The organism is Thalassotalea insulae, from assembly GCF_030161395.1.
In the GTDB taxonomy this organism is placed as follows: domain Bacteria; phylum Pseudomonadota; class Gammaproteobacteria; order Enterobacterales; family Alteromonadaceae; genus Thalassotalea_E; species Thalassotalea_E insulae.
The window spans coordinates 1,267,337-1,382,679 of sequence record NZ_BSST01000001.1 but is presented as its reverse complement, the minus strand read 5'-3'; the positions used below and the strand labels follow the sequence as shown (position 1 = coordinate 1,382,679).

The window sequence follows — 115,343 nt, the reverse complement described above, 5'->3', positions numbered from 1 at the left end:
GTTATAAGTAATAATGCTACTACTGACTTTACTGCCTTCCTGACGTAACTCGGCATTACCGGAAATAATAACGGTATTTTTACCTGGTTGATATTTGATTTCATTGGCTTGCAGATAAATAGGCGTACCATCTTCTAATGTTTGTTTAAATGTGGCGGGATCGCCTTTGGCAATATAGGTTTTATTGTCGGTTTTCGCTTCAGTTAGTACTTGCACTAGATCAGCTTCAATTATCAAAGAACCTTGAGTGATGACAACATCATCAATATAACTGAAGATTTTATTTTTGAGATCTGCTGCCTGACGAGCGGCATCAATTTTAATTTCTTGCTTAAGATCCGATTTTTCTGCGTAGGCTTGATTCACTAATCCTAGAAAAACACCGAAACTGAGTAAGCTATTTCTGATGATGTTGATAAATGGTTTTTTCATGGTTTGTTAGTGTTACTTGTTTAGTGTTTAAGTCAACTATCAGCCCTGAGCCTGTCATCAAGAAATCTTTTCCTTTAATCTCTATCTTATTGTTTGAGCTAATAATATTTGTTTTTAAGTCCAATTCTAAATATTTTCCATTAATTTCCTGAATTAAACTAGTGTTATCTGTTGCAACGAGTGTGACTCGATTTTCCAATTTTACCCTATTGTTATTGTAAAGTGTGCCTTCATTTGCAGTTATTTTCCATGGAGAATCGCTATTGTTTGGATATAAGGTATATTTAGGGAACTCAAAGTGTGTGACCGCTAAACTGGCATAATGTTCCATTCGAGCTGCATCGATAATATAGGATAACTCTCCTTGAGGGTTAAAAGTTTCGCTATTTAGTGATTCAGCGATAAAATCCGGCGTAATGTCATCTTCTATGAACGTATCTTCACCAACGCTAGTTCGATGCCATTCTATGATGCTATAGGCGATAATAGAAGCGAGGAAAAATAGGAGTGCCAGCGTATTGGTTTTATTCATATACTGGCGCCTGAGGCATATTGTAAACTATCCTGACTTTGCATGATCAGATCACAGCTTTCTCGTACAGCACCAAAGCCACCTCGGGTAACAGTGGTGTAGTCGGCGCACGATAATATGGCAGGGTGTGCATCACTAACCGCGATACTTAAGCCTACAAATTCCATACAGGAAAAGTCAGGCATGTCGTCACCAATATAGGCAACCTGTTCTGCTGAGAGCTTCAGTTTTATCATAATGTTTTGTAGTGCTGGCAGTTTATTTTCTTCTCCTTGCACTATGTGTTTAACATTTAATGCGCTCATTCGGGTTTGTACAATGTTAGATTGTCTGCCTGTGATCACGGCTACATCGACGCCACTAGCACCTAAGGCTTTAATGCCGTAACCATCTTTGGTATGAAATGCTTTGAGTTCTTCACCATTATTACCTAAGTAAATGCGACCATCAGAAAACACGCCGTCGATATCGCAGACAAAGAGTTTAATTTTTTTAGCTTTGGCAATAATGTTATCTGCAACTTCACCATATAAGGTCTGTGCCATTAAAGTACTCCTGATTTGAGTAAATCATGCATATTCATTGCACCGATCGGTTGATTATTTTCATCAGTGATGATTAAACCGTTAATTTTTTTATCTTCCATAATTTTTAATGCCTGAGCAGCGAGCATATTCTTATTTGCTACTGTCGGGTTCTTCGTCATTACCGAGGCTATTTCATCTTGATGAATATCAATTTTTTCATCCAATATCCGGCGTAAATCACCGTCAGTAAAGAGGCCGATCAGCTCGTTGTTGTCATTAACTACTGCGGTCATGCCCAAACCTTTGAGTGACATCTCTACTAATGCTTCTTTAATTTTTGCTTGCGCAGTTACCAAAGGTAAGCGTTCACCTTCATGCATTATGTCTTGCAAACGTAATAACAAACGTTTACCTAGGCTGCCGCCTGGATGAGAAAGGGCAAAGTCATCGGCGGTGAATTCTTTGGCGTTGAGTAAAGCCACCGCTAACGCATCTCCCATGACTAACGTTGCTGTAGTGCTGGACGTCGGTGCGAGTCCTAACGGGCAGGCTTCTTGAGAAACCTTAATACAGACATGGGTATCTGCCAACTTTGCTAAAGTCGATTTTGGATTACTGCTCATGGCGATTAATTTTGCGCCAATACGTTTGATCACCGGAATGATCGCCAGTACTTCACCTGTTTCACCTGAGTTTGAGATGGTTAATACCACATCGTTGGCAGTGATCATGCCGAGATCGCCATGGCTGGCTTCTCCAGGATGAACAAAAAAAGCAGGGGTTCCGGTACTGGCTAATGTTGCTGCTATTTTGCCGCCAACGTGTCCAGATTTACCCATGCCAATAACGATAACTCGCCCCTGACAATTGAACATTAGCTGGCAGGCTAGTTCAAAACCATCATCAATAAATTGTGCGAGTTCAGCAATGGCTTGTTGCTCAATTGTGATCACTTGTTTAGCTAATTGCTTAAAATTTTTCATAGCGTTATTAGTTCTTTAATTGACTAAATAATAGCAGTTGATAGGCGATAAATGTCAGCAACAATAATAACCCTTTAAAGCGGGTGATCCTGAAATTGCCAAATCGACGACTAAAACACAGAATAAATAGGAGAAAGGTGACACCAAGCATGTAAGGAGCATCGCGTACTGAGGCATCTTGGTCTATTTCACCAGGTGCAATAACGCCAGCGAGTGATAAGACCGCCAAAATATTAAAAATGTTGGAGCCAATAATATTGCCTAAGGCCAGATCGTCTTCTTTTTTGACAATACTCATAATACTGGCGGCAAGTTCAGGTAAACTTGTGCCGATAGCGATAACGGTTAAACCGATCACTAAATCGCTAATACCAAATGCTTTTGCGATAAAAACAGAAGCATCAACCAAGTAGCTGGCACTTAATGGCAGTAATATTATACCTATGACTAGCCAGAGCACAGCGGAAGGGGTACTAACTGCCTCAGGTAGCTCCAGCTCTGCCTCGATGATCATTGCGTCGTCTATTTTGTGCTCTTTTGCTCGTTTTAAGGTGATGAACAGCAAGGTAAAAATATAAACAAAGAAACCGGTAAGTAACACTAAACCTTCAGTGAAACTAAAATTGTGATCGGCAAGCATCCAGTAAGCTAATGCGGTAATTGCCAAAATTAGCGGAATTTCGCGTTTGACCGTGCTTGATGAAACGGAAAGTGGATGTAGTAGTGCGGTGATCCCTAATACTAGTGCAATATTAGTAATATTGGAGCCAATAGCATTACCTATAGCGGTATTGGGATTGTCGTTCAATGAAGCCGTGGCGGCAATCATCATTTCCGGCGCCGATGAGCCCATAGCGACTATGGTCAAACCGATGATCATCGGTGATATACCGACATTTCTGGCAAGTGAAGAAGCACCAAAGACAAATTTGTCAGCACTCCACACTAAGGTAACTAATGAAACTAGTAAGATTAATATTTGAACAAACATTAAATACTCCGAATATTGAGGCTGAATTGTCGCTGGTTGTGGATGAAAAAAAAAGGGGAAAATCAAAAAATGTTAAAGAATGATAGTTTTTAATGGTGAACGAGAAAATATTTCCTAATTATCAGGTCTATCAGTAGGTGGTATGTGAACGATGCAATAGGTGTGATATTTTGCCAACTTACACTTTTTTACGTTTTTACACGTTTTCTTACGTATTTTAAACATAATAAGTTGTTAATTTCGGATGAAGTCTGGGTGCTGCTAGGGTAGAATTCGCTCTTTGTAAACAATAGTTAAACGCGGCGATCTAAAATAAACATGTCAGAAATTCTGGTTGATATTCAAAATATGACGTTTAAACGGGATGAACGTATCATTTATGATGATATTAGTTTAACCATCCCGAAGGGAAAAGTGACGGCGATTATGGGACCAAGTGGTATAGGTAAAACTACCTTGCTGCGTTTAATTGGTGGTCAGTTAAAGCCAGAATCTGGTCGAATACTTTTTGATGGTCAAGATATTCCTACACTATCTCGTCAGGCGCTTTATGAGGCGAGAAAACGCATGAGTATGCTTTTTCAAAGTGGCGCTTTATTTACCGATATGTCGGTGTACGACAATATTGCCTTTCCGATGCGTGAACATTCACAACTTTCGGAAGCTTTGATTGAAAAAATGGTATTAATGAAACTGGAAGCTGTGGGATTACGTGGTGCCAGGTTTTTAAAGCCGAGTGAATTATCCGGCGGTATGGCACGTCGTGCAGCGTTGGCAAGAGCAATCGCTTTAGATCCTGAACTTATTTTATACGATGAGCCTTTTGCTGGTCAGGATCCAATATCGATGGGGGTGATTGTCCGTTTGATTAAAGCGTTGAACGATGCATTAGGATTAACTTCGGTTGTTGTTTCTCATGATGTCCCTGAAGTGATGAGTATCGCTGATTATATCTATATTATTGCGGAACAGAAGATTATTGGTCAGGGAACGCCTGAACAAATTACGCAGCAAGAGTCGCCACTAGTGCAGCAGTTTGTAAAAGGTGAAGCGGATGGTCCGGTACCGTTTCATTTCAAATCAGCTCCATATCAAGATGAATTATTAGGTAAAAACGCATGATAGTAAATTCGTTGACTTTGTTAGGGCGTAAAGTAATCGAGCGTACCAGTGCGTTAGGACGAGCGATCTTGATGTTAATGTCGGCATTGCTACATATGCCTAACCCTCGTAAAGGCATACCGCTGCTGATTAATCAATTATATTCCGTTGGGGTTTTATCGCTCATTATTATTATCGTTTCCGGTACTTTTATTGGTATGGTGCTGGCGCTTCAAGGCTATACTATTTTGGTCGGTTATGGTGCTGAAGCAAGCCTTGGTCCAATGGTAGCCTTGTCGTTATTGCGCGAACTTGGACCTGTGGTTGCTGCGCTATTATTTGCTGGACGTGCTGGTTCAGCATTAACGGCAGAAATTGGTTTAATGAAAGCAACAGAGCAGTTATCCAGCTTAGAAATGATGGCCGTTGATCCATTGCGTCGAGTGATAGCGCCACGTTTTTGGGCGGGTTTTATCTCTTTACCCTTGCTGGCGGCGATATTTTCTGCGGTAGGAATTTTAGGGGCGCATTTAGTTGGTGTCGACTGGCTTGGCGTTGATAGTGGCACCTTTTGGTCGGTGATGCAGTCACAAGTCTCATTTCAAGATGATGTTTTAAATGGGGTGATAAAAAGTGTGGTTTTTGCCTTTGTCGTTACTTGGATTGCGGTTTATAAGGGATATGATTGTGAAGCAACCTCTGAAGGTATCAGCCGGGCAACAACCGCAACTGTAGTGCAGTCGTCACTATTAGTGTTAGGGTTAGATTTTATTTTAACGGCATTGATGTTTACAAAATAATTGGTTTTGTAATGTTTTTAAGTTTTAGTTTTTAGTACTTGGTGGATGACATGGTGTCAAAAAAAGTTGAATTATTGGTTGGATTGTTTGCTGCTATTGGTATCGTAGCATTGCTTATGCTTTCGTTAAAAGTTGCTGATAGTGGTATTTCTGGTAATGGTGAAACCTACAACCTTTATGCAAAGTTCGATAATATTGGTGGTTTAAAAGTACGTTCTCCGATTAAAGTCGGTGGGGTTGTCGTTGGACGGGTTAGTAAAATCAGCCTGGATGAAGAAGATTATACTCCTGTGGTTACTTTGGAAATTTACGCACAATATAATAATTTTTCAGAGGCAACTTCAGTCTCAATTTTAACGGCGGGATTATTAGGGGAACAATATATCGGGTTACTACCTGGCTTCATTGATGAGTCGGTAGAAACATTACAGGCCGGGGATTTTATTGAAGATACTAAGCCAGCGTTAGTGTTAGAAGAGTTGATCGGACAATTTTTATTTAGCCAGGGGAATGGTGATTAATGATGGGGGATAAATCAATGAGTGGTAAAAAAATCGCCGTAGTGGCATTCGCTGCAATGTTTTCCGGACAAATAGTAGCGGCAGATGGAGCAAGCGTATTACCAGATGGAGCGACTCAATTACCACCGGCAGCGATGACTATATATAGTAGTCTAGATGGCGGTACATCCGGCATTGCTACTAAAGTTGATAAGAAAGACCCATATGCCATGGTGCGGACTGTTGCTGATGCAACTTTTAAGCGTTTTGCTAACGAGCAAAGCACGATTCAGCAAAACCCTAATATTTTAAAAGATATCGTGCGTGAAGAATTAATGCCTTATATTAATTATCAATATGCGGCGTTTAAGGTAATTGGTAGTAACTTTAAAAAAACGACTAAAAGTGAACGTGCAGATTTTGTCCCGGTGTTTCGTGATTATTTAATTACTTCTTATGCGCAGGTATTTACACTTTATAATAATCAGGAAGTGAAGTTCGCACCGGCGAAAGACTTTAGCAAAGAAAAAGTGGTTGCGGTTAAAACTACCGTAATAGAGCCGGGTCGTGAGCCGATTGATATTTCTTTTCGCGTCAGAAAAAGCAGAAAGACCAATGAATGGAAAGCCTATGATATGGTGGCGGAAGGCGTTAGTTTGTTAGATAGCAAACAAGCTGAACTAGGTAGCTTGATCCGTCAAAAAGGCTTGCCGCATGTCACTGAAATGCTGAAAGCAAAAGCCAGCAAAGACATTGTCTTTAAGTAAGGCTTCTTTATGTTAAAAATAACTCAACAGCAGCAGAATTTGATTTTAACGGGTGAATTAACGATTCACTCGATTAATACGCGCTTTGAAAAAAAATCAGCCGCATTGCTTACTGGGCAAACTCTGCGCGTTGATTTATCTGCGGTTACTAAAATGGATAGCGCAGGTTTGGCCTGGTTGTTATTGATGTGTGAGTTGGCTGCTAAGCAGGGCATTGAATTAAAAATTATCAATCTTCCCGGAGACTTGGTTAATTTAGCTAAATTAACTGCGGTTGATTCTTTCTTGCCAGTGGAATAACACATATAATCATCCTAATTTGAATATTGGGAGAAGTATGTGGAAGTTTCTGAAATTGAAAAACTGATCAATGACGCATTAACTTTAGATGAGTTACATGTAAAGTTTGATGGCTCACAATGCGTCGTTATTGCCGTTGCGGATTTTTTTGCTGATTTAAGCCGCGTCAAAAGACAACAAGCCGTTTTTGCCCCACTTGCCAGCGTGATCAACGACGGCACAATACATGCTGTGACTGTCAAAACATTTACCACGGCAGACTGGCAGCGTGAAAAAATGTTTAATCTCCCGTTATAACCTTAGCTAATCACAAAAGAGACTCACTTGGACGCATTTAAAATTATTGGCGGAACACCGCTGCATGGTGAAGTTGTTATTTCGGGGGCTAAAAATGCTGCCTTACCGATATTAATGGCGACCTTATTATCTGAAACCCCGATCACTATTACTAACGTACCTAGGCTCAATGATATTGAGACTACCATTAAATTGTTAACGCAGTTAGGGGCGAGTGTTAGCTGGCGTGATAGTAATGCGGTAACTATCGATGCAACAAAGGTTGATCAGCATAAAGCTTCGTATGAACTAGTGAAAACTATGCGAGCTTCTATTTTAGTGTTGGGTCCGTTACTGGCTCGTTTTGGTCATGCTGAAGTGTCATTGCCAGGTGGATGTGCTATCGGTGCACGTCCAGTGAATTTGCATATTCATGGCTTAAAGCTAATGGGCGCAGATATCGAGGTTGAAAATGGTTATATTATTGCTCGTAATCACGGTCGCTTAACTGGCGCGACGATTTTTATGGATACCGTCAGTGTTACTGGTACTGAAAACTTAATGATGGCAGCAGCATTAGCCGAGGGAACAACAATTATTGAAAATGCGGCACGAGAGCCGGAAATTGTTGATCTAGCGAATTGCCTCAACGCCATGGGCGCTAAAGTGAGTGGTGCCGGTACAGATACCTTAACCATTGAAGGGGTCAGTGAACTGAAAGGAAAGGAATATCGGGTGATGCCTGATCGTATCGAAACTGGTACTTTTTTGGTGGCTGCTGCAGTGACTCAGGGTAAAGTTAAATGCCTTAATACCGACCCCGGTAGTTTAGATGCGGTTATTAGCAAGTTACAGGAAGCCGGCGCTGAAGTGTCGACTGGCGACGATTGGATTGAATTGTCGATGGACGAACGTCCGAAGGCCGTTAATATTCGCACTGCGCCGCATCCTGCATTCCCTACCGATATGCAGGCACAGTTTGTTACTTTAAACGTAGTTGCACAAGGCACAGCAACCACGACGGAAACAATATTTGAAAATCGTTTTATGCATGTCCCTGAATTGCATCGTATGGGAGCCGATATTCGCTTAGAAGGTAACACAGCGATCACTAATGGAGTCGATTCACTGACCGGTGCTCAGGTCATGGCAACAGATTTACGAGCATCAGCGAGTTTAGTGATCGCTGGTTTAGTGGCAACGAGTGAAACTCAGGTTGACCGTATTTATCATATTGATCGTGGTTATCAGCATATTGAAGATAAGCTACAGGCGTTAGGGGCTAACATTACCCGAATTAACGCCAGTTAATCTTTGTTTTAGGATAGGAAAAGGCGCTGCTAATAATTTAGCAGCGCCTTTTTATTGGTATTCATCAGCTTGGTAAAACTGTTTGCTATAAACCGCGTTTTTCCAGTATTTTCACCGGAATACTGAGCGACTCATTATTGCGATAAACTTTAAACACTAAAGTCGTATCTGGCGTGGTTTCTGCTACTATATCTAAGGCATGGTTGGTGCTTTCAATTTGTGTTTCGCCAATTTGGTACACCACATCACCAACTTTTAAACCAGCAATATCAGCTGGGCCATTTGGCTCTATACCTGAGATGGTAAAACCTTTTGCGGTTTGATTATAATGGTCGGAAACTATGCCTAACCAACCCCTTATCACCCGACCATTTTCGATAATTTGCTGCATGACCTTATAGGCGAGCTGGTAAGGAACTGCAAAGAAAATGCCTTGAATATCGTTTAACTGAGGGTTAATTTCAGTAAATTGGCGTGAATTGATACCCACTAACACACCATTGGTATTGACCAGTGCTCCACCTGAATTGCCTTTATTAATTGCGGCGTCCATTTGTAAAAATTGCAGATAGCTGGTGTTACTTAGTCCAATACGTCCGGTTGCACTAATAATTCCCTGAGTAATGGTTTGCCCTAGATTTAATGGGTTTCCGATCGCTAAAACCACATCACCAGCGAGTGACTGTTGTGTTTTATTTTGGGGGATAACGGGTAAGTTTTGCGCATTAACTTTTAATACAGCCAAGTCGGTATAGATATCAAAACCAATAAGTTCGGCGTGATATTGCTGGCCATTTTGCAATAGTACATTAATCAGGTTGGCATTTTGCACTACATGGTAGTTAGTGAGCAGGTAGCCATTGCTGTCCATGATCACGCCTGAGCCTAATCTTGTGCTTTTACGCTGTGAGCGAACGTAACTCGGGTTGTTTTGGATTTCTTCCGAATAGATATTAACGACGGCAGGAGCCGCTGCTTGTACCGCTTTAGCATAGGATAATGCTGGCTGAGTTTTCGGATTTACCTGAAAAATATTCCACAATGTGGCATTGTTTTCCCGTAATTCAGGTACTAGCAATAACAGCATCACGGCGAGCAAAATACCATAACTGGCGGAGTTTACGACGTATTTGATAAGGCTTTTAAGTTTCAAAATATTTTTATTATTAATATGGCTTAGCGAGAAGATTATCATAAACCGATGAAAGCGTTAAAGCATTTAATCAAGTGTATCAAACAGTAATGATTTTTGATTCAGATAAAAAACGGCTCAATCATGAGCCGTTTTTTTGGGGGGAGAAAATTTAGTATTAGCGAATACGAATATAAAGGTTCGAATTACCACGAATAATATTAAGTAGTGAGATACCTTGATTATTTTTAAGGTAATCTCTTAATTCAGCGATATTTTTGATACGTTGACGGTTCACACCAACGATAATATCGCCGCCCCGTAAACCAATCATAGCGGCTGGAGTGTCATCCTCGACAGATGTTACTAATACCCCCTCATTGGTGTTGTTATTTCCTAACACAGCACCTTCAAGCATTTTGTGTATGCTGACCGGTTCTATACTTGCAGACTCTGCTTTTTTCAGCGTAACCTTGTAGGTTTTTTCATCGCCATTGGTTTTAATAACGCTAAGTTTGACTTCGTTACCAGCACCGATAGAGCCAATTTTGCCGCGTAGTTCACTGAAAGAGCGGATCTTCTTGCCATTAACTTTAGTAATAACATCGCCTGCCTCAATACCTGCTTCATCTGCTGCTGAACCTTCAGTCACTTGTTCAACAAAAGCACCTTGTGCTTCTTCCAGTTCCATTGCCTGAGCAAATTCACCGGTAACACTACGGCCAGCTACGCCTAATACACCACGGCGAACTTCACCATATTCAATGATTTGGTCGACGAGGTTTTTCACCATATTACTTGGAATGGCAAAGCCGATACCAACGTTACCACCATTTGGTCCAATAATAGCGGTATTAATGCCGATCAGATCACCTTTTAAATTGATTAATGCGCCACCTGAGTTTCCACTGTTAATCGCAGCATCTGTTTGAATAAAGTCTTCAAAGTTATCGGCATTTAGTCCACTGCGTCCAAGCGCACTGACAATACCCGAGGTAACCGTTTGGCCTAGACCAAATGGACTGCCGATAGCGACAGCGAAATCGCCGACACGTAATTTATCGGAGTCGGCAATGTTAACTTCTTTTAAGTTATCTGCTTCGACTTGTAATAGGGCGATATCACTGTTTTCATCGGCACCAATTTTTTTTGCTTCTATCTGGCGACCATCTTTTAATGTGATTTGAATCTCATCTGCTTCATTGATGACATGGTTATTGGTAACAACATACCCTTTGTCAGCATCAATAATAACCCCTGAGCCTAAACCTTGAAACGGTCTTTCTCTTGATGGCGTTTGCCTTGGATTACCGAAAAAAAAGCGAAAAGCATCAGGGACATTTCGCTGCTTTATTTCATGTGTTCCTCTTACGGAAATTAATACTACGGCAGGTGTTACCTTTTCTAACATTGGTGCTAGGCTGGGTAATTGCTGGCCGTTGACTGAAACGGGAAGATTGGCGTGAGCCGGTAAACTGGATAAAGCTAAAGAACTTGAAAGTAAAACGCTACTAATTAAAACAGACATTTTTTTCATTGGTAAAATTTCTCCAAACGAACTTATTGATACCCAAATAGAGACTTCCTGTTTTCAGAGAAGTTCCTATTCATTAATTTCACTATTTGTAACAGTATGTTTCTTATCGTTAAAAAGACCACTAGATTCACCAGAATAATCTAATGGTGCTTCAGTGATCTCTTTATCCGGACGTGTTGTTTTGTTATGACGTAGTGCGACCGTTTGCGCTAATTGTTCCTGAGTTTCTTTTGAGAAAAATGGCATTACTTCACCTTCTGCCGGGGTCGCTTGTTGCAGCAGCTTAGTGCTTTGCTCCATTTGTTGCATTGCTTTTTGACAGGTAGTATTCATTTGTTCCAATAATTGGGTTGAATTATCAAGGTGTTCTGCAACATCTAATTTATATTGTGCTAACGTTGCTTCGCTTTGATTGGCCTTTTCAGCAAGCTGTTGATGTTCTTGATTGCTGGCTGACAACATTTTATTAGCGATAAAGCCTACTAGAGCGCCAACTGCAAAAATGAGGATTCCAATAACGATATTCATAATGGTGATACCTTTTATCTAGTCGCGGAAAATTGTATTCGCGGAAAAAATTGGTGAAAATAGAGAGTAACATACTCTAGTAAGTTCATTTACTCGAAAAATAAATATGTATGCGAAATTTTGTTTTTCAAGAAAAAACTTACCATTAATTAAATTGTAGCAATGATTAACCTATCTCCCCTAGAAAAGTATAACCAAGATTTAGCCCGTGATGATTTTCAGCATGATGCCGCGCAAGAAAATGCTGTCCGTCATTTACAACGTTTATATCAAGACTTACAAAATAAACCCTTGCCAGTAACAGGGTTTAAGAAAGTATTTAACCGCTGGAAACGTGTGGTAGCGAAATCAGAACCGAGATCGATTAAAGGGCTGTATTTTTGGGGCGGCGTTGGCCGTGGTAAAACTTATCTGGTGGATACCTTCTACGATTGCTTGCCTTTTGACAATAAAATGCGCGTTCACTTTCATCGTTTTATGCATCGGGTACATCAGGAATTACAATCTCTGGCCGGACAGGCAGATCCATTAAAGATAATTGCTAAACGTTTTGCTAACGAAACCTGCATTATTTGTTTTGATGAATTTTTTGTCTCTGACATAACGGATGCCATGATTTTAGGTACATTATTTGAAGAGCTGTTTGCTCATCATGTGACTTTAGTCGCGACTTCAAATATTGTGCCCGATGATTTGTACCGTAATGGGTTGCAACGAGCACGTTTTCTGCCAGCAATAAAATTAATCAACCAGCACTGTGAAGTGGTCAACGTTGATAGTGGAATTGATTATCGACTGCGTACTTTGGAACAGGCGGAAATCTATCATGCGCCGCTAGATCAGCAAGCAGCACATAATTTGTCGCAGTATTTTCAGCAATTGTCAGTGGAGCCTGGCAAACCCAATGTGACTGTTGAAATTAATAATCGACCGTTAACCACCATAGAAGAGTCTAAAGGTGTAGTGCATTTTGATTATGCGGTATTGTGTGAGTCAGCGCGTAGCCAGGCGGATTATATGGAGCTTAGCCGTTTATATCACACGGTCTTACTGGCAAATGTCAAACAAATGAATGTTGATTGTGATGATGCCGCTCGCCGTTTTATTGCTATGGTAGATGAATTTTATGAACGTAAAGTAAAACTGATCATTTCTGCCGAAGTGGTTATGGAAGACTTATATAGTCATGGCGGTTTAGCATTTGAATTTAAACGTTGCTTGTCGCGTCTGCAAGAGATGCAGTCACATGAGTATCTCGCATCTGAGCATTTACCTTAATTAAAATTGGCTAAACAAGCTGCACTTAAAACACGGCAAATTAGTCCGTGTTTTTTTATGCCAAAATTCCATATTGTCAATATATTGTGCTTTTGTTTGATCTTGATCGCAATATGTAGTGTTTTGTCTTTTCCTTTTTATTTGTCTTTGTAAACTGTTGCGAAAAAAATAACTAATAAAAAGGATATAAATCATGTCGCAAACTCTGACCGGACCGGTTAACACTGAAATTGAACTTCAAGCTACTTCTGTTGATATTTGGGATAAAAAATATCGTCTTAAAGATAAAACTGGTCAGCCACAAGAACAAACCATTGATGAAACTTATGCCCGCGTTGCGAATGCGTTGGCTGAGATTGAGCCTAAGCAGAAAAAGCAATGGCGCGATAAGTTCCTCTGGGCGTTAAAATCTGGGGCTTATCCGGCTGGTAGAATTATTGCTAATGCCGGCGCGAGTGCGTTTAAGCCGTCTACGTCAACAATAAACTGTACTGTATCCGGTACTATTGAAGATTCCATGACTGGAATTTTGTCACGAGTGCATGAGTCAGGATTAACCTTAAAAGCAGGTTGTGGAATTGGTTATGAGTTTTCTACTTTGCGGCCGAGTGGGGCTTATGTCGCGGGAGCGGGAGCAAGAACTTCTGGCCCGATGTCCTTTATGGATATTTTTGACAAAATGTGTTTTACCGTCAGTTCTGCTGGCGGACGTCGCGGCGCACAGATGGGAGTTTTTGATGTCTCTCATCCTGATGTTAAAGACTTTATCTTAGCAAAACGTGAAGATGGCCGTTTACGGCAGTTTAACCTGTCATTACTGATCACTGATGAGTTTATTGAAGCGGTGAAAAATCAGCAAGACTGGCCTTTGGTTTTTCCTATTTCTGAAAAAGAGCTAGCGGCAGAAAAAATAAAGTTAACGGATAGTAGCAAGATACATTTTCGTGAAAATTATTTTGATGAAGACTATGTCAAAAAGCACGATTATATAGTTAATCAACAAGGACAAATTGCCTGTAAAGTTTATGATCGTATTCCGGCGAATCGCTTATGGGACATGATCATGAGTAATACCTTTGATTATGCCGAGCCAGGCTTTTTATTGATTGATCATGCCAACGAATACAATAACAACTGGTTTTGTGAGCAATTACGCGCCAGTAACCCTTGTGGCGAGCAAATATTGCCACCATACGGCGCTTGTTTACTCGGTTCTATTAATTTAGTGAAATTTGTTGAGCAGCCGTTTAGTGAACAGGCACAGTTTGATTGGCCTAAGTTTAGGGAAGTGGTCAAAGTATTTACCCGCATGCTGGATAATGTAGTAGAAATCAATGGATTGCCATTGGAACAGCAACGCCAGGAAATTCAAAATAAACGCCGTCATGGCATGGGCTATTTAGGGTTAGGTTCGGCACTGACCATGCTCAAAATTCCTTATAACAGCCCACAAGCCGTGGCTTTTACTGAGGAAGTTTCTAAAGTGATGGCTATCACTGGCTGGCAGGTGGCATTAGAGCTGGCAAAAGAAAAAGGCCCTGCGCCAGTATTAACACAGTCATTTGTGGTGACAGCGCAGATGTTGTCGAAACGACCGGAAATGAAAGCGGATGGTATTAAAGTCGGCGACAACATTAAAGGGTCGGTATTGCACGCAAAATATAGTCGTTATATGCAACGAATTGCCGAAGAGCAGCCTGAATTGGTTGAGCAACTTGCGAAAGTCGGTGCACGTTTTACTCATCATAGCTCAATAGCACCAACCGGTACCTTAGCATTGAGTTTAGGGAATAATGCGTCCAACGGTATTGAGCCGAGTTTTGCCCATGAATATCATCGCAATATTATCCGTGAAGGGAAGAAATCAAAAGAGTCGGTCGCGGTTGCCAGTTTTGAGCTGTTAGCTTATCGCCATTTTATTAATGAAGATGCACAAGCCTATAGCGCGGATGGCCACAATCAATTGCCGGATTATTTTGTCGCCAGTGACAGTATTACTCCACAAGAACATGTTGATATTCAGGCTGCTGCCCAATATTGGGTCGACTCTTCTATCTCTAAAACCATTAACGTACCAACGGATTGTGATTACCTGACGTTTAAAAATATCTACCTCTATGCCTACGATAAAGGATTAAAAGGTTGCACTACCTTCAGGTTTAACCCTGAAGTTCATCAGGGAGTGTTAGTAAAAGAAACCGATCTGGCCTCAGTGGAATATGAATTTACTTTAGAGGATGGTTCAACTTTTACCATGAAAGGCAATGAAGAGCTGATTTACGATGGTGAAACTCACACCGCGGCAAATCTTCATGATGCGCTAAAAGAAGGCTATTACGGCAAGCTGTAACACTAATTATTATTAAGGATAACGTTAATGAAAGAAGTTACTCAAACTATTACCGCAGTAAAAGTTAATACTGCCAAATCACAAGCAGAACATGCAGAAGCCCCACAAACCACCAATTTAAATGAAACGGTACAGCGCCCGGAAATGTTGGTGGGTTCTACTTATAAAATTAAGCCACCGATTTCCGATCATGCCTTGTATATAACAATTAATGACATTTTGCTTAACCCAGGAAGTGAGCAGGAAATTCGTCGCCCTTTTGAAATTTTTGTTAACTCAAAAAATATGGAGTTTTATGCCTGGGTAGTGGCATTAACTCGGGTTATTTCTGCAGTATTTCGTAAAGGCGGTGATTGCACATTTCTGGTCGAAGAACTCAAAGCAGTATTTGATCCTAAAGGTGGCTACTACCAGCGCGGTACCGGCATCTTTATGCCGTCGGTTGTTGCGGAAATTGGGCAGATCATCGAAACCCATTTAAAGACCTTAGACATGCTGCCAGAGCATGAAATAGATGCCCATCAGCAGGCCTATATTCAACAAAAAAAACAAGCGGCAATGGCTGAACAAGAGAGTGAACAGCACGCTTTTCCGGCTAGCGCCAGTAAATGCAGTAAATGCCATCAAAAATCGGTGGTACTACTCGATGGTTGTGCCACTTGTTTAAATTGTGGAGACTCAAAATGTGGTTAACAGTAATTTTGAGCCTATTGCTATAACGATTAACCGTTAAGCAATATTTGCATTTTCACAATAGATAATTATACTGTATAAATAAACAGTATTGGTGCGGTGTAATTATTTGTTGTGATGAATCCGATCATTGAAAGCTTAACTAATCAGCGTTTGCTTTGGCGTGGTTTTGAGCAGAAAGCTCAGCCGAAATCCATTGCAACTGGTTATGAACAGTTAGATGAAAAATTAGCCGGTGGGCTTCCTGAATATGGGGTTGTAGAAATAAAAAGCCTGAATGGTATTGGTGAAGTTCGTCTCTTTAGTCGTTATCTTCTACAGGCGCAGCAGCAAGGATTAATCGTTTTTATCGCGCCCCCCGCTTTGGTTTCCAGTGAGTTTTTGCATGCTATTGGTTTAGATATTTCTCAAGTCTATATTTTAACTCCTGAACATGAAAAAGATGCGTTGTGGTGTGCTGAACTGTGCTTAAAAAGTGGCTGTTGTCAGAGTGTTTTACTCTGGTGCGCGGATATCGCCTTACATCAGGTAAAACGCCTGTTGTTAGCTAGTGAAACGGGCCATAGCTGTTTATTGTTATATCGGCCATTGCTTAAGCATAGCCTGGCATTACCAGTACACATAAGTATGCGTTTTATCGCGGATGCTTTGGGGATCAAAGTGACTGTTGATAAATGTCGCGGTTGTGCACCGTCATCCGCGTTTATTGTTGATATGCAAGCGCATTGGCCTGAATTTACTGTGGCGGCTGAGCAGCCGAGAGCAACTAAGCGACGGATTGCTGATATTCAGGTTAGCTGATGTTGTGGGCTTATCTTTATTTTCCATCGTTACAGCTTGATGGTGTTGTGACTGAGGGAGGTCGTGACTGGCAGCCGGTAGTGATCTTAGATGGCAATAACAATGAAATTGTCCAACTTAATGCTCAGGCGAAACAAAGTGGTTTAAGACTCGGTATGGGGCTGGCGACAGCTGTTGCCTTAGAGCATCAATTACAGGTGTTGCCTTATTGTCAGCAACAAGAGCGGCAAACACTTACTTTTATTGCTGAACAGCTATATCAAGTGAGTTCTGATATTGCATTAGATAGCCCAAATGGTTTGTATTTACGCATAGAAAATATGCTGGCTTTATACGGTGATTTGAGCGGATACTGGCAAAATTTGCAGTCGGTATTACAACCGCTGCAGCTGAGCTTACATTATGCTACAGCTTATAGTCCCAGCGCAGCTAAAGTATTAGCCAGAGCTAAGGTTGATCGTTTATTAACTGAGCAAAAAAAGGTGCTATCAATACTGAACTCCTTATCGATTAATTCTTTAGCGCTTGACCAAAAAGTGCAAAAGCAACTGGATAAAATTGGTGCTAAGACTATTGGCCAGTTACTAAGCTTACCAAAAGAACAGCTAAGTCAACGTTTTGATAGTTCGGTTACTCATTATCTTCGTCGTTTAGTGAATGGTGATGATTTGCCCATGGTGTTTTATCAGCCTCAGGGGCATTTTTTTCATTATTTGGAATTGCTTTATGAAATTAACGACAGTAATAAATTATTGTTTCCCATTAAAAGCTTGTTGTCATTATTAGCGAATTACCTAAAGAAAGCCGATTTATTGAGTGATCGTTTAGTGATCACTTTGTTTTTACGTAATCAGCCGTCAAAAGACGTGGTGATTAATAGTGCTGAAGCTATCTATCAGGCATCACAGTGGTTAAGTCTCACTGAACTCACCTTAGCGTCATTACAATTAGCTGCTCCTGTGGTTGCTATCAGCCTAACCTGTAAGCGTTTCAGTTCGCAACAGCAGCAGTCAGGAGATTTTTTTTCTCTAGCAGAGGGCAAGTATACTCGGCAAAGACTGCTTAGTTTGTTGTTAGCGAAATTAGGTCAGAGTCGGGTGCACTCGTTGTTATTAACGGATGATTATCGGCCAGAATGCGCCAATGGTTATGCACCGATAAATTTAGTGAGCCAGCGAAAAATAAAAACGGAGCATTTTACTCGATTAAGACCAAGTTATCTTTTACCCGAGCCGTTAGCATTAGCAACAGAAATAGCGGTTTTTTCATCGCCAGAGCGTATTGAAACCGCATGGTGGGAAAATACAGTGAAACGGGATTATTTTATTGGTCGTAATCCGTACGGGCAATGGTGCTGGTTATATCGTCAGGCGGATCATCGCTGGTTTATTCATGGTTATTTTGCCTAGGTGGTTAAGATGCAATATGCAGAATTAATTTGCCAAAGTTACTATTCTTTTTTGCATGGCGCTTCAAGTCCTGAAGCATTAGTTCGTCAAGCACAGGCTTATAATTATCAGGCTATTGCGATCACAGATGAATGCTCAGTAGCCGGTGTAGTCAAAGCGCATCGTTACATTCAGCAGCATCAGTTGGCACTAAAGCTTATTGTCGGTGCCCGTTTTACTTTTCAGCGTGATCAGTGCGCGACTGAGTTGGTACTACTTTGTCCTAATCGTCAGGCATATGCCGAATTGTGCCGAGTGATCACTAACAGTCGCCGACGCTGTACTAAAGGACATTATCGTTTAACGGACTGGGATATTAATTCATTGAAATATTGTTTCTTACTGTGGCTTGCAAGTGGTGACAAAAAACGGGATATAGTTTGGCTGCAATGGTTTAAGCGTTATCATCACGGGCGATTATGGCTGGCTGCTTTTCGACAGCTGGCGTCGCAAGAAAAGCAATATTTATTACAGTGTCAGCAATTAGCACAGCAGTATAATGTGCCGATTGTTGCCACCGGTAATGTGTTGATGAGTGATAAAGCAAATTTACCTCTTCAACAAGTACTTAGTGCGATTCGCTACGGTAAAAGTGTCGATAAGTTGGGGCATCAATTACTGAGTAATGCCGAGCGTTCGCTTCGCCCTTTGGAGCAAATGGCTCGGCTATTTGATCCAGGCTTACTTGCTGAGTCTGTGGTAATCGCTAAACAATGCCATTTTTGTTTATCCGAGTTGCGATATCAGTATCCGGCAGAGCTGATACCTGACGAGTACACCCCTATCACTTATTTGAGAATATTGGTTGAACAGGGGAAGAAACGTCGCTTCACCACCGGGGTGCCTGCGGATATCGAGCAAATTATTGCTAAAGAGCTTAATTTGATTGAGCAAATGAACTATGAGCACTTTTTTATCACCATCTATGACATCGTTCAGTTTGCTAAACGCCAAGGCATTTTATATCAGGGCCGGGGATCTTCAGCTAATTCCATTGTTTGCTATTGCTTAGAAATTACCGCTGTCGATCCGAGACAAATTTCAGTGTTATTTGAACGTTTTATTTCCCTGGAACGCCAAGAGCCACCAGATATAGATGTTGATTTTGAACATCAGCGCAGAGAAGAAGTGTTTCAGTATATTTATCAGAAATATGGTCGAGAGCGCACGGCACTGGCAGCAACTGTAGTAACTTATCGTTTGAAAAGTGCAATCCGAGCAGTGGGGAAGGCGCTTGGTTTCAATATCACTCAGCTTGAGTTTTTTATTAAAAGTATTAACCGCCGAGATCAGCAATCTCCCTGGTATAGCCAGATAGCACAGCTAGGGCTGGATTTAGAAAGTAAGAAAGCGCAGCAATTTATTGAACTGGTCGAGCAAATTAAAGGGGTGCCAAGACATTTGTCACAACATGTCGGAGGCTTTGTGATTTCTGCCGGCCCTTTGTATGAACTAGTAGCGGTTGAAAATGCTGCCATGGCTGAGCGTACTGTGATCCAGTGGGATAAGGATGACTTAGAAGCGTTGCACTTATTAAAGGTGGATGTACTTGCGTTAGGTATGTTAACCGCTATTCGTCAAGCGTTTGAGCAGATACATTTGCATTATCAGCAGCAATTATCGATTGCGCAGATCACTGGCTTTCCTGATGACCCTCAGGTTTATCAAATGATCCAGCAGGCAGATACTGTTGGTATATTCCAGATAGAATCTCGTGCTCAAATGAGTATGTTACCTCGGCTCAAACCTAAAAATTATTATGATTTAGTGATCCAGATAGCGATAGTCAGACCGGGGCCAATTCAAGGGGGAATGGTGCATCCGTATTTGAAAAGGCGTGATGGCATTGAGGCGATAGATTATCCCTCTGAAGCGGTTAAGGATGTACTTTCAAGAACATTAGGAGTACCTATTTTCCAGGAGCAAGTGATTAAACTGGCGATGGTAGCTGCTGGATTTAGCGGTGGGGAAGCGGATCAGTTACGACGTGCCATGGGGAAATGGAAAAAAAACGGCGAACTTAATCGTTTTCGAAATAAGCTGATAAATGGTATGGAGGAAAGAGGCTATGATGTCGCATTTGCTGAACGTATTTTTGAACAAATATTAGGTTTTGGTGAATATGGCTTTCCTGAATCTCATTCAGCCAGTTTTGCCGTGTTAGCTTATGTTTCTGCCTGGTTAAAATATTATTATCCGGCGGTATTTTATTGTAGCTTGTTAAACAGCTTACCTATGGGGTTTTATTCTCCGTCGCAATTGATTCAGGATGCACAACGCCATCAGGTTGAAGTACGGCCTGTTTGTGTTAACCAATCTCAATGGCAACATACATTGGTGCGTACAGAGCAGGGACTTTCGCTGCAATTAGGACTGCAACAGGTTAAAGGTATTAGTGAACGAAACGGTACTTTAATTGTGCAGCAAAGGCCCAAGTTGGGTTATCAAAATTTTGTTGATATTAATCGTCTAGGGTTAAAAGCAACGGATTTGCAAGCTCTGGCAAGTGCCAATTGTTTTCGCTGCTTAGCTGATAACCGTTATCAGGCTAGATGGCATTTAATGAATAGCCATCATCGTTTGCCATTACTAATGCAAAAGCCTGAAATGCAGCATACTTCGCTAGAGGAACAATATCCGTTATTGCCCACTGATTATGATAACTTGCTGGAAGACTATGCCTCGACCGGGGTCTGTTTAACTCAACATCCAATTGCGCTATTAAAAGCCTCAGGTATCTCACGGCACAGCATTACGGCGGAGCAACTGATTTTACAACCTGACAAATCGGTAGTTTCTGTTGTTGGTGTAGTGACAGGAAGACAAAGTCCTGGTACTGCGGCGGGAGTGACTTTTGTCACTTTGGAAGATGAAACTGGAAATATCAACGTGGTGGTGTGGATGGCAACGGCAAGAGCACAAAAGCAAAGTTTTTTATCAGCTAAAATATTACAAATACATGGCATTGTCGAAAAAGAGCAACAAGTGGTGCATGTTGTTGCTGGTCGGTTAACAGATTTATCAGAGCATTATCAGGCACTATCTTGTGCCTCAAGGGATTTTCATTGAGGAAATTTATATGCATTCTCACCCGCTAAAGCGCAATAAAAAGCGGCAATATCGTCTATCAAAACGGTCGATTAAAGATGAATATATTGATAAACAAATTTGGCTGTTGCATCGGGCTATGACTAATAAAATTATTAAACAACCTCAATTGACCCAACAGGTTATCGCTAAGTTGGCAGACTTTAGAGAACAAGGACGTATTGGATATAGTGACTATCTACACTGGTTGTGTTTATTAGAAAATGTCAATGACAGCCAGGCATTTAACGATGGCGTATTAGAAAACTCAAATAAAATGAAACGATTAAGGCGACAAACGCCATTTGTAGGCATTTTAACGGAGCAGGAACGCCAGGCGGCGTTAACCGCTGAAGCCATTGGGATAATTGATCACCCAGATATTTTATTTTTATAGTGATATTAAAGGCGTAAACAGAGAAAAAGATTAAAAATTATACGTGATCTCTTGGAGATTCTTCTGTATAATGCGCGCTCCCTGACGTTACAAATGTCTATTATCTCCCAAGATATAGACACAAGACTCGATACTCGAAGGGGTAAAAGCGTAGTCTTTTAACTGATAATCATACGATTATTTTTTAGTAACATTTTAATATTGGGTTTTTTAAATGAAAACTTTTGTAGCTAAGCCAGAAAGCGTACAACGCGAATGGTTTTTAGTGGACGCTGAGAATAAAACTCTTGGTCGTATCGCTACTGAAATTGCAAGCCGTCTACGCGGTAAGCATAAACCAGAATATACTCCTCACTGTGATACTGGTGATTACATCGTTGTTATCAATGCTGAGAAAGTAAAAGTAACTGGTAATAAAGCGAAAGGTAAAATTTACTACTCGCATACTGAATTCCCTGGTGGTCTTAAGCAAATTAGCTTTGAAAAGTTAATTGATAAAGCGCCAGAGCGTGCGATTGAATTTGCTGTTAAAGGTATGTTACCTAAAGGTCCTTTAGGTCGTGAAATGTACCGTAAGCTTAAAGTGTATGCTGGTGCTGAGCACAAGCATGCTGCACAACAACCACAACTTTTGGAGCTGTAAGCAATGGCTGATAATCAATATTACGGTACTGGTCGTCGCAAGAGCTCAACTGCTCGTGTGTTTATGAAAGCTGGTAACGGTGCAATCACAATTAACAAACGTGACATTTCTGAGTACTTCGGTCGTGAAACTGCTCGTATGGTTGTTCGTCAACCATTAGAGTTAGTTGAAATGTTAGAAAAGTTTGACTTTAACATCACTGTTGTTGGTGGTGGTATTTCTGGTCAAGCGGGTGCTATCCGTCACGGTATTACACGTGCATTAATGCAGTTCGACGAATCTTTACGTAGCGATCTACGTAAAGCTGGTTTCGTTACTCGTGATGCGCGTAAAGTTGAACGTAAGAAAGTTGGTTTACACAAGGCTCGTAAAAAGCCTCAATTCTCAAAACGTTAATCTTTACTGCTTTATGCGAAAAGCCGACATTATGTCGGCTTTTTTTTATTTTTTTAGTGGTGATATTAGGTAATATAAGTTTCGCTTTATGTAGTTATTGGGCTGATATCTGAAGAAACTTTCTATTCGATGTCATAATTGACAAAGTGTCAGGTTTATTTACAACAAGCTAATTTTTAACAAAGTTTTAATGTGATTATTTTTATATCTTATAGAGTTAATAGTATTGGCATCATAGATGCACTAATGAATGTAAACCGAAAAGCTAGGGTGTAACATGAAAAATTCAATAATAGCTTTATTAGCCGTATTTATGCTTTTTTTTAATGCAAGCTCTGATGCAGCTTTAATCACTGATTTACCAAGTGATACCTATATAACGTCAGCGGGTGTCGATTGGACATGGGCATCGAGGTGGGGAACCGGTAGTATATTGGCTCCGGAACTTCCTTCGTTTCATGATGGATGGCGCTTCGCTACGACTGCTGAGCTTGATTATTTATTTGAAAACTTAGTGAACCTATTTCTCAATAGTGGTGATCCGATAGAATCGACAGCCTATTGGAATGCTCCAGCAGAAGTTGGCGTTAATACGTGGGATCTTTCGGATGGTTACATTATGTCGGGACCTAACATGATGTCGTATGGGAATGGACTTGCCTGTACTGGTAGCACGCCTTGCGATACGTTTTATGTTAGGGAAGTTTCTGAGCCGGTTGATGTTCCAGCACCTGCTTCGTTACCATTACTTTTTCTTAGTTTATTAGGTTTCGCTTTAACACGACGTAAAGTTTCAGTATTAAGCTAATCAATGATATAGAAGATAAAGCCGACATTATGTCGGTTTTTTTTTGGGCTATTTTTGATACTGATCAAGGAGCATTATCACTAAGCTTTACACTCGGTATTTTTGTTCTACCTTTATAAGGGAAAAATTATAACTTTTTGTAATCCCATAACTATTTAATAGGTAAAACATATTATGAATACTAAAATTTTACAGACCCTAGTATTAATGCTTTGGTCTATCGGTGCTGTACAAGCGGTTGAGTTTGTTAATGCCGACAATTCTATTAATACTGAAATTTGTATTGCAGCAACAGTTTCAGATCAAGCGCTAAAAGCGAAAGCTAAGGAATATAAATATTCTAATATTCAAGTAAGCCAGTTTAGCTGTAATGGTTTACCAATAGACAAATTTGCGAAAAAATATCGTAAAAGTATGGATGCATCTCAAGTGAAGGTCTTTTCATTTGATAATACTACCGGCTCGATTGAAGCTGAATTATGTATTGCCGCTGCTCATTCCAGTGACAAGTTTTATGCGGTAAAAGCTGAGCTTAACCGTCCAAAAAGTTACTATGAAAGTATTACCTGTAATGATGTGCCATTAGTTAAATTTGCTAGAAAATACGGCAATAAACATTTCAAGATTTAGCCCTTATTATCATTTGTTTAGCTAAGTTGATTGTAAGTTAACTTAGCTTATCCTTACTATTTCATTGTTTTGTCTATTTGTGTTTTCCCCTATCTGGCACTAGAGTTAAAAAGTGTGCAGAGCAACACAATAAATAATAATTACTATCTACATCTACAACTATTTATGGGGAGTGCGTATGAAACATCGCTTAAGTTTTGCATATTTCAATATACTTTCTGACAACATTGTAGAGGTAGTCGTTGATGAAGGGATTGAAATGTCATTAGAAATGATCGATGAGTGTCATCACTTTATTGAAGATCATTTTAAAGAAGCGTTTGGCATGTTAATTAACCGGGTCAATAATTACACCTACAGTTATGAAGCGAAATTGAGTATAGCTTCATATCAACACTTGAAGGCGATTGCGTTTGTTTACTATTCTGAATGTAGTAAGGCGATCAGTGAGAACCTTTATCAAATCCGCTCGCTTGATCAATGGAACTATCGATTATTCTCGGGGCTAGAGTTAGGCTGGCAACAAGCATTTGATTGGTTACAACAAGAGTTGTCTACGGTAAAAGTGAGTTAAGCAATAATACCAATTTGACTAAATCATTTGTCAAATTGGTATCAGTTATTATATCGCCGTTTTACTTAGGTAAAGCGGCTTTTATTTTGCCTAATTTTTAGAGTTGAGCGAAGCAGCGATCAGCCGCAGCGAGGGTTTTTTCAATCTCTTCATTAGTATGCGCAGTTGATAAAAAGCTTGCTTCAAACGCTGAAGGCGCTAAATAAACCCCCTCTTCAAGCATTAAATGGAAAAAACGTTTGAATTTTTCCGCATCACAGGCGGTTGCTTGGTCAAATGTTGTCACTTTTTCTTCTTCAGTGAAGAAAAAACCAAACATAGCACCAACATAGTTAATCGATAACGACACACCATTGCGCTCGGCTGCCGCTTTAAAACCCATCGCCAGCTTTTCAGTGGCTTGCGCCAGTTGTTGGTGTTTTTCACCCTGGCTTAGTTCGTTCAGTGACGCTAAACCGGCAGCCATAGCAATAGGGTTACCTGATAATGTACCTGCTTGATAGACAGGGCCGATTGGTGCGATGTAATCCATAATTTCTTTTTTACCGCCAAAGGCACCCACTGGCATACCACCGCCAATCACTTTACCTAAGGTGGTGAGATCCGGTTTGATATTGTAATATGCTTGAGCGCCACCTAAGGCGACTCGGAAACCTGTCATAACTTCATCGAAAATTAATACTGACTGGTATTGGTCACAAACGTCGCGTAAGCCTTCAAGAAACCCTTCTACTGGTGGAATACAGTTCATATTACCGGCAACAGGTTCGACTATGATACAAGCTATTTGTTCGCCTATTTCGGCAAAAATCTGCTTAACCTGCTCGATGTCGTTATAGGTAACAGTTAAGGTGTGCTTAGCAAAGTCTTCTGGAATACCGGGAGAATTTGGTACCCCCATAGTTAATGCACCTGAACCGGCTTTAACTAATAATGAGTCGGCATGGCCGTGATAACAGCCTTCAAATTTTAATATCTTATCGCGCCCGGTGTAGCCGCGAGCGAGGCGAATGGCACTCATAGTTGCTTCTGTACCAGAACTGACCATACGCAGCTTTTCCATTGACGGTACCAGCTCGCGTACTTTTTCTGCCATTGTGATTTCAAGTTCGGTTGGTGCGCCAAAACTTAAGCCATTTTTAGCAGTCGAGATCACTGCATCTAGGATAGCAGGGTGGTTGTGACCGAGAATCATTGGGCCCCAGGAACCAACGTAATCAATATAGGCTTTATCATTGGCATCATAAATATAGGCACCTTGGGCGCGTTTAATAAAACAAGGAGTACCGCCGACACCGTTAAAGGCTCGAACAGGAGAGTTAACGCCACCAGGAATAATTTCTTGCGCGTGATTAAATAGTTGCTGTGATTTATCCATTATTTTGCCTTGTGATTTATTTTTTATTACAGTGATAACGCTTTAGCGCTATACCAGCAAACCGACTTTTCGTATTGGCTTAGTTTCTCTTCAACACCTAAGGTCAAAGCAAATAATGCCATACGTACCAACACGCCATTTTGTGCTTGTCGGAAAATAGCTAGGTTTTCCAGGTCGTTAAGATCATTATCTAATTCGTTCGCTTCAGGGCGAGAGTCACGAGGAAGTGGGTGCATGATCACGGTATGGTTTTTACAGTACTGACGATACACCTCTTTATTCAAGCTAAAGTGGCCGCGATACAATTCCGCCTCGTCCGGGCTGGCGAACCTTTCTTGCTGGATCCGGGTTTGGTAAATGACATCACAGGCCAGATTACCTTCAATTTTATCACTTAATATTACTTGATGGCCGGCATCTTCAAGTGTTGCTATAACGTTATCTGGCATTTGTAATGCGTTCGGCGCTATCATAGTTACCTTTACATTCTGATAAAGACTCAACAGTTTAGATAAGGAATGAACTGTACGGCCGTGTTTCAGATCGCCCATCAAGGTCATATTGATACCGTCCAGTGTTTTACCATGGGGTTTCATTTCTGATTGAATGGTAAATAGATCGAGTAATGCTTGCGTCGGATGCTCATTGGCTCCATCACCACCGTTAATTACCGGCACGCTGCTACCTTTGGCAAATTCGCTAACCGAATGCATTTGCGGATGACGCATGGCAATAACGTCGGAATAGCCACTGATAACACGAGCAGTATCAAATAAAGACTCGCCTTTTGCTAATGAAGAGTTTTCTTCACCGACGGTTTCTCGGACAAAGCCCCCCAATAAATTAAAAGCAGCACCAAAGCTTACCCGGGTTCGGGTGCTAGGTTCAAAAAATAAATTGTTTAAAATGGCACCATCGAGCACGTGACAACGTTTCTGTCGCATCGCATAAGGCGCCATTTGCGCTGATATGGATAAAATTTTAGAAATAGCTTCACGGTCAAACTGTGAAACAGAAAGAATATGGCTACCTTCGAAGGTCATCATACAATTTACCTAATATTAATATGACTTGCAGCTTGAAACCGGCTGATTTTGGGGCTGAAATATAGCACAACTAATAGCAAATTGACTAATGATTTAGTCAATTCAAAGCGCTGTTTGTGGTGTGAAAATAAATAGCATTTATCTTGATATAGACATTTTATATCAAATAAATTTTCCGTAGATATTTCACTGACATTTTCATTTTTCATAACAGCTAGCAACGAGCTAAACATATAGAAAACACTATCTGATGATTAAAATGGCTTGAGGTAAGCTAAAATAATTACCGCAAACAGAATTAGTACAGGTACTTCATTGAAAATGCGATAAAACTTGCCAGAGCGAGTATTCTGATCTGCTTGGAAGGTTTTCAGCAGTTTAAAACAATAGCCATGATAAATAATGAGTGCCAATACTAAGGTTATTTTGACATGCAACCATTTTGCAGCAACAAACCAAGCGTAGCCATATTGATAAATCAGGGCGCTACCAAATAGCACAGTAAGTAGTGCGAATGGGGTGATAAAATAGAGTAAGCGTTTTTCCATGCCTTTGAGTTGTTCGATGACTTTCGGCTCATCACTTTCTGCGTGATTAACGAACAGACGCGGCAGATAAAAAATGCCAGCAAACCAGGCAACCATAAAACTTACGTGTAATGCTTTGAGCCAGAGAATGGTCATGGGGTTATTTTTCCTTCCAATAAATATTGACGGATTTGCTCAAAGGTGACTAACCCTAAAAGCTCATGCTGAGTATCGCCATAAATAGCAACCGCACCACGTCGATACTTCACTAATAATAAATAGGCTTCTGCTAATGTTGCCTGGCTAGATAAGGGGATCAACTGATGAGCAACAATGTTTGTCTGTTCTTCGACTTGTGTTATTTCAAACCAAATAAAAGGATTGTCATCACCGGATTGTTTGCTAATGATAAAATCTTGACTGTTTCTCAGGGCTGGTGACGCTAGAATATCCTCTGCACTAAGCTGCTGATGCAAGGTAAAGTTTTCTTGCATGGTGCCAATGACCCCGATTCGTTGTAAAGATTTTTCAATGGGAGGTTTACGGTACAGTAAGTTTTGTACTTCCAGCTGCATAATAATGACAGAACGGTTATTGAGAAATTGCCCGGAAACAACACAAGATGAAGTGATGACAATTAATGCTGGGATAATAATTTCTATTTGGTTGGACAATTCCACTACTGCTAATAATGCTGCCAGTGGCGCATTTAAAGTCGCAGCCATAAAGCCTGCCATGCCCATTAAGGCAAAATCAGTATGTAAGTGCTCACTTGGTATAAAATGACCTGCTATAGTCGATGCACAAATACCGGCAATCGCGCCGATACTGATAATTGGCCCAATAATGCCACCAGGAATACCTAAACCTAAAGCGGAAATTGTCATTAGCATTTTTGCTATAAGCAGACCAAACAAGAGTTCAAATGTTTGTTCATTGTTAATGGAAAAAGTAATTGCGCCAATATCTGAACCCATGGCATATGGAATGGCAAAGCCTAATGAGCCGGTAATAAACGCAGCAACTAAAAATCGTGGAATAATATGAATATTGCTGGAATGTTGTATTAATAGTGTTAGGTAGCGGTTAAAAACAAATGCAAGTATGCCAATAAATACGCCGAGTAAGACAATAAACGGATACTCTGCTATCGATATCTGAATTTTATCAAAAAATTCAAAAGCATGAGCGGGACCGAAAACACTTTGCGTAATCATGGAACCGATAATGGCTGCTATCATCACCGGAATAAAAATATGGACCTTGTATTCCCGTAAAATGACTTCCATAACAAAAATAACGGCGGCAAGCGGGGTATTAAAACTTGCCGATATTCCAGCGGCAATGCCACAGGCACATAAGGTGCGGATGGTGTTATAAGGCAGTTTTAATACACTGCCTAAATAGCTGCTACAAGCAGCACCTAAATGAACGGCTGGACCTTCACGGCCAACAGAAAAGCCAGAGGCTAACGCAATGACGGTTCCGACAAACTGATTTAAAGTATTACGCAGCGGAATAATACCGTGGGCTACTTTTAAGCGATGTAAAACAAACGGAATACCGGTTCGTAAATACTGATACCCGGTGAAGCGTGAAAAAATCAATATCAGTAAAGCACCAATAATTGGTAAATCAAAACGACTTACTGCATCTAAAGTGGTATAATCGTCCTTTGCGCTGATGTAAAATTGTTGTAGCGCTTTGATACTAAGCGTAAATAAGATGATCAGTAATGCGGACATCGCGCCACCGATGGCGGCGAGTACGCACAATTGCCATGAGGTTTTTGGCAAGGCTAATCGTTTTTTTAGTGAGATTAACGACATCATATAAAGATTTTGCTTTATGTCAGTGTCTCTGTTGATTATTAGTTGTTGGATATCATAATACTTTTCAAATGAGTTGGTTAGCAAAAATAAATTTAAATACTGTGGTTAAACGTTTAGGTACGTTTCGCTCAGCTATTTTATTGTTACTATTGATAGTTATTTCGTTATTTTCTGGTTATCGTATTGGTAACTTTTTTCATGGCTACCAACAGCAAACTATTGCACAGCAGCAACAGCGTCTGGAAAACCTTTATGCTACACAAGCGGAGCAAGTCAGACGGATTAATACCTTAGAAGTTGAACTGGAAGTAGAGCGTCTCGCCAGTCAAAAATCACAGAAGCTATTAACAGAAATTGAACAGCAGCACTTTCAGGTCAAAAAAGAATTGGCGTTTTATGAAAAAGTGATGGCACCGGAAAAGCAAGCAGATGGCCTGGTGATTGATAATGTAGTGATTTCGCCAACAACTAGCCTTGATCATTACCGTTTTCAGGTGGTGTTAGTGCAGCAACGGGTTAAAAAACGCTATGCTAAAGGCTATATAGAGCTTTCTCTGGCGGGTAGCTTAAACGAAAAACCGTATAAACTGGCGTTAGAGAAAATAGCCAATATTAAAAAAGAAGATTTAAACTTTAGTTTTCAGTATTTTCAAATTATTGAAGGTGAGTTTACCTTACCAGAAAACTTTAAGCCGGAGCAATTATTGTTGGCGGCGGTATTGCCGAAAAGGAAGTGGCAAAAATATTATCGTATAGATGAAAATTACTTATGGCAAAATGTTATGGAAAAATATCCCCAAACTACTTCGCTAATACTTGATTAAATTAGTCAAGTTTAAGATAATTCCCTTGTTATTATAAGAGAACCACCCTTTATGTCTGATACTGAATTACCAATTAAATTTTCTGATGCTGCGGCGAGCAAGGTGTTAGCCTTGATCACTGAAGAAGAGAACCCTAACCTTAAGTTACGTGTCTATGTAACAGGTGGCGGCTGTTCTGGTTTTCAGTATGGTTTCACCTTTGACGAAAAAGTCAATGACGGTGATATGACCATAGAAAAGCAAGGCGTTACTATGGTGGTTGATCCAATGAGCCTCCAGTATTTGGTTGACGGCGAAGTCGATTATGTTGAAGGACTGGAAGGAAGTCGTTTTTTAGTCAATAACCCGAATGCGTCAACCACTTGTGGTTGTGGGGCTTCATTTTCTATCTAATTTAGAATTTCTTTAAATAAAAGCCAGCATTTGCTGGCTTTTATTTTTTATAACGCGCTAAAAACATTGCCGCAGTTTCTTGTGCTAAATGCTCTTGTTTCGCTTGATTAAAGTCATTTTCCATCTGAAAAAGTTGCGGCCAAAAAGGTTTCATCAGAGCCCGATTGATATCGAGCAATTGCCAGACATCTCGGTAGTTATCATCAGTCATGAACATTATGATCACCTTGATAAAAACTCTATTAAGCAATTGATAGCAAAAGTGGACCACTTTGTTACGCCGTTAAAAGTTGGTGACTATTTAACGAAGTGGGGCGTTGAAGCAAGTCGCGTGACTGAATTGAACTGGTGGCAGGAAGTAACGATTGACGATATCAAAATCGTTGCAACACCGGCTCAGCATTTTTCTGGCAGGGGAGTATTTGATAAAGACCAAACATTATGGGCGAGTTGGGTCATTCAAGGTAACGAGAGTAATTTATTTTATAGCGGTGATAGTGGTTATTTTTCAGGCTTTAAAACGATAGGTGATAAGTATGGTCCGTTTGATGTGACCATGATAGAAACTGGTGCCTATAACCGGCTATGGAGTGATATTCATATGTTGCCGGAGCAAAGTTTACAAGCTCATATTGATTTACAGGGTAAAGCTATGCTGCCTGTTCACAATAGTACCTTTGATTTGGCATTACACGACTGGTTTGAACCATTAGAACGGATCAGTGACCTAGCTTGGGAACATAGTGTGAAATTAGTTACGCCGATATTTGGGAAAAAAGTTTCTATAAATCAACCGAATAGCAAGCATAAATGGTGGCGTACACTTATGCCTGAACGACAACTTAATTTGATCACAACAGGCACAGAATATTAACAACTTGTTGCATTAGAAGTTTAGACATTGGGTAGTAGGCAAAGTACAATAATTGTTCGCGCCTTTGGATATAAAAATTTTAAATTTAGGAAGAATTATGACTCAGTATCAACGCGGACGACTATGGTTGGCAGAGCGTCCCTATGTTATTGCAATTTTCATTACGTTAGTTTTAGTGCTGTGGATGTTATCTGGGGTGATGCAAGCGAAAGAAATACCTACAAAGGCCGAGAAGCAATCAGCGGTTATTCCTAAGGTCAAAGTAGAGACGTTAGTAGCAACTCAGGTTCATGATACGGTGGAACTATATGGCCGCACTGAACCTGATCGTATCACCACTTTAAAAGCAGAAATTTCGGGGCAGGTGACAGAAGTTCTCGCTCAGCGTGGTTCCCGAGTAATTAAAGGGCAAGTGATTGCCCGTTTAGCGCTCAATGATTTGCAATCACAGTTAACCCGTAGTCAGGCCTTACTGAAACAGCGAGAAATTGAATATCAGGGAGCGAAAAAGCTTAATGCTGAAGGCTATCAGGGGAAGGCACAACTCAGTAGTGCGCAGGCTAATCTTGCTGCCGTTAAAGCAGATATTAAACGTTATCAGATAGCGATTGAAAATACTGTGATCAAAGCGCCATTCGATGGTGTATTAAATACCCGTTATGTCGAACAGGGAGATTATGTGCAAAGCGGTGATGATATCGCCATGATCGCTGATTTAGATCCGCTAGTGGTACGTGCCTATGTTACTGAGAATCAGATCGCTCAGTTATCGGTTGGCCAATCAGCGGACATTAGTCTGTTAAATAAACAGGCGGTGCAGGGGCGTGTCAGATATATTGCCAGTGTCGCGAATGAAGCTACTAATACGTTTAAAATTGAAGTGACGATAGATAACGCCGATTATCAGTTATTAGCGGGCTTAAGCAGTGAAGTGAATATTGCCCTAGAGCAAGTGCCGGCGATTAAAATTTCTCCGGCTTTATTGGCGCTGGATGATAAAGGTAATATTGGCGTCAAAACGGTAGCCGAGGATAAAGTTGTTTTTACACCGATTAATGTGGTTAAAAGTGAAAGTGATGGTCTATGGTTAACAGGTCTAGGTCAACAGGCAAATATAATTACTTTAGGACAAGGATTTGTCCGTGACGGCGATGTGGTTGAAGCCGTGATGGCAACGAATGAATAGGGATTTATGATGCGAACCATTATTGATGCTGCAATTACGCGTACTCGTTCAGTACTCATGATTTTTGCGTTACTTCTGATTGCAGGTGCAGTTACTTATAGCAATATTGCAAAAGAATCTAATCCGGATATTACCATTCCGGTCATTTATGTTTCTATGGTCCACGACGGAATTTCGCCAGAAGATGCTGAGCGAATGTTAGTACGCCCGATGGAAAAAGAACTTAAATCAATTGCTGGCATTAAGGAAATGACAGCGAATGCTGGTGAAGGCCATGCTTCGGTGACGTTAGAGTTTCTTGCTGGGATGGATCCAAAAGAAGCACTAGCGGATGTCAGGGATAAGGTAACGTTAGCAAAAGCTAAATTACCAGCAGAATCGGAAGAGCCGGAAGTGCATGAAGTGACGATGGCGAATCAAGTGCCTGCGGTCACTGTGATTTTGTCAGGACCCGTGACCGAGCGAGGCTTATTGACCTTGGCTCGCGAGCTAAAAGATAAGATTGAAGGCATGCAGGAAGTGCTGGAGGTAGACATCGGTGGCGATCGTGAAGATATGGTGGAAATCATCGTCGATCCGCTGTTAATGGAAAGCTATGGCCTAGATCAAAATGACATTTATAACCTGGTTGAGCGTAATAACCGCCTCGTTCCCGCCGGCACTATGGATACCGGCAAAGGACGTTTTGCCGTTAAAGTCCCTTCGGTGTTTGAAACCGTGCAGGACTTACTGGAATTGCCAATTAAAGTCGATGGTGATCGGGTTATTACTTTCCAGGACGTTTCAACTGTTAGACGTGCTTATAAAGATCCAACAACCTTTGCTCGGCTCAATGGCGAACGATCGATTTCATTAGAGGTGAAAAAGCGTTCTGGCGAAAACATTATTTATACCGTGGATAACGTTAAAACGTTGATTGAGCAAGAACGCCAGCGTTGGCCGAGTCAGGTGGTGGTAGATTATGTTGGTGATCAGTCACTTGATGTTAAAGATACCTTAAGTGATTTACAAAATAACGTACTATCTGCGGTACTCTTAGTGGTGATCGTAGTGATAGCCGCTTTAGGCACTCGCACCGCAATGTTGGTTGGTTTGGCAATACCCGGAGCATTTCTAACCGGCATTTTAGTGTTGGCGATTTCCGGACTTACCGTCAACATAGTGGTGCTATTTGGCTTGATTATGGCAGTTGGTATGTTGGTGGATGGCGCGATTGTTGTTACAGAATTTGCTGACCGGGAAATGAATGAAGGTAAGCCACGCCACATAGCTTATGGTGTAGCAGCGAAACGCATGGCATGGCCAATAATCGCGTCAACAGCAACAACACTGGCTGCATTTGCACCTCTGATGTTCTGGCCAGGGATGATGGGGGAGTTTATGAAGTACTTACCTATCACTTTAATTGCTGTGCTTAGTGCTTCTTTAGCGATGGCGTTGGTGTTCGTGCCCACCATAGGCGCAGTTTTTGGTAAATCACGAGTGATCAGTGAACAAGAAAAGCAGCAAGTAGCAAAAGCCGAACAAGGTGATTTAGAGCATTTAACTGGTTTTACCGGTAAGTATGTGAGCATATTGAAAACGGCGATTCGTCATCCGTGGAAAATTGTCGGTGGTACTTTTGCGATGGCATTTATTGTGATGTGGCTCTATGGGGCTTCCGGATTAGGAGCGGTGTTTTTTCCAGAAATAGAGCCTAATAGTGCGACTATTGTAGTGCGTTCGCACGGCGATTTATCTGTTCATGAAAAAGATGTCATTATGCGTGATATCGAGGAGCGTGTTCTCGATATGGAAGAAATCGAAACGTTATATACCTTAACAGGTGGTAACGATATTGTTGGCTCTTTTCAGGTGAACTTTGTTAATTGGCAATATCGCCGTCCGTCTGATGAAACTATAGCGGAGATTCATCAACGTACTGCTGATTTAGCGGGGGTTGAACTGGAGGTTCGTAAGAACGAAGACGGACCGCAAAATGGTAAAGACTTACGGATAGAACTTAGTTCTCGATTCCCAGAAAAGCTTGATAGTGCGGTGAAAACTATTCGTAATGCCTTAGTGACGACTGGTAAGTTTACTGATATTGAAGACTCAGGTTCGAAACCCGGTATTGAATGGCAATTAAAGGTTGATCGCTCTAAAGCTGCAACTTATGGTGCCGATGCAGCGATTGTCGGCTCAACGGTACAAATGGTTACTAACGGTTTGAAATTAGGGGAATATCGCCCAGACGATGTTGATGATGAGTTAGACATTCGGGTGCGCTTTCCACAAGAAAAACGAAATATTGGTCGTTTAGATACCTTACGAGTGAAAACAGCGGCGGGCTTAGTGCCAGTCAGTAGTTTTGTCGAACGTAAGGCGGCACCTAAAGTGGATACCATACATCGTACTGATGGCAAGCGAGTGGTAACTATTCAGGCCAATCTAGTCACAGGCGCTCAGTTACTCACTGAATTACCAGCATTGGAAGCGAAATTTCCAAGCTTAGGTATCGATCCTATGGTGGAACTGAGTATTAAAGGACAAAATCAGGATCAACAGGAATCGCAAGAGTTTCTGGTTAATGCTTTTGGTGTTGCACTATTTGTCATGGCGATTATTTTAGTGACACAATTTAATAGTTTTTATCAGGCTTTTTTGATCTTAAGTGCCGTGATATTTTCTACCGTCGGTGTGTTTCTCGCTTTGCTAATTGCACAAAAACCATTTGGTATTGTTATGGGCGGCATAGGTGTTATTTCTCTCGCGGGTATTGTGGTGAATAACAATATCGTGTTAATCGACACTTATAATGTATTACGTAAAGAAGGCTTTTCGCCTATCGATGCGATTTTAAGAACTGGCGCGCAGCGTTTGCGTCCGGTGATGCTCACCACAGTGACCACAATATTAGGATTGTTACCTATGGTATTGCAGGTCAATCTGGACTTTTTTAATCGCACGGCGGTATTTGGTGCACCTAGTACGCAGTGGTGGACTCAGTTAGCGACTGCTGTTGCCGGCGGCCTGGCTTTTGCTACAGTGCTGACATTAGTTTTAACTCCTTGTTTGATTATGCTCAGAGATAGAAATCGGGATAAACGTAAGCAACAGGATAAATTAACTTTTGTTAAGCGAATGAAAGGCATTAAATCTGCTGCTTAGTTCGCTTACTGGTAAGTGAAACATTGGCTTTAGCCTGCACTGTGTTTTAATTGGTATAGTCGCAGGCTAAGCAGCTAACAATAAATTAAAAGAATACGTGGAATAACTATGAAATTAATACCTACTGCCCATAATAAAACGCTGATGAATTTGCTATGTAGTTGTGTGCTGTTTTCAGCTGTTGCTGGGGCGAATGCTTTGTCAGAACAGCAACAAGCACAAATGGAGCAGCTTAAAGCAACATCATTGAACTCAGATTTATCTTATCAGTTGATCGAATCATTAACTACCGAAGTGGGTCCTCGTTTGATGGGCTCTGAGGGAGATAAAAAAGCAGTGCAATGGGCTGTTAATAAAATGAAGGCGTTAGGTTTTGATAAGGTTTGGACGGAAGAAGTCACGGGTACTTTATGGCATCGTGGTCAGGCCGAAGCACAAATTATCGCACCTTACCCGCAAAAACTGGTGGCGATTGCCCTTGGTGGCTCAGTCGGCACGGGCGAACAAGGGATAACGGCAGAAATTGCCCATTTTGCATCACTTGATGAATTAAAAGCGGCACCTGATAATAGCCTTGCTGGTAAGATTGCCTTTATTTCCAAACGGATGGATCGTCATATTGATGGCCACGGCTATGGCGAAACTGTTGGTGCACGCGTTAATGGTGCATCGATTGCGGCGCAGAAAGGGGCATCAGCGATAATTATTCGTTCAATTGGTACTGACAATAATCGTATCGCTCATACCGGCGTGATGCGTTATCAGGATGGTATTGCCAAGGTGCCAGCAGCGGCCGTTTCTAATCCCGATGCGGATATGTTGGTGAATCAATTAAAACGTGAGCAAGCGGTGAAACTTTATTTGAAGTTAACGCCGAGTACTGATGAAAAAGTAAAAGCGCGTTCTGCTAATGTTATCGGAGAAATTACTGGTAGTGAATTTCCGGAGCAAATCGTAGCCATAGGTGCTCACTTAGATAGCTGGGATGTCGGTACCGGCGCATTAGATGATGGCATGGGCGTTGGCATAGTTATGGCTGCGGCGCATCATATCAAAGCATTAGCTAATCGACCTAAACGTACGGTTCGTGTGATTTTATTTGCTGCTGAAGAGGTTGGTTTGCTAGGTGCTCAACAGTATATGATCGATCATAAAGATGAAATTGCGAATCATGTGATTGGTGCCGAATGGGATTTTGGTACCGGCGGTATTTATCAAATGACGACCGGAATGGGGCCACAAGCATTATCCGCGACTGAAGAGCTTGGTAAAGTGTTAGCGCCATTAGGCGTTAAATTTATCAAGGAAAATAATGCCAAAGCACAGTCAGATATGGGAATGTTAAGTGCTGCAGGTATGCCAAGCGTTAACTTCGCGCCAGATGGCAGCCGGTATTTTGATTATCATCATACGGAAAATGATACATTAGATAAAATTGAACCCGAAGGATTAAAGCAAGCAACGGCTGTTTATACGTTATTTAGTTATTTTGCTGCTAATTCAGCGATCGACTTTAGCAAATAACGGCTAACGTTAGCCTTCCATTAATAGGAATTCGATGATTTTGTTCATATCAAGAGCAAAATCATCGGCCCTGACACCTTTTACTATATAGTCATCATGATGAGCCAAATCAATGTCTTCGGTCATGACATAGTGATGATGGGTTACATTGTAAAATGAACGCACTTTCGGGCTGATAGGATCTTCAATATTACGCTGTTCAACGATTGCCACCCGCTTTGAATTGAGTTCCACCAAAGAGCCTACCGGATAAACCCCCATACATTTAATAAAGAGATCTACTAGCCGTTGATCTAAATGTTGTTTACTCGCTAAGTTACGTAAAATAGTAAATGCTTTGACGTGACTGTAACCCTTTTTATAACAGCGGTGAGCCGTTAGGGCATCAAAAATGTCACAAATGGCGATCATCCTGCCGTAGGTGGAAATATCTTTTGCCGCCAAATTAAACGGATAGCCGCTACCGTCGAGCTTTTCGTGATGCAATGCTGCGACTTCTAGGCTTAATTCTGAAATGCCGGGGGTTGCCTCAATAGTGTTAATTGAGTGATTAACATGGGTTCTCATAATGGCAAATTCTTGCTCGGTTAACTTTGCCGGCTTGTTTAAAATATTACTTGGGACCTTGATTTTACCAACATCGTGCAAGAAGGCGCCAATAGCAAGTTGCTGAATAATGGTTTTATCAATTTTTAAAAAACGGGAAAAAATTGTCATTAAAATTGATACAGACACTGAATGCTCGAGCAGGTATTCGTCTTTATTTCTTAAGTTGATAACACAAGCCAGGGTATCTGAATTTTTAAAAATCTCCACCATAGTTTTATCGGTAATATCAACGATAGGTTCCAGATCTAACGCCAGTCCCTCTTGAGCATCGGCAAATACTTGCCGCTGAATTTCTTTTGACTGATCAAAAATTTCTTTGGCTTTGCGAACATCAAATATTAATGGCGCACTACCTTGAGTTGTGCTGCTGGTAGATTGTTTTTTTGTTAAGTATTTGGTTTTACTTTTATCGATTAAAACCGTTTCAACGCCTTTATTTTTTAAATGCTCAATTGCCTTATTACTTGTAATATGGCCAGGTTGAGTTAATGCGTAATTGGCTTTTTGCTTGACTATGTCTACGACATAGTGACCGACCCGGAGTTTAGCGATACTTATTTCAATAATCATAATTTGATCACGTGACTACTTACTTCACATCCTTTGTTTATTCGCTAGCTTGAGTTTGATGACCCTTGCTTAAGTATAGTTGTTGATCGGCAGTTTTTAATAGTTCATCCATGGTTTGACTACCGTTACTGGTGGCAACACCACAACTGATAGTGACATTTAACTGTTGATTTTGATATGGCATCGGGTGTTCAGTAAAAAATTGACATAAGCGTTGTGCGACCAGACTAGCCTCACTAAACGATTGATTAGCAAGCATAATGACAAATTCATCGCCGGCGTAGCGAAAACAGCGATCGTTTTCCCTGATCAGTTCAGATAATTGGCTGGCAACGTAAGCCAGAACTTTATCGCCACAGTCATGGCCGTATGTATCATTAATTGCTTTAAATTTATTACAGTCAATGAACAATAATGAGAAATGACTGCCATAACGTTGTTGTCTGATTAATTCTTCGTTAATGCAAATTTCCATCAGACGGCGATTGGCGACCTTAGTTAAACGATCATAATGTGCCATATGATCTAATTGCTCACGAATCAAAACGTTAGATAGACATAAACTGACTTTGACCGCTAATTGCTGTAAATGAAACGTCCCTAGTTGTGGAGTAAACCTGTCGGGATCGTTGTCACAAAACAATAAGCTGCCAAATAATTTACCTTCTAACGTTAACGGAGTTAGTGCAATCGATTGAGCCTGTGCTAACAAAGGTGCTGGCACTAAGTGCTGATAACTGGCTAACTGGTTGCTAAGAAATGGTTGATTCTCTGGGTGATATTGTTTTAGCGTGTCGGATGATACTTGCTTGGTATGCGTTTTATGCCAATTGGATTGTAAATTACTGTTTAGCAGGTAACTTATCGGAGGCGGGGAAGCTAACAGCAGGTAAATCCCCGACAATGAGAATTGCTTTTTAATTAAGTCTAGTAAGTTTTGCAGTAATTGTTCACTGGAGCGGGCACTTAATACTGAGGTTTCAATATCAAACAATTTTTTGGCAATTAGCTCATTCTGCTTAGAATTTTCGATCAGTAAATTGAGCTCAGCCGTTAGTTGTTCTACAGTTTTTGCCATAATGAAAGACATTAGTAAGTCACTTAGCCATGGATTTGATTGTCTAACTTTCAGGCAATAAGCGCAAGCTTATATTATCTGGTATTGTGGTACTAATTTTGCTGTGTTTTAGCTAGTAATGCCAATTGGTCTATGATTTAGTCAAATGCTTGGCTTAAATTTTTAGTGATATAGTCGATATAGTGAGTGTAAAGTTTTGCTAAAGAGAATTGATATGCGTTTATTTACCTTAGTTTTAGGATTGCTCGCTTGTTGTGCCGGGCAGGTTCAAGCGGAAAAAGTACAAGTGGTTCAGGTTTATACCGACAATCAATTGCTTGACTTGATTAAGGAAAATAAACATTTAGGCCAGATAGTGTTAGATGAATGCCAGTTGGTACAAGACATTGAAGCCAGAGCCACGATTGCGAAAAAACCAGCGTATGAATTTCTTTGGGGGGATATGCTGGCTTATGGGGTTTGCGTTAAGAAAAACGTGCCGTTAGGGCTACACTATATGAGAGAGGCTGCGGATCAAGGCCTGGCAGAAGCCTTAGAACAGTTAGGACGCTATTATCATATCGGTAAATTTATGCAGCCAGACACCAGACAAGCCATTATTTTCTTAAAAGAGGCGGCAAGTTTGAATAATTTAAAGGCACAAATTCGCCTGGCGGAAATTTATAATGCAGGTGCCGGCAGCCCGCTAGATTACCCTGAACTGTATGCCCAGTTGCATCATTCGATCACTGATGATAAATCAACCCATAAAAAAATTACTCAGTTATTGTCAGACTTAGCGACTAAAATGCCTGAGCGTGTAGTTAATGCTGCGAAAAAAGGAAAATATTAAATCTTTATAAAGCAACAACGGCTAAATAAAAACATGATCATTTGTCGTATTAAGATATAATTACGCCAAATCACTTTTATAAGTACAACGACTATTAAAGATCCACATCGACAACGCGAAGCGCAAAAATATGACAACCCGGTTGCCAGCCGAGAATTACTCCTTGAAATCATTAAAAATTCGAGCAAGCCATTAACATTTAAAGAGCTTTGCCAGCAACTTAATTATGTCGAAGAAGATCATTTGATTGGTTTAAAACGACGCTTAAGAGCGATGGAAAATGCCGGTCAGCTGATTTTTAATAAATTTAAGCAGTATGCTATTGCACCCAAAAATCATCTATTAACTGGGCGTGTTATCGGTCATAGAGATGGGTATGGTTTTTTCGTGCCTGACGTACCTGCCGGTGCTAAAAAGCCAAAAGACCTGTTTATTTCTTCACATGAAATGCAGCGTGTTATTCACGGTGATGTGGTGGAAGCAATTTTAGTTGATCGAACCGATAGAAAAGGTCGACAAGAAATTAAAATCCTCGACGTTATTGAGCCACGCAGCGCAGGAATTGTCGGGCGCTTTTTTGTTGAACATAACATTAATTTTGTTGTACCGGATGATACTCGGATTAAACAAGATATTTTGATTGACCCTAATGAAAAACTTGGCGCTCGTCATGGGCAAATGGTTGTGGTCAATATCACTAAGCGTCCTTCGAAAAGAAATAATGCAGTGGGTAAAGTGGTTGAAGTGTTAGGTGAGCACATGGCACCAGGCATGGAGATCCAGATTGCATTAAGAGAGCACGATTTACCGCATCAGTGGTCAGTTGAGGTTGAGCAGGAAGTCGCTGCAATTGCTGATGAAGTTGAAGAAAGCGTTAAACAACAACGTAAAGATCTACGAGACTTGCCTTTAGTGACCATTGATGGCGAAGATGCGCGAGATTTTGATGATGCGGTTTATTGTCGGCCAAATAATGATGGTAGCTGGCAGTTGTGGGTCGCGATTGCTGATGTCAGCTATTATGTTCGTCCAGGAACAGCGTTAGATGACGAAGCAATTGCGCGCGGCAATTCGGTTTATTTTCCGAGTCAGGTCATTCCTATGTTGCCGGAAAAACTCTCGAATGGACTTTGTTCACTAAATCCAGACGTTGATCGCCTCTGTATGGTATGCGAAATGACAGTGACCGCGAGCGGAAAACTCTCGCAAAGTCAGTTTTATCCGGCAGTGATGCGTTCAAAAGCTCGGTTCACGTATACCAAAGTCGCTGCTATTCTTGATAATGGACAAGCGCTGCGTGAAGAATATGCACCATTGGTGAAAGATTTAGAGCATTTGTATCAGCTTTACCAGGTGTTAGTGACGGCGAGAGAACAACGGGGAGCGATTGCGTTTGAAACGGAAGAATCGCGCTTTATTTTTAATGCTGATAGAAAAATTGAAGCGATTGAACCTTTAGTGCGTAATGATGCGCATAAAATCATTGAAGAATGCATGATTTTAGCCAATGTTGCGACAGCGCAGTTTGTCGAACAGCATAATATGCCTGGTTTGTTTCGTGTACATGATAAGCCGAGTGAAGATAAGTTTAATAACTTTGTTACTTATTTAGCCGAGCTTGGTTTACAAATGCCGCGGATAAATAACGACGATACTTTGCCAGAGCCTAGAGATTACAGTGATATTTTGGCTAAAGTGCAAGGGCGTCCTGATCAAGAGCTTATTCAAACCATGTTATTGCGTTCGATGAAGCAAGCGGTGTATCAAAGAGAAAACATTGGTCATTTTGGCCTTGCGTTGACCTCATACAGTCATTTTACTTCACCAATTCGTCGTTATCCTGATCTCGTGATTCATCGGGTAATTAAAGCGGTATTACAGGCACAAGAAAATAATCCTGCAAATGATGGTTGTTATGGCTATGACGAGCAAGCGATAACAGAATTAGGCGAGCATTGTTCGATGACAGAACGACGCGCCGATGATGCCACCCGAGATGTTGCTGATTGGCTTAAATGTGAATTTATGCAAGATCATGTCGGTGACACCTTTACCGGAGTTATTTCAACGGTAACTAATTTTGGCTTATTTGTTCGCTTAGCGGATTTACATATTGAAGGCCTGGTGCATATTACGTCTTTAGGAAGAGACTTTTACCATTTTGATGACGTTAGAATGTGCCTGAGCGGTGAAAAAACGGGTAATAAGTTTCACGTTGGTGACGTATTAGAAGTTCAAGTTGCCGCCGTTAATTTAGATGAGAAGAAGATTGATCTTGTGCTCTCGGGAGAAAATGCCGTTATTAGCCGAGCAAAACCAATAACGATCGCTAATAAGGACAATAAAAAGTCAGCTAAGGGCAAACACCATAAGAAATCCAGTGGGAAAGATTCAAGCGGACGTACAGCAAAAGCTAAAAAAGATAAACCGAAAGCCGCAAAACGCAAAGCGCGTAAACCTAGACCTGGTAAGCATGCGCGTAAAGCTAAGAAATAATAATATCAAATGCAGTGTTAGTAATAACGAAAGCATTGTCACTAATGATGAAATATAACGGGTTAAGAGAAAGATAATGGCAAAACAAGATGAATTGGTATTCGGTATTCATGCGGTAACCGAGTTGATCAAACGTGCTCCAGAGCGTTTTATTGAGTTGTTTTTACTCAAAGGCCGTGATGATGAACGTTTAAAACCTATTATTAATTTATCTCGTAAATATGGTATCCCGGCACAAATGGTGAATCGTAAGGTGCTGGACGATAAAACTAAAGGCGAGCAACATCAAGGCGTAGTGGCACGGGTTAAACCGGGGAAAAGTTACAGTGAAGCGGATCTGGACGATATTATTGCGCAGGCCGAGCAACAAGATACTGCACCGTTCTTACTGATCCTCGATGGGGTAACCGACCCGCATAATCTAGGTGCCTGCTTACGTAACGCTGATGCAGCCGGGGTTCACGCAATTATAGTGCCGAAAGATAATGCCGCCCGTTTGACGGCTACGGTGCGAAAAGTGGCGGTGGGGGCGGCGGAAACTGTGCCGTTAGTACAAGTGACTAATTTAGCTCGTACCATGAAACAATTACAACAAATGGGAGTGTGGATCATTGGCACCGCTGGTGAAACAGATACCTGTCTCTATGATGTTAAGTTATCTGGGCCTATGGCGTTGGTGATGGGAGCTGAAGGTAAAGGTATGCGTCGGTTAACGCGAGAACACTGCGATCAGTTAGTTAAACTGCCTATGGCGGGCACCGTCTCAAGCTTAAATGTCTCGGTTGCTACTGGCATCTGTTTGTTTGAGATTGTTCGTCAAAGACAACCCCTTTTGTCTTGATTTGTAGTTAAGGGTATAGCTTGAGCCAGAATTTATCATCAAGCGCTCTTGTTTCTTTTGATAGATCTTGATTACTCAGATGTAAGTATTGTTTATCTTGCCATTTAGTTAATGGAAAAAGTGGTGAAGATAACGGGTGACTTTTCATAAACTGCATTAAACGTCCATCATTAATAAGCTGGTTTAAGCCATAAGTTAGTTGTTGTGCTAACTCAGGGTTATTTTTATTAACAAAAAAATAAATAGCAAACGGGTAATGCAGAATTAATTGATCAAATACCACTAGCTTGGGAAATTTTTTCTTGATCACTTCCAGTTCTGAGTAACCTTCAAATATTGCGCGAGGAAAGTAATCACAGCGCTTAAAAGCAAGCATTGCATACATAGAATCAAAGCGAACAATGCGTGAAACCTTGTAGCCATTGCTTTCCAATATATCCGAATCTGGCCAATGTTCCCCCTGGCAGGCGGTTAGTGATTTTAGTTGATCAGGTTGTTTTAACAGTTTGTTAAACATTGCTAAGTTGTCTTGATGAATAATGGATAAGCGATAGCCTAATAGCCCCTGAAATAATGGGATGCGTATTGGGATAAATTGGGCTTCTCTTGCTTTGTTGGTGCCACTCCAAAAAACATCAACAGAGCCTTGGGCCAATAAATTTAGCGTTCTCATTTGAGTGATACGATTTATATCGATGACTTGAAAAGACGTGGCGGGATATTTAGGCGTGCTTGCTGTTAGCGCCAGTGAAATTAACTGAATAAAATAACCGTGGGCAATATCTGCCTCTGCCTGTTTTCCTACTACACGAATTTCCTGTGCGATTAGGCTATTTGCTAGCATAGAAAATAAAATGAAAAAGGCGAAGCGTCTCAGCATTTGCTAGTTATGTTTTTGTTTGCTTGTTTTTTAACTATAGCAATTATTTTGTCTGTCGCAGTTTCTATCGTAATAACTCGATGGTTTTCTTTTTCTTTTCAATAATTAGGCTAGACTTATCTAGGGTTGGATAAAGATTTATTGGTGATTTCTCGGCAAATGTGAATGCCGCTATAAATTAAAACAAATTAATGCTGTTGTATTCGTAATGTTACCTACTCATGATTGATGTGAATTTACAAAAAGTATGCTTAGTTGTGCTGATTTACTTGAGCACAGTGATGGGGGTATTATCCCAGCAATTGCCGCCGATAAACCTTGCAGTGTCCAATGCCATTTCAGGTCCCGCTTCTCAATTGGGTACCCGGTTAAATCAAGGAGCTCAGGCATATTTCTCACGTGTGAATCAAAATGGTGGTATTGCCGGGCGAGAAATTAACTTATTGATTAGGGATGACGGTTATGAGCCTTATAGAACGCTAAAAAATACCCAATATTTTCTTAAGCAAGAAAATATTTTTGCTTTTTTTAATTACGTTGGTACGCCGACCACCCATGCGATATTGCCGTTAATTAAAAAAAGCCAGTTGCCATTCCTCATGCCATTTACTGGTGCTGAGTTTCTGCGTACTCCTGTGATTGATAACATTTTTAATTTAAGAGCTAGTTATTATCAGGAAGCTCAGGCACAGATTGATTACCTTGTTAATGAGCGAAAAATTACGGATATCGGTTTACTAGTGCAGGCTGATGAATTTGGTGCGGCAGTTGAACAGGGTTATTTAATTGCCATGAAAGCACATCATATTAAGCCGTCAATTGTGACCCGTTATCGAAGAAATACTCAGGATATTTCATTGGCATTAGAGTTCTTGAAAAAACAAAATGTTGCAGCCGTGGCCTTTGTTGGTACTTATCAACCGTTAGCTAAGTTGATTAATATGGCCCATCAACAGCAGTTTACCCCTTTTTTCACTACGGTCTCCTTTGTCTCAAGTAACGATTTATTTAGTCGTATTAATCAGCCTAGTCGTTTACTTGTTACCGAAGTGATGCCTGCGCCTTATCAATGCCAATGGTCGCTTTGTCGATTATTTATTAGTGATATGAACAAACAGGGAGTGACTGAGCTTGATCATGTTCAGCTCGAAGGCTACCTCAATGCTTATGTTGTCACTGAAGTACTTAAATACTGCCAGCACACATTAACTTCCGAGTGTTTTTTAACTCAGTTGACGAATTTTCAATTACTCAGCCCAGAATTGGAAATCCGTTTTTCAGAGCAAGAGCATCAAGGGATGGACAAGGTTTACTTGAATATCTTCGATAAACAGAAGTACGCTAATACTCACTAATTAGAGCAGCCTGCCTTATCACGAATATTATGCTTGCTATCATTGGCTATTTTCCCTACAATACGCGACCTTAATTCAGCCTGAACTTTTTGTTCCTTGCCTCAATACTGGTGTTGGCTGAGCCAGATAAGAGGCTACAACCGTAAGGAGCTCGTAATGCGTCATTACGAAATCGTATTTATGGTTCACCCTGATCAGAGTGAACAAGTACCTGGCATGATCCAGCGTTACACCGACTTGATCAATGCTGCTGAAGGCAAAATCCACCGTCTTGAAGACTGGGGTCGTCGCCAATTAGCATACCCAATCAATAAATTGCACAAAGCACACTATGTTTTAATGAACGTAGAAGCGCCTCAATCAGTTATTGATGAATTAGAAACTTCTTTCCGTTATAACGATGTTGTTATTCGTAACATGATCATGCGTACTAAAGACGCGGTAACTGAAGCATCACCTATGGCTGCTGCTAAAGATGACCGTCGTGAAGAACGCCGCGAAGTTAAGAAAGAGGTTGCTGAAGCTCCAGCTGCTGCTGAAACTACAGAAGAAGCTGCAAGCGAAGAATAAGTGATCTGTGATAACTAATTGCCTTGTTTTAGTTGGAGTTGTGGTAAAAACACCTAAGTTTTCAACTAGCCCCGCAGGTATTGAGCACTGTCAGTTTTCCATCGACCATCAGTCAATGCAAAATGAAGCGGGCATGAACAGACAAGCGTTTGTTCGGATACAAGTGGTGGCAACAAGTGAATTATCACAATTAACTCGTGAATTAATTGTTGGCAGTAATATCAAAGTGACTGGTTTTATCAACCGTCACGAATCGAGGAACGGTAACCCATTACTCGTGTTACATGCCCAACAAATTGAAATGATTAATTAAGTATTTATTTAACGATGTTTCGATAGATAAATACCATATAGGAGAAATCCATGTCTCGTTTTTTTAGACGTCGTAAGTTCTGCCGCTTCACAGCGGAAGGCGCTAGCGAAATCGATTACAAAGATATCGCTACGTTAAAAAACTATATCACTGAAAGTGGTAAAATCGTTCCTAGCCGTATCACTGGTACTGCTGCTAAATATCAACGCCAACTTGGTCGTGCGATCAAGCGTGCTCGTTACTTAGCATTATTACCGTATACTGATTTACACAAGTAACCTAATAAGGGGTTTTGAAAATGGAAGTAATTCTTCTTGATAAAATCGCCAAATTAGGCGGCCTTGGTGACAAAGTTAGCGTTAAATCTGGTTATGCGCGTAACTTCTTATTACCACAAGGTAAAGCAGTATTTGCCTCTAAAGCAAACGTTGAGCACTTTGAAGCTCGTCGTGCAGAGTTAGAAAAGCAATTAGCTGATAACTTAGCTGCAGCTGAAGCTCGTGCAGCAAAATTAACTGAATTAGCCGAAATCACTATCGCTTCTAAAGCAGGTGAAGAAGGTAAATTATTCGGTTCTATCGGTACTCGTGATATCGCTGATGCGGTAACTGAAGCGGGTGTTGAAGTTACTAAAGCTGAAGTTCGTATGCCTCACGGTGCAATCCGTGAAACAGGCGAATTTGATATCGCTATTCACTTACACACTGATGTTGATTCAAGCATCAAAGTGACTGTTATTGCTGAAGCTTAATTCGCATAACAAGTAGTAGTTAGAAAACACCGTAACTTTTTAAGTTACGGTGTTTTTTTATGGAGAAAAGATATACCACGAGTCTTATATATTCTTAATATTAGACTACACTCAATGCTAAATTGATTAACAATAAAAACACCTTATGGCTTCTTCGGCAGCTCAGATAGAAAAACATCTGTTTATCTTAGTGTGTAAAACACTATTGATAATAGCTTGTGCCAGTTTGATTTCCTGGCTGTTGCCATTTCTTGTTATCAATACACAGTCCCTATTTTATGCCTTTTTGATATTAGTTGTTTGGTCGTTCGCTGCACTTTCAGTGTGGCTGTTTGCTCGACATTTTAAAGCTTGCGCTAATCATACTTTGCGGGAAATCTCGTATTTGGAATTCTGGGCGGAGCAATCGACAGTTAGTGGCCAATATCAAAAGCTAACGCTGACAAACAACCTGCTAAATCAAACAGTTGATAAATTATTACAGCAGCTAGAGCAGGCGAGCTACGCTGATAGTCAATTTGATGCCCGTTTAAGAGCTAATTTACTGCTAGATAAGCAAACAGGGATTGGTAACCGTGAGTTTTTTAATAATCGCTTAGAAGCCTTACTTAAAGAAGAAGATGTCCAAGGAGCTGTGTATTTTATCCAGTTTAACGGCTTTGATGTGATCCATAGCTTGTATGGTGAAAAACAGGTTAATATTTTATTAGATATTGCCGTCAATACTGTGAAACAACGTTTATTAGGCGTCTGTAATTATTACCTTGCTAGACGTAGTGAATATGAGCTGGCAGTTATTATTCCCGGTATTTTTATCATAGAGTCAGAAAAACTGGCAGATAAGCTATTAACTAGTCTGTCGACATTATCATTGCCGATAGGGGTGAACCATGATGAGTTTATTCATATTGGTGTGAGTTATTTTTCCCATGCAGAAAACTCCTATCAAGTTAAATCTGAAGCGGATATGGCGCTACGCAGCGCCCAACTTCATGGTCCGTCACAGTGGTTTATGTATGATCCGGGAGAGGTAGAAAATGTTCGGGCAAAAGGCTCATTGCAATGGCGAACCTTTTTAACTAAAGCGATTAGTAATAATGCATTTGTGGTTTTTTTTCAGCCGGTTATCGCTAAAGATGGTGTCCGGATACTGCATCATGAGGTGCTGTCAAAAGTCAGGGATGTTGATGGCAGTTTGATCAGTGCTCGGGTATTTTTACCTATGGCAAAGCAATGTGGCTTAGTCAAAACCATCGACTTGCTAGTGTTAGAACAAGTGTGTCGGATCTTGTTATATGATAAAGAGCAGCAAGACCATTGCAGTCTCAATTTCTCGATTGAATCGTTATTGGCGCAAGATTTTAAAGAGCAATTGGTCAGTATACTTCAGCCACATCAAGCACTGGCGTCAAGATTAATTGTTGAGATCAGTGAATATCATATTGCTAATCATTTACAAGAACTTAAGCCGGTGTTTGAATCTTTGCATCAGTTAGGGGTTAAACTATTAGTCGATAAAGTTGGTCAATATGTTGAAAATGCTCATTATTTAAAATTTTTTCCGATTGATTTTATGAAACTACACCGCAGCATTGTAATGAATATTCACCGTAAGCCGGAAAATCAAATTTTTGTCCAGAGTTTGCAAACCATCTGTGCGACAAACCAGGTTGAAGTCTATGCATTAGGAGTAGAAAACAATGAAGAGTGGCAGATGCTCCTGAAGTTAGGAGTCAGTGGCGGGCAAGGACATTTCTTTACAGAACCTGTAGCCCAGGTGGCAAAGGCCATTCATCTGCTTTAAGCTTGTTTTGTTCTGCGAGTCCCGCGAGCCCCTGTAACCCGCCAGTATGGAGTAGTACGATATGATGCCCGGGTGCAAAGGTGTTGTTCTTAATTAAATCGAGCAAGGCTAAAATCATTTTGCCAGAATAGATAGGTTCAAAAGGCACACCAGTGATATGGCTAAAAGCCTTGAGTTCCGCTAAATCTTGTTGGGAGAACTTGGCATAGCCACCGCAATGGTATTGCGTTAATATCTGCCAATTATTATCAGTGCCAGTGTTTGGAATTAATTGTTTTACATCATCGACTAGATATTCTCCCTGTTTAAGTACCGCAATGCCTAACAGTTGGTGTTGGTTATTATCTCCTGTTATTAATCCGGCTAACGTACCGGCACTGCCAACAGGAGTGATCAGGGTGTCATAGTTTGTTTGTTGATTAAGCTCCTGACAAACCTCAGCTACCCCAGGTAACGCCAGTTGATTACTGCCACCTTCTGGCACAATAAAATAATTGCGGTATTGCTGTTGTAGTTGCTCGAGAAAACTTGCTTCTGTTTTTTGCCGGTAACTTTTACGGTCGATAAATTTTAGTTCCATGCCCCATTTTTGCGCACATTGTAGGCTGTAATTATTAGCATAATGAGCTTCCCCTCTGATCACGCCGACTGTGGCAAAGCCATAGTAGTGTCCGGCATAGGCGAGCGCATGAATATGGTTAGAATAACCACCGCCAAAACTCACTATTCCCTGATAGTTATGCTGTTGCAGATGTTTAATATTGTATTTGAGTTTGCGCCATTTATTGCCTGAAATTACCGGATGTAATAAATCATCGCGTTTAATATCGACTGTTAACTGATATTGCTCGAATAACGGGTGAGCAATTCTTTGTATTGGCGAGTGAGAAGTCATAACACTGAGGTCTTTAGTTTGTTTACCGGGATAAATGCCTTAAAAAACTTGCGGATATACTCGAATCAGGGATAATGAAATTAAGACATTTTTTTAAAGTCCAATAATAATATCGATAAATGACAATTATTACACGAATAAGTCAACTATTTTCTAAAACAGAATCTTCTGATGTCATCGGCGTGAGTCTGCGCCAGCAGGATGTTGGCTTTTGTATTGTCTCTTCAGAAAAAAGCACCTATTGCGGTAAACAGCTGGTGGTTGATGGTCGATATCATGATGTGTTTAATCATTTAGTGAAAGAACATAATGTATCAGGTGATTGTCATTTGGTGTTATCAGCCAAATATAATCAGACGGTACAAGTTGAAAAACCACAGGTACCAGCAGAAGAAATCAATGCAGCGGTAAAATGGCAAATCAAAGATTTAGTCAGCATAGCGCCAGATGACATGATAGTGGATTATTATGATACCCCTAATTTGGCTGGCGGTGTTGAAAAGATCAATGTTGTTTGTGCTAATAAGCATGAACTTAGTCAATATGTTGAACACTTAAACGCTCAGCAACTTAATGTTAAAACCATCACGATAGAAGAGTTTGCTTTTGCCAGTTTAATGCCGGTACAAAACGATGCGAAACTACTGGTATGTAAACAGCCAGGTGAAGATATGCTGGTTTTGATTGTTAAAGAAGGCTGTTTGTATTTTTTTCGTCGGATAAGAGGGCTTGAACAAATAGAGCATAACACTCAGGAAGAGCTGGCTTTAGGCGTAATTGATTCGTTAAGTTTGGAAATTCAGCGTTCAACTGACTACTTTGAACGGCAATTAAAACAAGCACCGATCCGCTCAATCGAAGTATTAGTGCCAATGGAAAATGAAGCGTATCTGGCACGGCGTTTGGCAGAAAACACTAATGTTGCGGTTAATCTTTTTGCTATGCCTGAAGGTTATGCTGAGCATAGAGAAGATGCCGTTTGTATTGGCGCTACCATGCTACATCATCAGGTGGAGCAAAAGTAATGCAAAAATTATCAATTAATTTAATGCAAGATGAGCTACTCGCTCAACAGCCATTGTGGACCTTAGCACGGGTTGTCGGACTTTGGGGGATTGTCGCCTTGGCTATGATGAGTTGGGCAATGCTAACTGAGCTTAAATTGGCAGAACTCACTCAGGCATCATCGTTAATGACTGAGCAAAAACAACAATCTGCTAATTATCAGGCTGATTTAGAAAAACAAGTAAGTAGCAATCAGGCGGATCCGCTATTACAGGAAAAGCTTGCGACGGTGAAGTTGCTGCTATCAAAGAAAAAGAATCTGCATCAACAATTAACCAATGTCGCTTCTACTTATGCCGCTGGTTTTTCTCAGGCTATGACGGAGTTGTCAGAATTGCATCATAAGGATATTAGCCTGCAGCAAGTGAAAATTCATCACGACCAACTGATGTTTAGCGGACTGGCTCGTCAACCGAATGCCGTCCCTGTGTGGTTAGCAAAGTTTGAACGGGCAACGTTTTTATCTGGCCAATCTTTTAGTCATTTCCGTCTGGCAGAAGCTGACAATAACATGACCCTGTTTACTGTTAGTTCAAGCGCTCAGCTAGTACAAAGCGGAGAATGAGATGAAAGCATTGTGGCAACAATACTCAGTTAAGTTTTTAACTATTACGCCGAGAGAACAGTATCTTATTTTATTGACTGGTTTGGTAGTGATTGTTTTTGGTCTTTTTTCCTTTGTTATCGAAGGCAATGTTGCGCAAATTCAAAATACCGAGCAGCAGCTTAGACAAATGCGATCAGAACAGCATTCGATGAACACCACCATCGGCATTCTTGAGCAGTCGTTACAGCAAAACCCTAATGTGGCCACAGAGCGTCAAATTAAACAATATGAAAACAAGCTTGCCGAAGTAGATAAAGAGTTACTGTTATTAACTACTGACCTGATCAACCCGATACAAATGCGTTATGCCTTAATGGAGTTGTTAAAAACTGAGCGGAATGTTGCTCTTGCTGCTTTCGAAGTGATGGATGCACAAGAGGTGTCGTTTAGTAGTGGTTCACAACAAAGCAAAGTTGATAACACTAATGGCAATGAAGTTGAAGATGGTGAGCAGTCACTTACGCTTTATAAACACAGCATTAGGGTCACACTAAGTGGCGATTATTTTTCCTTAAGAGATTACCTTAAGCAACTTGAACAGCTGGACTGGACCTTTTTTTGGCAGACCTTTGATTATCAGTTAACTGAATATCCGAAAGGAAAGCTGGTGATTGAAATGTACAGTTTAAGTACTAAGAAGGAGTTTGTCGGTGTTTAAATATTCGGTTTTATTATTGATGATATTCGCCTGGGGCAGCCATAGCCAATCAGTTGATCCAACCCGACCGCTCAGTGCAAGCTATCAGGGGGCTACAACGCAAAAGCAATTTAGTCAGTATGTGTTACAGTCGATTATTGATAGCGGTCAACGAAAAAAAGTGGTGATTAACGGTAAGTTAATGAGCTTGGGTGATCGTATCGGGCAATATCAGTTATCAGCAATAAAAGATAATTCCGTGGTGCTATCTTCTCCGGATAAAGAATTAGCAATGTCACTGTTCTCACCTGTTGTGGTGCAATAAAATGAAAAGAAAAATAGTTATGAACTGTGTGTCAAAAAATACCTGCATATTTACAGTCCTGATGCTGTTAATCAGTTGCCAATCTGTACCGCCGGAACCTACGGAGATAAAAAATGAGCTCGATCAGGCAATTGAACAGTCACAGCGTGCTACGGAGAAAAAACCCTTAACTAGTGTGCCGACAGCGATACAACAAGAGTTAATGCAGCAAAATTTTAGTGAAGCAAGACAAGGCTTATTAGCAGAAAAACGCCTGGAAATTGCTGCCAGTCAGGTGGATGCACCGGCGTTTTTTGCCGCTTTAGTGGAAGATTCAGCTTATAGTGTCGCCGTTCATCCTGATGTTGCCGGTACTATTACCCTTAATTTAAAAGATGTAACTTTATTAGAAGCGCTTGATGTCATTGAAAAGCTCTATGGTTATGATATTCAGCATAGCGGTAAAGTGATCAAGATTTTTCCGGCGGGTATTCGTACGGAAACCATTCCGTTAAATTACTTATTTATTAAGCGCTTTGGTAGTTCATCAACCAGTATTAATTCTGGCGGCGTCTCGGAAAATGATCCGAATAATAACGGTAATAATAATCGTACTAACAACAATAATAACCGTTCAAGCAATAATCGAAATAGCAACAACCAAAATAATCAAAACAACAATGCTAGTGGTATTAACATTTATACCGAAAATGAATCGGATTTCTGGCAGGAGTTAAAGCAAACACTCATGTCATTGGTGGGGACGAATGAAGGGCGTTCAGTGATAGTTTCACCTCAGGCGGGATTAATTACCGTACGGGCCTTACCGAGTGAAATCGCTGCGGTGAAGAAGTTTATTAACGATACTCAGGAGCATCTGCGTCGTCAGGTGATCATTGAAGCTAAGATCATGGAAGTGACACTTAATGATGATTATCAACAAGGGGTCAAATGGGATCAGGTCTTGGGTCATGCTGAAAGTACCGATTTGACTTTTTCAACTTCCGGTAATATTGCGGGTAATGTTATATCGTCTGCTATTGGCGGCACTACCGCACTAAGCTTTGTTAATGCCGATTTTTCTGGTGTTATTGAACTGCTACAAACTCAGGGCAATGTTCAGGTATTATCAAGCCCGCGTATTACTGCAACTAATAATCAAAAAGCGGTGATCAAAGTAGGGGAAGATGAATATTTTGTCACTGAAGTCTCCAGCACTACGACTACTGGCACTGCGACAACTACGACACCTGAAGTACAGTTAACACCGTTCTTTTCTGGGATCGCATTAGATGTCACCCCGCAAATTGATGAAAATGGTGAAGTGATTTTGCATATTCATCCTTCGGTAACATTAACCGATGAACAAGTGAAAACTATTCGTTTAGGCAGTGATGATTTTTCCTTACCGTTGGCGCAAAGTAGTGTTCGTGAATCCGATACGATTATTCGTGCTAACTCAGGGGAAATTGTCGTTATCGGTGGCTTGATTGAAACCCGTAAAGTAGACAGTGAATCAAAAACCCCGTTATTAGGGGATATTCCTCTGGTAGGGGAATTATTTAAGAGTAAGAGTCAGACCACGCAGAAAAAAGAACTAGTGATCATGTTAAAACCATTAGTGATCGGGCAGGATACCTGGAAAGATCAGTTAAAAGATGCGCGTAAACTATTACAACAGTGGTTTCCGGAAGAAGGACAGTTAGATTAGGTACCACGAATAACAACAAAGGTTAAAAATAAAGTCGCCTATATGTATTTGTATCATTTTGGCTTAAAGGAATTACCCTTTACCTTAACACCAAATACCAGTTTTTATCTTGGTTTAGCGCCACATAATGAAGCACTGGAAGTGTTAGTGACGGCGTTACAAACCGGGGAAGGCTTTATTAAAGTTGTTGGTGAAGTAGGTACTGGAAAAACCTTGCTTTGCCGTAAATTGCTGAATGAAATTCCTGAGCATTTTGTTACCGCTTATATTCCCAACCCCTATTTAAAGCCTGATGAACTCAGGCGGGCAGTGGCGGTTGAACTTGGGGTCAAACAGGCTCAACGTATGTCGGTACAATTACTGACTCAACGTATTCAACAGCGTTTGCTTGAGCTTCATAACCAGGGGCATTCGGTGGTACTTATTTTAGATGAAGCCCAAGCTTTACCGGCAGAAAGTCTTGAGGCCTTGCGCCTGTTTACCAACTTAGAAACGGAAACCCGCAAGTTATTACAAGTGGTGCTTTTTGCTCAACCAGAATTAGATCAGCGATTAGGCGAAGCCAGTTTTCGCCAGCTAATACAACGCATCACCTTTTCTTATCGTTTACGGGCAATGACGGCGGCAGAAGTGGAACAATATATTCAACATAGATTACAAGTTGCTGGCTATAAAGGTGCGGCATTGTTTAACACCCAAGTGTGTAAAAAAATAGCCCGTTTGACTCGAGGCATTCCAAGGTTAGTCAATATCTTATGTCATAAAGTGTTAATGCTCAGTTATGGCCAAGGAAATTATCAAATTACCGATCAGCATGTCAAAATTGCGGCCCAGGATACTGAAGCTATTAATCAATCATTAATGGACCAAGCGCGTTATTGGTTAGCTGTTGCGGCGTCTATCGGGACATTAGTTGCCATCTGGTATGTTGGAATACACGCATGAGTGTCATTAATCAAATGCTAAAAGATTTGGATAAGCGTCAACAAAATGAGCGTTTATCCAGTGGGCCGAATAATGCGGTAGTGGTTAATGCACCACAAAAAATTAATTTGCTGGCCATCGTTGGTTTTGTTGTCGCTATCAATATTGTCGCCGTGATTATCTGGCAGCTGTACTCTGAAAATCAGCAGCTCAAGGAATCACAAGGAATAAAGAGTAAAGTTAATCCAAGCTCAATGTTAGTTGAGCAAACTCAGCCACAAGCGCAAAACAAGCTGGTCGTTTCACAGCAAGTAACGCCGGTAAATAATCAGAAAGCGGCAAACCCCCTACCAGTAAAAAAAGCGCCAAATGCTGAAAAAAGTAAGCTGTCAGATACGGTAAAACAAGCTGAACGATCAGATATTGAACCGCATAGTAATGCAGTTACTAAGTTGTTAGCAGTTAATCAATTGCCGGTCGCTCCCGCAATATCAGCAAAAGCTGAGAGTGAAAGTCTCTCCAAAAAAGTGATGCCTGAGCAGCCGACGCTGACCATTTCTCGTAAACAATTATCCGCTCAAGAATTGGTTGCGCAGAAATTGTCTCAGGCAGAGCAGGCGCTGAATAATGATCAGATTAATCAGGCGGAAACCCTGTTTGAAGATATATTATTAGTGGCACCTGATAATCAAACCGCCCGTAAACAACTGGCGGCGTTATGGTTTGGCCGTAAATCGTATCAGGCGGCACACAATTTGTTATCACAGGGGCTGGCGTTAGCACCTGATGATAGCGAATACCGAATGATGAAAGCCCGTATATACTTAAGTCAGGGACAAAAACTGGCCGCAGTGAATACCTTGAAAGTATTGGCTGAGCTTGAAAATGTCGAGTATCAGGCGTTATTGGCGAGTAATGCACAACAATTAGCACAGCATGATGTCGCAATTCAGGCCTATCAGTTACTAGTGAAGTTACAGCCAGAGAACGGTCGCTGGTGGCTAGGGCTGGCAGTGGCTTACGACAGTAACAGCCAATTTAAACAGGCGGTAACAGCCTATCATCAGGTCAGAGATAATAGTGATATTTCTGAAAGTGCGCGACAGTTTGCTCGTCAGCGACTTCAGCAATTAGGAGAATAGACGATGGTGGCACCTAAATTAAAAATGCGTCTGGGTGATTTGTTAGTACATGAGCATATCATTACTAACGAACAACTGATGCAGGCGCTTAATAGTCAAAAATCCACCGGCAGAAAACTCGGCAATACTCTGATTGAGCTCGGCTATATTGGCGAAAAACAACTATTGGAATTTTTGGCGCAACAACTGGACGTGCCATTTCTTGATATCAGTCAAAAACATATTGCACCGGAAGTTGCTAAATTATTGCCAGAAGTGCATGCCCGTCGTTTGCGAGCCTTGATTCTTGAAGATCAAGGGGACGCGGTATTAATTGGTATGAGCGATCCGGCAGATTTAAGTGGCCTGGATCAACTAGAACAAATGCTGGCACCGAAAAAACTCAAACTTGCTGTGGTGATGGAATCTCAGCTGTTTGAAGCATTTGACGGCTTATATCGTCGCACCGCGGATATTGAATCCTTTGCCAGCCAGTTAGAAGAAGAATATGACCAAAGTACCGATTTTGATTTAACAACTTCATTTGTTGATGAAGGTGGTGATGCCACGGTTGGTAAGCTATTGCAGTCAGTGTTTGAAGATGCGGTACAAATGCGCGCCTCGGATATTCATATTGAACCGGATGAAAAACTATTACGTATTCGCCAGCGTATCGATGGTGTGCTACAAGAAAATATCTTAAAAGAAAATAAAATCGCCTCTGCCATGGTGCTGCGCTTAAAGCTGATGGCGGGGCTGGATATTTCAGAGAAACGTTTACCGCAGGATGGTCGTTTTAACTTACAAATCAAAGGCCATAACATTGATGTGCGGATGTCGACCATGCCAGTGCAGTTTGGTGAGTCGGTGGTCATGCGTTTGCTTGATCAGTCAGCGGGGCTATTATCATTGGATGAAACCGGTATGCCGGCCGATTTAATCGAAAGGGTACGCCATCAAATTACTCGCCCACACGGCATGGTGTTAGTGACAGGGCCGACAGGTAGCGGTAAAACTACAACGCTTTACGGCGCGCTTAGCGAATTAAATCAGTCGACAAAAAAAATTATTACCGTCGAAGATCCGGTGGAATATCGTCTGCCTCGGATTAATCAGGTGCAAATTAACAGTAAAATTGATTTATCTTTCTCGACAGTATTGCGTACTGCCTTGCGTCAGGATCCCGATATTATTATGGTTGGTGAGATGCGTGACAGTGAAACGGTGGAAATGGGCCTGCGGGGCGCGTTAACGGGTCATTTGGTACTATCTACCTTACATACTAATGATGCGATTACCAGTGCGCTCAGACTGATAGATATGGGGGCTGCTGGATTCTTAGTTGGTAGTTCATTACGCGCTGTTATTGCCCAACGATTAGTACGTAGGGTATGTGAATCTTGTAGTAGTGATCATACCTTAACCAGTCAGGAACAGTTATGGCTAACTCATTTAGCGGGTGATGCTGTTAAACAGGCACAGTTTAAACAAGGGAAAGGCTGTCAGTCATGCCAGTACACTGGCTATCGTGGCCGAATCGGGGTGTTTGAATTACTGGAAATGAATGAAGCCATGATGGCGGCATTAAAGCGTAATGACGCGGAAGATTTCACTAAGCAAGCCAAAGCGAATCCAAGCTTCAGGCCATTAGCGCTAGCCGCTTTTGATTATGCCAGTCAGGGGGTTACTACGGTTGAAGAAGTATTACGCCTAGTGGAAATGATAGAGGTTGTTGACAGCTAATGGCTGCATTTGATTATATCGGCAGAAATAGCCGTGGAGAGCAGGTTAAAGGAGCAATCGATGCCGCTAGCTCAACTGCGGTTGCCGAGCAGTTATCACGGCAACAGATCATTCCCATTTCTATCGAACCGTCGAAACGCAGTAGCCGAAGCAGTGGTGATCTTGCTCAACTGGATATTGGCGATTTACTTGGTTTTTCTTCGATTTCTCTCGATGATTTAATTGTTTTCTGTCGACAAATGTATGCCTTAGTACGTTCTGGAGTACCAATATTAAGAGCGATTCATGGCATGGCAGAGTCGAGTAATTCCCCCAAGCTTAAAGTGGCACTTAGAGAGGTAGCGACTCAGCTCGAAGGTGGCTATGCATTATCCTCAGCACTAAACCAGCATCCTAAGTTATTTTCACCATTATTTGTTTCGTTAGTTCATGTTGGTGAAAACACCGGTCAGCTTGATGGGGCATTTTTGAAACTAGCGAGTTATTTTGAACGTGAGCAAGATACCCGTAAAAGGGTCAAAACTGCATTGCGTTATCCATCGTTTGTTCTGGCGGCGATTGCTATCGCTATGGTGGTGCTCAATATTTTTGTCATACCAACCTTTGCTAATATGTTTGCCAAGCTTGGTGCTGATTTGCCCTGGGCAACAAAAGCGTTAATTGCCAGTTCAAATTTTTTCTTAGATTATTGGCCGCAGATGTTAGTGGCATTAGTAATCGGCTTTTTTGGCACTCGCGCTTATTTAAAAACGCCAGCTGGCTTGTATAAGTGGGATCGCTTTAAAACGAAATTGCCAATTGTTGGCTCTATTATTGAACGATCTATTCTTGCACGTTTTTCTCATAGTTTTTCTATTATCTTAAAAGCTGGGTTGCCGATGACGTCCGGCTTAACTTTAGTCTCCGATGCGGTGGATAATACTTTTATGAGTAAAAAAATAATCGCAATGCGTACTTCGATTGAAAGCGGCGAAAGTTTATTACGCTCAGCTGCCACCAGTACGTTATTTACTCCACTCGTACTGCAAATGATCGCTGTGGGTGAAGAAACCGGACGGGTCGATGAGCTTTTACAAGAAGTGGGAGATTACTACGAGCGTGAAGTGGATTATGAACTGGCAACGTTAACCGCAAGGATAGAGCCAATATTAATCGCCATTGTTGCGGCTATGGTGCTGATCCTAGCATTAGGTATCTTTACCCCGATGTGGGACATGATGTCGGCATTTAAAGGCAAATAATGACGGCTCAAAGTGAAGCAAATAAGCGAGAGCGTTCATTGGGCGAAAATGTCATGGTGGTGATGTTAGTGGCTTTATTAATGAGTGTATTTTTATATTATTTTTTTCAGCAGGAAAAGAACATTAGCCAGGCCGGTTTTAATATTGCAGCGACTAATTTTTCGTCTAAGGTCACAGCAATTCGCGCTCAGTGGTTTATGGAGCATCAACCGGCGATATTAACGATTAAAGAGCAAGATGGCGGCCAACTAAAGGTAGTATTGAATAATAAAGGCTGGATTGATTTTGGCGATGTCGCTGATAATTGTCGGAAAATTTGGCAGGTTCTTATCTCTCAAGAGTTAAAGTTTATAAATCAAACAGTTGCGGTAATAGATGTCGTCAATACAGAAAACCCTTTATTCGATGCCTGTCGTTATCGGTTACCCAGTGGTGAATATTTTGATTATTTTTCTAACACTGGGCGAGTAGTTTCGGCCACTAATCGTTAATAAAGTGTTGTGATACATCAATAAAAAGGTGTAATGTTACAAGTTAAGTAACTTAATTAGCAAAAGGTTGTTAAACTTAAATTAAGTGTCGAGGTTCGAGGTAGTTATGAAAAGACAATCAGGTTTTACGCTCATCGAGCTGGTAATTGTCGTGGTTATCCTAGGGTTTTTAGCGGTTACGGCAATCCCAAAGTTTCTTGATTTAACCGATCAAGCCAAACAAGCGAATATTGAAGGCATGGCAGGCGGCTTTGCCACAGGTGTATCTCTAGCACGCGCCCAGTGGGAAGCGGAAGGACGTCCAAATGATAGTGAGGGGCGTAATACCGTGAATTATGATGGCACTGATTTATATTTAACGTCTCCTACTAGCAACAGTAGCACATTTCGACCAGGCTACCCAATGGGAACAAGCACAACAGGGTTAACATCGGGAAATATGACTGCAGCTCAATGTGTTCAAGTGTGGAATGGTATTCTGAGCCAACCCCCTAAAATATCGAGTACAGAAACGCATCTAACAAATGATTCTGGTATTCAATATTTTGCTATAACTATATCCAGTGAAGGCAATAAAGGAACAAATGACAATGCTGTTTGTGCGTATTTTTTGGTTGAAACTTTAGATAAAGTTACTGGCGGATTTGGGACACCAACCACAACCGATAAAGGCAATAATTTTACGTATGACCCTGCTTCAAGCCGGGTAGCGATAACCATTAATAATTAAAATAATATTTATATAGGTGTAATAATGAAAAATTTATCCCAAACCAAAGGCTTCACACTCATTGAATTAGTAGTCGTGATAGTCATATTAGGTATTTTAGCGGCGACTGCTGCACCTAAGTTTATTGATTTAACAGGGGATGCTAAGAAATCTGCTATGGAAGGTGTTCAAGGTACAATAGAAAGTGCAGTAAGTATGGTTTATGCGAAAGCATTAATTGACAGTAAAACTTCTGGAGAAACTACTATTATGTTAGATAGTGTGTATTACTCTTTGAAGAATGGATATCCTACTGCATTAGGTAAAGGTAGTAAGGCTGGTGATACAGCCGATAATGCAAAAGGAATTTTAGGATTAATTGATATTGATGCTGATGATTTTAATACAACAGAAGGGGAAGCTGAGCCACTTATCATTCAATATGATGGATCAACAGGTGATACTTGCCGTTTGACTTATACAAGTTCTACAGGGGCTGGAAAAAGACCTGTTATTGATGTTAGTGAATTTGCTAATTGTAAATAAGCAATAGTGTTTTAATAATAAAGGAGAGCTGTGCTCTCCTTTATTTGTTTTAGCTGATAGGATAAATTAAAAATATCGTTATGAAATTAGGTGATTTATTTGAAATCTAATGGTTTTACCTTAATTGAATTAATCGTCGTGATAATAATACTCGGTATCCTGGCGGTGACAGCTTTGCCTAAATTCGTTAATTTTGATGCTGACGCAAAAAACTCTAACTTAGCAGCGATAAAAGTATCGATGGAAGGGGCAATGGCAATGGTCTATGGTAAAGCATTGGTGAAAGGGAATCATCAATTACCACAAGAAGATGCGCCAAGTATAAAGCTGGCAAACGGTCTGGACATAAGTATTCATTATGGTTATCCAAAAAGTTCAGAGGATGATTGGAAAAAGCTCATTGAAATTAACGGCAATGATTTTTTATTTCGTCAAATTGGCGATACATTATTAGTATACCTAAACGGCGATACCGAACCTGGCAGTAGCTCAGACAGTTGCTTAGTCTTTTATCAATCAGCGACTGCTTCAAAAAAAGCCAAAATTGGCATCCAGTCTTGTAGTTGATTAGACTCTACTTATGAACGTTCGAGTCCTTAGCTCTAGAACAAAGTTTAATCAGGGGTTTACCATTATTGAGCTGGTGGTAGTGATTTTGCTGCTGGGAATTTTATCCGCTACTGTCGTGCCGCGCTTTTTTTCTTCCAGTGGCTTTGAAGAGTACGCCTATCGAACGGAAGTGATTGCGACACTTCGCACCGTTCAACTACGCGCAATGCAGCAAACAGGTGGTTCGCTATGTCATCAAATAAAGATAACTGATGATGGCAAACAATTGGGTTTGTTAGATAATGATGATTCGCCTGGCCCATGCCATGCTGGCAACTGGTTTGATTCAAAAAGATATAATTTATCCATCGAAGATGGTCCTACTCATGTTCGGGTTGATGGCGGGCATGATATTACCTTTAGCGGTGATGATTTCTCTTTTGATCAAATGGGACGGCCGTCGAATTGTTCTTCTCCCTGTGAGATATCAATCAATGGTGGCGAACAGCCGTTAAAAGTGATGATTGAGCCTGAAGGGTATATTCATGCGGGTTAATGCTAAAGGCTTTACTTTGGTCGAAACTATTGTTGGCATAGTGGTGCTGGCGATATCTTTTTCCATTCTTACCACGCTTATTTATCCGCTAGTCGGGCAAAGTGCCGACCAGTTACATCAGATCCGTGCCGCTGAACTGGGGCAGTCAATACTCAATGAAATTCAAAATAAAGCGTTTGATGAGCATTCTGATATGGCTGGTGGTGTTAATCGTTGCGGTGAAGATTATGATGGTAATCCCGGTTTTAGCGAAGAAGAAAAATGTACCTTAAATACAGCGCTTGGTCATGAAGAAGGTAAGCGAGATGATTTTGATGATGTGGATGATTATCACAATACTGATCTGACTTATTTTAGTGAAGATATGCAGAAGAAGTATTCTGGCTATTCTGTAACTATATCTGTATGTAACGATGGTAATTACGATGGTGAATGTAGTGAACCGAGTAGTGTTGATATAAGCACAGCTAAACTAATCAAAGTAACTATTACTACGCCCACCGGCTTTGATATTGTGTTTTCTACCTATAGAGCGAATTTCTGATGAGTCGTATTAATCGACAACAAGGTTTTACCTTAGTGGAATTGGTGACAGTGATCATTATCTTAGGTATTTTAGCGGTTGGAGCCAGTCGTTTTTTGCAGTTTGGTGCGTTAATTTTTACCGAAGCTAGTGATCGCGATGAACTGATTTCGTCAGCACGTTTTGCTATTGAAAGGTTAAATCGAGAAGTGCGCAATGCCATACCTAATAGTGTCTATGTTGATAATAGCACGGGTAATGATTGTTTAGTTTTTACTCCGATTTTAGCAAGTAGTAGGTATATTGATTTACCTGTTGCTCCAGAAAGTAAAAAAGATGCAGTTTCATTGATCCCGTTTGATAAAAGTAATTTTGCTAATGCTGATAAGGTTGTTGTTTATCCGCTGATAGCAACAGATTTAGATAGTGCAAGTGAGAAGAATCATCTGTTTTCGACATTAGATGAAAATACTGGGGCTAATAACCCTTGGGTATTGTCTTTTTCTTCAGGGGTATTGTTTGAAACAGACTCACCAACACAACGGATTTATTTTTACGGTAGCAACACAAGCTATTGTGTATTGAGTCATGGGTTATATAGATATGAGGATGGAGCGAGTAGAACGTTAATGGCGGAGCATATCATTAACTATGTTGATGAAAATGGTATCGCATACTCTGATCCTGATGATGTGATTGAAGCATTTCAAGTTATGACCCCTACGCAAACAAGAAACTCAACGGTTCAGGTGCGTTTATTGTTTGGGATGAATGCTGAAAAAGTGATGTTTAATAATGAAATTCAAATACCGAATGTGCCATAACGAACTAGAGCTAAGTTTTCTGCCTAAAAAAGTAACAGGCAGTGCCTTGGTGATTGCGATTTTTATTATTGTCGTGATGAGCTTAATTGGTACTGCGTTAGTAAAAACATTAAGCACCAGTGGCGAAACAATTGTTTATGAAGTGTTAGGGACAAGGGCTTTTCAGGCTGCGCAAACTGGTTTGCAATTTAAATTACAGAAACTTTTTCCGTTAAATGATGATCCCAAAACATGTGAGGCTATCTCGCCAGTAACGAAACCCATACTAACGAATACTGAAGGGTTAGAAAATTGTAGTATTGCTTCTTGGCGTTGTGATAGTGATCTCGTTATTAATGGCATCCGTTATTACATTGTCAGTAGTACAGGGCAGTGCGAAGTTGATGGGGTCTTTACATCGAGAACCGTAGAAGTACAAGCTCGTGAATTATAACACTTTATTTACAAATAACTGTTAGGATATTTTACAGTTTTTTAGAATTAACTCTTAAGCCTTATCTTAACTTAATAAAAATTAGACACTTTTAAATTCTGGCTTAATATTTGCGATAGAAGTTATCTTGAAAGTTGTCTGCTCATTAGTAAGACGTTAGTTAATGAGCCAACAGTGTTATTCGTTTTCGTATCTGAATTGATTGTAGTGTCTTTTCGGTTCGGTAATGACCACCACACCTTTCTTTTTGTTTCATGAAATTGAGCCTTGCAGGATGCAGGGCTTTTCTTTTTGTAATGCTTTGTTCTTATTTATATTTTCTTGGTTGATCTCATATTGGGACAAGAATTGACAGCCTGTGGCGCATTGCTTACGCCAAGCTAAGGTTAGTTAACTTGCTTAATATGCATGATAGCTGTACCTTTAAATTGTGGTGTTATTAGTGTCTGTTATTCATGGGGTTAGCAATTAATATTTTTATTGGTGGTAATGCTTCGATAGCAACAATATCTCGGCTAACAATTGCTGTTGTCATGCTATTTATGACTTTGTTCTCTGCGATTGCCCTTGCGGGGAAACCTTCCAGCACGATTTCGTTCGAGTCCTCCCCCGAAGCTGGAAAATTAGCGATTAATGAAATTAATATCGTTGAAGGGTATATCGAATTTTATGTTAAACAAACAGTTGATATTAATGGTTGGGGCCTTTATTACGAAGGGCAGGGCAACAATGATGGTAGTGTAACCCTATGTAGTGCTCCTTCTGGGAGTAGCGCTTGTATTTATAACGCAGGTAGCTATTTAGTTGTTGAAGGGGCATCGCTGCATAGTACCTTAGAAGAATTAATCGTTTTAGATGAAAGTTTCCGAGTAGTGCATTATTTTCGTTATGCGAATCATGATGGACAGGCAGGTGGTAATTGGCAATGGGAAACTAATGATCCGGATCTATCGACTATTTATTATGTTAATGGCGATAAGAATAATCTATGTGCTAAACCTAATGGTGATTTATCGGTAAATAATTGGGGCGAATGTACACCGACTAAGGGAGGAGACAATAACGGTGATTTAATTGACTGTGCTGATATCTTTCCAGGAAATACGACTTTTGCAGTCAATGGTAGTCATTCTTTTTTTAGCTTTGTTGATGATAGTAGTTGTAACGGTGGAGCTTGTAGCCCAGTTAATCCATTTAATGTACCGACGTTACCTTCGTTAAATCCTAGCGGTAGTTTTAGTTCGAGCTCGCTAATTGATGGTGAATATCAGTATTCGGGCTGGGGATTAGCAGATAACAGTACAATCTCATTTTCAGGTGGTGGCACTGCAGTCTTATATTTTAATAGCTCAATCACTATTCCTTCCGGTACTCAGCTTAATGTAGGAGGCAATCCAAGTAATGTGCTGATTATTGTTAATGGTTCATTAGTAATACAGGCTGGGGTCGACATTAATGCCAATATTTATGTCGCAGGCTCTGCCACTATCGGTGATCCAAATGAAGGTGCTAATGTTACCGGCGCATTATCGGTTGCTGGCGCAGCAAGTGTTTATGGTGACGGCGTTTATCAATTTTCACCTTCCTATGTTAATAATATGGATAGTCATGGTTTCTGTGAGTCATCAGCCGTTGTAATTGATCATTATGAGATCATTCATGATGGTAATGGTTTAACCTGTGAAGCAGAAAATATTACTATCAGGGCCTGTACCAATAGTATTGGCAGTGCTTGTGTTGAATCATCTGAGGCTATCTCATTAGATTTAGTGGTAACAGGCGTTACACATACAGTAACCTCACCAGTGAATTATACCGGTAATAGTGCGGTTTTTGTTGATGTCAGTTATACCGTACCTGAAGTGGTGACTTTATCAATAGCGAATGCCTCTGTCGCGGCCACTAATGGTTTTATTTGCAATAACGGTAATGCGGGAGATTGTAATTTAACTTTTTCTGAAGCGGGCTTTCGCTTTTTGTACAGTAGTACTAATTCAGAAGTTATAGCAAATCAGGTATCTGGTGATATATTTACCGATGAATTAAAAATACAGGCAGTGAAGAATAATGACGGTGTTTGTGAAGGAATATTTACTGGCGATGTTGCTTTAAAATTGGCACAAGAAAATGTCACACCAGATAACACCAATCCGGGCTTAAGTTTCCAAATTAATGACAATGATAATATTGCCAAATATCCATTATTTACATCGGACGTGACATTAAACTTTGGCAGCGACAGCATAGCAACTATAGTGACTCCTAAGTATTTAGATGCTGGTGAAATACGATTAAGAGCTAGTTACAGTGACGGAGATATTAATTTAGTTGGCGGTTCACAAAGCTTTTATGTTAGACCATTCCAGTTTAATCTTTACCCTAAACGCTCGATGGATGGTAGTGAGACTGAAGGTCAGCCATTAGTTGAAACTACTGCTAATGGTAAAGTACATCAAAAAGCAGGTCAGGTGTTTGACCTGAAAATTCAAGCGGTAAATAAACAAGGCGATTTTACAACGAACTATGATGGTTATAGTGCAGAACTTGCGCTGCAGCTTATCGCTCCGGTTTCTGGTGAAAACGGCACGTTAAAATACGGGGAGGGAGCCGCCCAAAGCATGCCATCGTCTTTATCTGCAGATGACTATAATTCGCTGTCGCCTGAAATAATATCGTTTGTTGATGGCGTTTATCAATACAGTGGCATGACCTATAGCGAAGTTGGATTACTAAACCTGACGATTCGAGAGTCGAACTCAAACAGTGATAAAGCACAGGGCAGTACTCCGATTGGGCGTTTTATCCCGGATCATTTTAAACAAACAATCCTTGTTGATGAAGATAACGGCATAAATGATAACGGTAAGTTAACAGCTAATCACAATACTGGATGTTTATCGAAACATTGGGTTTACAGCGGGCAGCAAACTGACAGTAAAGGTGCTATTCGCTACGAGATAGAACCAAAATTAACTATTACGGCAAAAAATGCGAATGGAAATACTACTAAAAATTACATTAATGAATTTGTAAAACTTAGTGCTAAAGATATTAGCTTAGCAGCGCCTTTAACGCATGATTTAGCAGTTACAGGTGTCTATCCGTTATTAGCTGATAATAGTGTGGGGGTTTTATCTAGTTTTACCGAAGGGCAAGCAAGCTTCACGTTCTCTGATCAGCACCATTTTACTTATACCCGTAATGATTTGAGTAAAGTTGCGCCGTTTATTGCTAAATTTGAAATACCTATTAATACGTTTGAAGATAGTGACCAAGTATCGACGTTATACAACAGCATAGAACACAAACAAAACCCATTGTTTTCTAGTGAAACTCCAAATGGCACTACCACTATTGATAATAGCCTCACCGTAAAATTTGGTCGCCTAGCAATTGATAATGCTTATGGTCCAGAAACTGAAAATCTGCCAGTACCTATGTACACTCAGTATTGGGATGGCAATGGCTTTGTTACAAACACTGATGACAGTTGCACAACGCCAATTATTACAGGCAAAGATGAAACAGGCAGTATTCGTAGTGGCGGCTTAGTTGAATGGCAATATCGCTTAGTTGATCTTGATAATACGGATTCATTGATAACAAGTGATACTAATGCTTCTGTTACAGGTAGGTTTTCTTCGGGAGTATTGGCATTATCAGACGTTAACGAATTTTGGTTTTCTGCGCCAAATGACAATAAACAAGGTTCGCTTGAGTTTGAATATCAAGTACCGACATGGTTGCAATATGATTGGGTAAACGCTGGTGGATTTGATGAAAATCCAACGGCAACTATTACCTTTGGCCTATTTCGCGGTAACGATCGTATTATTTCTTGGCGTGAGGTGGTAAATAACGAGTAAATTTATCAGGAAATGTTAAGTTTTTGGCGCTTTGTGAAAAAAAATCGCAAAAAACTGCTATTTTTTGCAAAAACAGGCATCACATCTGGCAAAGTCTGCGGTATGATTAGCAGCAATTACAAAAATAATTTCATTACGCTGTAGCACTGTTGCTGTAGTGGGGTAGCAAGGACATAGAGACCTTATGTTTAAAAAATTAAGAGGCATGTTTTCTAACGATCTTTCCATTGATTTAGGAACTGCCAACACGCTGATTTATGTCAAAGAACAAGGCATCGTATTAAATGAACCTTCGGTAGTGGCGATTCGCCAAGACAGATCTGGTGGTTCAAAAAGTGTCGCCGCTGTTGGTGCCGCTGCCAAACAAATGTTAGGTCGTACTCCGGGCAATATTGAAGCGATTCGTCCGATGAAAGATGGGGTTATTGCGAACTTTTTCGTTACCGAAAAAATGTTGCAGTATTTTATCAAACAAGTACACAGTAATAACTTCTTACGTCCTAGTCCTCGTGTATTGGTTTGTGTACCTTGTGGTTCTACTCAGGTTGAACGCCGTGCCATTCGTGAATCAGCATTAGGTGCCGGTGCTCGTGAAGTCTATTTAATCGACGAACCGATGGCAGCAGCGATTGGTGCCGGAATGCCAGTATCAGAAGCAACGGGTTCTATGGTGGTCGATATTGGTGGTGGTACTACCGAAGTGGGCATTATTTCTTTAAATGGTGTGGTGTATTCGTCATCGGTGCGTATTGGTGGTGATAAATTTGACGATGCCATTATTAACTATGTGCGTCGTAACTTTGGTAGCTTAATTGGTGAAGCAACCGCAGAGCGTATCAAACACGAGATTGGTTCTGCTTACCCAGGTGAGGAGTTAGTTGAAATTGAAGTACGCGGTCGCAACCTAGCCGAAGGTGTACCACGCAGCTTTACGCTCAATAGCAATGAAATATTAGAAGCCTTACAAGAACCATTAACGGGTATTGTAAGTGCGATTATGGTGGCCTTAGAGCAATCCCCGCCAGAATTAGCGTCAGATATTTCTGAACGCGGCATGGTATTAACTGGTGGTGGAGCGTTGTTGAAAGACCTTGACCGCTTATTAATGGAAGAAACAGGTATTCCGGTTGTAGTTGCTGATGACCCGCTCACTTGTGTGGCGCGTGGCGGTGGTAAAGCATTAGAAATGATAGATATGCATGGTGGGGACTTATTCGCTTACGAATAAATTTTCGTCATAAATCGCATCTATTCGGCATTGTCTGCGTTACTCACCGTAATCACTTATAGTTTATAAGCTCATATGGTTAGCAACTTGACGGCTTTGGCTAAATGCGATTTATATAGAAAATTAGCGTTAGTTATTTATGTTTAATTTAAAAGAGAAGATATATTCTCGATGAACCCCATATTTAAACATGGACCTTCTCCACAGCACCGGCTTGTTCTGGTGCTGTTTTGTTCTGCTCTGTTAATTTTTTTCGATCATAAAATGAATAGCTTCGAGTTTATTCGTGGCTATTTGCAGTCTATGGTGAGTCCACTGCAATACTTGGCAACTACTCCGAAAATGGCACTTGACTGGGCGATGGAAAACCTGGTCACTCGCCAAAAATTAATTGAAGAAAATCAAAAGTATAAAACCAATGAGCTGATTTATCATGAACAACAGATGCAGCTTGATATCCTTAAACAGGAAAATGACAGATTACGTTTACTACTTGCTTCGCCAGTACGTACCGATGCGAAAAAAATGGTCGCAGAGATCTTATCGGTTGACAGTGACCCGTATTCACATCAAGTGGTGATTAACCGGGGCGCTAATGACGGTGTCTTTGAAGGACAGGCGGTCATAGATGATCAGGGTATTGTCGGTCAAATATTGCATGTCGGCACTATTTCCAGCCGGGTATTGTTAATCACTGATGTCACTCATGCGCTGCCGGTACGAATTAAACGCAATGGCATTCGTTTAATTGCAAATGGTACTGGAAACATCGACAGATTAGCTCATAACCATGTACCTCACAGTACAGATATTCGTGTAGGTGATTTATTAGTGACTTCTGGATTAGGGGGCAAATATCCTGAAGGTTACCCGGTGGCGAAGGTCTCAGCGGTGCGGCAAGATGAATCTCGCCCGTTTTCCTTAGTGCAAAGTGAGCCTGTAGCCCGAATAAACCGTTTGCGTTACCTGCTGCTGTTATGGCCGGAAAAACCGAACAAAATCTTTTCGTCTAAAGATGATTTGGTGACCACCAAGGAGACAAATTAATGTTTGCTCATAATGGTATTGTGGTCATTTTAACCTTATTAATAGCGTTAATGGCGAGTATTATGCCTTTGCCGATAGGCGTAGATGTTTTTCGTCCTGACTGGGTGCTCGTAGTGTTATTGTACTGGTGTTTAGCATTACCGAATCGTATTAATGTGATAACCGCGTGGTTTATGGGGTTTCTGCTCGATGTACTATTAGGTTCGGTGTTAGGTGTGCACGCTGCCGCAATGGCGTTATCTGTTTATATTATCGCTGGAAATTATCAAAAAATTAGAAACTTTTCCGTATGGCAACAAGCACTGATTGTCGGTGTACTTTCTGCTTTATATCATTTGTTGGTGTTTTGGTTTCAGCGTTTTTTACTCGATATTGTCTTCTTACCTAGTTATTTATATCCGGTGATAACCTCTATTATTTTATGGCCTTGGGCATTTTTACTGCTGCGTAAAATTCGCCGTCATTTTAAGATCAGCTAATATGAAATCCCTTATTCTTGCCTCGCAATCACCTCGCCGTCGTGAATTATTATCGCAGCTGGGGTTTCAGTTCAGCTGTTGTCCTGCGAACATTGACGAAAGTGAACTTCCTGATGAAACACCTGCTCAATATGTTGAACGCTTAGCAGGTGAAAAAGCGCAATATATTGCAAATAATCAAATAGATAGTGCAATAGTGTTAGGTTCTGATACTTGTGTGGTTTATCAGGATAAAATTCTCGGTAAACCGGACAATCAACAGCAGTGCCTAGAATACTTAACCTTACTGTCTGGTAACAATCATCAGGTATTAACAGCGATAGCCGTTGTTCAGGGGCGGTTAATCAAATCTCAGGTAATATCAACAACAGTCACTTTTAAGTCATTAAGCGAGAACGAAATGCTGAATTACTGGCGCAGTGGAGAGCCGCAAGATAAAGCCGGTGGTTATGGTATTCAAGGACTTGGTGGACAATTTGTGACACAAATTAATGGTAGCTATAGTGCGGTTGTCGGCTTACCCTTATATGAGACGGCGCAGTTATTAGCGGAATTTGGTTTATTAACTGCGCTTCAGCAGCCAGTGAACAAGTGATAGGGAAATATAATGAGTGGTGAATTACTCATTAATGTAACCCCGAGTGAAACTCGAGTGGCATTAATTGAAAATGGCGTGTTGCAGGAAGTGCATGTTGAGCGTGAAGCAAAACGTGGCTTAGTGGGCAATATTTACCTCGGGAAAGTGATCCGAGTTTTACCTGGTATGCAAGCGGCCTTTGTGGATATTAATTTAGATAAAGCGGCGTTTTTACATGCTTCTGATATTAATTCCAAGTTGATTTTAAATGAGGAAGAAGCCAAAGAACAGGTGCCTGATATTCGCAGCTTAGTGCATGAAGGTCAGCAAATTGTGGTGCAGGTGGTAAAAGATCCGCTTGGTACTAAAGGGGCACGTTTAACCACGGATATTACCGTTGCTGCGCGATACTTGGTATTAATGCCTAACGCCAGCCATGCTGGAATTTCACAGCGAATTGAAGACGAAAGTGAACGAAAACGTTTACGTGATATAGTGACGCCGTATTGTTCTGAAGAACATGGCTTTATTGTTAGAACGGCCGCAGAAGGCGCCGGAGATGAAGAATTGTGCCATGATGCTGAATTTCTTCGTCGTGTTTGGATGAAAGTGCTAGAGCGGAAAAAGCGCAAGCAAACTAAGGCTGCTATTTATCAGGATCTGTCGTTAGCGTTTCGGGTGTTAAGGGATTTTGTTGGTATAGAGCTAGAGCGTATTCGTATCGATTCTAAACTGACATTTGATCAACTTGGGGAATTTACTCAGGAGTTTGTACCTGAGCTGGCGGGTAAACTGGAATATTATCCAGGGGAACGTCCTATTTTTGACCTTTTTGATGTTGAAAATGAGATCCAACGGGCATTGCATCGAAAAATAGAGTTAAAGTCGGGTGGTTATTTGATTATCGATCAGACGGAAGCCATGACGACAATCGATATCAATACTGGTGCTTTCGTTGGTCATCGTAATCTAGAAGAAACCATTTTTAATACTAATATAGAAGCAACGCAAGCGATTGCCAGACAGCTGAGGTTACGCAACTTAGGTGGTATAATCATAGTAGATTTTATCGATATGCTTAATGAAGATCACCAACGCCGGGTCTTACATAGTCTGGATATGGCTATGGCGAAAGATAAGGTTAAGTACAGTATCAGTGGCTTTTCGGCATTAGGTTTAGTGGAAATGACCCGCAAGCGTACCCGTGAAAGTCTGGAGCATATCCTTTGTGGCGAATGTTCGGTATGTCAGGGGCGAGGTCATTTAAAAACAGTGGAAACTGTGTGTTTTGAGATTTTAAGGGAAATAGTACGAGTCAACCGAGCGTACGATTCGGACAAGTTTATTGTCTATGCATCACCTGCGGTCAGTGAGTCGTTAATCGATGATGAGTATCATAACCTTGCTGAGTTGGAAGTTTTTATTGGTAAGCAGATTAAAATTCAAACGGAAACTATGTACAACCAAGAACAGTTTGATGTGGTGATGGCATAACAGCCGTATTGAATATACGTGGCCGCAAGGAGGAGCGACTTCGTTTTAAGTTTAGTAAAGAGAGATTGGCAAATTAGATGGGTATAGGCATTTCAAAAGCGTCAAATCGCTGGCTGAATAGAACATACAAGTGTATCGCCATATTGTTGGTGACCTTTGCTGTGCTTATTAGCACCTTGCGCTTGTTATTGCCTTATGCACACAACTATCGTACTGATTTACAAGACTATATTAATCAAACCTATGGCAGCAATATCATTATCGGTGCCCTTGACATGGGGTGGCAGAGCTCCGGGCCAACGTTAGTCGCTTCTAACGTTAGTTTACTGCAAAGCGATGAGGCGGAAGTTTATGTGCAGGCGTTTGATCTCAATATCGACTTCTGGCAAAGCTTGCAACATCGACGGCTGATCACCAGAGATTTTTCATTAAATGGCGTTAAAATTTTAGTCAATAATGCCATGGTGTCTGAAACATCGGTGTCCAGTGATGATACTTCGATGTTAACGAATCTAATGGAAATGTTTTTTTCCCAAATAGGCCGTTTTTCGCTTAATAATAGTCAGATTGTTTATCAAACCAAAAGAGGAAAACGTACCTTATTAATTGATTCGTTGCATTGGTTTAATCAGGGGAATAATCACCGAGCCAGAGGCAATGTGATTGTTGATGGCATTACCTCAAATAATTTGCAGATCAATCTCGATGTTAAAGGGCAACATATCGAAGATATGCATGGTACGCTTTACCTGGAAGCGAATCAGCTCAATATTACCCCTTGGTTAGGAAAGGTTCTGGCAATTGCGGATGAAAATACTCACTCCAGTGTTAATTTTAATGCCTGGCTATCGATTAACAAGGGGCAGTTAGATAAGCTGCTGTTAGATTTAGGACAAAACCAAATCGCCTGGCAGCATCAACAGAAAATTAATACCTTAGATATTAATAGTGGTCAGCTGGTTATTGATAACCTAGCTAAGCCATCACAGTTGCATCTTTATTCGTCTGCAATAGAGGTCATTTCAAATAAACAACAATGGCAACCGTTAATTGTTGAATTAAAACGCGATCAGCAACGAATTAGCACTTATGTCTCAGCTCTTGATGTATCTGGTGCTGCGGGGTTATTGCCATTGCTGGTGAAAGATGACAGTACTCAACGCTTAATGGCTCAGTTGGCACCTGCTGGCACGATTGAAAATATTTACTTGCAACAAGATGAGCAATCATTGTCGGCAGTAGCAAATTTCTCTGAGATAAAGACAAATTATAGCCAGGGAATTCCTGGGGTGACATCACTTAACGGTGAGTTGATTTATCAACCTGGCACATTGCATCTTGATGTTAATGCGGCGGATGGTGCGTTAGACTTTGCTCAGCATTTTAGTGCACCGATTAACTACCAAACCTTTTCTTCTGCTATTGATGTTCAGTTCGACCAGCAAAGCTGGCGTTTAACAGCAAACGACCTGAAATTTAATTCCGAGCAGCTAAGGCTAAATGCTGAGCTTGCGGTGACGGCGGAGCCAGACAAAGCGCTTGAATTGTCTTTACTGGCAACGGCATCAGATGCCAATGTTATTTATGCACCCTCTTTTTATCCGAATGCCTTAATGGGGGAGGATTTGGTTAATTATCTAAATCGGGCGTTGGAAAAAGGCCGGTTAGCACAAGCTGTAGTGATGATTAATGGGCCAATTGCTGACTTTCCTTTTACGCAGGGGAATGGCACTTTTGTCGTCGATGCGGAATTAACCAATAGTACTTTTAAGTTTGACAGCCAGTGGCCTGCGGTTGAGCACTTCAGTGCCAATCTTAATTTTACTAATAACAGTATGCTGATCACAGGTCGAGATGGCACCTTAGCGGGAATTGACGTTAAAGGTGTGCAGGCGGAAATTGCTGATTTATCTGATGAACAAGTACTTTCCATAGGTGCTCAATTTAAACAAACAGCGCCCGCATTAATTGCTAATTTAATGATGAGTAGTCCGTTAAGTGATACCGTTGGTGAAGTCTTAGAAAAGGTTGTTATTACACACCCTGTTTCAGGAGAATTTCAGCTTAATTTACCGCTAAATGATGTTGAAGCTGCTGTTGCTCAAGGCAATGTCTACTTTGACAATAACCAGATTGCGTTGCAGCCGCTTCAGATGCAATTTACTAAAATTAACGGTGAGCTTGCTTTTGTGAATGATAAAATTACCACGAAAGACTTAAGTTTATTGTGGCGTGATATGCCAATGAGTTTACAGGTTAGTGCGGCTAAGCAAACACCGGATTATCAAACAGATATCCAAATGACAGCGAATTGGCAGGAGCCACTTTGGCGTCAACAGCTTCCAGAGAAGCTGACGGATTATGGTCGTGGTGAACTTGAATGGACTGGCCTGCTGACGCTCAATAATACAACTGATGGACAGTTTAGTTATCAGCTTGTGATTGACTCAGAATTGACGAAGTTGCAACTGGATTTACCTGAACCTTATCAAAAGGCGAGTGGCGATAACTTGCTTGCAACCATTAAAGTCTCTGGTAATGAAGATCAGTCTACTATCGATGCTAAAATTGGTCAGCAGTTAAATTTTTATGGCAATTTAAATCATCAGCAAGTGGCGTTTTCCCAAGCCCATTTGATTTTAGGTGATGAACAAATGTATTTGCCGATGAATGGCTTTCATATCACTACTAACCTTGCTCGCGCCAACTTCTTCCAATGGCAGCCATTGATCACCGATATTCTTGACAGTGTTGTAGCAAATGACAATGAAGATAGTGACGTTGCTTTGCTTGAACAGCCACAACGGGTGCGTGGTAATATTGAACAGCTGGATTTTTGGGATGAATCTATTCATGGCGTTTCTTTTAATCTCGAAGATCAGGTGAGCTGGTGGCAGCTAGCATTAACCAGTAAAGAAGCGCGGGCCGAGATGAAGTTTTATCCCGATTGGTATCAGCAAGGGTTGGAGCTTAACGCGGATTTTATTCGTTTATCGCCAGATAAGCAGTTGTTTAATCGTAGTGAACAAGTGGAGAACTCTGCCTCTAAAGACTTAGCTACAGTCGCTAAATCAGAGAAGAATGAGAGCGCTACTATTGATGCAGAGCTCAATCAGCAACTGTTTAGCCAAATGCCACCAATGCGGGTTCACTGTCAGGATTGTCGTTACGGTAACTTAGACTTAGGCGAAGTCTCTTTTGCTCTTGAGCGTAGTCAACCGGATTTACTCAAGCTCTATAACTTTGTCGCGAAACGAAAAGACAATAAATTGAGCTTTGATCTTAGCTGGCAACTGAATGAGCAGCAGTCGAGTACTCAGCTTATTGGTGAACTTTCTTCTAAAGATATTGAACGTGAACTGGAGCGTTTAGCTATTCCATCTACGGTGAAAGATAGCGGTTTGAAGTCTCGCTTTGATCTTAAATGGCTCGGCGGACCGCATGATTTTGCCCTTGCTCATTTAAACGGTGATCTTAGTGGTTCATTAGATGAAGGTTATCTGGCGGAAGTACCGGATCAGGCGCGAGCTTTTTCGATTTTAAGCTTGCAATCACTGGTGAGGAAACTGAAATTTGATTTTCGCGATATTTTCAGTGATGGCATGTTTTATAGTGAAGTGAAAGGTGATTTTCATTTAAAAGATGGCGTTATCTATACTAAGAATACCTTCCTCAAAGGCAATGCCGGTGATTTATCGGTTAAAGGTAATACCGATTTAAACAGTGAAACTTTAGATTATCGGATGTCGTATAAGCCCAACGTTACGTCCAGTTTGCCTGCGATTGCTTGGATTGCGACTTTGAATCCAGTAACCTTTCTTGCTGGTATTGCAATTGATGAAGTGATCACGTCGAAAGTGGTATCAGAATACAAGTTTGAAGTTACTGGCAGCATTAGCGAACCAAACTTTAAAGAAGTAGACAGAAAAACCCAGAATATCAGTGTCGGTCGAGATTCTCCGCCACAAATTGTCGAGAATCTTCCCGAAGAAAAAGCGGTGGAATCTGAAAATACTATATTGGATCCGGAAACCGGTTTGATTAAGCAAAAGCCAACGTTACCTGTGGAAACTCTGCCTTTGGATAAAAAAGATGGCTAGATTATCGGCAATACAATTAACTTCGGTACCTGATGTTGAACAGAACCTTAGGGCAATTGAGCAGCAACTCGCTAACTTAGAGCCTTGTCAGGATCATATTGTGGTTTTGCCGGAATGTTGTTTATTTTTTGGTGGCAGAGATAAAGAGCAACTAATGCTGGCACAGGAAACGTATTCAACCCAAAGGTTAATTAGGGCCCTTGCTAAACTGGCTCACACGTATCAAATAACGCTAGTGGCAGGTAGTATTCCTCTGTATCAGCAAGAAACGAATAAGTTTACCAATAGTTGTTGTGTTTTTTCTCCTAGCGGTGAACAACTGGCCCAATATAATAAAATTCATTTATTTGATGTTGAGGTGCAAGACAATGAGAAACACTATCTCGAGTCACGTTTTACTCAGGCAGGTCAACAATTAAAAACAGTCGTTACTGCGGGCGTTACTTTAGGACTGACGATCTGTTATGATTTACGCTTTCCAGAATTGTATCGCGCGTTGGCGCAACTGGGGGCTCAGATAATTACCGTTCCCAGCGCGTTTACTAAAGTCACCGGGCAAGCACATTGGCAAACCTTATTACGAGCCCGAGCGATTGAAAATCAAGTGTATATCGTCGCTGCAGGCCAGACTGGAACACATCGAAATGGCAGAGAAACCTGGGGACATAGCATGATCATTGATCCTTGGGGTGAAATAATGACCTCTTTGGAGTCTGGTCAAGGTAGTATAAGTGCTGAGTTTGATCTAGAACAATTAGCTCAGGTTCGACAGGCCATTCCGGTGGCAGAGCATAACCAATTTATCACGAAGTTGAAAACCTATGAATAATGTTGAGCGTGAGCTCTTGGCTGATAGCCAAATAGATAAAAGTTTCTTAAATGAAACATTAAAAGGAATTTACCAGCGCAATATCGACCTGGCGGATTTGTATTTTCAGGCGAGTTCACATGAGTCCTGGTTACTCGAGGACGGTGTCGTTAAAGAAGGTTCCTATAATATTGAACGCGGTGTTGGTGTTCGGGCGATTTCAGGTGAAAAAACGGGGTTTGCTTATTCTGATGACATTAATCCGCAAGCGTTAACTAAAGCAGCAGATGCGGCTAAAGGCATCGCCTTATCAGGTAATAACGGCAAAGTTCAGGCTTTTAAAAGACAAACTCAATCGGTGATATATCAAGGGATAAATCCGATTGATAGTTTAAGTCAGGAACAAAAAATCACTATGTTGCATGAAGTGGAAGCGCATGCACGGTCACAGGATAGCCGGGTTAAACAAGTGATAGCGAGCTTATCCGGTGTGTTCGAAAAAGTGTTAGTGGCGGCCAGTGATGGCACCTATGCAACAGATATTCGTCCACTAGTACGATTAAACTGTTCTGTACTGGTTGAGGACAACGGTAAGCGTGAGCGCGGTAGTGCTGGCGGCGGTGCACGGACAGATTATAGTTATTTCTTTGAATTAGAAGGGAGTAAAGCGCGTTATTTCACTTATGCAGAAGAAGCGGTACGTCAGGCTTTAGTGAATCTGGTTGCCATTGAATCTCCTGCGGGGACTATGCCAGTAGTGTTAGGTTCTGGTTGGCCGGGAGTATTATTACATGAAGCGGTTGGTCATGGCTTGGAAGGGGATTTCAACCGTAAAGGTTCATCTGCATTTTCTGGTAAGGTTGGTCAACAAGTCACTTCTGAACATTGTACTATCGTTGATGATGGCACGATAGCGAATCGTCGTGGCTCACTTAATATAGATGATGAAGGCACGCCCGGGCAATATAATGTATTGATTGAGAAAGGGGTGCTCAAAGGTTATATGCAGGATAAGCATAATGCCGCTTTGATGGGAGTTAAACCCACAGGTAATGGTCGCCGTGAGTCTTATGCTCACCTGCCGATGCCACGGATGACTAATACTTATATGCTGGCGGGAGAGCATGACCCGAAAGAGATCATCAAGTCAGTGAAAAAAGGTATTTATGCGCCGCATTTTGCTGGTGGTCAGGTGGATATCACCTCGGGGAAATTTGTTTTTACCAGTTCAGAAGCTTACTTAATTGAAAACGGTGAAATTACTTCGCCGGTGAAAGGAGCAACCTTGATTGGCAGTGGCCCTGAGGCGATGAAAAAAGTCAGCATGGTAGGTAATGACCTGGCATTAGACGCAGGTATTGGGGTATGTGGCAAGGACGGTCAGAGTGTCCCTGTGGGGGTCGGTCAACCGACATTGAAAATTGATGAAATGACTGTGGGCGGTACCCAGTAATATCAATATTGATTATCTTTACACCAAGAAATTAAAGGCGCCCACGGCGCCTTTTTTAATATCGATTAGTACTTAAATTGCTGTACCAACCCAGACATATTGACGGCGAGTCGTGCCAATTCTGATGAAGACTGCGCTGTTTGCAATGAAGCACTGGACGTATTATCTGTGTAGCTCGCGATATCGACGATGTTTTGATGAACATCAGTAACACTAACACTTTGCTGTTTTGCCACTGTGGCGTTTTCCGTGTTCTTATTACTAACGTCAGCAATTAAGTGACTGAGAGTTCGTAAGCTGGTTGCGGTGTTTTGTACTAATGAAATACCTTTTTCCGCTTCTTGTGATGCCGTACTCATAGCAAAAACCGATTTTTCTGAAGAACTTTTTAACCCTTCAATTTTTTGCTGGATCTCAACTGTTGATTCCTGAGTTTTTGCTGCTAATGTTCTTACTTCATCGGCTACCACGGAAAACCCTCGGCCTGATTCGCCTGCTCTGGCAGCTTCTATTGCGGCGTTTAATGCCAGTAAATTGGTTTGCTCAGCGATACTGTCAATCACTCCCAAAATACCGGTGATTTGTTCAACTTGCTGATTAAGCTGGTGTAACTCATTGCTGGCAATATCGACAGAGCTGACTAAGCCATGGATTGCATCTTGGGCCTGTTCCGATAAATTCGCGCCTTTGCTTGATTCATCGTTGGCTTGCTGAGTTAAGTTTGCGGTATGAAGAGAGTTGTCGGCAATTTCGTTAATACTGGTGCTAAATTCAGACATCACCTGTGTGGTTACGTCGGTTTTAGCTTTTTGTAAATTAACGATATTGGTTGTGTCATTTGTAACAGCTGAGAGTTCTTCTGAAGACGATGCTAGTTGATCGGCATGTAAGTCTATTTCGCTAATAATGACCCTGATTTTCTCGACAAAATGGTTAAATGCTTTTCCGACCGCTCCTATTTCATCTTCGCGTTTGGCTAAAGATAATTTAACGGTTAAATCACCTTCACCATCTGAAATATCATTAATCCGTTGTACTAAAACATCTAACGGTGTTACTAAGTATTTGGCGATTAGCAAGCCAGTTGTAATACTGATCAAGCAAATGATCACTAAGCTGGTTAGTGCGTTAAAGTAGAGATCATCCGATAACTTTATTGCATCGGCAAATGCTTCACTGACATCGATCTCCGCCATTAGTGCCCATACTTGATCACCATAATTGATAGACGTATAAGCAGACAGTACTTCGACACTGCGATAATCGTTAAATCGCTGAAAACCTGAGATACCTGTTAGTGCGTCAGCTGCTCCTGAGGTGTTAACTAATTGCAGACCAAGTGCCGAGTTATATGCTTTAATTTGCTCAAGATGAGGCTGCTCGCCAGATTGTGCCAGCGCCTGATAGTAATTTTCCTTGTCTTCGATTAAAAAGCGACTTTCACTTCTTAAGGTTTTATCTGGGCCGACCAAATAAGTTTCCCCTGACAAACCTAGGCCAACTTGCTGCCATTGATGATCAGTAGTCATGATTTTATTAATACCATCGATTGGCATCTGGAAAATCATCACTGCATTTTTCTTACCTGAATCGTCGGTTATTGGAGCGGCAATAAAAGATGCTGCTTGATCATATGAGGGAAAGTAGCTGTTAAAATCGATTAACACGCTTTGTTGGTTATCCGGCAATTGAAGTGCTTTCTTAAAAGCGGTGGCGATACCTGAATTTGCATAAGGGCCAGTTAATAAGGATGTAGCATAATCAAGCTCCTTAAATACCGAGTAGACAACATGGCCGCTGTTAGCATCAACGATAAAAATATCGTAGAAGCCAAAACGAGTTAAATAATCATTAAACATCGGATGATATTTTTGATGGGTAGCGTCATAAGGTGAATTGCCTGCGCTTAGTAATTTATCCTTATTGCCTAAGGAAAAATGATTACTAGCGATATACTTATCCTGATAATGTATTGCTAATTTATCTAGGCGGGCTAACTTTTGTTCAATATCGGGTGCGGAATGATTGTTTTTATCAATAAATGCTTGGTTAAATTGATTGAGGTAATAGCGGTTAAGTCGATCTTTACTTATAGATTGCAGCGTGTTGTCTGTCGGCGCTTGTGGAAAACTTGCGGTAAATTCATTCGCGGCATCAATAACTGAAAGGTTAGTGGAAAATGTTGCTATTTGTGCCTCAATTTGCGCAATATAATCGGTGATTTGTGCTTTTTTCATTTCACGCAGGGAAATTAATTGTTCCTTAGATTTTTGTTCTAATGCGGCAAAAGATGCTTGATTTGCCTGTAAGGTAATAATTAATGCTAACGTGGTTGCAGGCACAATTGCTAAAAAAATGGCTTGCAGAATAAGTTTAGTTTTTATCTTCATAAGAGATCCATTATTTATTAATGAAAACAGGTTGTTGACAATTAATATGGGTTAGCTGCTCACGGTTATGACGGCTGCGGTATCAAATAAATCAAGGTATTTATCTAGTAGGGCGTTTGGTTTCATGGTGCTAATTCCTTTTGCTGCGTTGCGTTATCCAAGTTTGATTGTGAGGAATGCCATACTTGGGAATTTTATAATGATTAATTTGGGCTAAGCATAAGCTCGAATGCTGTTAGCAGACTATATGCATATTTTGCAGCGCAACATAGCAGATGTTAATGTTTTGTTACAATAACTTTTGGTTATTTGACGGGGGGATGTGCATATATGGTTAATTATTCGGCTTTTTATTGGATTTTTGTATAATATTCAAAGGAAAGCCAGTTAAGGAGCCAGTAGCCCCTTAATGTTAGCAAAGAAAATTAAGGTAAACGGATGCCTTGAGATTCGATAACAAGTTTCCCTTTCTTCATTAAGTTACCTATGGTGGCTTTAAAGGTTTTTTTACTGACACCAAATGTTCGTTTAATCTCTTCAGGTGAGCTTTTATCATGCAAGGGGCTAAAGCCATTATGCTTTTGCAAATGACTCAGTAGTTGATCACTAAAGTCGATAACTTTACCTTTGCCAGCTCGGCTTAATGACAAATTAATACGACCATCATCTCTAATTTGTTTAATAAAGCCTGTGAGTTTTTGACCTAGACGTAATGGCTTAAAGACATCGCTAGCAAAAATAAGTCCCCAGTGCTGATGATTAATAATCGCCTTAAAACCTAAGTCTGTTTGGGCAGCAATGGTTAGCTCAACTTGCTGTCCTTCCTGATATTCTGCTGGCCAGATATCCAGATATTTATCGAGTTTACTAGAAGCGACTAATCGTTCTGTTTTGCTATCGAGAAAGATATAAACCAGATAATGCTTACCCACCTCCATTTTTTTATGTTGCTGATTAAACGGCACCAGTAAGTCTTTCGGTAAGCCCCAATTTAAGAAGGCACCAATTTTATTCACTTGTTTGACTTGTAATGAAGCAAATTCTCCTGCCTGAGCGAACGGCGTTTCCGTCGTGGCGATCAGCCGATCGGCTGAATCTAAGTAAATAAAGACATTTAGTTTATCGTCCAGCTGGCAGTTCTCAGGTAAATAGCGATTCGGCAGTAAAATTTCACCGAGTGGACCGGCATCTAAATAGGCGCCATTTTCAGTAATGGCGATGACAGAAAGGGTGTTAAATTGGCCAATATTTGCCATAAAAAGCTCTATTTATTGTACGCTAAGGAATATCGAGTATTATATCGTAACTTCAACTACTAAGTGGGATTAAATTGCTGCTTAGCATGTTCAAACGCAGTAATAGGGACATTTTTAGCTTAAAATACTCTCTTTCGCTCGTATATATTCGGCGCGGCTGAGGTGCAATAGATCCGCAATTTTTCGAATAATATGCTCTTCAATACTGGCGATTTTGCCATCTGCCAGCGCTAGCTGCCATAACAAACTCACTATTTGGGTTTTCTCTGTCGCAGAGTAGTGTTGGTTCACCTTAGAGGTAAATTGATGAAAATCAATGGCATGTTCACTAAGCGCAATCGCTTGTTCAATTAAGGCACTGACTTCTTCAGGGGCGAGGGCAAAATGTTGACTGATAGTATTCGTCAGCATGGTTTGTTCGCTGCTGTCTAGATGGCCATCGGCCCGCATAACTTCACACAGTAACACCGTACAGGCCATTTCAATGCTTAGCTCGTCTGATTCTGCTACGGCATCTGTTTGTAGGTCATTAAAAAATTTAGCTATTTTCGCAAGCATCTGTTATTCACTTATGTTTTCATTAATCAGCTTATACCGATTTGACTAAATCATCATGAGTCAAATTGCTTTTATTGTTAATAGTTAGTTCAAATAACGCAAGTGTTTGCCCTAATAAGTTGTTGCTAATTGTGACGAGAGCCGTTGTTTCTGCTTAAATGAAGATCAATTGCTATTTAATAGTATGGCTATTACAATATTTAAAAAGACAGCGCTGTCTTTTGGGGTGACTAAATCTATTTATCGTTAAATAAGGAAAAACCATGACGCAAAACACTGAGCAAAACATGGCTCCAGTTATTGAGAAAAAGCGACTGTTGTCGATAGATGCTTTACGTGGTTTTGACATGTTCTGGATCCTTGGCGGAGAAAAATTGTTTGCCGCTCTTTTTATGATCAGTGGCTGGTCATTTTTTCAGGTAGCGGCTGAACAAATGGAACATTCGAGTTGGCATGGTTTTACTGCCTATGATTTGATTTTTCCGCTATTTATTTTTCTGTCAGGAGTTAGTCTAGGCATTGGCGCTAAACCGTTAACAAGTTATCCTGCGGATAAAGCCCAATCGATAGTCAGGCATGGCTATAAACGTTTGTTTTTGCTTATTTTCTTTGGTGTGCTTTATAACCATGGCTGGGGCACAGGTATACCGATGGCGCTCGATGAGATTCGATATGCAAGTGTTCTTGGTCGTATTGGTATCTCTTGGTTTGTCGCTGCTATGCTGGTGTGGTATGTCAGTGTCCGCAATCAATGGTTGGTTGCGATAGTAATTTTAATTACTTATTGGCTATTACTGCAATTTGTTACTTTAGACGGTTTAGGTGGTGGCAACTTCAGTGCTGAAGGGGCATTAAATGTATGGTTTGATCAGCACCTTTTACCTGGCATCACTTATCGCCAATTGCCGATGGACCCAGAAGGCTTGTTATCTAATTTACCTTCAATCGTCAACGCGTTAGCTGGGGTTTTTACCGGACGTTTTATCATCAAACATCGCACTAACGGCGGATTTTTAATCTCGCGACTTTGTCTGATAGCTATCGGGCTATTACTACTTGGCTATGCTTGGGATTTAATTTTTCCTATTAATAAATCACTATGGACCAGTTCATTTGTCTTAGTGACGGTGGGTTATAGCATGCTGTTGTTAACCTTGTTTTATTTTTTAATTGATGTGTTAGGTAGTCATTTATGGGCGAAATGTTTGGCCGTTATCGGTATGAATTCCATTATTATTTATTTAGCGTCGAGTCTGGTCAATTGGCAATATTCTAGTCAGAGCTTATTTGGTGGACTTATCTCTGTGTTACCAGCGGGTTGGCAGCAACTGACATTGTATGGTGGGATGTTATTGTTACAATGGTTATTTTTATATTGGTTATATTGTCGAAAAATTTTTATAAAAGTTTAACTATTAGTTAAATTAACCAAGTTATATTTTTTATTAAAGACCCTATTTGGGGTCTTTATTTTTTTTAGTCACTGTGGATCTTAGCTTAACACCAGATAAAATAGGGGGGGTATCAACTTTTCCTTAGTTTTTTTTTGCAACGAAAAAATCGGCGCGGAACTTGTAATAACCCTTTACAACTTTTCTGGCATTATCTTGGTCTTAATTTGTTACATACGAATATAATACTAGATACTGCAAACGATAATAACTTAGCTGAGGAAATCGCGGTGACTAGAAAAAAACAGATTATTGTCCCGATCGTTATATTAATCGCTGGCATTTTGCTTTTTATGGCATTTTCAAGCATGAAAAAACCACCGGAAGAAAAAGCAGAAGTTGATAATACCCCTATTGTTTCGGTAGAAGATGTAACGGTTTCACCGATGACCTTGCATGTTGATTCTTACGGTGTTGTTAAACCTAAATATGAAACTGATCTGGTTGCACAGGTTAGCGGACAAATCGTCGAACTCTCAGATGTATTTGTTAAAGGCGGCTTTATCGCGCAAAACCAACTGTTAGCCCGTATTGACCCCAGTGATTATCAAGCGGCATTGATTGACGCAAAAGCAACTTTAGCATCGGCGCAAGCCTCTTTAGAGCAAGAACGTGCTAAGGGTAAAGTGGCAGAGAAAGAATGGAAGCGTATCACCAACGCTTCACCGACTGAATTAAGCTTACGTAAACCTCAGCTAGCGCAAGAACTAGCTCGAGTTAAAGCGGCTCAGGCAGCAGTATTACGAGCGAAAAGAAATTTAGAACGGACAGAGTTAAGAGCGCCATATGATGCGATGATTGCTGAACGTTATATTGGTTTAGGTGCATTTGTTGGCACTGGCAGCCGTATTGGTAAGTTATTAGGTACCTCGATTGCTGAAGTGCGTTTACCGGTAGCCGATAATCAATTGCAATATTTAGTCAATCAAGGTAAAGAAGCGAGTGTTGATTTAGTTGGCACCTATGCTGGTATTGAAACAACTTGGACGGCGAACATTGCACGAAGTGAAGGCGTGATTGATGACAAAAGCCGGATGAGCTATTTAGTCGCAGAAGTGAAAGACCCTTATTTATTGCAAACAGATTCACAACAAACTCCACTTAGGTTTGGCTCTTACGTCAATGCAAAAATATTAGGAAAAGAATTAGCGCAAGCTACTAAGCTTCCTCGTTATTTAGTCAATAATGGCCGTGTGGCTATTTTAGATGATGATTCAAAGTTACATTATGTTGATATCAATATTGCACGTCAGGATGCTGGAGACGTTATCGTTTCTGATGGTTTAGCTAACGGTGATCGTTTAATTGTTTCAGCTTTAGATTATCCGGTGGATGGCATGAAACTAGCTTTACCTTCAGATGCTAGTGATGCATTACCTTCTGATTTTGAATCTGAGACACAAATAGCCAGTGTGAAGGACTAAATGATGGAAGATACTAATAAAGGCTTAATTGCCTGGTTTGCCCGCAACAGTGTGGCGGCAAACCTATTAATGATATTTATTATTGTTGGTGGTTTTTTTACTGCAATGACTATCAATAAACAAATGTTTCCTCAGGTTAAAATCAACTGGCTTGAATTTAGTGCGGCATATCCTGGCGCTGCTCCTCAAGAGGTAGAAGAAGGTATTACCATTAAAATTGAAGAGGCCTTAGAGACCATTCAAGGCTTAGAGCGGGTTATTACTTATTCTAATCGTAACTTCTCATCAGGGTATTTTCGAGTTGATGAAGCTTACGACCCTCAAGTGGTTTTAGATGAAGTTAAATCGGCAATCGATTCAATTCCAAGCTTTCCTGACGGTATGGAGCGCCCTAAAGTAGAACGGATTAAAATTAAGCAGCGAGTGTTGGAAATGTCGCTGTATGGCGACTTATCCTATGCTGAACTGAAAGAGTTAGGTCGTAAAATTCATGATGAAATCCAACAATTGCCGTCGGTGAACATTTCAGAGTTTCATAGTGGCTTAGGTTATGAGATTTCTGTTGAAGTAAGTAAAGATAAATTACGTGAATATGGTTTAAGTTTTAATGATGTAGCAAGAGCTATTCGGAGCCAATCTCGTAATATGTCTGCCGGGCAAATTAGAGCTGCTAACGGTTACATTAATTTACGAGTAGAAAATCAAGCATATCGAGGACATGAGTTTGAGCAGATCCCTGTGCTTACCTTAGCGGATGGTACTAAAGTTTTGCTCGGTGAATTGGCAACGGTTATTGATGGTTTTCAGGAAGGACTACAATACTCTAAATTTAATGGTGAAAATGCGGTAGGCTTCACTATTAGTGCTACAGATAACCAAAGTATCACTGATGTAGCAACCGTTGTAAAAAGTTATGTTGAGCGAAAATCTCAAGACCTTCCTAAAGGGGTGAAATTAACGCCATGGGTTGATTTTACTTATTACCTTGAAGGTCGCTTGGATATGATGTTGAGTAACATGGTGAGCGGTGCAGTACTTGTGTTTCTCATTATGGCGATATTCTTAAGAGTTCGTTTAGCGTTTTGGGTGATGATGGGCTTGCCCGTATGTTTCTTAGGTACTCTTTTATTTATGCCGATGGAATTTATTAACGTCACTATCAATATTACCAGTTTGTTTGCCTTTATTATGGTATTGGGAATTGTGGTAGATGATGCCATTGTAATGGGGGAAAGTGCTCATGATGAAGTTGAAGCAAAAGGTCATAGTACCGAAAGTGTCATTCGTGGAGTGAAGCGTGTTGCTATGCCGGCAACCTTCGGAATATTAACAACTATTGCTGCCTTTGTCCCCTTTATCTTAGGGGACGGCCCGTCGTCTGCCTTTAATAAATCGATAGGTTTTGTGGTGATTTTATGTCTAATTTTCTCACTAATAGAATCAAAACTTATTCTTCCTGCGCATTTAGCTCATATGAAGGTTAAAGTGTTTAACCCTAAAAACCCATTCGATAGGTTACGTAAAAAGGTTGATGAATTTTTAAAAGGTTTTATTGAGGGGATATATCGCCCAGCGTTGACTAAATTTTTGGATTATCGGTACGGTGTACTGACATTTTTCATCTCAATTATTTTGTTAAGTGCTGGCTTAGTCAGAGGTGAGTTCGTTAAATTTGTTGGACAGCCTAAAATTCCACATGACTTTCCTAATATCAATGTTGAAATGAATGTAGATGCAGCGGAGCAAACGACTTTAAAGACCATTTTACGTATTCAACAGATATTGTATGCAGTAGATAAAGATATCGAAACAGAATATGGCAACAAAATGATTGCCAATATGGCTGTTCGTTTGGAAGGACGAACGAGAGCAGGGATGACGGTTAAGTTGGTTGACCCTGAATTGCGACCTATGAATACTTTTGAATTAGCCGAACGGTGGCGCAAAGCGATCCCTAATATGCCAGGTGTTAAGTCATTCTCAATCGATGACAACTTATTTGGCGGTGGTCGAGAAGATGGTGACGTAGCATTTAGGCTAGAAAGTAAGGATGATGCGCAATTATTAGCAGCGTCAAAAGCGTTAAAAGAAAAGTTGAACTCACTTAAAGGCGTAAGTGACGTAAACGATTCACGTCAAACCAGCGCGAAAGAGGTTCAGTTCACCCTGAAACCATTGGCTTATAGTTTAGGCTTGTCATTGGCAGATATCGCATCTCAAGTGGGTAATAGTTTTTATGGCTTGGAAGCACAACGTATTTTGCGTGATACAGAAGAAGTGAAAGTCATGGTGCGTTACCCATTGGAGCAACGTAGCTCTATTGGTCATGTCGATGATGTTATGATCCAGGCGTCAAATGGTGCTGAGCTACCTTTATCTGAATTAGCAGAGATAGTTTTAACTGATGGGGTGACACGTATTCGCCGTGAAAATGGTAATAGAACCATCAATGTTTGGGCAAAAGTGGATGCTGATCAAGTCGAACCGTTTAAAGTGGCAAAGGATATTCGTGATAACTTCATTCCTGAGTTATTGAGACAGTATCCATTGGTGCAAAGTGAAATATCAGGGCGTATTCAGGAAGAACTCGATAGTTTCTGGGAGCAACTAAAAGGTTTTGTTATTTCTCTTATGGTTATCTATTCATTGTTAGCCATTCCATTAAGGTCTTATTCGCAACCTGTAATTATTATGACAGTGATCCCTTTTGGCATTATAGGCTCCACCTTTGGACACTTACTCTTAGGGATGGATTTAAATGCTCTGTCGTTGTTTGGCATTATTGCGGCAGCTGGCGTTGTTATTAATGATTCTTTAGTGATGGTTGATTATGTGAATAATTCACGAAAATCAGGGATCCCGCTAAAAGAAGCGGTAGTTTTTGCCGGTACCAAAAGATTTAGGGCTATTTTGTTAACCTCTCTTACCACTTTCATTGGTTTAGTGCCCATCATCTTTTTTGAAACTAGTATGCAAGCACAAATAGTCATTCCTATGGCGGTATCTTTAGCGTTTGGTGTATTGTTTGCGACAATAGTGACATTAGTCTTTATTCCTGCTTTGTATATTATTATTGAAGATATCAAACAACTGTTTAGGCGGAAGAAAAGTATACCATCTGCAGCTTTTGAGCAGATGAGTGAGGCAAGTTCTAACTAAGCACAGATAAAACTATAAATGAACAAAAACCAGTGCTGTGTTTAGGCGCTGGTTTTTTGTATTTATCAGCAAAAATTCCCAAATTATCGACTTTTATTTTGCTATCTCCTGATACTCAAAATTATTTTAAACACTATATTTTTCGCTGAAGCAGGTTTTGCTAATTGTAAGAAAAAGCTGCTTGCAACAAAGTGCATAAACTGTCACAGTGGAGATGCGTCTCAGTAAGAATGGCTCACGAGTTATATTCAAGGAGGTTATTGCTACAAAAATGATTGTTGATCATTTTGTCAGCTGATGTTCTTAACTAAAGCCGCGTACTTTAGTGCTAAAGGTTGCCAATTGATTGACCTATTGTTTATCGATAAGTTAGGGAACTTTATATGACTGAAGAAAAAACCATTTATATTTTAGATACCAATATCCTCCTGCACGAACCCTTTGCATTTTTATCTTTCCAAGAACACGACGTTGTTGTCCCGATGACAGTTTTAGAAGAACTAGACTCAATTAAAGACCGACATAAAGACGTTAGCAGAGACGCTCGTGTTGCCATTAGAGCATTAGAAGATGCATTAGCAAACGCGACGCCAGAACAGGTGTTAGCAGGCGTACCCTTGCCGACAAAAGAAGGAGCTTCAGGTGTTGGTTGTTTATCTATTTTTAATGATTACACCTTAGATCAAACGGCGGGAAAATTATCGTTTAATGAAAATGATAACCGCATCATTAATACCGCTATCCATATTCAAAATACCCGCAAAGACCGCAAAGTGGTGTTAGTCACCAAAGACATCAATATGCGCTTAAAGGCTAAAGGCGCGGGGTTAAACCATGTTGAAGATTATCGTACCGATCAGCTGATTGACGATATTCAGTTTTTAACGAAAGGTTATCATCAGTTCTCGGGTGACTTTTGGCAGCATGTAAAGAATTGTGAAAGCGAAAGTGAAGGTCGAAACACCACCCATTATATTAAAAAAGATATCTTGCCTAATGCTTATATGAACGAGTATTTGCTTGATGAAGGTGAGCATTTTGCCGGCAAGATTATTGGTTGGGATGACGAAAACTTAGCAATAGCAGATTTAAGTCGTGAGCGATTAATGGCTAAGCAAGCTTGGGGAATTCATCCGAAAAATATTTATCAAGGTATGGCAATGGATGCCTTGCTCGATCCGACCATAGATTTGGTGATCCTCACCGGTCCTGCTGGTTGTGGTAAAACGCTATTAGCATTGGCGTCAGCGCTGGAGCAAGTCGTTGAGCGTGGTTTGTATGATAAGGTTATCGTTACGCGCAGTACGCCAGAAATTGCAGAATCGATTGGTTTTCTGCCGGGCACTGAAGAAGAGAAAATGGCGCCATGGCTTGCAGCGATAACTGATTCTCTGGAAGTGTTGCATAAACAGGATGAAAATATGGATGGCAGCCTGAATTACATTATGGATAAGGCGAATATTCAGTTTAAATCGGTTAATTTTATGCGTGGTCGCAGTATTCAAAATGCGCTGGTTTTACTCGATGAATGTCAAAACTTAACGGCGTCTCAGCTTAAAACCATTATTACCCGCTGCGGCGAAGGTACTAAAATAGTGTGTTCAGGTAATTTGGCACAAATTGATAGTAACTATTTAACCGCTTTAACCTCAGGTTTAACCTATATTGTTGAACGATTTAAAGATTTTCCTGGTAGTAGCACGATAAATCTCAATGGTGTGGTCAGAAGTCGATTAGCATCGTTTGCTGAAGAAAATTTATAAAAATTAACCCGCTCAATGTTGGTGCGCTTTGAGCGGGGTCGTATGATTTTGCTTCTTGTCATTTAACGGTAAGGTAAGTCAAAACGTTCCAATTCTATCGTGTTATGCCTGACATTGATGACTATTGAGCGAATTGACTTTGTGAGCGACACAAGCACACCTAATGATGAGTTTGCGCTAAAAATAAAATTACAGCGACTTATATGGCATTTTTGCTCGCCGATTGTTCTGTCTACAGCAATGAAACCGGTGTTGGATGGCGCTTGCTGTCATTGACTCATAATAACATAGGCACAACGCCTTTCTTCGATTAGCTCTTACACATATTTACATAATCAATACAAAAACCTAGCTGAATAGTAAACATTGGAAGCTTAAGATGCATTTTTTTAATTAAGATGCGTAAAAATGAACCTTTATCAAGAGACATTCTTAAAATCAGTCGAACTTTTTCCAAGCAATACTGCATTGTCGACCGACAAGAGAAGTTTTACTTATCAACAACTAGACGTGTTAATTCAAAAGTGGTCGAGAGTAATTCAAGCGTGTAATGAACGAAACTTTCCTGTTGCAATTTATGGTGGAAAACAATGGCAAATGTATGCAGGGATATTGTCAGTTTTAGCGGTAAAACAAACTTATGTACCATTGAATAACAAACAACCTACGCATCGTAATCAAGCGATATTAGAGCAGATAGATTGTCAGTTGATCCTTATCGCAGAAGGTGAAAACCCATCTGAACTTTTAGCAAAGCTAAGCTCCTCATTAACGGTTATTTACCTTGGCGAGGACAATCCTATTTGGTTAAAAAAACTTGTAAAACACAGAAGCTTAGTGATTAACGAAATTGATGGCCTAATTAAACAATCTACGCTTACCGATTCTATAACGCAGTCAAAATATGCTTATATACTGTTTACATCTGGCAGTACAGGTACGCCAAAAGGGATAGCCGTAAGTCAGCAAAATGTCATTAACTATATTGCGCGTATAAATGATTTACTTGGTATTGAATCAACTGACAAGGTAGGGCAATTTTTTGAGTTATCCTTCGATTTATCTGTACACGATTTATTCAGTTGTTGGTCAAAGGGAGCAGCGCTGTATGTTATTCCAGCTGAGCAATTATTTTGTCCTACATCCTTCATTAGAAAACATCAGTTAACAGTATTCTCAGCCGTTGCATCTATTTTATCTTTTATTGATAAGTTTGGTTTACTTACGCCTAACGCTTTACCTAGCCTTAGAATTTGTTGTTTTGGCGGTGAAAAGCTACTTACCAATCAAGTGAAAAAATGGCAGATGTGTGCGAGTAATAGCCGAGTGTTCAATCTTTATGGGCCAACGGAATTCACAATAAGTAGCACCTTTTATGAGATAAACATTGCTGATTTGCCAAGGTCGAGTTCGGTACCAATTGGTAAAGCTTTACCTGGCTTAACGGCAATTTTGATTAAAGATGGCAAACAAGTAAACCAGCCGAATATACTGGCAGAGCTCTTCTTAGCAGGTGATCAAATAGTAGAGGGTTACTGGAAGGATGATAAAAAAACAGCGGAATGTTTTACCGTGCTTGAAGGCGTTGACTTTTTGCAAAGCTATTTTTATCGCACGGGAGATATTGTCTATTATGATGAAAATGGCTGCTTAGTTTTTCATGGCCGCAATGATCATCAATTCAAAGTGGCTGGGCATCGAGTCGAGGCTGCTGATATTGAAGCTTGTATCTTAAGTTATAGTCCAAGCATAACTTGGTGCACAGTTAAAGCCATTATTGATGATTTTAATCAACAAACTCAAATAGTTGCGCATATTGAAAGTTCGATTGCAATTAATAAACAAGTACTGCGCAAATTCTGCCTTTCACAACTTCCACAGTATATGGTTCCTGACGCGTTTAATTGTTATGAGTATTTACCGCGTAATGCCAATGGGAAGGTTGATCTAAAAATGCTGAGTAAAGCCAATTAAGGAAGTAATTATGTTAATACAGCAAGAAATCATTAACTTTGTTAAAGAAAAATCAGGCGAGAGTTTTATTCATTTAAGCAGTGATTTATTTTCTCGAATAAAGTCATTTGACTTTATGTTGCTCATTTTAGAGTTGGAGCAAAAATTTAATCTCCAGTTACCGATTGAACAAGTTATGGCGAACAATATTGGTACTGTCGGTCAATTTTCTACTTGGGTTGAGCAACAAAATGAAAAAACAACAATTTAAGACCAAATCATTAGTATTTTTATTTTATTTGTTAAGGAAAATATCACGAGAAAAAAGGCGTGATTTTTTGACAAAAATAGGAAAACTGATACTTTTTTTCTCAAAAAAAACCAGGCAACGTGTTTTAGATAATATTCAAAGAGCAATACCTGACATGGATAAGGCAGATGTTAAAAAGCTTGCTTTTAACGCCTATGGAAATTGTGCTTTTGGTGTTGCTGAATCCTTTTGGTTAGATGAAATAGAACCCAAAATATTTTGTGATGAAAAGACATTGTCCATACTTCAGTCTGGAGGTGGTGCATGTATTGCTACTATGCATTTAGGTTGCTATGAAGCTGTGCCTGTTGCGGTGGCTATATTAAGTAACAACTCTGTTACTTTATCCAATATTCCCACTTTTGTTGAAGAGGGCTTGCTGTTTTATGCAAAAGTTGGAGTGACTGCAATTAATAAAAAGACACCTCAAGCATTTATGCAATTAATTAAAAGTGCCAAAGACAATGGCTACATCTCTCTGCATTGTGACTTATGGGGGGATGAGGTTGAAGTTGATTTTTTTAATCAAAAAACTAAGGCACCAGCGGGTGTTGCTTTACTATCTAAACTGGCTGTAAAGCCTATTTTAATAGGTTATTCGGTATATTCTACCAAAGAAAATATTAAAGTATTTGTCGAAACGTTGTTTGAAAATACTGATGATGAATCGTTATCAGTAGAAGATATTATGGCATCAATATATCAACGCTTTGAACAAATTATTAAGCAGTACCCTGAGCAATGGTATTGGTCTTATAAGCGTTGGCGTAATTGGTAAAGCTATTGATATGTATAACGTAGAAAAGTTAAATAGTAGCCAATGGTCTCGACTATTTGTATATTTTAACCCCTATAAAGGGATCATTGTTAGGGGGGTATCTAATAGCATTAAGCTAACTTCTTGGTCGCTGGTAAGTATTCTATTCTGGAAAGAACTATAGACAGGAGTTTTTATACGATTATTGTTTTTAGTTGAATCAGTGATATTTTGGCGTTTTGTTAACTCTTGCGAACAGCAATTACGGATTAATTCCGCAGTATTTTTATAGTTTTTCCCGCATATTGAAATTCAATTGCGCACTGACATCCAGTGGCTGGTCGATTCTGATACTTACTTCATAAATGATTAAAGATAACTATTTGATTATAAAGTTTTTAATAATTTATCATCGTCATAAAAGTACTATTAGAAATTCATGGTTAACGTTAAATAAGCACTCCTTTGTGCTCTGGCTGGGATAGTATTGATATTGCGGCCGACAAATTCTGGTTGATAGATAGTTTGATCTAGCAGGTTATAGAGATAGAGTTCAAGGTGGCTACTAAGTTCAGGGCGATTCAACCAGTGACTGATATCATAACGCAGCTTGGCGGTCATTAAGTGGTAGCTGTCGGCATTTGGATTTAGCGCCTGACGGTTTGGATTACGTATGCTGACATCGGGTGCTGCACTGAAATAGCTGTCAAAAATACCTAAAGTTAAATGAGTATCCTGATAAATCACGCCAGCTTTGACCATATCGTTCGGTACTAAGGTGTGATCTTCAATACCATCACCAGATTCATTTTTTTGATGGGTATAGGCAACGTTAAATGACCAGGTGTTACTAAGATGCCAGTTACCAGTCAGTTCAATTCCTGAGTTTTTCAAACTGGCGGTATTAACAAAATCCAGCACATTGTCTGACGCGCGTAAACGGCCGATTAAATCGGATTGTTTACTGTGAAAACAGGCGAGCTCGACTTTGGCGTTTTTGCTATGATAGTTGATCGCCAATTCCTTGTTTGATATTCGTTCTGGACTTAGATTAGGATTGCCCCTTAGTCCACCTCTAATACTGCCATTATCATTTTTTAATATTAAATCGAAATTAGTTTCTACGCCAAATGCTGCGCGATATGCTTTGGCGTATGAGCTACGAATGGTCCAATGCTCGTTTATATCGTAGCTTGCTGCTAATCTCGGCGTTAATCCTTGCTTACCTTGCTCTGGTTTGTTGATTTGCAAACCTGCAGTTAATATCCATTCAGCACTAGGGTGATAACTGAATTGGCCAAAGGCTTCTTGCCACAATGAATTAAAGCTTTTCACTGGCGCATTGCTGCGTTTACCAGTAGAGCCAACATCCTGATACCAAAGAGATAAACCGCCTACCCAGGTTAGATCTTTGCTGATTTGATATTGATGGGTGAGCTCTAAGGTGGTGTCATTGGCAAAGGCTTTATAATTATATTGCTCGAATGACATCCTGCCATATGAAAGTGCGGCTTCGAGCTGTTGTTGTTCGCTAAACTCATGCTTATATTCAATCAATGAATAACTTCTCATGCCATCGATAATACGATGGTGAAAATCGGGCTCACCGCTCCAGGAAGCCGACGATCCCATAAAATTTTGTTGACTGCGCAGATATAAATTTTGCCAACGCCAGTTGTGATAGGTTAAATCGATAAAGGCTGACGAGTTTTTTTCTCCCCGGTCAATACTTTCAAAACGCGCATTTTGATCGAACAACGCAAACTGCCAGCCATCTTCTTTAAAGAGATTAAAAGCGCCATTAATCGCTAACTCGTCTAACTGGCGGCTTATAAAACCCTGTAATTGGCTGGTAGCAAAAGATCCGCTAGTCAGGCTTAACTTGTTACTGTCTTTTCCTTGTTGACGAGTGATGACATTAATAACGCCAGACATGGCATTGGTGCCATAAAGTACCGAGCCAGGTCCTCGAATGATTTCGATTTTTTCAATCGCCTGTATCGGAAATGCATTATAGAAAGGAAAGTTGACGCCGCCGGAATAGCTTTCACGAAATGGGCGGCCATTGATGAGAATGAGTACATGATTATCGGCATGACTTTGTAAGTCGCCGCGAATAGCAACAACATTTTGTGGGTAGAAGAAGGATTCTGTCATATAAAAGCTGGTGACACGCTCTAATACCTCGTAGAGGTTATTGGCACCAAAGGTTTGAATCTCTTGTGCCTTTATGACAGAGATCAGTGACGGAGAATTTTGAACATTTTGTTCATATTTGCTGCCAGTTGAGACTTTGATATTCATTAACTCTTCAAATGACAGTTCAAGCAAATGATCAATATCTGTATCGGCTTTAACGCCAAACGCCCAGCAAACGAAAAATATGGCTGCTATTAAGTGAATGGGTGAATATAAGCTAAGTCTTTGTTGCATCGATTAAAAAATAGGTGTTATTTGCCTTAAGCATAGACTACTTATTGCCTTGATGAAAAGTATTTATAGCGGGGGTGTCAAATAGAGCTGATGACATTTGAAAGCTTGTTTTGAGAACTACGCCAAACCAAGCCTTGAGCAAAGTTGTGTTAAACTAATGTCTTGATTTGGGCGCGCTTTAAAATACTGGAATTAAATCTTTGCAACCGATTCCCGAGGTATAAGCGTTGGCTGAAACAGATTGGTGATTTCAATATCTTTATGTTTATAAACCTGTTTAAGAATCCATTGACTGGACATTTTCGCCATGTCTTTTATCGGAAAGTTTACTGTTGATAATTGTGGGTATAAGTATTCGGTAAAAAAGACATTATCAAAGCCTATAATGGAATAATCTTCTGGAATATTAAAGCCTTGATCACGAGTTGCCTTCATCGCTCCTGCCGCCATTTCATCATTCGCACAAGCCAGTGCGGTAAAACAAGCTTTTTGTTTTAACAGCGTATTCATGCCATCACGACCACTTTGGATCAGAAAATCACCTTCAAAAAATAATGCCGGGTTGTAGTCTAGTTTTGCTTCTTGTAAAGCCCGTTGATGACCATTAAAGCGGTCTGTCGCATCCTGCTTTGATAGTGGCCCAGAAATATAGGCAATTTGTTTATGTCCGTTGTCAATCAGGTGCTTGGTGGCCAGATAGCCACCCAACTCATTATTGAGGTAAAAGCAGTTACCTTCAAGCTCAGGGATCTGTCTATTGAGCACGGTAAATGGGGTTTTGCTATTGCTAAGTTTAATCAAGTAGTCGTTTGATAGGGCATCAACTAACATGATCAAAGCATCACAATTTCGGTCTATTAGAAAATCTATCCCTTCTTGTTCACTTTGTTCATTGGAATGACCTGCGGCGACGATAGTATGCTTACCTGCTTGGCGTAACTCAGTTTCAATTGCACTTAGCATCGTGCCATAGAAAGGGCCATGCAGTTCATCGACTAAAATTCCAATACAATTTGAACGATTGGAAGCCAGTGAACGAGCGACAGTATTAGGGCGGAAACCAAGTTCCTGCATGGCTGCCATGACTTTTTTCTTGGTTTTTTCACTGACATGTTGATGATCATTCAGTACCCGGGAAACTGATGATAATGAAACACCGGCGAGTGCCGAAACTTCATAAATGGTCGCCATTTTTGTCCTTAGAACTTGTTAATTTTTAATCCTGATAACTGTAACACGAATAAAACTCAGAGCACTACTGTTTGTAGCACTATTGCATATCATTTATATTTTGGGAAGCGCTTCCAAAAAAATAGTGAAATCTATTGCTTTTTATTTTTATTGGATCAAGAATGGAAGCGCTTCCAGTTTTGGATGGCAAATGATCATTTTATTAGTGATCACTTTTAGCATCTGATGAAGCGGGCTCGTGTCATAACAGCTAACATTACATAGGGGGAGATATGGCAAGTACGTCAGCACCTTTGCAGTTTGAAGAACAAGCATCAACTAGTGAGGGTAATAATTATAATTTTGCCTTAACCGCACTTACTTCGTTATTTTTTATCTGGGGGTTTATCACTTGCTTAAACGATATATTGATCCCACATTTGAAGGCGGTATTTGATTTATCATACAGCCAGGCGATGTTGGTGCAATTTTGTTTTTTTGGCGCCTATTTTTTAGTGTCATTACCGGCAGGAAAAATAGTGAAACAGCTCGGGTTTCAAAAAGGCATAGTATTAGGATTAGTGGTTGCTGCGATTGGTTGTTTCGGTTTTTATCCCGCGGCAGCACAGGCAAGTTATCCGATTTTTTTATTAGCGCTTTTTGTACTAGCCAGTGGCATCACAATACTGCAGGTTTCGGCAAACCCTTATGTCAGTATTTTAGGTAAGCCAAAAACCGCATCCTCCCGGTTGACCTTAACTCAGGCATTTAATTCATTAGGCACAACAGTTGCGCCGTTTTTTGGTGCTTATTTAATTTTAGAAAATGTCATCGATACTATGTCGGCTACTGAGCAGGCACAAGCTGTACAGTTGCCTTATGTTTTACTCGGTGTGACCTTACTAGTGATCGCAATTGTATTCTATTTTATTCGCTTACCACAGGTAACTGCAGCGACTAATGCAGCGCAAGAAAAGGAACAAGTACTCGAGGGTAGTGCCTGGCAATATCGACACCTGTTGCTTGGTGCCGTTGGTATTTTTCTTTATGTTGGCGCAGAAGTTTCTATTGGCAGTTTTCTGGTTAGTTTTTTTGCTGAGCCTAGCATTGCCGGATTAGCTGAAAGTGAAGCGGCAAAATATATTACCTATTATTGGGGCGGTGCTATGGTCGGGCGCTTTATCGGTGCAGCGGTGATGCAGAAGCTTGCTGGCGGTAAAGTACTGGCATTTAATGCCGGAGCGGCGATAGTGCTAATAAGTATTGCGGCGTTTACTTCAGGCCAGATAGCGATGTCGGCAATTTTACTGGTTGGTCTATGTAATTCTATTATGTTTCCAACAATATTTAGTTTAGCAATTAATGGATTAGGTAAATACACCAGTCAAGGCTCAGGTATCTTATGCTTAGCTATTGTTGGTGGAGCGATCGTTCCTTTATTGCAAGGATTACTGGCGGATGTCATAGGGCTGCAATTATCTTTTCTGTTACCCATGCTCAGTTATGGCTTTATCGCTTATTTTGGTTTATTTGGCAGTAAGCCATCAGTTAAAGCGGCTTAGGATTAAACATGCTATCTACTCAACAATTGAAATTCTCACGTACAACTTGTCTGACATTAGCTTTTTTAAGTGTGTTAATTGGCTGTCATAGTCAGCAAAGTAAAAAAGTTGAAAACAAAGTGGCAGAACACAGATTTCAGCCGGATATTACCATCTGGCCTGAACTGGACTTTGCGGTTAAAAAATCTCCTGTAGTCGAGCAAAAAGTGGCGGCGTTATTGTCAACAATGACAATTGAGCAAAAAGTTGCCCAAATGATGCAACCGGAAATTAAAGATATTACGGTTGAAGACATGCGTAAATATGGCTTTGGCTCGTATCTTAACGGTGGTGGCTCTTTTCCCAATAACGATAAGCATGCTACGCCGCAAGACTGGATTGCGTTAGCGGAAGCCATGTATCAGGCGTCTGTTGATGATTCACTTGATGGCTCGAGTATTCCTACCATGTGGGGAACGGATGCTGTTCATGGTCATAACAATGTTATCGGTGCAACCTTATTTCCACATAACATCGGATTAGGTGCGATGAATAACCCTGAGTTAATTGAAAAAATTGCTCAAGTGACGGCGCGTGAAGTCATGGTAACCGGTATCGATTGGGTTTTTGCGCCTACGGTTGCCGTGGTACGAGATGATCGATGGGGTCGTACCTATGAAGGTTATTCTGAAGATCCTGAGATCGTGGGTAAATATTCTGCTGCGATCGTTAAAGGCTTACAAGGCGCCGCTGATAAAGATTTTCTCAGCGATCAGCGCGTGATCAGCACAGTTAAACATTTTATTGGTGATGGCGGTACTGAAGGTGGTGATGATCAAGGCAATAATTTAGCCTCTGAGCAAGAATTATTGGATATTCATGGTCAGGGGTATGTCAGTGGCCTGACCGTAGGTGCTCAATCGGTGATGGCATCATTTAACAGTTGGCATGGTAAGAAAAATCACGGCAACAAGTATTTATTAACCGACGTGTTAAAAGACCGCATGGGTTTTGATGGCTTTGTCGTTGGTGATTGGAATGGTCATGGGCAAATTAAAGGCTGTAGCAATGAAAGTTGTCCGCAAGCGGCAAATGCCGGTCTAGATGTTTATATGGTACCGACAGGAGCCTGGAAGCCTTTATATGAAAATACCGTTGCGCAGGTTAAAGGTGGTGTTATTCCTATGGCGCGTATCGACGATGCTGTCAGTCGTATCTTGCGAGTGAAGGTACGAGCAGGTTTGTTTGATAAATCGAGCCCCGCTAATCGTCCGTTATCGGGTAAAACAGCATTGATTGGCAGTGAACCACATAGAGAAGTTGCTCGTCAGGCGGTACGTGAATCATTAGTGTTGCTGAAAAACAATAATCACTTGCTGCCTTTAAGTCGTCATCAGAATATTTTGGTGGCCGGTGATGCGGCTGACAATATCGGTAAGCAATCCGGTGGCTGGACCATTACTTGGCAGGGCACAGGCAATAGTAATACTGATTTTCCTGGCGGTAGCTCTATTTACGATGGTATTAAGGCAAAACTTGCTAACGGTGATGGTTCGTTGCAGTTTGATGTCGATGGTAATTTTAAGCAAAAACCAGATGTTGCTATCGTAGTTTTTGGCGAAGAACCTTATGCCGAAGGCAATGGTGATATTGACAACCTGGAATATCAGCGTGGTAACAAAAAAGACTTAGCATTACTTAAACGTTTAAAAGCACAAGGTATTCCAGTGGTCTCTGTCTTTATCAGTGGCAGACCTATGTGGGTAAATGCAGAACTTAATGCGTCTGATGCTTTTGTTGCCGCATGGTTACCTGGTTCAGAAGGCGCAGCCATCAGCGATGTTCTTTTTCAAAAAGCAAATGGTGAAATCGATTATGATTTTACAGGCAGATTGTCATTTACCTGGCCAGCTACAGCTGAACAAACCAGTGTTAATCGTTTTGATCAAGACTATCAGCCGTTGTTGCCCTACGGTTATGGATTGGATTATAGCCAAGATAGTCAGTTATCCGATGAACTTAATGAAAAGTCAGAACAACGTTTAGAAAAACTTTCGTCGCTTAAAATATTTAATCGCGCCGTGCAAAAGCCTTGGCTGGCATTTTTACAGTCTGCTAATGAAGCCACACAGATTAACTCTAATGTTCAAAAAATGGGGGCTATCTCCTATAAAGCCATTGATAAGAATGTCCAAGAAGATGCCCGTGCTGTGGTCTTTGATGGTAGTGAACCCGCAGCTATTTATTTCAGCGCTAGCTTCCCGGAAGATATCCGCAGTTATGTTGAGTTGAAATCGGCTTTATCTATTAATCTAAAAATCGAGCAAAAACCCTCTGACAAAGTGTCGTTAGTAATGGCCTGTGAAAGTGAATGTCAGGCGGATGTTGATGTCACAAATCAGCTAGAAACGATGGAATTGAATCAATGGCAGACGGTGACCGTTGATCTTGCCTGTTTTACTAAAAATGGTTTAGACGCCGCTAAAGTGTACTCTCCATTTAAGTTAATGACGGCAGGAACATTGTCACTGAGTTTTGCTGACATTGCTCTAGTCCCTAATTCTGCGAGTAACGCTGATATTCGCTGTCAGTAATCCATATCGAAAGTAAATAAAGCACATAGTGTGATGAATGATGTTATTCATCACCTCTTATCTAAGGGAAACGAATAAGGAGCTTTATTTAGCAATCGCGTAATGAATACACTAAAGGTCATTTTATGAAGACAAAGACTACTTTTTTAACTGGCACAAAGTACGCCAGCTTATTATGCTCCGCACTGTTATTGGGCTGTGGATCCGATTCTACCTCAAGCGATAATAACGTCGAGCAATCGTTTACTCCGGTGATTGACTCACAAGCCATTACCTCGGTAAAGACTGGCGAGCTTTATACCTACACGCTTCAAGCGAGCGATAAAGATAGTGAAGATACCTTAACATTTACAGCGGCCAATTTACCAAGCTGGTTGTCGTTTGAAGCGAGTACAGGTGAGCTATCAGGCACACCATCAGCGGAAGACGTGGGTGTTTATGACATTACATTAACCGTTTCAGATGGCAGTAATGAAACCACGCAATCATTTTCTATTACAGTGGAATTGAAAGCCTCACCGTGGCAACTGGTTTGGAGTGATGAATTTGATGGTGAAACGTTAAAAAGTGAAAACTGGAATATTGAAACCGGTGATGGCTCACAGTATGGCCTTGTTGGTTGGGGAAATAATGAACTGCAGTGGTATCAGCAAGAGAATATTACCGTCAGTGATGGCAATTTAGTCATTACCGCCAAAAAAGAACAGAGTAACGGATATGGCTATACCTCTGGTCGTATGCGTTCAGACCATAAGGTCGATGTGAAATATGGCCGAATTGAGGCGCGTATCAAAGCACCTCTTGGACAAGGGGTATGGTCAGCATTTTGGATGTTACCTACCGACAGTCAATATGGTGGTTGGGCATCAGGCGGTGAAATTGACATTATGGAAGTGGTGAGCCCGACAGTAGATGCAAATCAGGCAACTCATGGCAATTTGCACTATGGTATGGCATGGCCAATGAACGTAAATGAAGGCAATACGGTAGAGCTCAATGTGACTGACGACTATCATTTATATGCCATAGAGTGGGAAAAAGATGAGATCCGTTGGTATATCGACGATTTACATTACACCACAATAAAGTCTGATACCTGGTGGAGCTATTTTTACAAAAATAGTGAACAGGGGTATGTCTACCCCGAAAATGCGCCTTATGATCAAAAATTTCATTTAATTTTTAACTTGGCTATCGGTGGTTTTTGGCCTGGTTCGCCTGATGAAATTACGGAGTTTCCGGCGCAAATGCTGGTTGATTATGTGCGAGTCTATGAATGTAGCGCAGGGTTAGAAGATGGTAGTGGTTGTGCTGATAATATTAACTCCACGGTACCTGAACATCCGGCATCTCAATTTTCTCGAGCCGAGTACCTACTTTATTCCGAAGGTGGTGATTTGCTGACTTGGCAAGTAGAGGGAGAAGCCGTGACGCGTGAGCTACAAGCTCAGGTTGCCTGGGATAATGGTGGCGCAATTTCATTAGCATCAGTTGACGGTGGTGGAGAACATGATCAAGTACTTGAAATTACCACGTCGAATATGGGCAATGTCGCCATTAATGCCGTTGATGGTAAAAGCTTTAAATTATTTGGTATGGGAACATCAGCGGAGCCATGGAAGTTATATGCCGGTGAGCTAAAGTTTGAACTATATATTGATAGCAGTGCCACAGACCTTGATAGCAGCATTACCATTAAGATGGATAGCGGCTGGCCTGCGCTAGGTTATAAAACATTGAATATCGCTGATTTGAAACTTGATCAATGGCAGCAAATTTCGGTGCCAGTAAATGATTTGGTGGCAACACCAGGTGAACAAGGGTTAGACACTTCGGCGGTCGTTAACTTATTTGTTATTGAATTTGGCGCTGCTGCAAAAGTTAATCTGGATAATGTTCGTTTAATCTGTGGCCATAAAGAGCAAAATGGTTGTGGTATTGAAGCGCCTTCAATTGAGATTGAATCTGAGCAACTGGAAGTGTTGATGGACGACGTTAATACTAACGTTTGGGATAAAGGTGTAGGTGCATGGGATACTGTCAGTAACACTGATTATTTTGATGGCAGTTCAAGCAATCATATAAACTGGCAATTAGTTGATAGCGATGATAGTACTCGCGGTAAGGTATTAGAGGTCAGTTTTAGTGATTCTGATGCCAATGGCGTGTTATATATTCAGTCATCACAAAGCCTGGACATGAGCGCATTTGCCTCAGGCGAACTTGCCTTTGATATTAAAGTGACTGATTACGCAGATAATACCTCAGGCATGGTATTTAAAGTGGATTGTGTCTATCCGTGTTCATCAGGCGATCAATCACTTGGCAAAGTGGGGGATGGTGTATGGGAACACGTTAGCATCTCTGTAGCAGATTTAATAACCTCTGGCTTAGATATTACTTCGGTTAACACAGGCATAGTGTTATTGCCGGCAAATGATCAACAAGCGAATGTCACATTCCAAGTGGATAATATTGTTTGGAATAGTACCTATGTGGCGCCAGAAAAACCGTCTGAAACTGTAGGTGCCATTACTATTTATAGTGATAGTATCGATAGCAACTGGACGTTGTGGGATTGTTGTGGTGGCGCGACCTTAACTGAAACGACTGACAGTGATAATGGCGCCGTAGTCGAAGTTAGTTTTAACTCGACGTCGACCGTTTCTGGTTTTCAAGCGACAATAGCGCATGATGCATCAACTATCACTAATGGTACTTTAGAATTTGATTTAAAATTGCTGGCAGCACCTGTGGATAGTAGCGCACAATGGTTTGTTAAGTTAGAAAGTCCTAATGCCGCTACGGCCGCAGAAGTTGAGTTATTGACCAGTAACGAAGGGGTCTCGCCTCAATTAGACCAATGGCAGCATTTTACCTTCCCGCTGGAGACATTAGCGGGTCAAGGATTGGATTTAGCCAATATTAAACTATTAATGGTTTTTCCAACTTGGGGTAAAGCTAATGGTGCAGTCTATTTAATCGACAATGTCGAAATTAAAGAAAACTAGATTATAGTTAACTAGAGTAAATCAACTTAACTATATGAAAATTAATATGAGTTTTTTATTTAAAGTGACGCTAAGCGTCACTTTGTGGTCTTCAGCTACTTTTGCGCTAATAGCTTTTGCTCAGGCACAACCAGTGCCTCCCGTTTCGCTATCAAAACATTGGCAATTAGTTTGGCAGGATGAATTTGATGGTAAGCAGTTAGATAAAAGCAAGTGGTCGTTTGAAATTAATTGCTATGGCGGTGGTAATAATGAGCAACAGTGCTATACCGATCGTCGTAAAAACGCTTATATTGAGCAAGGTATACTGAAAATTGTTGCTTTAAAAGAGGAGTTTACCGGGCCTGCGGCCCAGGATGATACTCCTAGCTATAGCCCAGAAAATACCCGCACTTTACCTTATACATCGGCAAGACTGAGAACGAAAAACAAAGGCGATTGGCGTTATGGTCGCTTTGAAATTCGCGCGAAGTTGCCACAAGGTCAAGGTACCTGGCCGGCAATCTGGATGTTGCCAACAGATTGGCGTTATGGTGGCTGGGCCGGTTCGGGCGAAATAGATATCATGGAAGCGGTGAATTTAAACACTATCACGGATGAAAAAGGGCAGTCTCCTAATCAAGCTGAAACTCGAATTCACGGCACATTGCATTATGGCAGGGCATGGCCTGATAATGTCTACTCGGGGCAAGCTTATAGATTACCAAACGGCGCTGATCCCGCTAATGATTTTCATGTCTATGCAATTGAGTGGCAACAAGGAGAAATTCGTTGGTATGTCGATGATATTCATTATGCTACTCAACGGGCAAGCGGGTGGTATAGCCAATATATGAACGCTCAAGGGGTCTTAGTGAATGGTTTAGGCAGTGCTCCCTTTGATCAAAAATTTCATCTGATTTTAAATTTAGCGGTTGGTGGAGCTTGGGCTACCACTGTCAATGATAAGGGCATTGACCCTAGTATTTTTCCTCAATCGTTAGCGATAGATTATATTCGAGTTTATCAATGTCAAAAGTCGATAAATACTGGCATTGGCTGTGGTGCTATTGTTCGTGATACCAAACTGGTTAAAGGGCATGTTGCACCTGTGCTACCTAGATAACCTGAGTTAATAATGGACGTATTTTGGGAAAATTAAATGAATAAAACTAATCTACTGCTAGGGGTATTTTGTCTAATGCTTATTGTTTGGAGTGGACAAAATTTTGCACAAACCACAAAAGACAATGCGCAATTAAATACCATTATCAGCAAAGTGAATCAATACTGTGGCGCTTGTCATAAAGTGCCGCCGCCAGATGTGATGCCAAAAGCGTTTTGGCCAAGAGCGGTAGATGCCATGGCGGGAATAGCTCAGCAACGCTTTGGTACGAAATTTATTCCAGATGATGCGATCAAAGATATTAAGGCATATTACTACGGCAGTGCGCCAGAAAAGTTGCCGGTCTTACCCGTTTTTCCTCCTAACCCGCATCAACAAGAAATAGCGGTTAATAGCATTGCCAATAAATCTAGCACGCCGTTAGTCGTTAATATTAATCAGGTAGATTTAGGGCTTAATGGTGCACATTTCTTAATTGCTGACGCACAAAATGATCAAGTGAGTTTGTTGCGACAGCAAGACCAGCAGTGGCAAGAACAAATCTTAACAAGTATTAAAGTGCCGAGTCATACCGAAGTGGTTGATTATGATCAAGATGGTGATAACGACATTATTATTGCTGCCTTAGGTCTAATACCACCTTCATCTGCACTGGCGGGTAAAATTGTATTGCTTCGGCAAAATGAATCAGGACAGTTTGCTCCTGAATTGTTATTAGATGATGTTGGCCGAATTACTGATGCCAGACCGGTAGATTTAGATAACGATGGTGACCTGGATCTCGCCGTGGCGGTATTTGGTGGCGGCAATATCGGTGAAGTGTCTTGGTTAGAAAACATAGGTAACGGAAAACACGTTAAACACGATATTATCAGTGCCAGCGGCGCGCTTAATGTTTCAATTGTCGATCTAAACAATGATGGCAACATGGACATTGTCAGCTTATTTGCTCAGGAATATGAAATGGTACTTGGCTTGGTTAATAAAGGTCAGGGTAAGTTTGAACAAGTAGCATTAGCTGAGGCGCCACATCCAATGTTTGGTTTTACCGGCATGAAAGTGGTTGATCTCGATGGTGATAACGACAGCGATTTGTTATTTACCAATGGTGATGCTAATGACCTTCATATGGATGCTAAGCCCTATCATGGCGTACAGTGGTTGGAAAACAAAGGCAAACTTGAGTTTCACTATCATGAAATAGGACGGTTTTATGGTGCAGCTTCTGCGGTGGCCGGTGATTTAGATAATGATGGCGATTTAGACGTAGTGGCGGGTAGTTGGAATAATTTTTGGCAAGATCCTAAGCGACAAAGCCTAATCTGGTATGAAAATGACGGCAAGCAGCAGTTTACCCGACATAACATTTCTAATCAGCCGCAAAGCATTGTGTCGTTTGAATTAACCGATGTTAGTGGTGATGGTAAGCTCGATATCGTTGCTGGCGTGTTTCGTATGGATTTATTGATTGCACAAATGATGGGAACCCCCAAAGACCAACAAGATCAAACGCTAAAAACCCGTATTGTGTTAATTGATAATCAACAATTATTATTTAAAATAACCACGAGAACATCTATTAGATGAAGTATGCGATCTCCCTAATGACGGCTTGCATTGTTACCGCACTGCCGGCGGTTGCTAATAGCACCCCTGAATTAAAAACGCACGACACTATCGAGCGTGTTACTGTACTTGGCACACATTTACTGAATGCTAATCATAGTCAATTGGCTAAAGTGGTTATAGATGAAGAGCAGATCGCGGCCTTAGCGGCTAACAGCGTTGCTGATGTGCTGAGAGGTTTACCTGGCGTTGATGTGTTTCAACAAGGTGGGGCAGGTGGCCTCACATTTTTATCGGTACGCGGTGGTGATCCTAACTTTGTTGTCGTGTTACTTGACGGCGTAAAAGTGAATGATCCAACCAATAGCCGCGGTGGCGCGTTTGATTTATCGACATTAGACCCCGCAACCATTGAAAAAATAGAGCTACTTTATGGTGGCTATTCTACCGTTTATGGTAGTGATGCTTTAGCGGGAGTGCTTAGTATTACCACTAAAAGTGCTAAGCAAGGTGATGTAGCCAATGCAAGTATCCATTTAGGCAGTGCAGGGCGTTATGGCGGTGCGGTTCACCTAGCTACTCGTGTCTCTGATTTAGTGGATTTAAGCGTAACTGGCAGTTTACAGCGTGATGATCAAAGCACGTTTGGCGATGATTTTAAGCGTCAGCAACTTGCACTAAAGCTAAATTCAGCTCATCAGGCACCATTTTTTTGGCAGCTGAATAGTCTTTATGCCGAAGGTAACTCTAAGGCCTTTCCAGAAGACAGTGGTGGTGAGCGACTTTCTGTTATTCGTCTTCCACAAGCAACCGAGTTTCAACAACAAAACAGTGCCTTAACTTTAGGTTATGCATTTACCGAACAATTAAGTGTTGAGCTAAAAGGAACTTTAACCGACAGAAGCGAACAAATTGACAGCCCTGCTATAGCGCCAGGAGTGATTGATGGTGTTCCAGAATTACAAACCGACAGTGATTACCAGCGAAGTGATATTACTTTGCTTTCACGTTATCGCTTGTCTGAAAATATTAATTTCGCCCTTGGCGTTAGTTATGCCGATGAGCAAGGTGGTATGCAAAGCCTGATTAATTTTGGTGTTTGGCTGCCTGCCGATTATCGTTTAAATAGACGAACAAAAGCGCTATTTGCTGAAACTGAAATGGCGTTTGAGCAGTTAACTTTGATGGCGGGCGTACGTTATGATGACAGTGAAGCTTTAAGCATCAATACTCATCGAGTTTTAGCGCAATATCAGCTAAGCAGCGACACTAAGCTATCAGCTCATTATAGTGAGGGGTTTAAACTACCGAGCTTTTTTGCCTTAGGTCATCCGTTTGTTGGTAATAACGCATTACTGCCAGAGCGTAGTAAAAATTATGATCTCAGTGCTGAAAGGTATTTTCCAGAGCAGCGAATTACCTTAACGGCAAGTGTCTTTCACAATCGCTTTACTGATTTAGTCGATTTTGACCCAGAAGCCTTTACTAATATTAATCGCTCACAAGTGGACGCGAAAGGTATTGAGTTAATGGGGCAATATCAGGTTAATTCACAGCTGTTTGTTTCTGGGCAAGCGAGTTATAACGATACGGGGTTAAAGGATAATGAGGCTAAATTAAGAAGACGACCTAAGCTTAAAGCTGGCGTTGCTATTCAGTATCAAGTGCTAGCACAACTTAGTGTTACTGCTCGTCTAACGGCAAATGGTCAATACTACGATAGTGCAATTCCCACCGGTATGGTTAAAATGGACAGCCATTATCTTTTAGATTTATCAACCGCTTGGCAAATTCAGCCTAAATTACAAGTCAGGCTAAATATTGCTAATGCCTTAGATGATAATACTGAAATGGCGGTAGGTTTTAAAAACTATGGCCGTAACCTTAGTTTAAGCGTCTCTTATCAGCTATAAGTACAGCTTAGAGGCGCGTAACCACTGAACCGGCAATAAAATCGTGAACAGCCCTTCTTTTGTTGTTAGTTAACATAGTTATGAACTCAATCATAAACCAAGCAAATTGTATCCAAACGAGGACTTGGAATGTTTGACTTACCTCTGTTGCTAAAAATGGATTGATACCATTTAAAATAGGGCCAGCTTCAGTAAAAATAATTAGAATAGAAGCTCCTATAACGACACTATCCCGATATAGTGCTCTTTCATAAGTAAGCGGCGATCCATCTATTTTTGACACTTTAATTTTTAGCAGCATTTTACCAATAGTTTGACCAAACTTACCGTGCATGTAGACCGTATAAAAGTAATAACTCAATGAATAAATAAGTGCGTAATAGATAAAATTAATTACACCATTTAGTTCCAAACTAAATAGCCAATGGCTAAAAGAAGTCATTGGCATAAAAATTATTCCATCGATTAATCCTGCCCAAAATCTAGGCCAAAACGTTTTATATTTGTGCTCAACCATGAGTGCTTCTAACCGTATCTTATGTAGACGTCTCAGTAATGTCCACCCATTTATGCCTCTTTAAATTGCTAGTAAAACCATAAATTTCAATTTGTTAGCTGAGGTTAAATGCGCTTTAATTATTTAAATGAAGATATCACCGTGAATTTTCAGCAATTATTATGAACTGAATGGGAATAAATACAATTGGTTATGGTGGTTGGTGATATGTTTTAGGTGAAAAAAAGCCGCTGGGGGATAGCGGCTTTATACTTGGGATTAACTTCGTTTAATTAGAACACATAACGTGCACCAATGTTGAAGCGAGCACCGTACTGATTGGCACGCAATAACTGTTCGCTATAACGAACGTAAGTACGTTGTGTTTCTTCTGTTAAGTTCAGAGCTTCAGCAAAAACCGTAAAGTTTTCGGTAACTGAGTAACTAACATTGGCATCAACTTGTGAATATTCCTCGGTATAAACCGGTGAACCATATTGGTCAAAACCTGAAAGGAATTCATCACGCCAGTTATATGAAATACGTGCAGAAAGTTGTTCGTTTTCATAAAATACTGAGAAGTTAGCTGAATCGCTCATACCTGGTAAAGCAAATTCTTGCTCTAATAGGTCACGGTCGGCTTCAATATCACCACTAACGAAAGTAGCGTTAACCATTACACCAAAACCGGTATCGGCGAATAAGTGTTGAGCTGCTAATTCCCAACCATGTAAGTTGGCTGACTCACCGTTTGCTCGGCTGACTTTTTCAAACTCAGCTAATGGATCATCGCTGTTCGGGAAAATATCCGTACCTTCGATACCTTCGTTTAGTTTGATGCGCTCATAAATATTAGTGAAGCTTAACGGTAAACCCTCTGCTTCTAGATCAGCTCTTGCCTGATCAGCTCTTGGACCGCTAAATACGTCACGAATACCTTCAACTGTTACTGTTTCAAATGAGTCAACCAGGAAGTTATCAACGACTTTCTTAAAGTAACCTACAGACGCATAGCTGCCTTCGCCGTAATAATATTCGACTGAGAAATCGAAGTTATCAGCAAGGTACGGCTCTAAGCCCGGGTTACCTGAGATAATTTGGCGAGTACCAATTTTACCACCAGCAAAATCACGAGTCGAACGCATGTCACCAATACCAGGACGGGTTAATGAACGCGAATATGAAGCACGAGCGATAATGTCGTCAGTAATTTCCAAATCGGCATCTAAGCTAGGTAAGAACTGTTTTAATGTCGCTTTACCTGGCTCTGAGTATGTTTGCTCACCAGTTACGTACTGGAATTCATTACCACCGATCCATTTAATATCTGTCACAGGGGTCTCTAAACCAACAGATGTAACCTTGGTTTCTTCGTAGCGAAGACCAGCTACCAAGTTAAATGGCATACCGTTGAATTCATCAGAGAAAGTAAATTGTGCATAAATAGAATTTACAACTTCTTTCACCCTTGCATCTGAGTCGATGCTACCAGCACCCATAGTACCATTTAATTCTTCCGGCCAAGCGTCACGGAAACAACAAGATAACCAGGTATCGCTGGCATCAATTTGATTGACATGAGTCACTAAGTCATCAAATGGCTGCGTCCAGAAATATCCAGGGCCTATATCACCGCTATTGCTGAAATCACTTAATAAGCCACTGGTTGATTCTAATTGCCATGCATCATCTGGCCAGTAACGAGCAGAACCAAGCCACCAGCCAAGAGCTAGGAAGCCGTCGGTAAATGCGTTGGTACTTCTGTATTTCTGTTCAGTACGTGAGAAACCAAAATCAATACTGCTTAAGGCACCGTCACCGTCATTTAACCACTCACCTTGAAATTGAAATTGAGTCATTTCATTTTCAGAATAGCCTTGGCTAACACCAGCAAATAGTGAACCTAGGTCGCCAGGTAAAATTTCAGTTGTTGGGTTACCGGCACCGTCAACTAAATCAAATTCAAAATAAGGTACGCCACCTGCCGGGTAATAGGCGGTTTTCTCTGTCATGGCAGCAGTGTTTGGACCAACACCTTCACCTTCACACCATAAACAACCCGTGTTACCTGTAATAATGAAGGCATTGTTGCCTAAACCTTTACCTTGACCAACGGCAGAAGAGTCATGCGCATCGAAGGTAAATAACAGGTTGTCAGATGCTTGCCATTGAATGTTTAAACCTAGCGATTTATTCTCATTTTCAAATTGATTGCGGCCAACATTGTTTGCATAGTCGGTGGTGTCCTGCTCAACAACGCGAGTCCAGGTACCATTTTCGTTGATATCACCACCTAAGATGTTGCCATGGTTAAACCAAACACCAAATGAGTTGTAATCACCTTTAAATTCAACTTTTGAATAGGTGTAATCAACTTTAGCTTTAACTTTATCGTTTGGTTCATACTCAACAACCAATTGGGCATTAGTACGCTGACGTGAATTATCATTAATGGCATAACCAGCATTTTGAGGATACCAAGTAGTACCATCTGCGCGCTGGTTATTGTTAGTAACGTTCGTGGTAGTTGCTTCAATCGGATACCATGAATCAACAGCAGCGCTTTCTTCTCTGTTATCTCGGTCTTGATAAGAAGCTGATACTAGTACACCTAATTTGTTATCAGCGAAAGTATTGGTGAACAAACCTGAGATTTCAGGAGTAAACTTAGAACCTACATCTTCTACCGAAGTTTCATGAACGGCTTTGCCACTGATCACGGCTTTAAAGCCAGGATCACTTAATGGACGAGCGGTCATCATGTTTACCGTAGCACCAATACCACCTGTAGGTAAGTTAGCCTTGGCGGTTTTGTATACCTCAACAGCGCTAACAGCGTCGGTAGCTATATTGTTAAAGTCAAACGCACGACCACCGATAGTCGGCATTTGGCGGCCATTAAGGGTAACCATGTTAAATTCTGGTCCCATACCACGAACGGTAATTCTCGCACCTTCACCATTACTACGGTCGATAGAAACACCAGTAATACGTTGTAATGATTCTGCTAAGTTGCCGTCAGGGAATTTACCTATGTCTTCAGCGGTAATTGCATCAACCACGCCGTTAGCATTACGCTTAATATCGACGGATTTGACTAGACTACTACGAATACCTGTAACTTCGATTACTTCAACTTCTTTGTTAGTCTCTTCAGCGTAGACAGGTGTTAATGTACTAGCGCCTAATATCAAAGTGATAGCAGTTGCTATTCGACTTTTGTTTAAATTTAATTGCTTCATTGTTCTCCCCTAGACATGAGCATAGTTCACATATTTTCTGGAAGCGCTTCCATTGTACGGCAAAAAAAATATATTTATGTTTTGGAAGCGCTTCCATAAATTATGACAGAAGTGCGTCGAGGTCAATGAAAAAATTGTATTTTTATTGAACTTTATTAGAGCTTTTACTCTGATGTGGTTTGTTTAATTAAGTGGGATATAGTGATTGAGTAAAAACTAACTTACTGAATTAGTGGGTAAAACTTGGGGTAGTTGTTGGCTTGGAGCAAGGGAGGAAAGTTATTGCGACTAACAGTGGAAGATAATAGTTAGTCGTAATAAAAAGACATGCTCAAAATAGAATGCCGTTGAATTGATAATAGCTATTTACTATTTAACGATTGGATTTAACTCAAGATGAATTTTATCTATTAATTGATTATCGAGTTTGTACCAGCGCATGGTAAAGGCGACTAAAAATGAACCAATTGCAGGAAGTAAGGTGAAAGAGAGTAATATTCCGTGTTGGGTATTTGCTGTTTGCTCCATATCTGCCTGATAACCGTAATAGGCCAGTAACCAGCCGGCAAGTGCGCCACCAATAGCGACTCCCATTTTAATAAAAAAGACCACAGCAGAATAAATCATTCCGGTAATGCGGACGCCTGTTTTCCAATGGCCGTAATCGATAGTATCGGCCATTTTAGCCCACAGTAATGGCGTTGCCATTTGCAGGAAAAAATTCCAACAAAAGAATAGTACAAATGCCAGAGTAATTTGCTCTGGACCGACAAAGTAACTGATAACGCAAATAAAAGCAGCAATAGTTTGCAGGGCAATATAGGCTTTTATTTTACATACACGTTTGGCAAGCGGCTGTGAAACAGCGCAACCAAGAATACTACCTATCATGCCTAAGGTCATAAAAGCGGTGATCAATTGTGCCTGTCCAAGGTAGTATTTAACGTAATAAACAGCTAACGTGCCGCGCAGTACTTGACCACTAAGCAATAATAAACCGGCAATACAAAGAATACGCCACTGATCATTTTGCCACAATGCCTTGAGATCTTTGGCAAATGAAGACTGCTGCTCTTTTGGTGGCGTTACTCGCTCTTTGGTGCCAAGAAAGCATAATAGAAATAAGGTCACGCCAAAAATGCTCATCAGTAACATCGCATTTTGGTAACCAAGCGCCTTATCGCCTTCTCCTAACCAATCAACTAATGGCATAGTACCTGAGGCGACGATTAGCCCGCCTAGCATGCCAAAAACGAATCGGTATGATTGCACTGAGACCCGCTCTTTCGGCTCTGAAGTTAGTACTCCGCCAAGAGCTGAGTAGGGAATATTAATTGCAGTATAGGCAATCATTAGCAAGGTATAAGAGACAAAGGCATAGATCAGTTTACCATTATCACTGAGGTTAAATTTAGTGAATGCCAGCACGCTGATTATACCAAAAGGCAATGCTAGCCATAACAGATAAGGACGAAACTGCCCCCAGCGGGTGTGAGTTCGGTCGGCGAGGGCGCCCATTAAAGGGTCGGTAACTGCATCAAAGATACGGACTACTAAGAATAATGTACCGACAACAGCCGGAGAGAGACCAACGACATCGGTATAGTAAATCAGTAAAAACATCATCACGGTTTGAAAAATGATGTTGCTGGCGGTATCACCTAA

Annotated in this window: 97 protein-coding genes and 1 pseudogene (2 of these 98 running past the window's edge); 73 read left to right on the top strand and 25 right to left on the bottom strand. The window is 40.8% G+C overall.

The window, feature by feature from the left end:
- The 5 genes in view from lptA to QQK06_RS06310 are tightly spaced (at most 7 nt apart) and all read right to left on the bottom strand, a layout consistent with a single transcriptional unit that may run on beyond the window.
- Positions 1-432: the 5' portion of a lipopolysaccharide transport periplasmic protein LptA gene (gene lptA / locus QQK06_RS06330; RefSeq protein WP_284243823.1), read on the bottom strand. It extends 93 nt beyond the left edge of the window; only the first 432 of its 525 coding nucleotides appear in the window; it begins with the start codon at positions 430-432; its stop codon lies beyond the left edge, outside the window.
- Positions 398-964 carry an LPS export ABC transporter periplasmic protein LptC gene (gene lptC / locus QQK06_RS06325; RefSeq protein ID WP_284243822.1) on the bottom strand — a complete coding sequence of 189 codons (567 nt, stop codon included), beginning with the start codon at positions 962-964 and terminating at the stop codon, positions 398-400. The genes lptA and lptC overlap by 35 nt, the downstream gene beginning before the upstream one ends.
- A complete protein-coding gene (gene kdsC, locus QQK06_RS06320) occupies positions 961-1,509 on the bottom strand; it encodes a 3-deoxy-manno-octulosonate-8-phosphatase KdsC (RefSeq protein ID WP_284243821.1) in 549 nt (182 codons plus the stop codon). Before kdsC ends, lptC begins: the two co-directional genes overlap by 4 nt.
- Positions 1,509-2,474, bottom strand: coding sequence for a KpsF/GutQ family sugar-phosphate isomerase (locus tag QQK06_RS06315; RefSeq protein WP_284243820.1), 966 nt, complete (start codon positions 2,472-2,474; stop codon positions 1,509-1,511). The genes kdsC and QQK06_RS06315 overlap by 1 nt, the downstream gene beginning before the upstream one ends.
- Positions 2,475-2,481: 7 nt before the next feature.
- Positions 2,482-3,465: a calcium/sodium antiporter gene (locus QQK06_RS06310; RefSeq protein WP_284243819.1), complete on the bottom strand. Its 984-nt coding sequence runs from the start codon at positions 3,463-3,465 to the stop codon at positions 2,482-2,484.
- A 318-nt stretch (positions 3,466-3,783) separates the two neighbouring features.
- On the opposite strand from QQK06_RS06310, the gene mlaF reads away from it, so the two are divergent.
- From mlaF to murA, 7 genes are read left to right on the top strand one after another with little or no spacing between them, the layout of a single operon-like run.
- On the top strand, positions 3,784-4,587 hold the full coding sequence (mlaF, locus tag QQK06_RS06305) for a phospholipid ABC transporter ATP-binding protein MlaF (RefSeq protein WP_284243818.1): 804 nt from the start codon (positions 3,784-3,786) through the stop codon (positions 4,585-4,587).
- Positions 4,584-5,366, top strand: coding sequence for a lipid asymmetry maintenance ABC transporter permease subunit MlaE (gene mlaE / locus QQK06_RS06300; RefSeq protein WP_431313640.1), 783 nt, complete (start codon positions 4,584-4,586; stop codon positions 5,364-5,366). The genes mlaF and mlaE overlap by 4 nt, the downstream gene beginning before the upstream one ends.
- 50 nt (positions 5,367-5,416) lie before the next feature.
- On the top strand, positions 5,417-5,887 hold the full coding sequence (mlaD, locus tag QQK06_RS06295) for an outer membrane lipid asymmetry maintenance protein MlaD (protein WP_284243817.1): 471 nt from the start codon (positions 5,417-5,419) through the stop codon (positions 5,885-5,887).
- Positions 5,888-5,904: 17 nt separating this feature from the next.
- The gene (locus QQK06_RS06290) at positions 5,905-6,633 is read left to right on the top strand and encodes an MlaC/ttg2D family ABC transporter substrate-binding protein (RefSeq protein ID WP_284243816.1); all 729 of its coding nucleotides are present in this window, start codon (positions 5,905-5,907) and stop codon (positions 6,631-6,633) included.
- Between the two features lie 9 nt (positions 6,634-6,642).
- Positions 6,643-6,933: an STAS domain-containing protein gene (locus QQK06_RS06285; protein WP_284243815.1), complete on the top strand. Its 291-nt coding sequence runs from the start codon at positions 6,643-6,645 to the stop codon at positions 6,931-6,933.
- Between the two features lie 39 nt (positions 6,934-6,972).
- Positions 6,973-7,230, top strand: coding sequence for a BolA family protein (locus QQK06_RS06280; protein ID WP_284243814.1), 258 nt, complete (start codon positions 6,973-6,975; stop codon positions 7,228-7,230).
- A 27-nt stretch (positions 7,231-7,257) separates the two neighbouring features.
- Positions 7,258-8,520 (top strand): UDP-N-acetylglucosamine 1-carboxyvinyltransferase, encoded by a 1,263-nt coding sequence (murA, locus tag QQK06_RS06275; RefSeq protein WP_284243813.1) that lies wholly within the window; start codon positions 7,258-7,260, stop codon positions 8,518-8,520.
- 85 nt (positions 8,521-8,605) lie between these two features.
- Here the strand turns inward: murA and QQK06_RS06270 are convergent, their stop codons facing one another.
- The 3 genes from QQK06_RS06270 to QQK06_RS06260 form a co-directional block, all read right to left on the bottom strand.
- Positions 8,606-9,673, bottom strand: coding sequence for a S1C family serine protease (locus tag QQK06_RS06270; RefSeq protein WP_284243812.1), 1,068 nt, complete (start codon positions 9,671-9,673; stop codon positions 8,606-8,608).
- Positions 9,674-9,830: 157 nt separating this feature from the next.
- Positions 9,831-11,189: a DegQ family serine endoprotease gene (locus QQK06_RS06265; protein ID WP_284243811.1), complete on the bottom strand. Its 1,359-nt coding sequence runs from the start codon at positions 11,187-11,189 to the stop codon at positions 9,831-9,833.
- Between the two features lie 66 nt (positions 11,190-11,255).
- On the bottom strand, positions 11,256-11,717 hold the full coding sequence (locus QQK06_RS06260) for a Z-ring associated ZapG family protein (protein ID WP_284243810.1): 462 nt from the start codon (positions 11,715-11,717) through the stop codon (positions 11,256-11,258).
- A gap of 162 nt (positions 11,718-11,879) precedes the next feature.
- On the opposite strand from QQK06_RS06260, the gene zapE reads away from it, so the two are divergent.
- The 12 genes from zapE to QQK06_RS06200 all read left to right on the top strand — a co-directional run bounded on the left by zapE (position 11,880) and on the right by QQK06_RS06200 (position 24,822).
- A complete protein-coding gene (gene zapE / locus QQK06_RS06255; RefSeq protein ID WP_284243809.1) occupies positions 11,880-12,995 on the top strand; it encodes a cell division protein ZapE in 1,116 nt (371 codons plus the stop codon).
- Between the two features lie 193 nt (positions 12,996-13,188).
- Positions 13,189-15,345, top strand: coding sequence for an adenosylcobalamin-dependent ribonucleoside-diphosphate reductase (locus tag QQK06_RS06250; protein ID WP_284243808.1), 2,157 nt, complete (start codon positions 13,189-13,191; stop codon positions 15,343-15,345).
- Between the two features lie 27 nt (positions 15,346-15,372).
- A complete protein-coding gene (locus QQK06_RS06245; RefSeq protein WP_284243807.1) occupies positions 15,373-16,038 on the top strand; it encodes a TSCPD domain-containing protein in 666 nt (221 codons plus the stop codon).
- Between the two features lie 117 nt (positions 16,039-16,155).
- Complete coding sequence (gene imuA / locus QQK06_RS06240; protein WP_284246588.1) at positions 16,156-16,839, top strand: translesion DNA synthesis-associated protein ImuA; 684 nt, start codon at positions 16,156-16,158, stop codon at positions 16,837-16,839.
- Entirely contained in the window at positions 16,839-18,248 is a 1,410-nt protein-coding gene (locus QQK06_RS06235) for a Y-family DNA polymerase (RefSeq protein WP_284243806.1), read from the top strand. Before imuA ends, QQK06_RS06235 begins: the two co-directional genes overlap by 1 nt.
- Positions 18,249-18,257: 9 nt before the next feature.
- Positions 18,258-21,356, top strand: a complete 3,099-nt coding sequence (locus QQK06_RS06230; protein WP_284243805.1) for an error-prone DNA polymerase — start codon at positions 18,258-18,260, stop codon at positions 21,354-21,356.
- A gap of 10 nt (positions 21,357-21,366) precedes the next feature.
- A complete protein-coding gene (locus tag QQK06_RS06225) occupies positions 21,367-21,771 on the top strand; it encodes a hypothetical protein (RefSeq protein ID WP_284243804.1) in 405 nt (134 codons plus the stop codon).
- 214 nt (positions 21,772-21,985) lie between these two features.
- Entirely contained in the window at positions 21,986-22,414 is a 429-nt protein-coding gene (gene rplM, locus QQK06_RS06220) for a 50S ribosomal protein L13 (protein ID WP_206485175.1), read from the top strand.
- Positions 22,415-22,417: 3 nt separating this feature from the next.
- On the top strand, positions 22,418-22,810 hold the full coding sequence (gene rpsI / locus QQK06_RS06215; protein ID WP_284243803.1) for a 30S ribosomal protein S9: 393 nt from the start codon (positions 22,418-22,420) through the stop codon (positions 22,808-22,810).
- Between the two features lie 277 nt (positions 22,811-23,087).
- Positions 23,088-23,618: a PEP-CTERM sorting domain-containing protein gene (locus tag QQK06_RS06210; protein ID WP_284243802.1), complete on the top strand. Its 531-nt coding sequence runs from the start codon at positions 23,088-23,090 to the stop codon at positions 23,616-23,618.
- Between the two features lie 174 nt (positions 23,619-23,792).
- Positions 23,793-24,248, top strand: coding sequence for a hypothetical protein (locus QQK06_RS06205; RefSeq protein ID WP_284243801.1), 456 nt, complete (start codon positions 23,793-23,795; stop codon positions 24,246-24,248).
- Between the two features lie 178 nt (positions 24,249-24,426).
- The gene (locus QQK06_RS06200) at positions 24,427-24,822 is read left to right on the top strand and encodes a hypothetical protein (protein WP_284243800.1); all 396 of its coding nucleotides are present in this window, start codon (positions 24,427-24,429) and stop codon (positions 24,820-24,822) included.
- Positions 24,823-24,919: 97 nt separating this feature from the next.
- Here QQK06_RS06200 and hemL read toward each other — a convergent pair whose 3' ends face one another.
- The 4 genes from hemL to QQK06_RS06180 all read right to left on the bottom strand — a co-directional run bounded on the left by hemL (position 24,920) and on the right by QQK06_RS06180 (position 29,605).
- A complete protein-coding gene (hemL, locus tag QQK06_RS06195; RefSeq protein WP_284243799.1) occupies positions 24,920-26,200 on the bottom strand; it encodes a glutamate-1-semialdehyde 2,1-aminomutase in 1,281 nt (426 codons plus the stop codon).
- Positions 26,201-26,226: 26 nt separating this feature from the next.
- Positions 26,227-27,246, bottom strand: a complete 1,020-nt coding sequence (locus QQK06_RS06190; protein ID WP_284243798.1) for an aspartate carbamoyltransferase — start codon at positions 27,244-27,246, stop codon at positions 26,227-26,229.
- 254 nt (positions 27,247-27,500) lie between these two features.
- On the bottom strand, positions 27,501-27,929 hold the full coding sequence (locus tag QQK06_RS06185) for a CopD family protein (RefSeq protein WP_284243797.1): 429 nt from the start codon (positions 27,927-27,929) through the stop codon (positions 27,501-27,503).
- Complete coding sequence (locus QQK06_RS06180) at positions 27,926-29,605, bottom strand: chloride channel protein (protein WP_284243796.1); 1,680 nt, start codon at positions 29,603-29,605, stop codon at positions 27,926-27,928. The genes QQK06_RS06185 and QQK06_RS06180 overlap by 4 nt, the downstream gene beginning before the upstream one ends.
- A 68-nt stretch (positions 29,606-29,673) precedes the next feature.
- On the opposite strand from QQK06_RS06180, the gene QQK06_RS06175 reads away from it, so the two are divergent.
- Positions 29,674-30,429: a DUF6776 family protein gene (locus QQK06_RS06175; RefSeq protein ID WP_284243795.1), complete on the top strand. Its 756-nt coding sequence runs from the start codon at positions 29,674-29,676 to the stop codon at positions 30,427-30,429.
- A gap of 51 nt (positions 30,430-30,480) precedes the next feature.
- Positions 30,481-30,822: an iron-sulfur cluster insertion protein ErpA gene (erpA, locus tag QQK06_RS06170; RefSeq protein ID WP_284243794.1), complete on the top strand. Its 342-nt coding sequence runs from the start codon at positions 30,481-30,483 to the stop codon at positions 30,820-30,822.
- Positions 30,823-30,862: 40 nt separating this feature from the next.
- Here the strand turns inward: erpA and QQK06_RS06165 are convergent, their stop codons facing one another.
- Complete coding sequence (locus tag QQK06_RS06165; protein WP_284243793.1) at positions 30,863-31,039, bottom strand: TetR/AcrR family transcriptional regulator C-terminal domain-containing protein; 177 nt, start codon at positions 31,037-31,039, stop codon at positions 30,863-30,865.
- On the opposite strand from QQK06_RS06165, the gene QQK06_RS06160 reads away from it, so the two are divergent.
- The 4 genes from QQK06_RS06160 (at position 30,956) to QQK06_RS06145 (ending at position 37,556) form a co-directional block, all read left to right on the top strand.
- Entirely contained in the window at positions 30,956-31,696 is a 741-nt protein-coding gene (locus tag QQK06_RS06160; protein WP_284243792.1) for an MBL fold metallo-hydrolase, read from the top strand. The two genes, QQK06_RS06165 and QQK06_RS06160, sit on opposite strands and share 84 nt — an antisense overlap.
- Positions 31,697-31,793: 97 nt before the next feature.
- A complete protein-coding gene (locus QQK06_RS06155) occupies positions 31,794-32,882 on the top strand; it encodes an efflux RND transporter periplasmic adaptor subunit (RefSeq protein ID WP_284243791.1) in 1,089 nt (362 codons plus the stop codon).
- Between the two features lie 9 nt (positions 32,883-32,891).
- Positions 32,892-36,032: an efflux RND transporter permease subunit gene (locus QQK06_RS06150; protein WP_284246587.1), complete on the top strand. Its 3,141-nt coding sequence runs from the start codon at positions 32,892-32,894 to the stop codon at positions 36,030-36,032.
- Positions 36,033-36,140: 108 nt separating this feature from the next.
- The gene (locus tag QQK06_RS06145; protein ID WP_284243790.1) at positions 36,141-37,556 is read left to right on the top strand and encodes a M20/M25/M40 family metallo-hydrolase; all 1,416 of its coding nucleotides are present in this window, start codon (positions 36,141-36,143) and stop codon (positions 37,554-37,556) included.
- Positions 37,557-37,565: 9 nt separating this feature from the next.
- Here the strand turns inward: QQK06_RS06145 and QQK06_RS06140 are convergent, their stop codons facing one another.
- Together QQK06_RS06140 and QQK06_RS06135 are read right to left on the bottom strand one after the other, a co-directional pair.
- Positions 37,566-38,735, bottom strand: coding sequence for a cyclic di-GMP phosphodiesterase (locus tag QQK06_RS06140; protein ID WP_284243789.1), 1,170 nt, complete (start codon positions 38,733-38,735; stop codon positions 37,566-37,568).
- A gap of 37 nt (positions 38,736-38,772) precedes the next feature.
- Positions 38,773-39,813, bottom strand: a complete 1,041-nt coding sequence (locus tag QQK06_RS06135; RefSeq protein WP_284243788.1) for a DUF484 family protein — start codon at positions 39,811-39,813, stop codon at positions 38,773-38,775.
- Positions 39,814-40,027: 214 nt separating this feature from the next.
- Between QQK06_RS06135 and QQK06_RS06130 the strand changes: the two genes are divergently transcribed.
- The 3 genes from QQK06_RS06130 to rlmB all read left to right on the top strand — a co-directional run bounded on the left by QQK06_RS06130 (position 40,028) and on the right by rlmB (position 43,982).
- Positions 40,028-40,645 carry a tetratricopeptide repeat protein gene (locus tag QQK06_RS06130; protein WP_284243786.1) on the top strand — a complete coding sequence of 206 codons (618 nt, stop codon included), beginning with the start codon at positions 40,028-40,030 and terminating at the stop codon, positions 40,643-40,645.
- A 78-nt stretch (positions 40,646-40,723) separates the two neighbouring features.
- Positions 40,724-43,141 carry a ribonuclease R gene (gene rnr / locus QQK06_RS06125; protein WP_431313655.1) on the top strand — a complete coding sequence of 806 codons (2,418 nt, stop codon included), beginning with the start codon at positions 40,724-40,726 and terminating at the stop codon, positions 43,139-43,141.
- Positions 43,142-43,217: 76 nt separating this feature from the next.
- On the top strand, positions 43,218-43,982 hold the full coding sequence (rlmB, locus tag QQK06_RS06120; RefSeq protein ID WP_284243784.1) for a 23S rRNA (guanosine(2251)-2'-O)-methyltransferase RlmB: 765 nt from the start codon (positions 43,218-43,220) through the stop codon (positions 43,980-43,982).
- Positions 43,983-43,989: 7 nt separating this feature from the next.
- On the opposite strand, the gene QQK06_RS06115 is transcribed toward rlmB, so the two are convergent.
- Positions 43,990-44,862, bottom strand: a complete 873-nt coding sequence (locus QQK06_RS06115; RefSeq protein WP_284243782.1) for a substrate-binding periplasmic protein — start codon at positions 44,860-44,862, stop codon at positions 43,990-43,992.
- 257 nt (positions 44,863-45,119) lie between these two features.
- Between QQK06_RS06115 and QQK06_RS06110 the strand changes: the two genes are divergently transcribed.
- The 6 genes from QQK06_RS06110 (at position 45,120) to QQK06_RS06085 (ending at position 49,655) form a co-directional block, all read left to right on the top strand.
- Positions 45,120-46,217: an ABC transporter substrate-binding protein gene (locus QQK06_RS06110; protein ID WP_284243780.1), complete on the top strand. Its 1,098-nt coding sequence runs from the start codon at positions 45,120-45,122 to the stop codon at positions 46,215-46,217.
- 156 nt (positions 46,218-46,373) lie between these two features.
- Positions 46,374-46,787: a 30S ribosomal protein S6 gene (gene rpsF / locus QQK06_RS06105; RefSeq protein WP_284243778.1), complete on the top strand. Its 414-nt coding sequence runs from the start codon at positions 46,374-46,376 to the stop codon at positions 46,785-46,787.
- A 7-nt stretch (positions 46,788-46,794) separates the two neighbouring features.
- Entirely contained in the window at positions 46,795-47,100 is a 306-nt protein-coding gene (gene priB, locus QQK06_RS06100) for a primosomal replication protein N (protein WP_284243776.1), read from the top strand.
- Positions 47,101-47,150: 50 nt separating this feature from the next.
- Positions 47,151-47,378 carry a 30S ribosomal protein S18 gene (gene rpsR / locus QQK06_RS06095; RefSeq protein ID WP_189379144.1) on the top strand — a complete coding sequence of 76 codons (228 nt, stop codon included), beginning with the start codon at positions 47,151-47,153 and terminating at the stop codon, positions 47,376-47,378.
- 20 nt (positions 47,379-47,398) lie between these two features.
- On the top strand, positions 47,399-47,851 hold the full coding sequence (gene rplI / locus QQK06_RS06090; protein WP_284243773.1) for a 50S ribosomal protein L9: 453 nt from the start codon (positions 47,399-47,401) through the stop codon (positions 47,849-47,851).
- A gap of 145 nt (positions 47,852-47,996) precedes the next feature.
- Positions 47,997-49,655 (top strand): EAL domain-containing protein, encoded by a 1,659-nt coding sequence (locus QQK06_RS06085; protein ID WP_284243772.1) that lies wholly within the window; start codon positions 47,997-47,999, stop codon positions 49,653-49,655.
- On the opposite strand, the gene QQK06_RS06080 is transcribed toward QQK06_RS06085, so the two are convergent.
- The gene (locus QQK06_RS06080) at positions 49,609-50,550 is read right to left on the bottom strand and encodes a 1-aminocyclopropane-1-carboxylate deaminase/D-cysteine desulfhydrase (RefSeq protein ID WP_284243771.1); all 942 of its coding nucleotides are present in this window, start codon (positions 50,548-50,550) and stop codon (positions 49,609-49,611) included. The two genes, QQK06_RS06085 and QQK06_RS06080, sit on opposite strands and share 47 nt — an antisense overlap.
- Positions 50,551-50,669: 119 nt before the next feature.
- On the opposite strand from QQK06_RS06080, the gene QQK06_RS06075 reads away from it, so the two are divergent.
- The 26 genes from QQK06_RS06075 (at position 50,670) to tldD (ending at position 79,586) form a co-directional block, all read left to right on the top strand.
- Positions 50,670-51,575, top strand: coding sequence for a hypothetical protein (locus tag QQK06_RS06075; protein ID WP_284243770.1), 906 nt, complete (start codon positions 50,670-50,672; stop codon positions 51,573-51,575).
- Positions 51,575-52,180 carry a PilN domain-containing protein gene (locus QQK06_RS06070; protein WP_284243769.1) on the top strand — a complete coding sequence of 202 codons (606 nt, stop codon included), beginning with the start codon at positions 51,575-51,577 and terminating at the stop codon, positions 52,178-52,180. Before QQK06_RS06075 ends, QQK06_RS06070 begins: the two co-directional genes overlap by 1 nt.
- Before the next feature lies 1 nt (position 52,181).
- Positions 52,182-52,880 carry a type II secretion system protein M gene (locus QQK06_RS06065; protein WP_284243768.1) on the top strand — a complete coding sequence of 233 codons (699 nt, stop codon included), beginning with the start codon at positions 52,182-52,184 and terminating at the stop codon, positions 52,878-52,880.
- Positions 52,873-53,184: a hypothetical protein gene (locus QQK06_RS06060; RefSeq protein ID WP_284243767.1), complete on the top strand. Its 312-nt coding sequence runs from the start codon at positions 52,873-52,875 to the stop codon at positions 53,182-53,184. Before QQK06_RS06065 ends, QQK06_RS06060 begins: the two co-directional genes overlap by 8 nt.
- A gap of 61 nt (positions 53,185-53,245) precedes the next feature.
- A complete protein-coding gene (gene mshL, locus QQK06_RS06055; RefSeq protein WP_284243766.1) occupies positions 53,246-54,874 on the top strand; it encodes a pilus (MSHA type) biogenesis protein MshL in 1,629 nt (542 codons plus the stop codon).
- 42 nt (positions 54,875-54,916) lie between these two features.
- Entirely contained in the window at positions 54,917-55,819 is a 903-nt protein-coding gene (locus QQK06_RS06050; protein ID WP_284243765.1) for an ExeA family protein, read from the top strand.
- Positions 55,816-56,940 (top strand): tetratricopeptide repeat protein, encoded by a 1,125-nt coding sequence (locus QQK06_RS06045; protein ID WP_284243764.1) that lies wholly within the window; start codon positions 55,816-55,818, stop codon positions 56,938-56,940. The genes QQK06_RS06050 and QQK06_RS06045 overlap by 4 nt, the downstream gene beginning before the upstream one ends.
- A gap of 3 nt (positions 56,941-56,943) precedes the next feature.
- Positions 56,944-58,662, top strand: a complete 1,719-nt coding sequence (locus QQK06_RS06040; protein WP_284243763.1) for a GspE/PulE family protein — start codon at positions 56,944-56,946, stop codon at positions 58,660-58,662.
- On the top strand, positions 58,662-59,903 hold the full coding sequence (locus tag QQK06_RS06035) for a type II secretion system F family protein (RefSeq protein WP_284243762.1): 1,242 nt from the start codon (positions 58,662-58,664) through the stop codon (positions 59,901-59,903). The genes QQK06_RS06040 and QQK06_RS06035 overlap by 1 nt, the downstream gene beginning before the upstream one ends.
- Positions 59,903-60,394 (top strand): hypothetical protein, encoded by a 492-nt coding sequence (locus QQK06_RS06030; protein WP_284243761.1) that lies wholly within the window; start codon positions 59,903-59,905, stop codon positions 60,392-60,394. The genes QQK06_RS06035 and QQK06_RS06030 overlap by 1 nt, the downstream gene beginning before the upstream one ends.
- Positions 60,395-60,500: 106 nt before the next feature.
- Positions 60,501-61,124 carry a type II secretion system protein gene (locus QQK06_RS06025; RefSeq protein WP_284243760.1) on the top strand — a complete coding sequence of 208 codons (624 nt, stop codon included), beginning with the start codon at positions 60,501-60,503 and terminating at the stop codon, positions 61,122-61,124.
- 24 nt (positions 61,125-61,148) lie between these two features.
- On the top strand, positions 61,149-61,649 hold the full coding sequence (locus tag QQK06_RS06020; protein ID WP_284243759.1) for a type II secretion system protein: 501 nt from the start codon (positions 61,149-61,151) through the stop codon (positions 61,647-61,649).
- Between the two features lie 99 nt (positions 61,650-61,748).
- The gene (locus QQK06_RS06015) at positions 61,749-62,216 is read left to right on the top strand and encodes a prepilin-type N-terminal cleavage/methylation domain-containing protein (RefSeq protein WP_284243758.1); all 468 of its coding nucleotides are present in this window, start codon (positions 61,749-61,751) and stop codon (positions 62,214-62,216) included.
- 13 nt (positions 62,217-62,229) lie between these two features.
- Complete coding sequence (locus tag QQK06_RS06010; protein WP_284243757.1) at positions 62,230-62,754, top strand: type IV pilin protein; 525 nt, start codon at positions 62,230-62,232, stop codon at positions 62,752-62,754.
- Positions 62,744-63,298, top strand: a complete 555-nt coding sequence (locus QQK06_RS06005) for a type IV pilus modification PilV family protein (RefSeq protein WP_284243756.1) — start codon at positions 62,744-62,746, stop codon at positions 63,296-63,298. Before QQK06_RS06010 ends, QQK06_RS06005 begins: the two co-directional genes overlap by 11 nt.
- Positions 63,298-64,101 (top strand): PilW family protein, encoded by an 804-nt coding sequence (locus tag QQK06_RS06000; protein WP_284243755.1) that lies wholly within the window; start codon positions 63,298-63,300, stop codon positions 64,099-64,101. The genes QQK06_RS06005 and QQK06_RS06000 overlap by 1 nt, the downstream gene beginning before the upstream one ends.
- On the top strand, positions 64,073-64,534 hold the full coding sequence (locus tag QQK06_RS05995; protein ID WP_284243754.1) for a pilus assembly PilX N-terminal domain-containing protein: 462 nt from the start codon (positions 64,073-64,075) through the stop codon (positions 64,532-64,534). The genes QQK06_RS06000 and QQK06_RS05995 overlap by 29 nt, the downstream gene beginning before the upstream one ends.
- 455 nt (positions 64,535-64,989) lie before the next feature.
- On the top strand, positions 64,990-68,400 hold the full coding sequence (locus QQK06_RS05990) for a DUF6701 domain-containing protein (RefSeq protein ID WP_284243753.1): 3,411 nt from the start codon (positions 64,990-64,992) through the stop codon (positions 68,398-68,400).
- A 184-nt stretch (positions 68,401-68,584) separates the two neighbouring features.
- Entirely contained in the window at positions 68,585-69,628 is a 1,044-nt protein-coding gene (locus tag QQK06_RS05985; protein WP_284243752.1) for a rod shape-determining protein, read from the top strand.
- Positions 69,629-69,799: 171 nt separating this feature from the next.
- Positions 69,800-70,675, top strand: a complete 876-nt coding sequence (mreC, locus tag QQK06_RS05980; RefSeq protein ID WP_284243751.1) for a rod shape-determining protein MreC — start codon at positions 69,800-69,802, stop codon at positions 70,673-70,675.
- On the top strand, positions 70,675-71,154 hold the full coding sequence (mreD, locus tag QQK06_RS05975) for a rod shape-determining protein MreD (RefSeq protein WP_284243750.1): 480 nt from the start codon (positions 70,675-70,677) through the stop codon (positions 71,152-71,154). The genes mreC and mreD overlap by 1 nt, the downstream gene beginning before the upstream one ends.
- 1 nt (position 71,155) lies before the next feature.
- Entirely contained in the window at positions 71,156-71,749 is a 594-nt protein-coding gene (locus QQK06_RS05970) for a Maf family protein (protein WP_284243749.1), read from the top strand.
- A gap of 12 nt (positions 71,750-71,761) precedes the next feature.
- On the top strand, positions 71,762-73,225 hold the full coding sequence (rng, locus tag QQK06_RS05965) for a ribonuclease G (RefSeq protein WP_284243748.1): 1,464 nt from the start codon (positions 71,762-71,764) through the stop codon (positions 73,223-73,225).
- 77 nt (positions 73,226-73,302) lie between these two features.
- Positions 73,303-77,325: a YhdP family protein gene (locus tag QQK06_RS05960; protein ID WP_284243746.1), complete on the top strand. Its 4,023-nt coding sequence runs from the start codon at positions 73,303-73,305 to the stop codon at positions 77,323-77,325.
- Positions 77,318-78,154: a carbon-nitrogen hydrolase family protein gene (locus QQK06_RS05955; RefSeq protein ID WP_284243745.1), complete on the top strand. Its 837-nt coding sequence runs from the start codon at positions 77,318-77,320 to the stop codon at positions 78,152-78,154. Before QQK06_RS05960 ends, QQK06_RS05955 begins: the two co-directional genes overlap by 8 nt.
- The gene (gene tldD, locus QQK06_RS05950) at positions 78,147-79,586 is read left to right on the top strand and encodes a metalloprotease TldD (RefSeq protein WP_284243743.1); all 1,440 of its coding nucleotides are present in this window, start codon (positions 78,147-78,149) and stop codon (positions 79,584-79,586) included. Before QQK06_RS05955 ends, tldD begins: the two co-directional genes overlap by 8 nt.
- Before the next feature lie 65 nt (positions 79,587-79,651).
- Here tldD and QQK06_RS05945 read toward each other — a convergent pair whose 3' ends face one another.
- The 3 genes from QQK06_RS05945 to QQK06_RS05935 form a co-directional block, all read right to left on the bottom strand.
- The gene (locus QQK06_RS05945; protein WP_284243741.1) at positions 79,652-81,976 is read right to left on the bottom strand and encodes a methyl-accepting chemotaxis protein; all 2,325 of its coding nucleotides are present in this window, start codon (positions 81,974-81,976) and stop codon (positions 79,652-79,654) included.
- A 425-nt stretch (positions 81,977-82,401) separates the two neighbouring features.
- Entirely contained in the window at positions 82,402-83,232 is an 831-nt protein-coding gene (locus QQK06_RS05940; RefSeq protein ID WP_284243739.1) for a CvfB family protein, read from the bottom strand.
- A gap of 114 nt (positions 83,233-83,346) precedes the next feature.
- On the bottom strand, positions 83,347-83,790 hold the full coding sequence (locus QQK06_RS05935; protein WP_284243737.1) for a tellurite resistance TerB family protein: 444 nt from the start codon (positions 83,788-83,790) through the stop codon (positions 83,347-83,349).
- A gap of 263 nt (positions 83,791-84,053) precedes the next feature.
- On the opposite strand from QQK06_RS05935, the gene nagX reads away from it, so the two are divergent.
- The 7 genes from nagX (at position 84,054) to QQK06_RS05900 (ending at position 94,628) form a co-directional block, all read left to right on the top strand.
- Positions 84,054-85,202 carry a transmembrane glucosamine N-acetyltransferase NagX gene (nagX, locus tag QQK06_RS05930; protein WP_284243735.1) on the top strand — a complete coding sequence of 383 codons (1,149 nt, stop codon included), beginning with the start codon at positions 84,054-84,056 and terminating at the stop codon, positions 85,200-85,202.
- A gap of 269 nt (positions 85,203-85,471) precedes the next feature.
- Positions 85,472-86,665: an efflux RND transporter periplasmic adaptor subunit gene (locus QQK06_RS05925; protein ID WP_284243733.1), complete on the top strand. Its 1,194-nt coding sequence runs from the start codon at positions 85,472-85,474 to the stop codon at positions 86,663-86,665.
- A 3-nt stretch (positions 86,666-86,668) separates the two neighbouring features.
- Positions 86,669-89,824, top strand: coding sequence for an efflux RND transporter permease subunit (locus QQK06_RS05920; protein ID WP_284246585.1), 3,156 nt, complete (start codon positions 86,669-86,671; stop codon positions 89,822-89,824).
- A 383-nt stretch (positions 89,825-90,207) separates the two neighbouring features.
- On the top strand, positions 90,208-91,587 hold the full coding sequence (locus QQK06_RS05915) for a PhoH family protein (RefSeq protein ID WP_284243732.1): 1,380 nt from the start codon (positions 90,208-90,210) through the stop codon (positions 91,585-91,587).
- A 408-nt stretch (positions 91,588-91,995) separates the two neighbouring features.
- Complete coding sequence (locus tag QQK06_RS05910) at positions 91,996-93,561, top strand: AMP-binding protein (RefSeq protein ID WP_284243731.1); 1,566 nt, start codon at positions 91,996-91,998, stop codon at positions 93,559-93,561.
- A 10-nt stretch (positions 93,562-93,571) separates the two neighbouring features.
- Complete coding sequence (locus tag QQK06_RS05905; protein WP_284243730.1) at positions 93,572-93,811, top strand: acyl carrier protein; 240 nt, start codon at positions 93,572-93,574, stop codon at positions 93,809-93,811.
- The gene (locus QQK06_RS05900; RefSeq protein WP_284243729.1) at positions 93,792-94,628 is read left to right on the top strand and encodes a lysophospholipid acyltransferase family protein; all 837 of its coding nucleotides are present in this window, start codon (positions 93,792-93,794) and stop codon (positions 94,626-94,628) included. Before QQK06_RS05905 ends, QQK06_RS05900 begins: the two co-directional genes overlap by 20 nt.
- Positions 94,629-95,036: 408 nt before the next feature.
- Here the strand turns inward: QQK06_RS05900 and QQK06_RS05895 are convergent, their stop codons facing one another.
- Both QQK06_RS05895 and QQK06_RS05890 read right to left on the bottom strand, forming a co-directional pair.
- Positions 95,037-97,040 (bottom strand): TonB-dependent receptor plug domain-containing protein, encoded by a 2,004-nt coding sequence (locus QQK06_RS05895; protein WP_284243728.1) that lies wholly within the window; start codon positions 97,038-97,040, stop codon positions 95,037-95,039.
- 192 nt (positions 97,041-97,232) lie between these two features.
- Complete coding sequence (locus QQK06_RS05890) at positions 97,233-98,231, bottom strand: LacI family DNA-binding transcriptional regulator (protein WP_284243727.1); 999 nt, start codon at positions 98,229-98,231, stop codon at positions 97,233-97,235.
- 272 nt (positions 98,232-98,503) lie between these two features.
- On the opposite strand from QQK06_RS05890, the gene QQK06_RS05885 reads away from it, so the two are divergent.
- The 6 genes and pseudogenes from QQK06_RS05885 to QQK06_RS05860 all read left to right on the top strand — a co-directional run bounded on the left by QQK06_RS05885 (position 98,504) and on the right by QQK06_RS05860 (position 109,940).
- A complete protein-coding gene (locus QQK06_RS05885) occupies positions 98,504-99,772 on the top strand; it encodes a sugar MFS transporter (RefSeq protein WP_284243726.1) in 1,269 nt (422 codons plus the stop codon).
- An 8-nt stretch (positions 99,773-99,780) separates the two neighbouring features.
- The gene (locus QQK06_RS05880) at positions 99,781-102,345 is read left to right on the top strand and encodes a glycoside hydrolase family 3 protein (protein WP_284243725.1); all 2,565 of its coding nucleotides are present in this window, start codon (positions 99,781-99,783) and stop codon (positions 102,343-102,345) included.
- Between the two features lie 125 nt (positions 102,346-102,470).
- Positions 102,471-105,356 (top strand): family 16 glycosylhydrolase, encoded by a 2,886-nt coding sequence (locus QQK06_RS05875; RefSeq protein ID WP_284243724.1) that lies wholly within the window; start codon positions 102,471-102,473, stop codon positions 105,354-105,356.
- Positions 105,357-105,390: 34 nt separating this feature from the next.
- Positions 105,391-106,407 (top strand): annotated as a pseudogene (locus QQK06_RS05870) (glycoside hydrolase family 16 protein); the annotation flags it as partial.
- A 90-nt stretch (positions 106,408-106,497) separates the two neighbouring features.
- Positions 106,498-108,048, top strand: a complete 1,551-nt coding sequence (locus QQK06_RS05865) for an FG-GAP repeat domain-containing protein (protein ID WP_284243723.1) — start codon at positions 106,498-106,500, stop codon at positions 108,046-108,048.
- Positions 108,045-109,940, top strand: a complete 1,896-nt coding sequence (locus QQK06_RS05860; RefSeq protein ID WP_284243722.1) for a TonB-dependent receptor plug domain-containing protein — start codon at positions 108,045-108,047, stop codon at positions 109,938-109,940. The genes QQK06_RS05865 and QQK06_RS05860 overlap by 4 nt, the downstream gene beginning before the upstream one ends.
- 7 nt (positions 109,941-109,947) lie before the next feature.
- Here the strand turns inward: QQK06_RS05860 and QQK06_RS05855 are convergent, their stop codons facing one another.
- The 3 genes from QQK06_RS05855 to QQK06_RS05845 form a co-directional block, all read right to left on the bottom strand.
- The gene (locus tag QQK06_RS05855; protein WP_284243721.1) at positions 109,948-110,457 is read right to left on the bottom strand and encodes an RDD family protein; all 510 of its coding nucleotides are present in this window, start codon (positions 110,455-110,457) and stop codon (positions 109,948-109,950) included.
- 272 nt (positions 110,458-110,729) lie between these two features.
- Positions 110,730-113,678 carry a TonB-dependent receptor gene (locus QQK06_RS05850; protein WP_284243720.1) on the bottom strand — a complete coding sequence of 983 codons (2,949 nt, stop codon included), beginning with the start codon at positions 113,676-113,678 and terminating at the stop codon, positions 110,730-110,732.
- Positions 113,679-114,047: 369 nt separating this feature from the next.
- Positions 114,048-115,343, bottom strand: the 3' portion of a protein-coding gene (locus QQK06_RS05845; RefSeq protein WP_284243719.1) for a glycoside-pentoside-hexuronide (GPH):cation symporter. 33 nt of this gene lie beyond the right edge of the window; only the last 1,296 of its 1,329 coding nucleotides appear in the window; its start codon lies off the right edge, out of view; its stop codon occupies positions 114,048-114,050.

Coding starts and splice junctions, on each gene's coding strand:
- lptC (WP_284243822.1), bottom strand. CDS start 964: ATGAATAAAACCAATACGCTGGCACTCCTATTTTTCCTCGCTTCTATT.
- kdsC (WP_284243821.1), bottom strand. CDS start 1,509: ATGGCACAGACCTTATATGGTGAAGTTGCAGATAACATTATTGCCAAA.
- QQK06_RS06315 (WP_284243820.1), bottom strand. CDS start 2,474: ATGAAAAATTTTAAGCAATTAGCTAAACAAGTGATCACAATTGAGCAA.
- QQK06_RS06310 (WP_284243819.1), bottom strand. CDS start 3,465: ATGTTTGTTCAAATATTAATCTTACTAGTTTCATTAGTTACCTTAGTG.
- mlaF (WP_284243818.1), top strand. CDS start 3,784: ATGTCAGAAATTCTGGTTGATATTCAAAATATGACGTTTAAACGGGAT.
- mlaE (WP_431313640.1), top strand. CDS start 4,584: ATGATAGTAAATTCGTTGACTTTGTTAGGGCGTAAAGTAATCGAGCGT.
- mlaD (WP_284243817.1), top strand. CDS start 5,417: ATGGTGTCAAAAAAAGTTGAATTATTGGTTGGATTGTTTGCTGCTATT.
- QQK06_RS06290 (WP_284243816.1), top strand. CDS start 5,905: ATGAGTGGTAAAAAAATCGCCGTAGTGGCATTCGCTGCAATGTTTTCC.
- QQK06_RS06285 (WP_284243815.1), top strand. CDS start 6,643: ATGTTAAAAATAACTCAACAGCAGCAGAATTTGATTTTAACGGGTGAA.
- QQK06_RS06265 (WP_284243811.1), bottom strand. CDS start 11,189: ATGAAAAAAATGTCTGTTTTAATTAGTAGCGTTTTACTTTCAAGTTCT.
- QQK06_RS06260 (WP_284243810.1), bottom strand. CDS start 11,717: ATGAATATCGTTATTGGAATCCTCATTTTTGCAGTTGGCGCTCTAGTA.
- zapE (WP_284243809.1), top strand. CDS start 11,880: ATGATTAACCTATCTCCCCTAGAAAAGTATAACCAAGATTTAGCCCGT.
- QQK06_RS06250 (WP_284243808.1), top strand. CDS start 13,189: ATGTCGCAAACTCTGACCGGACCGGTTAACACTGAAATTGAACTTCAA.
- QQK06_RS06245 (WP_284243807.1), top strand. CDS start 15,373: ATGAAAGAAGTTACTCAAACTATTACCGCAGTAAAAGTTAATACTGCC.
- imuA (WP_284246588.1), top strand. CDS start 16,156: ATGAATCCGATCATTGAAAGCTTAACTAATCAGCGTTTGCTTTGGCGT.
- QQK06_RS06235 (WP_284243806.1), top strand. CDS start 16,839: ATGTTGTGGGCTTATCTTTATTTTCCATCGTTACAGCTTGATGGTGTT.
- QQK06_RS06230 (WP_284243805.1), top strand. CDS start 18,258: ATGCAATATGCAGAATTAATTTGCCAAAGTTACTATTCTTTTTTGCAT.
- QQK06_RS06225 (WP_284243804.1), top strand. CDS start 21,367: ATGCATTCTCACCCGCTAAAGCGCAATAAAAAGCGGCAATATCGTCTA.
- rplM (WP_206485175.1), top strand. CDS start 21,986: ATGAAAACTTTTGTAGCTAAGCCAGAAAGCGTACAACGCGAATGGTTT.
- rpsI (WP_284243803.1), top strand. CDS start 22,418: ATGGCTGATAATCAATATTACGGTACTGGTCGTCGCAAGAGCTCAACT.
- QQK06_RS06210 (WP_284243802.1), top strand. CDS start 23,088: ATGAAAAATTCAATAATAGCTTTATTAGCCGTATTTATGCTTTTTTTT.
- QQK06_RS06205 (WP_284243801.1), top strand. CDS start 23,793: ATGAATACTAAAATTTTACAGACCCTAGTATTAATGCTTTGGTCTATC.
- QQK06_RS06200 (WP_284243800.1), top strand. CDS start 24,427: ATGAAACATCGCTTAAGTTTTGCATATTTCAATATACTTTCTGACAAC.
- hemL (WP_284243799.1), bottom strand. CDS start 26,200: ATGGATAAATCACAGCAACTATTTAATCACGCGCAAGAAATTATTCCT.
- QQK06_RS06190 (WP_284243798.1), bottom strand. CDS start 27,246: ATGATGACCTTCGAAGGTAGCCATATTCTTTCTGTTTCACAGTTTGAC.
- QQK06_RS06185 (WP_284243797.1), bottom strand. CDS start 27,929: ATGACCATTCTCTGGCTCAAAGCATTACACGTAAGTTTTATGGTTGCC.
- QQK06_RS06180 (WP_284243796.1), bottom strand. CDS start 29,605: ATGATGTCGTTAATCTCACTAAAAAAACGATTAGCCTTGCCAAAAACC.
- QQK06_RS06175 (WP_284243795.1), top strand. CDS start 29,674: ATGAGTTGGTTAGCAAAAATAAATTTAAATACTGTGGTTAAACGTTTA.
- erpA (WP_284243794.1), top strand. CDS start 30,481: ATGTCTGATACTGAATTACCAATTAAATTTTCTGATGCTGCGGCGAGC.
- QQK06_RS06165 (WP_284243793.1), bottom strand. CDS start 31,039: ATGTTCATGACTGATGATAACTACCGAGATGTCTGGCAATTGCTCGAT.
- QQK06_RS06155 (WP_284243791.1), top strand. CDS start 31,794: ATGACTCAGTATCAACGCGGACGACTATGGTTGGCAGAGCGTCCCTAT.
- QQK06_RS06150 (WP_284246587.1), top strand. CDS start 32,892: ATGCGAACCATTATTGATGCTGCAATTACGCGTACTCGTTCAGTACTC.
- QQK06_RS06145 (WP_284243790.1), top strand. CDS start 36,141: ATGAAATTAATACCTACTGCCCATAATAAAACGCTGATGAATTTGCTA.
- QQK06_RS06140 (WP_284243789.1), bottom strand. CDS start 38,735: ATGATTATTGAAATAAGTATCGCTAAACTCCGGGTCGGTCACTATGTC.
- QQK06_RS06135 (WP_284243788.1), bottom strand. CDS start 39,813: ATGGCAAAAACTGTAGAACAACTAACGGCTGAGCTCAATTTACTGATC.
- QQK06_RS06130 (WP_284243786.1), top strand. CDS start 40,028: ATGCGTTTATTTACCTTAGTTTTAGGATTGCTCGCTTGTTGTGCCGGG.
- rlmB (WP_284243784.1), top strand. CDS start 43,218: ATGGCAAAACAAGATGAATTGGTATTCGGTATTCATGCGGTAACCGAG.
- QQK06_RS06115 (WP_284243782.1), bottom strand. CDS start 44,862: ATGCTGAGACGCTTCGCCTTTTTCATTTTATTTTCTATGCTAGCAAAT.
- rpsF (WP_284243778.1), top strand. CDS start 46,374: ATGCGTCATTACGAAATCGTATTTATGGTTCACCCTGATCAGAGTGAA.
- rpsR (WP_189379144.1), top strand. CDS start 47,151: ATGTCTCGTTTTTTTAGACGTCGTAAGTTCTGCCGCTTCACAGCGGAA.
- rplI (WP_284243773.1), top strand. CDS start 47,399: ATGGAAGTAATTCTTCTTGATAAAATCGCCAAATTAGGCGGCCTTGGT.
- QQK06_RS06085 (WP_284243772.1), top strand. CDS start 47,997: ATGGCTTCTTCGGCAGCTCAGATAGAAAAACATCTGTTTATCTTAGTG.
- QQK06_RS06080 (WP_284243771.1), bottom strand. CDS start 50,550: ATGACTTCTCACTCGCCAATACAAAGAATTGCTCACCCGTTATTCGAG.
- QQK06_RS06075 (WP_284243770.1), top strand. CDS start 50,670: ATGACAATTATTACACGAATAAGTCAACTATTTTCTAAAACAGAATCT.
- QQK06_RS06070 (WP_284243769.1), top strand. CDS start 51,575: ATGCAAAAATTATCAATTAATTTAATGCAAGATGAGCTACTCGCTCAA.
- QQK06_RS06065 (WP_284243768.1), top strand. CDS start 52,182: ATGAAAGCATTGTGGCAACAATACTCAGTTAAGTTTTTAACTATTACG.
- mshL (WP_284243766.1), top strand. CDS start 53,246: ATGCTGTTAATCAGTTGCCAATCTGTACCGCCGGAACCTACGGAGATA.
- QQK06_RS06050 (WP_284243765.1), top strand. CDS start 54,917: ATGTATTTGTATCATTTTGGCTTAAAGGAATTACCCTTTACCTTAACA.
- QQK06_RS06045 (WP_284243764.1), top strand. CDS start 55,816: ATGAGTGTCATTAATCAAATGCTAAAAGATTTGGATAAGCGTCAACAA.
- QQK06_RS06040 (WP_284243763.1), top strand. CDS start 56,944: ATGGTGGCACCTAAATTAAAAATGCGTCTGGGTGATTTGTTAGTACAT.
- QQK06_RS06035 (WP_284243762.1), top strand. CDS start 58,662: ATGGCTGCATTTGATTATATCGGCAGAAATAGCCGTGGAGAGCAGGTT.
- QQK06_RS06030 (WP_284243761.1), top strand. CDS start 59,903: ATGACGGCTCAAAGTGAAGCAAATAAGCGAGAGCGTTCATTGGGCGAA.
- QQK06_RS06025 (WP_284243760.1), top strand. CDS start 60,501: ATGAAAAGACAATCAGGTTTTACGCTCATCGAGCTGGTAATTGTCGTG.
- QQK06_RS06020 (WP_284243759.1), top strand. CDS start 61,149: ATGAAAAATTTATCCCAAACCAAAGGCTTCACACTCATTGAATTAGTA.
- QQK06_RS06010 (WP_284243757.1), top strand. CDS start 62,230: ATGAACGTTCGAGTCCTTAGCTCTAGAACAAAGTTTAATCAGGGGTTT.
- QQK06_RS06005 (WP_284243756.1), top strand. CDS start 62,744: ATGCGGGTTAATGCTAAAGGCTTTACTTTGGTCGAAACTATTGTTGGC.
- QQK06_RS06000 (WP_284243755.1), top strand. CDS start 63,298: ATGAGTCGTATTAATCGACAACAAGGTTTTACCTTAGTGGAATTGGTG.
- QQK06_RS05995 (WP_284243754.1), top strand. CDS start 64,073: ATGAAATTCAAATACCGAATGTGCCATAACGAACTAGAGCTAAGTTTT.
- QQK06_RS05990 (WP_284243753.1), top strand. CDS start 64,990: ATGGGGTTAGCAATTAATATTTTTATTGGTGGTAATGCTTCGATAGCA.
- QQK06_RS05985 (WP_284243752.1), top strand. CDS start 68,585: ATGTTTAAAAAATTAAGAGGCATGTTTTCTAACGATCTTTCCATTGAT.
- mreC (WP_284243751.1), top strand. CDS start 69,800: ATGAACCCCATATTTAAACATGGACCTTCTCCACAGCACCGGCTTGTT.
- mreD (WP_284243750.1), top strand. CDS start 70,675: ATGTTTGCTCATAATGGTATTGTGGTCATTTTAACCTTATTAATAGCG.
- QQK06_RS05970 (WP_284243749.1), top strand. CDS start 71,156: ATGAAATCCCTTATTCTTGCCTCGCAATCACCTCGCCGTCGTGAATTA.
- rng (WP_284243748.1), top strand. CDS start 71,762: ATGAGTGGTGAATTACTCATTAATGTAACCCCGAGTGAAACTCGAGTG.
- QQK06_RS05960 (WP_284243746.1), top strand. CDS start 73,303: ATGGGTATAGGCATTTCAAAAGCGTCAAATCGCTGGCTGAATAGAACA.
- QQK06_RS05955 (WP_284243745.1), top strand. CDS start 77,318: ATGGCTAGATTATCGGCAATACAATTAACTTCGGTACCTGATGTTGAA.
- tldD (WP_284243743.1), top strand. CDS start 78,147: ATGAATAATGTTGAGCGTGAGCTCTTGGCTGATAGCCAAATAGATAAA.
- QQK06_RS05945 (WP_284243741.1), bottom strand. CDS start 81,976: ATGAAGATAAAAACTAAACTTATTCTGCAAGCCATTTTTTTAGCAATT.
- QQK06_RS05940 (WP_284243739.1), bottom strand. CDS start 83,232: ATGGCAAATATTGGCCAATTTAACACCCTTTCTGTCATCGCCATTACT.
- QQK06_RS05935 (WP_284243737.1), bottom strand. CDS start 83,790: ATGCTTGCGAAAATAGCTAAATTTTTTAATGACCTACAAACAGATGCC.
- nagX (WP_284243735.1), top strand. CDS start 84,054: ATGACGCAAAACACTGAGCAAAACATGGCTCCAGTTATTGAGAAAAAG.
- QQK06_RS05920 (WP_284246585.1), top strand. CDS start 86,669: ATGGAAGATACTAATAAAGGCTTAATTGCCTGGTTTGCCCGCAACAGT.
- QQK06_RS05915 (WP_284243732.1), top strand. CDS start 90,208: ATGACTGAAGAAAAAACCATTTATATTTTAGATACCAATATCCTCCTG.
- QQK06_RS05910 (WP_284243731.1), top strand. CDS start 91,996: ATGAACCTTTATCAAGAGACATTCTTAAAATCAGTCGAACTTTTTCCA.
- QQK06_RS05905 (WP_284243730.1), top strand. CDS start 93,572: ATGTTAATACAGCAAGAAATCATTAACTTTGTTAAAGAAAAATCAGGC.
- QQK06_RS05900 (WP_284243729.1), top strand. CDS start 93,792: ATGAAAAAACAACAATTTAAGACCAAATCATTAGTATTTTTATTTTAT.
- QQK06_RS05895 (WP_284243728.1), bottom strand. CDS start 97,040: ATGCAACAAAGACTTAGCTTATATTCACCCATTCACTTAATAGCAGCC.
- QQK06_RS05890 (WP_284243727.1), bottom strand. CDS start 98,231: ATGGCGACCATTTATGAAGTTTCGGCACTCGCCGGTGTTTCATTATCA.
- QQK06_RS05885 (WP_284243726.1), top strand. CDS start 98,504: ATGGCAAGTACGTCAGCACCTTTGCAGTTTGAAGAACAAGCATCAACT.
- QQK06_RS05880 (WP_284243725.1), top strand. CDS start 99,781: ATGCTATCTACTCAACAATTGAAATTCTCACGTACAACTTGTCTGACA.
- QQK06_RS05875 (WP_284243724.1), top strand. CDS start 102,471: ATGAAGACAAAGACTACTTTTTTAACTGGCACAAAGTACGCCAGCTTA.
- QQK06_RS05865 (WP_284243723.1), top strand. CDS start 106,498: ATGAATAAAACTAATCTACTGCTAGGGGTATTTTGTCTAATGCTTATT.
- QQK06_RS05860 (WP_284243722.1), top strand. CDS start 108,045: ATGAAGTATGCGATCTCCCTAATGACGGCTTGCATTGTTACCGCACTG.
- QQK06_RS05855 (WP_284243721.1), bottom strand. CDS start 110,457: ATGGTTGAGCACAAATATAAAACGTTTTGGCCTAGATTTTGGGCAGGA.
- QQK06_RS05850 (WP_284243720.1), bottom strand. CDS start 113,678: ATGAAGCAATTAAATTTAAACAAAAGTCGAATAGCAACTGCTATCACT.